The organism is Streptomyces sp. NPDC002870, from assembly GCF_042888505.1.
Taxonomy (GTDB): Bacteria; Actinomycetota; Actinomycetes; order Streptomycetales; family Streptomycetaceae; genus Streptomyces.
In genome coordinates, this window is record NZ_JBIAPW010000002.1 from 171,306 (window position 1) to 284,395 (window position 113,090).

General features: G+C 71.1%; 101 protein-coding genes and 3 pseudogenes (1 of these 104 only partly in view). 63 read left to right on the plus strand and 41 right to left on the minus strand.

Annotation, left to right across the window (positions count from 1 at the left end; genetic code table 11):
- Nucleotides 1–57: 57 nt before the first annotated feature.
- Nucleotides 58–648, minus strand: coding sequence for an N-acetylmuramoyl-L-alanine amidase (locus ACFYWY_RS03230; protein ID WP_389178835.1), 591 nt, complete (start codon nucleotides 646–648; stop codon nucleotides 58–60).
- Between the two features lie 264 nt (nucleotides 649–912).
- Here ACFYWY_RS03230 and ACFYWY_RS03235 point away from each other — a divergent pair, with 264 nt between their 5' ends.
- The 5 genes from ACFYWY_RS03235 (at nucleotide 913) to ACFYWY_RS03255 (ending at nucleotide 5,097) form a co-directional block, all read left to right on the plus strand.
- Nucleotides 913–2,346, plus strand: a complete 1,434-nt coding sequence (locus tag ACFYWY_RS03235) for a family 2B encapsulin nanocompartment shell protein (protein WP_389178838.1) — start codon at nucleotides 913–915, stop codon at nucleotides 2,344–2,346.
- A 118-nt stretch (nucleotides 2,347–2,464) separates the two neighbouring features.
- Complete coding sequence (locus ACFYWY_RS03240; RefSeq protein ID WP_389178841.1) at nucleotides 2,465–3,502, plus strand: family 2 encapsulin nanocompartment cargo protein polyprenyl transferase; 1,038 nt, start codon at nucleotides 2,465–2,467, stop codon at nucleotides 3,500–3,502.
- 158 nt (nucleotides 3,503–3,660) lie between these two features.
- Nucleotides 3,661–4,242: a dihydrofolate reductase family protein gene (locus ACFYWY_RS03245; RefSeq protein WP_389178844.1), complete on the plus strand. Its 582-nt coding sequence runs from the start codon at nucleotides 3,661–3,663 to the stop codon at nucleotides 4,240–4,242.
- A gap of 44 nt (nucleotides 4,243–4,286) precedes the next feature.
- Complete coding sequence (locus ACFYWY_RS03250; RefSeq protein WP_389178847.1) at nucleotides 4,287–4,607, plus strand: hypothetical protein; 321 nt, start codon at nucleotides 4,287–4,289, stop codon at nucleotides 4,605–4,607.
- Between the two features lie 49 nt (nucleotides 4,608–4,656).
- Nucleotides 4,657–5,097, plus strand: a complete 441-nt coding sequence (locus ACFYWY_RS03255; protein ID WP_389178850.1) for a DUF6304 family protein — start codon at nucleotides 4,657–4,659, stop codon at nucleotides 5,095–5,097.
- A gap of 26 nt (nucleotides 5,098–5,123) precedes the next feature.
- Here ACFYWY_RS03255 and ACFYWY_RS03260 read toward each other — a convergent pair whose 3' ends face one another.
- A complete protein-coding gene (locus tag ACFYWY_RS03260) occupies nucleotides 5,124–5,951 on the minus strand; it encodes a group II truncated hemoglobin (protein WP_389178853.1) in 828 nt (275 codons plus the stop codon).
- 126 nt (nucleotides 5,952–6,077) lie between these two features.
- On the opposite strand from ACFYWY_RS03260, the gene ACFYWY_RS03265 reads away from it, so the two are divergent.
- From ACFYWY_RS03265 to ACFYWY_RS03275, 3 genes are read left to right on the plus strand one after another with little or no spacing between them, the layout of a single operon-like run.
- Nucleotides 6,078–7,280, plus strand: coding sequence for a low temperature requirement protein A (locus ACFYWY_RS03265; RefSeq protein WP_389178856.1), 1,203 nt, complete (start codon nucleotides 6,078–6,080; stop codon nucleotides 7,278–7,280).
- Nucleotides 7,277–7,579 (plus strand): hypothetical protein, encoded by a 303-nt coding sequence (locus ACFYWY_RS03270; protein WP_389178859.1) that lies wholly within the window; start codon nucleotides 7,277–7,279, stop codon nucleotides 7,577–7,579. Before ACFYWY_RS03265 ends, ACFYWY_RS03270 begins: the two co-directional genes overlap by 4 nt.
- Nucleotides 7,580–7,582: 3 nt before the next feature.
- Complete coding sequence (locus tag ACFYWY_RS03275; protein WP_389178862.1) at nucleotides 7,583–7,765, plus strand: hypothetical protein; 183 nt, start codon at nucleotides 7,583–7,585, stop codon at nucleotides 7,763–7,765.
- A 125-nt stretch (nucleotides 7,766–7,890) separates the two neighbouring features.
- On the opposite strand, the gene sodN is transcribed toward ACFYWY_RS03275, so the two are convergent.
- Nucleotides 7,891–8,286 (minus strand): superoxide dismutase, Ni, encoded by a 396-nt coding sequence (gene sodN / locus ACFYWY_RS03280; protein WP_215095254.1) that lies wholly within the window; start codon nucleotides 8,284–8,286, stop codon nucleotides 7,891–7,893.
- Nucleotides 8,287–8,436: 150 nt separating this feature from the next.
- Here sodN and sodX point away from each other — a divergent pair, with 150 nt between their 5' ends.
- The gene (gene sodX / locus ACFYWY_RS03285) at nucleotides 8,437–8,856 is read left to right on the plus strand and encodes a nickel-type superoxide dismutase maturation protease (RefSeq protein ID WP_389178866.1); all 420 of its coding nucleotides are present in this window, start codon (nucleotides 8,437–8,439) and stop codon (nucleotides 8,854–8,856) included.
- On the opposite strand, the gene ACFYWY_RS03290 is transcribed toward sodX, so the two are convergent.
- Nucleotides 8,760–9,389, minus strand: coding sequence for a CGNR zinc finger domain-containing protein (locus ACFYWY_RS03290; protein ID WP_389178869.1), 630 nt, complete (start codon nucleotides 9,387–9,389; stop codon nucleotides 8,760–8,762). The genes sodX and ACFYWY_RS03290 overlap by 97 nt on opposite strands.
- Before the next feature lie 194 nt (nucleotides 9,390–9,583).
- On the opposite strand from ACFYWY_RS03290, the gene ACFYWY_RS03295 reads away from it, so the two are divergent.
- A complete protein-coding gene (locus tag ACFYWY_RS03295; protein ID WP_389178872.1) occupies nucleotides 9,584–10,273 on the plus strand; it encodes a class I SAM-dependent methyltransferase in 690 nt (229 codons plus the stop codon).
- A 75-nt stretch (nucleotides 10,274–10,348) separates the two neighbouring features.
- Here the strand turns inward: ACFYWY_RS03295 and ACFYWY_RS03300 are convergent, their stop codons facing one another.
- From ACFYWY_RS03300 to ACFYWY_RS03310, 3 genes are read right to left on the minus strand one after another with little or no spacing between them, the layout of a single operon-like run.
- Nucleotides 10,349–11,110, minus strand: coding sequence for an amino acid ABC transporter ATP-binding protein (locus ACFYWY_RS03300; protein ID WP_389178875.1), 762 nt, complete (start codon nucleotides 11,108–11,110; stop codon nucleotides 10,349–10,351).
- Entirely contained in the window at nucleotides 11,107–12,063 is a 957-nt protein-coding gene (locus tag ACFYWY_RS03305) for an amino acid ABC transporter permease (protein WP_389178878.1), read from the minus strand. Before ACFYWY_RS03305 ends, ACFYWY_RS03300 begins: the two co-directional genes overlap by 4 nt.
- 42 nt (nucleotides 12,064–12,105) lie before the next feature.
- The gene (locus ACFYWY_RS03310; protein WP_389178881.1) at nucleotides 12,106–13,068 is read right to left on the minus strand and encodes an ABC transporter substrate-binding protein; all 963 of its coding nucleotides are present in this window, start codon (nucleotides 13,066–13,068) and stop codon (nucleotides 12,106–12,108) included.
- Nucleotides 13,069–13,588: 520 nt separating this feature from the next.
- Here ACFYWY_RS03310 and ACFYWY_RS03315 point away from each other — a divergent pair.
- From ACFYWY_RS03315 to ACFYWY_RS03335, 5 genes are all read left to right on the plus strand, one after another.
- Complete coding sequence (locus ACFYWY_RS03315) at nucleotides 13,589–14,806, plus strand: NADP-dependent malic enzyme (protein WP_389178884.1); 1,218 nt, start codon at nucleotides 13,589–13,591, stop codon at nucleotides 14,804–14,806.
- A 326-nt stretch (nucleotides 14,807–15,132) separates the two neighbouring features.
- The gene (locus tag ACFYWY_RS03320) at nucleotides 15,133–16,098 is read left to right on the plus strand and encodes a zinc-binding dehydrogenase (RefSeq protein ID WP_389178887.1); all 966 of its coding nucleotides are present in this window, start codon (nucleotides 15,133–15,135) and stop codon (nucleotides 16,096–16,098) included.
- A 33-nt stretch (nucleotides 16,099–16,131) separates the two neighbouring features.
- Nucleotides 16,132–17,637: a glycoside hydrolase family 5 protein gene (locus tag ACFYWY_RS03325; protein WP_389178890.1), complete on the plus strand. Its 1,506-nt coding sequence runs from the start codon at nucleotides 16,132–16,134 to the stop codon at nucleotides 17,635–17,637.
- A gap of 33 nt (nucleotides 17,638–17,670) precedes the next feature.
- Nucleotides 17,671–17,880, plus strand: coding sequence for a helix-turn-helix domain-containing protein (locus tag ACFYWY_RS03330; protein ID WP_018571396.1), 210 nt, complete (start codon nucleotides 17,671–17,673; stop codon nucleotides 17,878–17,880).
- Nucleotides 17,880–18,446, plus strand: a complete 567-nt coding sequence (locus ACFYWY_RS03335) for a Clp protease N-terminal domain-containing protein (RefSeq protein ID WP_389178893.1) — start codon at nucleotides 17,880–17,882, stop codon at nucleotides 18,444–18,446. Before ACFYWY_RS03330 ends, ACFYWY_RS03335 begins: the two co-directional genes overlap by 1 nt.
- Before the next feature lie 213 nt (nucleotides 18,447–18,659).
- On the opposite strand, the gene ACFYWY_RS03340 is transcribed toward ACFYWY_RS03335, so the two are convergent.
- Complete coding sequence (locus ACFYWY_RS03340; RefSeq protein ID WP_389178896.1) at nucleotides 18,660–19,610, minus strand: helix-turn-helix transcriptional regulator; 951 nt, start codon at nucleotides 19,608–19,610, stop codon at nucleotides 18,660–18,662.
- Nucleotide 19,611: 1 nt separating this feature from the next.
- Nucleotides 19,612–20,469 (minus strand): DUF4097 domain-containing protein, encoded by an 858-nt coding sequence (locus tag ACFYWY_RS03345; RefSeq protein ID WP_389178899.1) that lies wholly within the window; start codon nucleotides 20,467–20,469, stop codon nucleotides 19,612–19,614.
- 151 nt (nucleotides 20,470–20,620) lie between these two features.
- Between ACFYWY_RS03345 and ACFYWY_RS03350 the strand changes: the two genes are divergently transcribed.
- Nucleotides 20,621–21,487 (plus strand): hypothetical protein, encoded by an 867-nt coding sequence (locus tag ACFYWY_RS03350; protein WP_389178902.1) that lies wholly within the window; start codon nucleotides 20,621–20,623, stop codon nucleotides 21,485–21,487.
- 21 nt (nucleotides 21,488–21,508) lie between these two features.
- On the opposite strand, the gene ACFYWY_RS03355 is transcribed toward ACFYWY_RS03350, so the two are convergent.
- Nucleotides 21,509–21,691, minus strand: a complete 183-nt coding sequence (locus tag ACFYWY_RS03355) for a DUF6104 family protein (protein ID WP_382207613.1) — start codon at nucleotides 21,689–21,691, stop codon at nucleotides 21,509–21,511.
- Nucleotides 21,692–21,846: 155 nt separating this feature from the next.
- Between ACFYWY_RS03355 and ACFYWY_RS03360 the strand changes: the two genes are divergently transcribed.
- From ACFYWY_RS03360 to ACFYWY_RS03375, 4 genes are all read left to right on the plus strand, one after another.
- Nucleotides 21,847–22,203 carry a CU044_2847 family protein gene (locus ACFYWY_RS03360; protein ID WP_389178905.1) on the plus strand — a complete coding sequence of 119 codons (357 nt, stop codon included), beginning with the start codon at nucleotides 21,847–21,849 and terminating at the stop codon, nucleotides 22,201–22,203.
- Nucleotides 22,200–24,263, plus strand: coding sequence for a trypsin-like peptidase domain-containing protein (locus ACFYWY_RS03365; RefSeq protein WP_389178908.1), 2,064 nt, complete (start codon nucleotides 22,200–22,202; stop codon nucleotides 24,261–24,263). The genes ACFYWY_RS03360 and ACFYWY_RS03365 overlap by 4 nt, the downstream gene beginning before the upstream one ends.
- Before the next feature lie 189 nt (nucleotides 24,264–24,452).
- Nucleotides 24,453–25,466: an AAA family ATPase gene (locus ACFYWY_RS03370; RefSeq protein ID WP_389178911.1), complete on the plus strand. Its 1,014-nt coding sequence runs from the start codon at nucleotides 24,453–24,455 to the stop codon at nucleotides 25,464–25,466.
- Nucleotides 25,463–28,723, plus strand: coding sequence for an SAV_2336 N-terminal domain-related protein (locus ACFYWY_RS03375; RefSeq protein WP_389178914.1), 3,261 nt, complete (start codon nucleotides 25,463–25,465; stop codon nucleotides 28,721–28,723). The genes ACFYWY_RS03370 and ACFYWY_RS03375 overlap by 4 nt, the downstream gene beginning before the upstream one ends.
- A gap of 95 nt (nucleotides 28,724–28,818) precedes the next feature.
- On the opposite strand, the gene ACFYWY_RS03380 is transcribed toward ACFYWY_RS03375, so the two are convergent.
- The 8 genes from ACFYWY_RS03380 to ACFYWY_RS03415 all read right to left on the minus strand — a co-directional run bounded on the left by ACFYWY_RS03380 (nucleotide 28,819) and on the right by ACFYWY_RS03415 (nucleotide 39,135).
- Nucleotides 28,819–32,709: a multifunctional oxoglutarate decarboxylase/oxoglutarate dehydrogenase thiamine pyrophosphate-binding subunit/dihydrolipoyllysine-residue succinyltransferase subunit gene (locus ACFYWY_RS03380; protein ID WP_389178917.1), complete on the minus strand. Its 3,891-nt coding sequence runs from the start codon at nucleotides 32,707–32,709 to the stop codon at nucleotides 28,819–28,821.
- Between the two features lie 300 nt (nucleotides 32,710–33,009).
- Entirely contained in the window at nucleotides 33,010–34,137 is a 1,128-nt protein-coding gene (locus ACFYWY_RS03385; protein WP_389178920.1) for an ATP-binding protein, read from the minus strand.
- Complete coding sequence (locus tag ACFYWY_RS03390; RefSeq protein ID WP_307661179.1) at nucleotides 34,134–34,871, minus strand: response regulator transcription factor; 738 nt, start codon at nucleotides 34,869–34,871, stop codon at nucleotides 34,134–34,136. The genes ACFYWY_RS03385 and ACFYWY_RS03390 overlap by 4 nt, the downstream gene beginning before the upstream one ends.
- Before the next feature lie 91 nt (nucleotides 34,872–34,962).
- A complete protein-coding gene (locus ACFYWY_RS03395) occupies nucleotides 34,963–35,646 on the minus strand; it encodes a spermidine synthase (protein WP_389179578.1) in 684 nt (227 codons plus the stop codon).
- A gap of 114 nt (nucleotides 35,647–35,760) precedes the next feature.
- Nucleotides 35,761–36,345: a hypothetical protein gene (locus ACFYWY_RS03400; RefSeq protein ID WP_389179581.1), complete on the minus strand. Its 585-nt coding sequence runs from the start codon at nucleotides 36,343–36,345 to the stop codon at nucleotides 35,761–35,763.
- Between the two features lie 38 nt (nucleotides 36,346–36,383).
- Nucleotides 36,384–37,757 (minus strand): hypothetical protein, encoded by a 1,374-nt coding sequence (locus ACFYWY_RS03405; RefSeq protein ID WP_389178924.1) that lies wholly within the window; start codon nucleotides 37,755–37,757, stop codon nucleotides 36,384–36,386.
- Complete coding sequence (locus ACFYWY_RS03410) at nucleotides 37,754–38,524, minus strand: ABC transporter ATP-binding protein (protein WP_389178927.1); 771 nt, start codon at nucleotides 38,522–38,524, stop codon at nucleotides 37,754–37,756. Before ACFYWY_RS03410 ends, ACFYWY_RS03405 begins: the two co-directional genes overlap by 4 nt.
- The gene (locus tag ACFYWY_RS03415) at nucleotides 38,521–39,135 is read right to left on the minus strand and encodes a hypothetical protein (RefSeq protein ID WP_389178930.1); all 615 of its coding nucleotides are present in this window, start codon (nucleotides 39,133–39,135) and stop codon (nucleotides 38,521–38,523) included. The genes ACFYWY_RS03410 and ACFYWY_RS03415 overlap by 4 nt, the downstream gene beginning before the upstream one ends.
- A 28-nt stretch (nucleotides 39,136–39,163) precedes the next feature.
- Here ACFYWY_RS03415 and ACFYWY_RS03420 point away from each other — a divergent pair, with 28 nt between their 5' ends.
- Nucleotides 39,164–39,475, plus strand: coding sequence for a hypothetical protein (locus ACFYWY_RS03420; protein WP_389178933.1), 312 nt, complete (start codon nucleotides 39,164–39,166; stop codon nucleotides 39,473–39,475).
- Between the two features lie 19 nt (nucleotides 39,476–39,494).
- Here the strand turns inward: ACFYWY_RS03420 and ACFYWY_RS03425 are convergent, their stop codons facing one another.
- Nucleotides 39,495–40,079, minus strand: a complete 585-nt coding sequence (locus ACFYWY_RS03425) for an RNA polymerase sigma factor (protein WP_389178936.1) — start codon at nucleotides 40,077–40,079, stop codon at nucleotides 39,495–39,497.
- Between the two features lie 220 nt (nucleotides 40,080–40,299).
- Here ACFYWY_RS03425 and ACFYWY_RS03430 point away from each other — a divergent pair, with 220 nt between their 5' ends.
- Both ACFYWY_RS03430 and lon read left to right on the plus strand, forming a co-directional pair.
- The gene (locus ACFYWY_RS03430; RefSeq protein WP_389178939.1) at nucleotides 40,300–41,160 is read left to right on the plus strand and encodes a rhomboid-like protein; all 861 of its coding nucleotides are present in this window, start codon (nucleotides 40,300–40,302) and stop codon (nucleotides 41,158–41,160) included.
- A gap of 128 nt (nucleotides 41,161–41,288) precedes the next feature.
- A complete protein-coding gene (lon, locus tag ACFYWY_RS03435; protein WP_389178942.1) occupies nucleotides 41,289–43,712 on the plus strand; it encodes an endopeptidase La in 2,424 nt (807 codons plus the stop codon).
- A gap of 51 nt (nucleotides 43,713–43,763) precedes the next feature.
- Here lon and ACFYWY_RS03440 read toward each other — a convergent pair whose 3' ends face one another.
- Together ACFYWY_RS03440 and ACFYWY_RS03445 are read right to left on the minus strand one after the other, a co-directional pair.
- Nucleotides 43,764–44,735, minus strand: coding sequence for a trypsin-like serine peptidase (locus ACFYWY_RS03440; protein WP_389178945.1), 972 nt, complete (start codon nucleotides 44,733–44,735; stop codon nucleotides 43,764–43,766).
- Nucleotides 44,736–44,740: 5 nt separating this feature from the next.
- Nucleotides 44,741–45,751 (minus strand): helix-turn-helix domain-containing protein, encoded by a 1,011-nt coding sequence (locus ACFYWY_RS03445; RefSeq protein ID WP_389178948.1) that lies wholly within the window; start codon nucleotides 45,749–45,751, stop codon nucleotides 44,741–44,743.
- A 150-nt stretch (nucleotides 45,752–45,901) separates the two neighbouring features.
- Here ACFYWY_RS03445 and ACFYWY_RS03450 point away from each other — a divergent pair, with 150 nt between their 5' ends.
- Both ACFYWY_RS03450 and ACFYWY_RS03455 read left to right on the plus strand, forming a co-directional pair.
- Entirely contained in the window at nucleotides 45,902–48,757 is a 2,856-nt protein-coding gene (locus tag ACFYWY_RS03450) for a M4 family metallopeptidase (RefSeq protein ID WP_389178951.1), read from the plus strand.
- A 98-nt stretch (nucleotides 48,758–48,855) separates the two neighbouring features.
- The gene (locus tag ACFYWY_RS03455) at nucleotides 48,856–49,692 is read left to right on the plus strand and encodes a pentapeptide repeat-containing protein (RefSeq protein ID WP_389178954.1); all 837 of its coding nucleotides are present in this window, start codon (nucleotides 48,856–48,858) and stop codon (nucleotides 49,690–49,692) included.
- 77 nt (nucleotides 49,693–49,769) lie between these two features.
- Here ACFYWY_RS03455 and ACFYWY_RS03460 read toward each other — a convergent pair whose 3' ends face one another.
- On the minus strand, nucleotides 49,770–50,606 hold the full coding sequence (locus ACFYWY_RS03460) for a lysozyme (protein WP_389178957.1): 837 nt from the start codon (nucleotides 50,604–50,606) through the stop codon (nucleotides 49,770–49,772).
- A 231-nt stretch (nucleotides 50,607–50,837) separates the two neighbouring features.
- On the opposite strand from ACFYWY_RS03460, the gene ACFYWY_RS03465 reads away from it, so the two are divergent.
- Nucleotides 50,838–51,326 (plus strand): MarR family winged helix-turn-helix transcriptional regulator, encoded by a 489-nt coding sequence (locus ACFYWY_RS03465; RefSeq protein ID WP_389178960.1) that lies wholly within the window; start codon nucleotides 50,838–50,840, stop codon nucleotides 51,324–51,326.
- A 155-nt stretch (nucleotides 51,327–51,481) separates the two neighbouring features.
- Here the strand turns inward: ACFYWY_RS03465 and ACFYWY_RS03470 are convergent, their stop codons facing one another.
- Nucleotides 51,482–52,270 (minus strand): hypothetical protein, encoded by a 789-nt coding sequence (locus ACFYWY_RS03470; protein ID WP_389178963.1) that lies wholly within the window; start codon nucleotides 52,268–52,270, stop codon nucleotides 51,482–51,484.
- Between the two features lie 352 nt (nucleotides 52,271–52,622).
- Here ACFYWY_RS03470 and ACFYWY_RS03475 point away from each other — a divergent pair, with 352 nt between their 5' ends.
- The 5 genes from ACFYWY_RS03475 to ACFYWY_RS03495 are packed head-to-tail and all read left to right on the plus strand — an operon-like array spanning nucleotide 52,623 to nucleotide 58,179.
- On the plus strand, nucleotides 52,623–55,403 hold the full coding sequence (locus ACFYWY_RS03475; protein ID WP_389178966.1) for a nitrate- and nitrite sensing domain-containing protein: 2,781 nt from the start codon (nucleotides 52,623–52,625) through the stop codon (nucleotides 55,401–55,403).
- The gene (locus tag ACFYWY_RS03480) at nucleotides 55,400–55,882 is read left to right on the plus strand and encodes a roadblock/LC7 domain-containing protein (protein ID WP_389178968.1); all 483 of its coding nucleotides are present in this window, start codon (nucleotides 55,400–55,402) and stop codon (nucleotides 55,880–55,882) included. The genes ACFYWY_RS03475 and ACFYWY_RS03480 overlap by 4 nt, the downstream gene beginning before the upstream one ends.
- Complete coding sequence (locus tag ACFYWY_RS03485) at nucleotides 55,879–56,292, plus strand: DUF742 domain-containing protein (protein WP_389178971.1); 414 nt, start codon at nucleotides 55,879–55,881, stop codon at nucleotides 56,290–56,292. Before ACFYWY_RS03480 ends, ACFYWY_RS03485 begins: the two co-directional genes overlap by 4 nt.
- A complete protein-coding gene (locus ACFYWY_RS03490; protein WP_389178974.1) occupies nucleotides 56,273–56,908 on the plus strand; it encodes an ATP/GTP-binding protein in 636 nt (211 codons plus the stop codon). Before ACFYWY_RS03485 ends, ACFYWY_RS03490 begins: the two co-directional genes overlap by 20 nt.
- Nucleotides 56,909–56,931: 23 nt before the next feature.
- Nucleotides 56,932–58,179, plus strand: a complete 1,248-nt coding sequence (locus ACFYWY_RS03495) for a styrene monooxygenase/indole monooxygenase family protein (protein ID WP_389178977.1) — start codon at nucleotides 56,932–56,934, stop codon at nucleotides 58,177–58,179.
- On the opposite strand, the gene ACFYWY_RS03500 is transcribed toward ACFYWY_RS03495, so the two are convergent.
- The 3 genes from ACFYWY_RS03500 to ACFYWY_RS03510 all read right to left on the minus strand — a co-directional run bounded on the left by ACFYWY_RS03500 (nucleotide 58,140) and on the right by ACFYWY_RS03510 (nucleotide 62,270).
- On the minus strand, nucleotides 58,140–59,288 hold the full coding sequence (locus ACFYWY_RS03500) for an NlpC/P60 family protein (RefSeq protein ID WP_389178980.1): 1,149 nt from the start codon (nucleotides 59,286–59,288) through the stop codon (nucleotides 58,140–58,142). The genes ACFYWY_RS03495 and ACFYWY_RS03500 overlap by 40 nt on opposite strands.
- A 139-nt stretch (nucleotides 59,289–59,427) precedes the next feature.
- The gene (locus ACFYWY_RS03505) at nucleotides 59,428–61,956 is read right to left on the minus strand and encodes a PQQ-binding-like beta-propeller repeat protein (RefSeq protein WP_389178983.1); all 2,529 of its coding nucleotides are present in this window, start codon (nucleotides 61,954–61,956) and stop codon (nucleotides 59,428–59,430) included.
- Nucleotides 61,957–61,994: 38 nt separating this feature from the next.
- Entirely contained in the window at nucleotides 61,995–62,270 is a 276-nt protein-coding gene (locus tag ACFYWY_RS03510; protein WP_389178986.1) for a hypothetical protein, read from the minus strand.
- 203 nt (nucleotides 62,271–62,473) lie between these two features.
- Here ACFYWY_RS03510 and ACFYWY_RS03515 point away from each other — a divergent pair, with 203 nt between their 5' ends.
- From ACFYWY_RS03515 to ACFYWY_RS03545, 7 genes are all read left to right on the plus strand, one after another.
- The gene (locus ACFYWY_RS03515) at nucleotides 62,474–64,510 is read left to right on the plus strand and encodes a hypothetical protein (RefSeq protein WP_389178989.1); all 2,037 of its coding nucleotides are present in this window, start codon (nucleotides 62,474–62,476) and stop codon (nucleotides 64,508–64,510) included.
- A gap of 172 nt (nucleotides 64,511–64,682) precedes the next feature.
- Nucleotides 64,683–65,939 carry an ABC transporter substrate-binding protein gene (locus tag ACFYWY_RS03520; RefSeq protein WP_389178992.1) on the plus strand — a complete coding sequence of 419 codons (1,257 nt, stop codon included), beginning with the start codon at nucleotides 64,683–64,685 and terminating at the stop codon, nucleotides 65,937–65,939.
- Nucleotides 65,940–66,067: 128 nt separating this feature from the next.
- Nucleotides 66,068–66,886, plus strand: coding sequence for a carbohydrate ABC transporter permease (locus tag ACFYWY_RS03525; protein ID WP_389178995.1), 819 nt, complete (start codon nucleotides 66,068–66,070; stop codon nucleotides 66,884–66,886).
- Nucleotides 66,886–67,689 (plus strand): carbohydrate ABC transporter permease, encoded by an 804-nt coding sequence (locus ACFYWY_RS03530; RefSeq protein ID WP_389178998.1) that lies wholly within the window; start codon nucleotides 66,886–66,888, stop codon nucleotides 67,687–67,689. The genes ACFYWY_RS03525 and ACFYWY_RS03530 overlap by 1 nt, the downstream gene beginning before the upstream one ends.
- Nucleotides 67,686–68,405 carry an amidohydrolase family protein gene (locus ACFYWY_RS03535; protein WP_389179001.1) on the plus strand — a complete coding sequence of 240 codons (720 nt, stop codon included), beginning with the start codon at nucleotides 67,686–67,688 and terminating at the stop codon, nucleotides 68,403–68,405. Before ACFYWY_RS03530 ends, ACFYWY_RS03535 begins: the two co-directional genes overlap by 4 nt.
- Nucleotides 68,402–69,244: an amidohydrolase family protein gene (locus ACFYWY_RS03540; RefSeq protein WP_389179004.1), complete on the plus strand. Its 843-nt coding sequence runs from the start codon at nucleotides 68,402–68,404 to the stop codon at nucleotides 69,242–69,244. The genes ACFYWY_RS03535 and ACFYWY_RS03540 overlap by 4 nt, the downstream gene beginning before the upstream one ends.
- Nucleotides 69,241–70,407 (plus strand): DegT/DnrJ/EryC1/StrS family aminotransferase, encoded by a 1,167-nt coding sequence (locus ACFYWY_RS03545; RefSeq protein ID WP_389179007.1) that lies wholly within the window; start codon nucleotides 69,241–69,243, stop codon nucleotides 70,405–70,407. The genes ACFYWY_RS03540 and ACFYWY_RS03545 overlap by 4 nt, the downstream gene beginning before the upstream one ends.
- Here ACFYWY_RS03545 and ACFYWY_RS03550 read toward each other — a convergent pair.
- A complete protein-coding gene (locus ACFYWY_RS03550; RefSeq protein WP_389179010.1) occupies nucleotides 70,397–71,395 on the minus strand; it encodes an LLM class flavin-dependent oxidoreductase in 999 nt (332 codons plus the stop codon). The genes ACFYWY_RS03545 and ACFYWY_RS03550 overlap by 11 nt on opposite strands.
- Nucleotides 71,396–71,476: 81 nt before the next feature.
- On the opposite strand from ACFYWY_RS03550, the gene ACFYWY_RS03555 reads away from it, so the two are divergent.
- Nucleotides 71,477–72,484 carry a dihydrodipicolinate synthase family protein gene (locus tag ACFYWY_RS03555; protein ID WP_389179013.1) on the plus strand — a complete coding sequence of 336 codons (1,008 nt, stop codon included), beginning with the start codon at nucleotides 71,477–71,479 and terminating at the stop codon, nucleotides 72,482–72,484.
- On the opposite strand, the pseudogene ACFYWY_RS03560 reads toward ACFYWY_RS03555, so the two are convergent.
- From ACFYWY_RS03560 to ACFYWY_RS03575, 4 genes and pseudogenes are all read right to left on the minus strand, one after another.
- Nucleotides 72,448–72,597: pseudogene (locus tag ACFYWY_RS03560) on the minus strand (2-oxo acid dehydrogenase subunit E2); the annotation flags it as partial. The gene ACFYWY_RS03555 and the pseudogene ACFYWY_RS03560 overlap by 37 nt on opposite strands.
- A gap of 240 nt (nucleotides 72,598–72,837) precedes the next feature.
- The gene (locus ACFYWY_RS03565) at nucleotides 72,838–73,599 is read right to left on the minus strand and encodes an amidohydrolase family protein (protein WP_389179015.1); all 762 of its coding nucleotides are present in this window, start codon (nucleotides 73,597–73,599) and stop codon (nucleotides 72,838–72,840) included.
- A complete protein-coding gene (locus tag ACFYWY_RS03570) occupies nucleotides 73,599–74,342 on the minus strand; it encodes an amidohydrolase family protein (RefSeq protein ID WP_389179018.1) in 744 nt (247 codons plus the stop codon). Before ACFYWY_RS03570 ends, ACFYWY_RS03565 begins: the two co-directional genes overlap by 1 nt.
- 5 nt (nucleotides 74,343–74,347) lie before the next feature.
- Nucleotides 74,348–75,499: a DegT/DnrJ/EryC1/StrS family aminotransferase gene (locus tag ACFYWY_RS03575; RefSeq protein ID WP_389179020.1), complete on the minus strand. Its 1,152-nt coding sequence runs from the start codon at nucleotides 75,497–75,499 to the stop codon at nucleotides 74,348–74,350.
- A gap of 124 nt (nucleotides 75,500–75,623) precedes the next feature.
- Between ACFYWY_RS03575 and ACFYWY_RS03580 the strand changes: the two genes are divergently transcribed.
- The 14 genes from ACFYWY_RS03580 (at nucleotide 75,624) to ACFYWY_RS03645 (ending at nucleotide 94,373) form a co-directional block, all read left to right on the plus strand.
- Nucleotides 75,624–76,862, plus strand: a complete 1,239-nt coding sequence (locus ACFYWY_RS03580) for a hypothetical protein (protein ID WP_389179023.1) — start codon at nucleotides 75,624–75,626, stop codon at nucleotides 76,860–76,862.
- A gap of 42 nt (nucleotides 76,863–76,904) precedes the next feature.
- Nucleotides 76,905–77,981 (plus strand): mandelate racemase/muconate lactonizing enzyme family protein, encoded by a 1,077-nt coding sequence (locus tag ACFYWY_RS03585; RefSeq protein WP_389179026.1) that lies wholly within the window; start codon nucleotides 76,905–76,907, stop codon nucleotides 77,979–77,981.
- Between the two features lie 408 nt (nucleotides 77,982–78,389).
- Entirely contained in the window at nucleotides 78,390–78,884 is a 495-nt protein-coding gene (locus ACFYWY_RS03590) for a hypothetical protein (RefSeq protein WP_389179029.1), read from the plus strand.
- The gene (pstC, locus tag ACFYWY_RS03595) at nucleotides 78,881–79,912 is read left to right on the plus strand and encodes a phosphate ABC transporter permease subunit PstC (protein ID WP_389179032.1); all 1,032 of its coding nucleotides are present in this window, start codon (nucleotides 78,881–78,883) and stop codon (nucleotides 79,910–79,912) included. Before ACFYWY_RS03590 ends, pstC begins: the two co-directional genes overlap by 4 nt.
- 1 nt (nucleotide 79,913) lies before the next feature.
- Entirely contained in the window at nucleotides 79,914–81,158 is a 1,245-nt protein-coding gene (pstA, locus tag ACFYWY_RS03600) for a phosphate ABC transporter permease PstA (protein ID WP_389179035.1), read from the plus strand.
- Nucleotides 81,159–81,272: 114 nt separating this feature from the next.
- Nucleotides 81,273–83,000 carry a phosphate ABC transporter substrate-binding protein PstS gene (pstS, locus tag ACFYWY_RS03605; RefSeq protein ID WP_389179038.1) on the plus strand — a complete coding sequence of 576 codons (1,728 nt, stop codon included), beginning with the start codon at nucleotides 81,273–81,275 and terminating at the stop codon, nucleotides 82,998–83,000.
- Nucleotides 82,997–85,528, plus strand: a complete 2,532-nt coding sequence (locus tag ACFYWY_RS03610; RefSeq protein WP_389179041.1) for a hypothetical protein — start codon at nucleotides 82,997–82,999, stop codon at nucleotides 85,526–85,528. The genes pstS and ACFYWY_RS03610 overlap by 4 nt, the downstream gene beginning before the upstream one ends.
- Nucleotides 85,529–85,625: 97 nt before the next feature.
- A complete protein-coding gene (locus tag ACFYWY_RS03615; protein ID WP_389179043.1) occupies nucleotides 85,626–86,624 on the plus strand; it encodes a hypothetical protein in 999 nt (332 codons plus the stop codon).
- Between the two features lie 93 nt (nucleotides 86,625–86,717).
- A complete protein-coding gene (locus ACFYWY_RS03620; protein WP_389179046.1) occupies nucleotides 86,718–88,292 on the plus strand; it encodes an Ig-like domain repeat protein in 1,575 nt (524 codons plus the stop codon).
- A 133-nt stretch (nucleotides 88,293–88,425) separates the two neighbouring features.
- Nucleotides 88,426–90,267 (plus strand): WxL protein peptidoglycan domain-containing protein, encoded by a 1,842-nt coding sequence (locus ACFYWY_RS03625; RefSeq protein ID WP_389179049.1) that lies wholly within the window; start codon nucleotides 88,426–88,428, stop codon nucleotides 90,265–90,267.
- A gap of 51 nt (nucleotides 90,268–90,318) precedes the next feature.
- Entirely contained in the window at nucleotides 90,319–91,197 is an 879-nt protein-coding gene (locus ACFYWY_RS03630) for a hypothetical protein (protein ID WP_389179051.1), read from the plus strand.
- 14 nt (nucleotides 91,198–91,211) lie between these two features.
- Complete coding sequence (locus ACFYWY_RS03635; protein WP_389179054.1) at nucleotides 91,212–92,510, plus strand: Ig-like domain-containing protein; 1,299 nt, start codon at nucleotides 91,212–91,214, stop codon at nucleotides 92,508–92,510.
- Nucleotides 92,507–93,454, plus strand: coding sequence for a sortase domain-bontaining protein (locus ACFYWY_RS03640; protein WP_389179057.1), 948 nt, complete (start codon nucleotides 92,507–92,509; stop codon nucleotides 93,452–93,454). The genes ACFYWY_RS03635 and ACFYWY_RS03640 overlap by 4 nt, the downstream gene beginning before the upstream one ends.
- A 106-nt stretch (nucleotides 93,455–93,560) precedes the next feature.
- Nucleotides 93,561–94,373 (plus strand): phosphate ABC transporter ATP-binding protein, encoded by an 813-nt coding sequence (locus ACFYWY_RS03645; protein ID WP_389179584.1) that lies wholly within the window; start codon nucleotides 93,561–93,563, stop codon nucleotides 94,371–94,373.
- A gap of 59 nt (nucleotides 94,374–94,432) precedes the next feature.
- On the opposite strand, the gene ACFYWY_RS03650 is transcribed toward ACFYWY_RS03645, so the two are convergent.
- Nucleotides 94,433–95,161 (minus strand): TetR/AcrR family transcriptional regulator, encoded by a 729-nt coding sequence (locus tag ACFYWY_RS03650; RefSeq protein WP_389179060.1) that lies wholly within the window; start codon nucleotides 95,159–95,161, stop codon nucleotides 94,433–94,435.
- Nucleotides 95,158–96,126, minus strand: a complete 969-nt coding sequence (locus ACFYWY_RS03655) for a diiron oxygenase (RefSeq protein WP_389179063.1) — start codon at nucleotides 96,124–96,126, stop codon at nucleotides 95,158–95,160. Before ACFYWY_RS03655 ends, ACFYWY_RS03650 begins: the two co-directional genes overlap by 4 nt.
- Nucleotides 96,127–96,292: 166 nt before the next feature.
- On the opposite strand from ACFYWY_RS03655, the gene ACFYWY_RS03660 reads away from it, so the two are divergent.
- Both ACFYWY_RS03660 and ACFYWY_RS03665 read left to right on the plus strand, forming a co-directional pair.
- Nucleotides 96,293–97,414, plus strand: a complete 1,122-nt coding sequence (locus ACFYWY_RS03660; protein ID WP_389179066.1) for a ferritin-like domain-containing protein — start codon at nucleotides 96,293–96,295, stop codon at nucleotides 97,412–97,414.
- A gap of 231 nt (nucleotides 97,415–97,645) precedes the next feature.
- Nucleotides 97,646–98,196 (plus strand): annotated as a pseudogene (locus ACFYWY_RS03665) (Uma2 family endonuclease).
- On the opposite strand, the gene ACFYWY_RS03670 reads toward ACFYWY_RS03665, so the two are convergent.
- The 6 genes and pseudogenes from ACFYWY_RS03670 to ACFYWY_RS03695 all read right to left on the minus strand — a co-directional run bounded on the left by ACFYWY_RS03670 (nucleotide 98,197) and on the right by ACFYWY_RS03695 (nucleotide 105,126).
- Nucleotides 98,197–98,655 (minus strand): DUF3291 domain-containing protein, encoded by a 459-nt coding sequence (locus ACFYWY_RS03670; RefSeq protein ID WP_389179068.1) that lies wholly within the window; start codon nucleotides 98,653–98,655, stop codon nucleotides 98,197–98,199.
- Between the two features lie 22 nt (nucleotides 98,656–98,677).
- Nucleotides 98,678–99,709 (minus strand): annotated as a pseudogene (locus ACFYWY_RS03675) (amidase family protein); the annotation flags it as partial.
- Between the two features lie 10 nt (nucleotides 99,710–99,719).
- Nucleotides 99,720–101,180 (minus strand): penicillin-binding transpeptidase domain-containing protein, encoded by a 1,461-nt coding sequence (locus ACFYWY_RS03680; RefSeq protein ID WP_389179071.1) that lies wholly within the window; start codon nucleotides 101,178–101,180, stop codon nucleotides 99,720–99,722.
- Entirely contained in the window at nucleotides 101,177–102,559 is a 1,383-nt protein-coding gene (locus ACFYWY_RS03685) for an FtsW/RodA/SpoVE family cell cycle protein (RefSeq protein ID WP_389179074.1), read from the minus strand. Before ACFYWY_RS03685 ends, ACFYWY_RS03680 begins: the two co-directional genes overlap by 4 nt.
- 96 nt (nucleotides 102,560–102,655) lie before the next feature.
- Nucleotides 102,656–102,958: a zinc-ribbon domain-containing protein gene (locus tag ACFYWY_RS03690; RefSeq protein ID WP_389179077.1), complete on the minus strand. Its 303-nt coding sequence runs from the start codon at nucleotides 102,956–102,958 to the stop codon at nucleotides 102,656–102,658.
- Nucleotides 102,955–105,126, minus strand: coding sequence for a PBS lyase (locus tag ACFYWY_RS03695; protein ID WP_389179079.1), 2,172 nt, complete (start codon nucleotides 105,124–105,126; stop codon nucleotides 102,955–102,957). Before ACFYWY_RS03695 ends, ACFYWY_RS03690 begins: the two co-directional genes overlap by 4 nt.
- A gap of 115 nt (nucleotides 105,127–105,241) precedes the next feature.
- On the opposite strand from ACFYWY_RS03695, the gene ACFYWY_RS03700 reads away from it, so the two are divergent.
- The 5 genes from ACFYWY_RS03700 (at nucleotide 105,242) to ACFYWY_RS03720 (ending at nucleotide 109,657) form a co-directional block, all read left to right on the plus strand.
- Nucleotides 105,242–106,042, plus strand: coding sequence for a nuclease-related domain-containing protein (locus ACFYWY_RS03700; RefSeq protein WP_389179082.1), 801 nt, complete (start codon nucleotides 105,242–105,244; stop codon nucleotides 106,040–106,042).
- A 147-nt stretch (nucleotides 106,043–106,189) separates the two neighbouring features.
- Complete coding sequence (locus ACFYWY_RS03705; protein WP_389179085.1) at nucleotides 106,190–107,419, plus strand: Clp protease N-terminal domain-containing protein; 1,230 nt, start codon at nucleotides 106,190–106,192, stop codon at nucleotides 107,417–107,419.
- Nucleotides 107,420–107,504: 85 nt separating this feature from the next.
- A complete protein-coding gene (locus ACFYWY_RS03710) occupies nucleotides 107,505–108,785 on the plus strand; it encodes a histidine kinase (RefSeq protein WP_389179088.1) in 1,281 nt (426 codons plus the stop codon).
- Nucleotides 108,748–108,999 (plus strand): hypothetical protein, encoded by a 252-nt coding sequence (locus ACFYWY_RS03715; RefSeq protein ID WP_389179091.1) that lies wholly within the window; start codon nucleotides 108,748–108,750, stop codon nucleotides 108,997–108,999. The genes ACFYWY_RS03710 and ACFYWY_RS03715 overlap by 38 nt, the downstream gene beginning before the upstream one ends.
- A gap of 4 nt (nucleotides 109,000–109,003) precedes the next feature.
- On the plus strand, nucleotides 109,004–109,657 hold the full coding sequence (locus tag ACFYWY_RS03720; RefSeq protein ID WP_389179094.1) for a response regulator: 654 nt from the start codon (nucleotides 109,004–109,006) through the stop codon (nucleotides 109,655–109,657).
- Between the two features lie 7 nt (nucleotides 109,658–109,664).
- Here the strand turns inward: ACFYWY_RS03720 and ACFYWY_RS03725 are convergent, their stop codons facing one another.
- Nucleotides 109,665–110,417 carry a helix-turn-helix domain-containing protein gene (locus ACFYWY_RS03725; protein ID WP_389179097.1) on the minus strand — a complete coding sequence of 251 codons (753 nt, stop codon included), beginning with the start codon at nucleotides 110,415–110,417 and terminating at the stop codon, nucleotides 109,665–109,667.
- A 232-nt stretch (nucleotides 110,418–110,649) separates the two neighbouring features.
- On the opposite strand from ACFYWY_RS03725, the gene ACFYWY_RS03730 reads away from it, so the two are divergent.
- Genes ACFYWY_RS03730 through ACFYWY_RS03740 form a run of 3 tightly spaced genes read left to right on the plus strand, consistent with a single transcriptional unit; the run spans nucleotide 110,650 to nucleotide 113,087 of the window.
- Nucleotides 110,650–111,321 (plus strand): DUF4097 family beta strand repeat-containing protein, encoded by a 672-nt coding sequence (locus tag ACFYWY_RS03730; RefSeq protein WP_389179100.1) that lies wholly within the window; start codon nucleotides 110,650–110,652, stop codon nucleotides 111,319–111,321.
- A gap of 15 nt (nucleotides 111,322–111,336) precedes the next feature.
- Nucleotides 111,337–112,299, plus strand: coding sequence for an ATP-binding cassette domain-containing protein (locus ACFYWY_RS03735; RefSeq protein WP_389179103.1), 963 nt, complete (start codon nucleotides 111,337–111,339; stop codon nucleotides 112,297–112,299).
- Nucleotides 112,296–113,087: an ABC transporter permease gene (locus tag ACFYWY_RS03740; RefSeq protein WP_389179106.1), complete on the plus strand. Its 792-nt coding sequence runs from the start codon at nucleotides 112,296–112,298 to the stop codon at nucleotides 113,085–113,087. Before ACFYWY_RS03735 ends, ACFYWY_RS03740 begins: the two co-directional genes overlap by 4 nt.
- On the opposite strand, the gene ACFYWY_RS03745 is transcribed toward ACFYWY_RS03740, so the two are convergent.
- On the minus strand, nucleotides 113,068–113,090 hold the 3' end of the coding sequence (locus ACFYWY_RS03745) for a hypothetical protein (RefSeq protein WP_389179109.1). The gene runs 148 nt beyond the window's last position; only the last 23 of its 171 coding nucleotides appear in the window; the start codon falls outside the window, past its right edge — the gene reads right to left on this strand; the stop codon is at nucleotides 113,068–113,070. The two genes, ACFYWY_RS03740 and ACFYWY_RS03745, sit on opposite strands and share 20 nt — an antisense overlap.

The following is a 113,090-nucleotide window of genomic DNA, read 5'->3' on the forward strand; positions in this document are numbered from 1 at the left end:
CACCCATTGTCACGTCAGGCCGTCTTTCCCGTCGGGCGGTCCTGTCACGTCGGGCGGTCACTTCAGACGTTCGTGGATGCGTCCGCGCATGGCGTTCATCGTGAAGCCCCGGGGATCGACCTTTCCCGGCTGCCACTCGAGGTGGCCGATGACCGAGCGCTCGTTCCAGGCGTGGCGGCGGCAGATCGCCGCGGCCGCTTTCTCGATCGCCTCCAGCTGGACGGCCGGCCACGGATCCTCGCCGTCGCCGAGGTTCTCGCACTCGAAGCCGTAGAAGTGGCGGTTTCCGTCGGTGTTCGCCTCGTTGTCCGGGGGGAGTGCCTTTTCCGCGATGACGGCGCGCAGCACGTCGTCGTCGCCGAGCCCGGCGTGGTTGGCGCGGCCGTAACCGACGAGATGGACCTTGCCGTCCTTGGCGATGACGCCGTGGCACAGCGGCCCCGGCAGGCCCGCGTAGCCGTCCCGGCAGATGCGCACGGTATTCGCGGTGCCCTGGGTGACGGTGTGGTGGATCATCACGCCGTGGACCGGGCCCCAAGGGCCCATGTGGTTGCGGTTGTGCGTACGCCAGTCGCCGACTTGGACGACCGTCAGGCCTTCGTCGCGCAGTGCGTCGAGGAAGCTGTTCGCGGACATGGGTGAGGACATGACCGTCTCCTTGTGAATACGGGGGAAGTGAGCGCAATGCGCCGTACCGCGCTTTTACCCCGAACTCCCTTGGCTGGACCATCTGTTCGTACGGCGTGCGAGCCGATCCGGTCAGCCGCCGGAGTCATAGACCACCGTCCGCGCGCGGCGCCACCTGCCCCGCCGACGCTGAACTAGTCCCATCCGTTTGTGTAATGGCGTGTGCACTCAGTGTGATGGAAGGCTTTCGGGTGCAGGTCAGGACCGTGATCGAGAGGGAGTCACATGTCGGTTGGTTCGGTTGACCCGGTTGGTTCCGTCGGCGACGAGGTCCGTGAGCAGCAGGCGTCGAAGCAGCAGAGTCTCGGCACGGCCGCCGCGCGGAACCTTGCGACAACCACCAAGTCCGCCCCGCAGATGCAGGAGATCACCTCGCGGTGGCTGCTGCGCACGCTGCCCTGGGTCCAGGTGCAGGGCGGCACCTACCGCGTGAACCGCCGCCTCAGCTACTCGGTGGGCGACGGTCGCGTGACATTCGTGCAGACCGGCGACCGGGTGACGGTCATCCCCGCCGAGCTCGGCGAGTTGCCCGCCCTGCGGGAGTACGGCGACGAGGCGGCGCTCACCGAGCTGGCGAACCGTTGCGATCAGCGGGAGTTCAGGGCCGGCGAGGTGCTTGCAGCCGCCGGCAGCGCGGCGGACCGCGTCTATCTGCTGGCGCACGGCAGGGTCGAGCAGATCGGCACCGGTCCGTACGGCGACGAGACGGAGCTCGGCGTCCTCGCCGACGGGGCGTACTTCGGCGATCAGTCGCTGCTGGACCGCGAGGCCTCCTGGGGATACACCGCGCGTGCCGCGACCGCATGCACGGTGCTCGTGCTGACCAGGGACGATGTGCTGAACCTCGCGGAGCGCGTCGACTCGCTCCGCGTACATCTGGCCGGTCTTTCGTCCCTGCCGCAGCAGCGGACCAACAAGTACGGCGAGGCGGCGATCGACCTGTCCGCGGGCCATGTCGGCGAAGCCGTCGTCCCGCACACCTACGTCGACTACGACGCGGCGCCGCGCGAGTACGAACTGAGCGTGGCCCAGACCGTGCTGAAGGTCCACAGCCGTGTCGCCGACCTCTACAACCAGCCGATGAACCAGACCGAGCAGCAGCTGCGGCTCACGGTCGAGGCGCTGCGGGAGCGCCAGGAGGACGAGCTGATCAACAACCGCGAGTTCGGACTGCTGAACAACTGCGACTACGGACAGCGGTTGCAGCCGCACGACGGCGCGCCCAGCCCCGACGACATGGACGAACTGCTCTCCCGGCGGCGCGGGTCGAAGCTGTTCCTGGCCCATCCGCGAGCCATCGCCGCCTTCGGGCGCGAGTGCAACAGCCGCGGTCTGGTGCCCGACAGCGTGGAGGTGGCCGGCCACCATGTGCCCGCCTGGCGCGGTGTGCCGATCTTCCCGTGCAACAAGATCCCGGTCACCGAGGCCAGGACCACCTCGATCATCTGCATGCGTACGGGCGAGGCCGACCAGGGCGTCATCGGACTGCAGCAGAGCGGCATCCCGGACGAGATCGAGCCCAGCCTGTCCGTGCGCTTCATGGGCATCGACGAGCAGGCGATCATCTCGTACCTGGTCACGGCCTACTACTCGGCGGCGGTGCTGGTGCCGGACGCGCTCGGCGTCCTGGAGAACGTCGAAGTGAGCCGCTGGCGGTGATCCGGCCCGGCCGGGGGCGCGGCATCGCGCCGCGCTCCCGGCCGCACCGCTCCAGCCCGTGCCCGGCCGGCGCCCCGTCGGCCCCCGGCGTGCCCAACACCTGGAAAGGGCTTCCCAGATGACCATGTCGGAGACCGTCGAGGCCCGCGAGGCCGTCGCCCTCATGGAACGCAGCCGCAGCGCCGTCAATCCCCAACTGCGTACGGCCATCGAGTCGTTGCCCGGCTCCATACGCCGCGTCGCGATGTACCACTTCGGCTGGGAGCAGGCCGACGGCACCCCGGCGGCCGGCTCGGCGGGCAAGGCCATCAGACCCGCGCTCGTACTGGCCGCGGCCCGGGCGCTCGGCGGTGACCCGCGGCAGGCGGTGCGGGCGGCGGCCGCGGTGGAGCTGGCGCACAACTTCACGCTCCTCCACGACGACGTCATCGACGAGGACCCCACCCGCAGGCACCGCACCACCGCCTGGACGGTCTTCGGTACCCCGGACGCCATCATCGCGGGCGACGCCCTGCTCGCCCTCGCGCTGCGGCTGCTCGCCGAGGACCGGCACCCCGCGTCGGCGGCCGCGTCGGAGCGGCTCGCGGCGTGTGTGATCGAGCTCTGTGCGGGACAGCAGGCGGACTGCGCCTTCGAGGAGCGCGCGCCGCACGAGGTCTCCCTCGACGAGTGCCTCGCCATGGCGACTGCCAAGACCGGTGCGCTGCTGGGCTGCGCCTGCGCGCTCGGCGCGCTGTACGCGGGCGGGGGCGAGGAGGAGGCCGCGGCCATGGACGCCTTCGGGCGGGAGGCGGGGCTCGCCTTCCAGCTCATCGACGATCTGATCGGGATCTGGGGTGATCCGGCGCGTACGGGCAAACCGGCCGGCGCCGATCTGGCGTCCCACAAGAAGTCCCTGCCGGTGGTCGCCGCCCTGACCTCCGGCACCGCGGCGGCCGCTGAGCTGGCCGAGCTCTACCGCGGCCCGATGACCCCCGCAGCCGTGCGTCTCGCCGCGGAGGCCGTCGACCGGGCGGGCGGCCGCGACTGGGCACAGCTCCAGGCCGCTGACCGGATGGCCAGGGCCGTCCATGAGCTCGCCCGCGCGGTTCCGGACCTGACGGCGGCGGGCGATCTGCTGGCCCTGGCGGAATTCGTCACCCGCCGCAGCCGCTGAGACGGCAATGCGGCCCATGTGCCTTGAGCCGCAAGCGGGTTGAGACGCTCGCCGGAGAAAGGGCCTTGCGCAACCACTACGTCTGAAGCACTATAGGCGGAGTGGTTGCGCCTCGGTGTCGGCGGCCACGCTCGTATCCCCTGACGAAGAGGACCGGTTTGCGAAAGCTCAGCTACTTCATCGCCGCGTCGATCGACGGCTTCATCGGAGCCCCGGACGGCAACGCGGACTTCTTCACCCATTTCGCGGTGGGGGACTTCCTCGACTACCTCAGGACCGAGTGTTCGGACACCCTGCCGACCCCGGCCCGGCAGGCCTTGGGTGTCGACGACGCGCCGAACACCGAGTTCGACACGATCATCCAGGGCCGGGCCAGCTACGACCTCGCGCTGGACATCAAGGTCACCAGCCCGTACGCCCATCTGCGGGAGTACGTGGCGTCCCGCAGTATCAAGGAGTCGCCCGACCCGAACGTGGAGATCGTCTCCGGCGACGTCGCGGCCAAGATCCGGGAGCTCAAGCAGGAGGACGGGCTCGGGATCTATCTCTGCGGGGGCGCGAACCTCGCCGGCCAGCTGCTGGACGAGGTCGACGAGCTCGTCATCAAGACCTATCCGGTGATCCTCGGCTCGGGAATGCCCATGTTCGCCGCGGGGTTCCGCATAGCGGACTTCACGCTCGACTCCGTCCGCGCCTTCGACAATGGCGTCCTCGTCAGGAAGTACCACAGGAAGCACTGACCGCAGGACTGTCCGGCTCGCCCATACCGCCATATCCTGGGGGTATGGGCAGCCAAGGACGCGAGACCGTCCGCAGCCCGCAGGTCGAGCACCGTTGCCCGGCGTGCGGAGAGCCTGTCGGCACGGTCATCAAACGACGCAAGACGCTCGGCGCATACGTTCCGGTCTGGGAGCCGGGCCCCTGCCGCAATCCCGACTGCGCACGGAGCGATGCGAGCCAGAGCGCAAAGTCCCCTGAGAAATCCCCCGAGAAGTCCGGCGAGAAGTCCGGCGGTGAGCCCGGCGGTGAGCCCGCCGAGAAGTCGGCCGGTGAGTCCGGCGATGAGCCCGGCGGGGAGTCCGGCGGGGCGGTCGGAGCGCCCTGAGGGATCCCGGCTGTTCAGCGGAACAAGTCGTACCGCTACAGTCCGCGCCATGTCATCGGAGTCGACGGAAGTCTGGGCGGGCTGGTACCGCGACCGCGCGGGCGCGGAAGCGGTAACGATCGCGGCGAGCGGGCGGCAACTGCGCACGCGCATAAGGGATGTTGAGTACGAAGGGGCGACATTCGCCGCCCTCAGGGCAGTGGGCGCGTCCGGGGTGCTGTCGTCCTGCGTACTGGAGTGGGACATGCCGCTGCCCGTCCACTCGGACGGCACGGTCCAACAGGCCACGCTCAGCTGTCTGTTGACGCTCGGCGAGCCGCAGCAGGACGGGTCGCTGGACCGGGCGGACCTCAATCTGACCCTGCACTACGGCGGGGCGGCGTACGAATCCGGTGTCGCCGGGGGCGACTTCGGCGACGCTCTCGGCAGCATCCAGAAGCAGCTGCCGCCCGGCGCGGAGTTCTCACTGCGTACGCCGGTGGGCGCCTGACGAGCCGTGCCGGGCGCCCCCTTCGGTCAGCGCAGGCCGTCCCAGCCCCAGCGCGGGGTCGGACCCGGGTCCCCGAGGTCCGTGCCCGCCGGGTCGGCCGAGACCTCGCGGGCGATCTTCGTACCCCAGTCGAAGTACTCGATCACCCGGCGGCGCAGCAGTTCGTCGTCCGGGAGCTCCTTCGCCACCGCGGCGGTCATCAGCTCCATCCAGCGCAGCCGCTGTTCTTCGGTGATCGACAGCCCGAGGTGCGCGCGGAGCAGAGCCTGGTGGCCGCCCAGTTCGGCGGTGAAACGGGCCGGGCCTTCGAAGACCTCGGCCAGCCAGACGGCGACATGCTCGATGTGGGTGGGCGTGAAGTCGGCGAAGACGGGGGCGAGCAGCGGATCGGCGAGGACGGCCTCGTAGAAGGTGTGACTCAGCCGCCGCAGCGCCTCGTTGCTGCCGACGGCCTCGTACAGAGTCTCGGGACGCTCACTCGGTCTCGTCATGGCACCCACACTATGCGCAACACGGACTGGGGGCCCTGAGCCGGGCGTCAGCGGGCAGCAAGCAGTGAACGAGCCTGCTCCCGCGCGGCGATGAGGGCCGTCGGGGAAGACGTTCAGGACGTACGCGGCCAGGGCGCCATCGTGGAGCAGCAGGAGCGTACGGCCGAGCGCTTCGTAGTCCGCCGCCGGGTCGGCCTCCCGCGCCAGACCGGTCAGGAGCGGGGGCATCCACGCCTTCTGACCGGTGATGATCGCGTACGCCGGGTGGTGCGAGTCGCTGATCTCGGCGTGCGCGTCGACCATGCTGCAGCCTCTGGTGCTGTTCTCCCCGGCCCACTCGCGGGCGGCGTCGAATACCGCCACGACGCGCTCCGCCGCCGTCGGTCCCGAGCAGGGCTTCGTGAGGCGGGAACGCGGCCGCCACATCGTCGGTATTCTTCCGCACGGAGTTGGATCACCCGGATGGTGAGCCGCGGAGAGGGAGACCCTGTGGCGACAGGCAAAGACCGTTCACGGATGATCGCCACCGAGGGCGGTCACCGGGTGACGCCCGCCGAGCTGTTCTTCGACCTGGTCTTCGTGTACGCGATCACCCAGGTCACCGCGTTGATGGCGGCCGACCCGACGCCACTGCGGCTGGTCGGCGCCATGGTGGTGCTCGCCCTGCTGTGGTGGTGCTGGTGCTGCTTCGCCTGGCTGGGCAATGTGGTGCGGGCCGACACCGGAGCGATGTTCATCGTGCTGGTCGCGGTGATGGCGGTGGTACTGGTCGTCTCGCTGACCGTACCGGAGGTCTACGACGACGCTCCTGGCGGCCTGTCCGCGCCGCTGGTGTTCGTGCTCTGCTACGGCGCGGTCCGGATCCTGCATCTCGTCTCGTACTGGGTCGCCAGCCCGGGCGACGAGGCGCTCCATGTCACGCTCCGCCGCACCGCGCTGCTGTCGGTGGCACCGCCGTTCGTGCTGCTCCTGGTCGGCAGTGCTCTCACCGGCGTCGCACAGGTACTGGTGTGGCTCGGCGCGGTGGTGATCGACTACGGCGGGATCTACATCACCGGAGCCTCTGGCTGGCGGGTGGCCTCGCCCGGGCACTTCGCCGAACGGCACGGCCTGATCGTGATCATCGCGCTGGGCGAGTCGATCGTCGCGATCGGCGTGGGCGTCTCCGGCCTGCCCATATCCACCCCCATCCTGGCCGGGGCCGCCACGGGCCTGCTGGTTGTCGCCGGGCTGTGGCGTCTGTACTTCCGCCAGGTCACCGAGACCGCCGAACACCGGCTGAGCACCCTGCAAGGCGATGACCGCACCCGGCTGGCGCGCGACGTCTACACGTTCCTGCACCTGCCGCTCGTCGCGGGGATCGTGCTCACCGCGCTCGGCATGAAGAAGGTGCTCCACCAGGTCGCCGACAGCGAGCACTACGACCTCTCCGAGCCCTTGCACGGCGTGGAGGCATGGGCGCTCACCGGCGGCGTGGGCGTTTTCCTGCTCGCGGCGGCGGCGATTCTGCTGCGCACCGGTGGGCGCAGGTCCCTCATCCTCAACCTCGGCGGGCTGGGCTGCCTGGCCGCGGGCGCGGTGGTCGTGCTGCTTCCCGCCCTGCTCGCGCTGGCGCTGCTGGCCGTGGCGGTGACGGGAATGGTGGTCCTGTACAGCCGTAAGTCCGGGGCCGCGGAGGCAGGTGCGGCATGAACGGGCGAGGCTTCCTGGCGGTGACGCCGCAGTACAGCCCGACCCGTGAACTCCTGTCGGCAGCGGCCAGACAGCGAGGGATGGATGTGGAGGTGCTACCTGCGCACGCCGGAGCAGGTGCTCTGGGAGAGCGGCAGGGCGGGCACTACTACGGCGGCCCTGCCTTTGCCTTTGCGGCGGGGGCAGTCGACGATCTCGCGGTCGCGCTGCTGGAGCCGACCGACGCATGGCTGTCGGCGCTGCCCGCTGCGTACACCCGGCGGAACATCGCTACCTCGACTCTGGGTGCGGCACGCTAGCTGTTGGCTGCACCCGAGAACGGGGCCACCGAGGAGTGGGCCGTCGTCGAGGCGAACATGGCGTGGTTCAGCACCTGCTACGCCGCCGACCCGGACAGGGCCCTGGATGTCGTTCTGCGTTCTGCCGGTCCGCGGGCGCAAGTGGCCGAGCGGGACCGCCCGTTCCGGCGCGACCGCCGCCTGTGAGAGCCCGCGGGACGAGGAGGCGCTGCCAGGGGCAGGGCCCGCAGACGCCGACAGCACCCGGCTCCGCGCGGATCCCGGGTGCTGTCGTACGTAAGCGAACATGCGCAAAGACGTGACCGGGAAGGTCAGGCCTTCTTCGTCTCCCAGAAGATCTTGTCGATCTGGGCGATGTAGTCCAGCGCCTTCTGGCCCGTCGCCGGGTCCGTCGACGCCTTCGCGGCCGACAGCGCCTTAAGGGCGTCGTTGACCAGCTGGTGCAGCTCGGGGTACTTCTCGAAGTGCGGCGGCTTGAAGTAGTCGCTCCACAGCACCGAGACGTGGTGCTTGGCGAGCTCCGCGCGCTGCTCCTTGATGACCGTGGCGCGGGCCCGGAAGTGCGGGTCCTCGTTGGCCTGGAACTTCTCCTGGACGGCCTTGACCGACTCGGCCTCGATACGGGCCTGGGCCGGGTCGTAGACACCGCAGGGCAGGTCGCAGTGGGCGCTGACCTTCACCTTGGGGGCAAACAGGCGGGAGAGCATTGAGCTGTCCTTCCTCGTGATCGTCTTCTCAGGTGGGACATTACTCCGTGAGGGACGTGTTTTCGCGAGTGCCCCCTAGGGCTTAGGACAAAAGTCCGGGGTCAGTATGGGGCTGTTGGCCGAACGTACCGTGGGACTCGGAGGTGGCGGATGACTGAGCAGGGGCCGGAGCCGAAAGCGCCGTTCGGAGTCGCCGAAGTGACTGGTCCTTCCATGTACCCGACGCTCAAGCACGGCGATCAACTGCTGGTCCATTACGGCGCGGAGGTGAAGGCCGGCGACGTCGCCGTGCTGCGCCATCCGCTCCAGCAGGATCTGCTCATCGTCAAGCGGCTCGTCGAACGGCGCGAGGACGGCTGGTGGGTGCTGGGGGACAACCCGGGGGCCGAGGGGGACAGCCGGCTGTTCGGCACCGTGCCCCATGACTTGCTGCTGGGGCGGGTACGCGGCAGATACCGGCCGCTCGCGGAGGGTCAGCGCTCCGTGCGCGGGGTCGCCTCCTGGGCGTTCTCGGCGCTGCGGCCCGTGCTCTGCGACCGTTCCGTCTCCAGGCGTTTTCGGGCGCGGTAGGCGGCCACATTGGCGCGGGTCGCGCAGCGGTCCGAGCAGTAGCGGCGGGAGCGGTTGGTCGAGGTGTCGAGGTAGGCGTTGCGGCACGGCGCCGCCTGGCACAGGCCGAGCCGGTCCACTCCGTACTCCGTGAGATGGAACGCGAGGCCCATCGCGGCGATCGCGGCGTACCCCGCCGTCGCGTTCGAGGGGTGGTCGGCCAGGTGCATGTGCCACTTCGGGCGGCCGTCCTCGTCCCGGTGGTCGTGGCCCGAGATCTGCGGGTTGACCGGGAACTCCAGCAGCAGTGAGTTGAGCAGGTCGACCGCCTGGGTCTCGTCGCCCGCGTCGGCGGCGGTGAAGACCGCGCGCAGCCGACCCCGTACCGACCGGAAGCGGGTGACGTCGGCCTCGGTGGCACGGCGCGCTGCCTGTGCGGACGGGCCGAAGAGTTCCCGGACGGCCTCGACCGAGGTGAGCGAGTCCTTGCTGCGGGCCGGCTCCTCGGTGTTGACCAGGCGCACGGCGTAGTCCGAGTAATGGGCCAGTTCCACTTGTAGTCCTTACCGCGGCGTTCTAATGTCGACGTAACAACTGCTACAGCTTCGAGGGTATTACGGACGGGAGGGTTCCGGTGTCGGAGACGGTGACAGGGACGGATACCAGTACGGGTACGGATACGGATACGGGAGCAGGAGCCGACTGGCGGGCCTGGCAGGAGAGCTGGGACCGGCAGCAGGAGTGGTACATGCCCGATCGCGAGGAGCGGTTCCGGGTGATGCTGGACATGGTCGAGGCCCTGGTGGGCCCCGAGCCGCGGGTGCTTGATCTCGCGTGCGGTACGGGAAGTATCACGGACCGGCTGTTCCGGCGGTTCCCGAAGTCCACCAGCACGGGGGTCGATCTGGATCCCGCCCTGTTGACCATCGCCCGGGGCCACTTCGAGGGCGACGAGCGAGTCACTTTCGTCACGGCCGATCTCAAGGACCCCGACTGGGTGACCAAGCTGCCGTACGACTCGTACGACGCCGTGCTCACCGCCACCGCGCTGCACTGGCTGCGCAGCGGACCGCTGACCGCGCTGTACGGCCAGGTCGCCGGGGTCGTGCGGGACGGCGGCGTCTTCATGAACGCCGACCACATGATCGACCGCACCACCCCGCGCATCAACGCCGCCGAGCGCGCTCACCGGCACACCCAGATGGACCGGGCCAAGGCTGCCGGCGCGCTCGACTGGGCGGACTGGTGGGCGCTGGCCGCAAAGGATCCCGTACTCGCGGAGCCGACGGCGAAGCGCTACGAGATCTACGGCGAGCACGCGGACGGGGACACGCCGTCCGTGCACTGGCACGCGGAGACGCTGCGCACGGCCGGGTTCGGGGAGGCTCGGGCCGTGTGGGCCTCGCCCTCCGACAACCTGCTGCTCGCCCTCAAGTAACCGCGCGGGGACGCGAAAGGGCGGTACGGACACCCGGTCCGTACCGCCCTTTTCGTGCCGCCCTTTTCGTACCGCCTAAAGCACCTTCGAGAGGAACGACTTCGTGCGGTCGTGCTGCGGGTTGGTCAGTACGTCGCGCGGGTGGCCCGACTCGACCACCACGCCGTCGTCCATGAAGACCAGCGCGTCGCCGACCTCCCGTGCGAAGCCCATCTCGTGTGTGACGACGATCATCGTCATACCGTCCTCTGCGAGGCCGCGCATGACGTCGAGGACGTCACCCACCAGCTCGGGGTCGAGGGCGGAGGTGGGCTCGTCGAAGAGCATCAGCTTCGGCTCCATCGCCAGCGCGCGGGCGATGGCGACGCGCTGCTGCTGGCCGCCGGAGAGCTGGGCGGGGTAGTTCCTGGCCTTGTCGGACAGGCCCACCCGGTCCAGCAGCTGCTCCGCACGGGCACGGGCCACCGCCTTCGCCTCGCCGCGCACCTGGATCGGCGCTTCCATGACGTTCTCGATGGCCGTCATGTGCGGGAAGAGGTTGAAGCGCTGGAAGACCATGCCGATGTCGCGGCGCTTGAGGGCGACTTCGCTGTCCTTGAGCTCGTAGAGCTTGTCGCCCTTCTGGCGGTAGCCGACGAGCTCGCCGTCGACGGCCAGCCGGCCTGCGCTGATCTTCTCCAGGTGGTTGATGCACCGCAGGAAGGTCGACTTACCGGACCCCGAGGGGCCGATCAGACAGAACACCTCTCGCGGGGCGACCTCCAGATCGATGCCCTTGAGGATGTGCGCGGGGCCGTAGGACTTGTGGACGCCCTCCGCCTTCACCATGGCGCTCATGCGACGCCTCCCTTCGGACGGCCGAACGCCAGATTGGCCTTGATCTTCTGCCACGGCGTCGGCGGCAGCTGCCGGAGCGACCCACGGGCGTAGTACCGCTCGACGTAGAACTGGCCGACGCTGAAGACGCTGGTCAGAGCCAGGTACCAGACCGAGGCCACCAGCAGCATCTCCATGACCGCGAACGACGTGGAGCCGATGTTCGTCGCTGCGCGCAGCAATTCGGTGTACTGCACCGCGGAGACCAGTGACGAGGTCTTGAGCAGGTTGATGAACTCGTTCCCGGTCGGCGGCACGATCACCCGCATCGCCTGCGGGAGCACGATCCGCCGCATGGTCTTGCCGGCGGGCATGCCCAGCGCGTGTGACGCCTCGGACTGGCCCTCGTCGACCGACTGGATGCCGGCCCGGACGATCTCGGCCATATAGGCGCCCTCGTTCAGGCCCAGGCCCAGCAGGGCGACCACGAACGGGGTCATGACGTCGACCGTCTCGTCCTTGTAGAACCCGAGGTTCAGGACGGGGAAGATCAGCGCGAGGTTGAACCACAGCAGCAGCTGCACGAACACCGGGGTGCCGCGGAAGAACCAGATGTACAGCCAGGCAACCGCGCCCGTCACCGGGTTCTTCGACAGCCGCATGACCGCGAAGACAACGCCCAGAACCAGGCCCATCAGCATCGACAGCACGCTGATGAGCACCGTGTTGCCCATGCCCGCCAGGATCCGGTCGTCGAAGATGAAGGACCCGACCGTGTCCCAGTTGATGTCGCCCTGCGAGAACGAGTACACCAGCAGGCCCAGCAGAGCCACGACGACGACGCCGCTGATCCAGCGGCCCCAGTGCCGTACCGGGATGGCCCTGATCTGCTCAGGGGGAGTGAAGGCCCCCTTACTGACCGTCGAGTCCGCTGGTGGCTCGTCGGCGGGCGTTTTGTCGAACTTGTCAGTCACAGTGACTGCCCTTCAGTGAACGCTTGAGGCGAGAACGCCGGATTACTTGCCGGCGTTGATGGTCGCCTCGGTCACGGCACTGTTCTTGACGTCCCACTTCTCCAGGACCTTCGCGTACTCGCCGTTCTTGATGATCGCGTTCAAGGCGTCCTTGAGCGCGTCGCGGAGCTGCGCGTTGTCCTTGTCGACGGCGATGCCGAACGGACCGGCTTCGGTCTGGTCGCCCACGACCTCGAAGTCGTTGCCGCCGCCCGCGGTCTTCGCGATGTGCGCGGCGACCGGGTAGTCGTTGAGGTCGGCGACGGCGCCACCGGACTTCACACGGGTCTGGGCCTCGGCGTCGGTGTCGAACGCCTCGATGGAGAGCGTGCCCTTGCCGTCCGTCTTGCACTTGGCGGCCTGGGTCTTGAAGGTGTCCTCGTAGGTCGTGCCGCGCTGGACGGCCACCTTCTTGCCGCACAGGTCGTCGAGCGACTTGATGTTCTCCGGGTTGCCCTTCTTGACCAGGAGCGAGACGCCGGAGGTGAAGTAGTCGACGAAGTCGACGCCCTCGCCGACCTTCTTGCCCTTGTCGTCCAGGCCCTCCTGGCGGGCCTTGGTGTCGCTCATGGCGGACATGACGACGTCCTGGCGGCCGCTGTTGAGCGACGAGATCAGGCCGTCGAAGGTGCCGCTGGTGAACTGGAACTTGACGCCGAGCTCCTTGCCGAGGGCCGCGGCGATGTCGGGGTCGATACCGACGATCTTGCCGCCCTCCTCGAACTCCATCGGCGCGTACGCGGCGTCCGTGCCGACCTTGATCACGCCGGCGTCCTGGTACTTCTTCGGCAGCTTGTCGAAGAGCGGGGCGCCGGTCGAGGTGCCGTTGGTCTCCTTGGTGCTCGAGCCCGAGTTCGTCTGGTCACCACAGCCGCTGAGCAGCAGTGCGCCGGCGACCGCGATCGCGCTGACCGCGGCGATCCGGGACCTGGTTGCGGTCGTACGACAGGTGTTGCTTGCGGTCATGGTCGGGATCCTCCGGCGGGTGAGGGGGCGCGGTTCATCGGTCGTGCACTCATCTTCGAGTGTCGCGACCTTGAGTGTTTTCGGCATCTTGCCATTCGGACTAGCCCAATCAGGGGGCAGCGCATGTCAAAATCGGGTAACGGGACACCCCCGGACCCCTCGGGCCGGTACATCAGGGCCGGACCTTTCACGGGAATGCCTTCTTCCGACCGGAAGATCTGCGGCCCGTCAGGCACTGCGCACGAATTTCCGGGTGCAAAGTTGACGTGTCCTGACATCCGGCCATGAGTCATGTCAGCAGGTGGATATCGACTCGTCGCCGGGGCCATCGGTCCGGTAAGAAGGACGTTTACACCCCTCATCCGGGGCTCAGGGCGCGTGTGCGGCGCGCCCGCGCGTACGTACCTCCCCCTGCCAGGCGGGCCAACCGCTGAGGCAGGGCACGGACGCGGTGCCCGCCCACCCCTCCTCAACCAGGAGTGGCCACCCTCAACTGATGAAGACTTAAGGGGTCAACCAAATGGCAGCGGAGATCGTCAATCCTCGCAGCGACAGCGAAGACGGGTCGGAGGGAGCTCCCGAGGAGCCCTTCGATCCGGCCTTTGCGCTGCATCGCGGCGGCAAGATGGCCATCCAGGCCACGGTGCCGGTGCGTGACAAGGACGACCTTTCCCTCGCGTACACACCCGGTGTCGCCAAGGTGTGCAGCGCGATCGCCGAGCGGCCGGAGCTCGTCCACGACTACACCTGGAAGTCCCAGGTCGTCGCTGTCGTGACGGACGGGACCGCGGTGCTCGGTCTTGGCGACATCGGACCGGAGGCGTCGCTTCCGGTGATGGAGGGGAAGGCCATCCTCTTCAAGCAGTTCGGCGGCGTGGACGCGGTTCCGATCGCGCTCGCCACCACGGACACGGACGAGATCATCGAGACCGTGGTGCGGCTCGCGCCGTCCTTCGGCGGGGTGAACCTCGAGGACATCTCGGCCCCCCGCTGCTTCGAGATCGAGCGCAGGCTCCAGGAGCGGGTCGACATCCCGGTCTTCCACGACGACCAGCACGGCACGGCGGTGGTGACCCTCGCCGCCCTGCGCAACGCCGCGAAGCTGACCGGGCGCGGTCTCGGTGATCTGCGCGCCGTCATCTCGGGCGCGGGCGCGGCGGGCGTGGCCATCGCGAAGTTCCTGCTCGCGGCGGGCATCGGCGATGTGGCCGTGGCCGACCGCAAGGGCATCGTCAGCCTGGACCGCGAGGACCTCACCCCGGTCAAGCGGGAGCTCGCGGAGATCACCAACCGGGCGGGGCTGAGCGGCTCGCTGGAGACGGCACTGGCCGGCGCGGACGTCTTCATCGGCGTCTCCGGCGGTACGGTCCCGGAGTCCGCGGTCGCGGCGATGGCGACCGGCGCCTTCGTCTTCGCCATGGCCAACCCGAACCCGGAGGTGCACCCCGACGTCGCGCACCGGTACGCGGCGGTGGTGGCGACGGGTCGCAGCGACTACCCCAACCAGATCAACAACGTGCTGGCCTTCCCGGGGATCTTCGCGGGCGCACTCCAGGTCCGGGCCTCCCGGATCACCGAGGGCATGAAGATCGCCGCGGCGAACGCGCTGGCTGACGTGGTGGGCGACGCGCTGGCGGCGGACTATGTGATCCCGTCGCCGTTCGACGAGCGGGTGGCCCCGGCGGTCACGGCGGCGGTGGCCGCGGCCGCACGCGCCGAGGGTGTCGCCAGGCGCTGACGCTGCTGGTGTACGTACGTGCACGGGCCGTTCCGTACTCCCGAGGGGGTGCGGAACGGCCCGTCGCGTTTGCTGAGGCACCGCTGCCGGGCGGCCCTGCGGGGCGTCCGCATTCGTTCCGGGGTTTCCTCCGATCAGGTGGAACCGGGGCGGGCGCGAGGCCGGCGCGGTATGCGGGCCCACTACTCGGCCTGCTCGGCGTGGTGTCGGCGGCCCCCGGCCCGGGAGGCGCACCCGGTGGCGCACGGCCGGCGCGGGGCCGGCGGGACGCGTGTCACACCGGTGCGCGGTTCCGCCGCGCACCGGCCCGCCCTACCCTCAAGGTCATGTTCGCCGCCTACGCCGCACGCATCGACCGTGAAGCCCCGCTCAACGGCCTGGAACTGGGCGAACGCCCGGCTCCCGAGGCCCGCCCCGGCTGGACCACCGTCACCGTCAAAGCCGCCTCCCTCAACCACCACGACCTCTGGTCGCTGCGCGGCGTCGGCCTCGCAGAGGACAAGCTGCCGATGATCCTCGGCTGCGACGCCGCGGGCATCGACGCGGACGGCAACGAGGTGGTGCTCCACTCCGTCATCGGCCAGACCGGGCACGGCGTCGGCCCGGACGAGCCGCGCTCCATCCTCACCGAGCGCTACCAGGGCACCTTCGCAGAGCAGGTCGCCGTCCCGACCTGGAATCTGCTGCCCAAGCCGAAGGAGCTCAGCTTCGAGGAAGCCGCCTGCCTGCCGACCGCCTGGCTCACCGCGTACCGCATGCTCTTCACCAACGCAGGGGTACGGCCCGGTGATTCGATCCTCGTCCAGGGCGCGGGCGGCGGCGTCGCGACCGCATCGATCGTCCTCGGCAAGGCGGCCGGACTGCGGGTGTACGCCACCAGCCGCGACGAGGCCAAGCGCAAGCGGGCCGTCGAACTCGGCGCGGAGGAGGCGTACGAACCGGGCGCGCGGCTGCCCCGGCGGGTGGACGCCGTCATCGAGACCGTCGGCGCCGCGACCTGGTCGCATTCGATCAAGTCGCTTCGGCCCGGGGGCACGCTGGTGATCTCCGGCGCGACCAGCGGCGACCGCCCCTCGCACGCCGAACTCACCCGGATCTTCTTCCTGGAGCTGAAGGTCGTCGGCTCGACCATGGGCTCCAAGGACGAGCTGGAGGACCTCCTCTCCTTCTGCGCGGTCACCGGCGTGCGGCCGGTGATCGACGAGGTGCTGCCGCTGGACCGGGCGAGGGAAGGCTTCGAGCGGATGGCCGGGGGCGACCTCTTCGGGAAGATCGTGCTGACGCCCTCTTGATGGTCCGTCAGGTGTGCTGATGGGATCCGCCCCATGCGTACGCACCGAACGATCCGGGCACTTGCGGCGGTCTGCTGCACTCTTCTGCTGTCCACGGGGACCGTCGGGGTCGCGGGGGCGGCGGGGTCCACGGGAGTCGCGGGGGTCGCGGGGGTCGCGGAGGCGGTGGGAGTCGCGGGGGCTCCGGTCGCCGCGGACCCGGGCGGTCCCGTCGGCATACCGCGCCTGACCGACGACCGCGGCCGGACCCTCACCCTGCGCGGCTGGAACGTCGAGGACAAGACGAACCGCGGCGAGGGGGCGCTTTCCGCGATCACAGAGAAGCACTTCCGCGATATGCGCGCCCAGGGCTTCAACTTCGCCCGCCTGCTGGTCTTCTGGGACGACCTCGAACCCCGGCAGGGCCACTACAGCGCGGCATATCTGCGCAAGATCGAGCGGATCCTGGACTGGGCGCGGAAATACGACGTCCAGGTGCTCATCGACGCCCACCAGGACGTCTTCGGCCCCGCCTTCGGGCACCGCGGTATCCCGGAGTGGGCGACGAGGACCGACGGACTGCCCTTCACCCCGCACCCGGACGACTGGTTCTCCGAGTACTTCGAACCGGCTGTGCAACGTGCCTTCACCCACCTCTACGAGGACGAGGACCTGCGGCGGGCGCAGGCGCGGATGTGGCGGGTCATCGCCGACCGCTTCGAGCACCATCCGGCCGTCCTCGGCTACGACCTGATCAACGAGCCGATGGGCGAGCTGCGCGCGGGCGAGGATCTGCCCACCGCCGCCCGCCGGATCGAACGCGACCAGCTCACGCCGATGTACAACCGCCTTGCCGACGCGGTCCGTTCGGCAGACGACGGCAGCTGGGTCTTCGTCGAGCCGACCCCGATCGTGGGCGAGGGCGTCCCCACGGGCCTCGGCAGGATCGAGGACCCGAAGGTCGTCTACGCGCCGCACTTCTACAACGCGGCGATGGAGGCGGGCGCGGACTACGACCCGTCGGCGGGCTGGATCGAGTCGTACGAGGCGGCCGTCACCGCGTACCCGAAAGAGCAGCGGATCCCGGTGGTGGTGGGGGAGTGGGGTCCCCTCAACAACTCCCTTCCGAACATGCCCCGCTTCTACCGCGAGGCGCTGGCCTCCCTGAACCGCTACAGCTCGGGCTGGGCGGGCTATGTGTGGTGTTACGGCGGCGGCTACTGCGCGGTCGACGACCGGGGTGTGTTCCGTACGAACAAGGAGCAGACCGCGGCGCCGTACGCGGCGGCCGTCGCGGGGCGGGTCGCGTCCGATTCGTACGACCCGGGGACCGGGACGTACCGCCTGGTGTACCGGGCGTCCGCGCGGCCGGGCGTGACAGAGGTCTCCCTGCCTCCCCGCCCGACCGGTTGGCGTATCGCCGTGGACGGCCCGGCCTGGACGAGCACCCGGACGGTGCCGGCGGGCAGACCCGGGACGGTGCGGGTCCTTGCCCGGCCGGGGGCGCGGATCGCCGTAACCGCCACTCCTCGTATGCCACGATCTGTCAACGACGGTTGACGGCGGGCCCGCTGTCAATGTAGGTTGACATTCATGACCGAAGCAACCGATCTCGCCGAGCGGGCGGGCGACCGTGACCCACGGGTGGGGCTGCGAGCGGTCGCCGCGCTGCGGCGACTCCTCGAGCAGCTCGAAGCCGTACAGGTGCGAAGTGCCCGCAATCAGGGCTGGTCGTGGCAGGAGATCGCGGCCGAGCTGGGTGTCAGCCGGCAGGCCGTACACAAGAAGTACGGGAGGCAGTGATGTTCGAGCGATTCACCAAGGACGCCCGTGATGTCGTGACGGGCTCGGTAGGCCACTCGGAGCGGGCGGGCGCGGAGTCGGTCACCGATGAGCACCTGCTACTGGCGCTCCTCGACCAGGAGGGGACGCGGACGGCGTTCGCGTTCACGGCGCTGGGGATCATGGACCGGCGCGGGTCGGTGGAGGACGCGCTGGCGGACGCGCGGCGGCGGGCCGGTCTGTCGAAGGCGGACACGGATGCTCTGGCGGGGCTCGGGATCGATGTGGCCGAGATCGTCTCCAGGGTCGAAGAGACGCATGGGGCAGGGGCGTTGCAGGCGGGCGTGGCGTCGAATAAGCGGTGGTCGCGCCGGCGCCCCTTCGGTGCGGCGGCAAAGGGCACGCTGGTGCAGTCGCTCCGCATCGCGGCGGGCCGCGGGGACCGCGAGATCGGCGGCGAGCATCTACTGCTGGCGCTGACGGTGCGGCGGGGGGTGGTGGCGGAAGTGCTGGCCGAGCACGGGGCGACGTATGAGGCGGTGGAGCGGGTGATGTACGGGGGCGGGTCGGCGCAGGGTGCGGGGTGATGGTGTGATCCGGGGTCCGGGGTGCGGGCGCGGTGCGGGTGCTTGTCCCCCACCCCGCCCCTCCCCGAAAACTGGGGCGGTGCCCCAGGCCCCCAGGGGGACATGGGGGCTGACGCACCCACACCCCGGGAAGCGGCAGCTCCGCACCGCTGGTCCGGCCCCAGGTGGGCCCCGCCCCGCGGTCCCGGGCTGCCCCGAGAGCCGACGCGGGCCTTACGCCTCCGGCTTCCGCAGCAGTGCTCCGATGTGGGCCGCCGCCGTGGACAAGTGGCTTCTCGCCTCCGCCAGTTGTCGGGCCGTAACGCCCTGGTCCCGCGCCGCGTCCCTGATGTCGTCGCGGAAGCGGTCCAGCAAGCGGTCCAGGTCGCGTGCCGGGTCGCCCGAGTCCGTCGTGTCCTTCGACCAGCCCGGCTCCGGCTCCGGCCCCCGCTCCGGCTGTGGCTCCGGCGCCGCGGTCATGCCGCGCGCCAAGCCGCCCAACTGTGCGCTCAGTTCCGACAGGCCCTCCCGTACGCCCTTCGGCCAGTCACCCCGCGCGAAGTGGTCCTGCACCTGGTCCTGGACCTGCTTGGCGATGCGCTGCATCTCCCGGCGCGCCGTCTCCTGCGCCTCTTTCGCCTGGCGGCGTGCCTGCTGCGCGTCCTCGCGGGCACGGCGCGACTCGTCCTTCGCGCGGCGTGCCTGCTCCTTCCACTCCTGCTTGGCCTTGCGCAGTTCCTCCTTGGCCGCCCGCCACGACTCGCTGTCGCCCCAGTCCTTCTCCGTGCCGGACGCCGTCCGCGTCTGAGTCGCCGCCGCCCGCATCTCGCTGCGCAGCTTCCCCGCCGCGCCGCGCACGTCGTCGCGGATCTCCGCGGCCAGCTCGGAGACCGACTCTCGGATCTCCAGTTCGAGGTCGGCCAACTCGCCGCTGCGCCCGGCCAGTTCCTCGCGGCCCGCGTCGGTGATCGAGTAGACCTTGCGGCCCCCCTCGGTGGCGTGCGTGACCAGACCCTCGGCCTCCAGCTTGGCCAGCCGCGGGTACACCGTTCCCGCCGAAGGCGCGTACAGCCCCTGGAAGCGCTCCTCGAGCAGCCGGATCACCTCATAGCCGTGGCGCGGAGCCTCGTCCAGGAGCTTCAGCAGATACAGCCGCAGACGGCCATGGGCGAAGACGGGCGGCATGTCAGAGCACCTTTCCGGTGGGGGCTGCGTCGTACGGTTCGTCCTCCGCGGGCGGCCGGCGGAGCAGCGCTATCGAACCGGACACGGTCGTCGCCTTGAGCGTGCCGGTGCCCGTGCCCAGCGTGCCGGTGATCTTCTTCGCGCCCCACTGCCCGCTGATCCGCAGGTCGTCGAAGGCGTTGGAGACCGAACCGCTCGCGGTGTTCGCCTCGACCTGCGCGTCCGCGGGGTGCGGCAGCCGGATCGCCACCTCGCCGGAGACCGTGGTCAGCCGGATGTCGGTGGGCCTGCCTGCCGGGTCGAGGTCGATGACCATGTCGCCGCTGACGGATTCGGCCCGTACGGACGAGCCCGCCCCCTCGATCACCGTCAGATCGCCGGAGACGGAGTTGTAGCGCAGATCGCCGGTGACGGCCTGTGCCTCCAGATTCCCGGAGACGGTGTCTGCGCGGACCGCGCCGGAGAGTCCGACGAGCGTGGTGTCGCCGCTGACGCCGCGTACGGCCGTCGTCCCCCGGATCCCGGATACGACTGCTCCCGCGCCGACGACGCCGACCTCGACGGCCGAGCCGGCCGGGACGGCGAGGGAGACCACGGCGCTGCGGTGCCAGCCCTTGCGGTCGAGCCACTTGAGGAAGCCCTTCCAGGGCAGGTCCTCGTACGCGACGGTGAGTGTGCCGCCCTGCTGGGTGACGACCAGCGGCGGGCCCTCTATCTCGGAGATCTCGAGGCGGGCGGAACCTTCGTCGGTGCCCACGACGTTGACCGTTCCATTGACGATGCGCACATTGAGTGCCGTCACAGGGTCGTCGAAGGTGAGTTTCTTGGGCTCAGAGACTTCCCACGATGACTCTGCCATGGTGCTGACCTCCCGGGGCGGCTGCGACGCAACATATCGCGTCTTCTGCTGAACACGATATATCGCGGTCGGGGGATGTCAAGCACGATGCCGGGTCGGCAAGGCGAACATTGGTCTACGTATCCGGACAAACTGGCCTAGCGTATGGGCCATGAATCCGACACCCGTGGGAGCGCTGCTGCTGTGCCGGGCCGAACCGGCTGCCGTACAGCCCCCGGCCCATCTGCTGCGCGAGCACCAGCTCCTCGCCCCGGCCGGGCAGCAGTGGAGCGTGCTCGTCCCGGAGGGAAAGCCCTGGCTGAACGGCGGGGAGCCGGTCGACCGTGTGCTGGCCGGCTGGGCCGCCGCGCTCGCCGTGGGCACGAACTGGCCGGTGCTCGCCCTGTGGTGGGACGGCGACCGGGCCGGATTCACCCTTGCCTCCGGCTTCCGCAGGCCCGTCGGCTACATCTGGCTCGCGGACGGCACGCCGGTCGGCGAGGACGAGGCGATGCGGACGTTCGCGGCCCGGCTCGGGCTCGATCCCGTACTCGATCTGCAGGCGCTGGAGCCGCTCACACGGCCGGATCCGGACGCGGACGCGCGGGCCCGGCTGCTCGGTCTGATCGCGGTCCTGACGCGGACCGGGCTCGCCCTGCCCGTGGGCCTGGCCCCGGGTGAACCGGCCGACCGGTTGCGGTCGGTCGCCCGCGCGCTGGGCGCGGAGACGGTGGAGTGGTCCGGCTGGCGCGATGCCGTACGCGCGGAACTCCAGGCGGTCGAGGAAGGCCGGCTGGGCCTCTGGCTTCGCAGCCCGAGGGCCCGTCTGCTCGGGGCTGCCCAGCTGGCGGCGGGAGTGCCGCTGCTGGTCTGGGGCTTCGCCCGCCGCTCCGGCGGCCTCGGTTGGGCGGCGGCGGGCGTGGTGCTGGTCGCGAACGGGGCGCTCAGCCTGGTGTACGACCGGGTGCGGCGGGAGTCGGGCGGGCCCGACGAAGCGGGCCGACGGGGCGGGCCGAGCGCGCCCGGTCAGCCGGGCTGACGGCCGTTCGCCCGTACACCCCTACTCGTCCTCGTCCTCGTCGTCCAGCCGCGCCAGCCACGTGGCCAGGCGCTCCACCGGGACCTCGAAGTCCGGGTTGAGGTCGACGAAGCTGCGCAGCTGCTCGGCGAGCCACTCGAAAGTGACCTCCTCCTCGCCGCGTCGCTTCTCCAGCTCCTCGATGCCGCGATCGGTGAAGTACAAGACATGCTCCTGGTACGGACGGGCTCTACCTCTCCAGATTACGGCGACTTCCGACTCTCCCCTGCAACCGTGCAGGCCAGTAACGTCGTCGCCATTCGCACAGCGCCCAAGTGCGTGAGCGCGGGGGCGAGTTGGCAGTGAAGACGGGGGGAACCGTGAACGGGCGCGTCCAGCAGATCGAACTGCCCGGGGGAGCCGTCGTGCTCGCCCGGCTGTCCACCGTGGGCGGCGGATACGGCGAGGACGACGAGGACGTCGGCTTCGTCGAGAACGCCACCGCCAAGGTCCAGCAGCTCCAGCGGCTGATCACCGAGGTCGGCGCCTCGGTGCTGGAGGCCGCGGCCGCGGCCAAGCCGGACGAGGCGAGCGTCAGCTTCGGCGTCGAGCTCACCGCCAAGTCCGGCGTCGCCCTCGCCGTGCTCGCCGCCGGGGAGGCGAAGGCATCGGTCCAGGTCACACTCACCTGGAAGCTGAAGGATCAACAGAACGACATGAGCGATGACACGGCATGAGCGATTCCGACTCCGTCATAGACGCCCTCACTCGCGCCGCCACCGTGCACTTCTCACCCGTACAGGTCGAGCAGATGGAGCAGGTCGAGCAGGTCGAGCAGGTCGGGCAGGACCAGCAGGACCAGCAGGCCGAGCCCGCAGCCATGTGGGGCAGCGGCTTCTTCGTCGCGCCCGGCTGGGTCCTGACCTGCGCACACGTACTCGCCCCCCATCTCAAGGGGGACCGGGACCGGATCTTCCACCTCCGCGGCAGCGAGGTGAACGACGGCGAGCCGCTTCAGGCCCGGCTCGACTCCTGGCTGCTCGACGGCGAACCGCGCGCCGAGCAGCGCGTGCCCGTCGAGCAGGATCTCGCCCTGGTCAGGCTCGTCGACCCGCACGTCGAGCACGAGTGCGTCTGGCTCACCGACCGCACCGACTACCCCGGCGGCCGCGGCATCGTCCAGGGCTACCGGCCCGAGCAGCAGGAGGGCGGAGCCGAGAAGCGCGCCGTGCGCTGGAAGGCCGCCGCCACGATCAACGGCTTCGACGACGACTACGGGATGCGATTCAGGCCAGAAGCCGAGTTCCCCAGGGGCGGCTCGGGCTCCCCCGTACTCGACGCCCACACCGGCGCCGTCGTCGGCATCCTCAAGTCCCGCCGGGTGGGCCGGGACGGCGGGATGGCGATCGCGGCCACCGCCCTGCGCCGGTTCGGATCCACGTACCAGCTCCTGATGGCCGCGCACGACCGCTGGCACGGCCAGTCCCCGAAGATCACCGGGCACAACTGGATCGAGCGCCAGCACCAGCTCCCGGGCGCCGGCGTGCACACCAGCGGCGACCAGTGGTGGAGCCCCCACGACCGGCGCGAGGCGCTGTCCCTGCTCGCGGGTGTGCACCCGCCGTCCGCCATCCGGCCCGTCGTGGAACTCGCCAAGAAGGCCCGCGGCGGTGTCGCCTCCCCGCCCGGCCAGCTCCTGCCGCGCATCTGGCGCGACGGACACGGCCTGCTGTACGAGGCGGGGCAGCCCGTCGCCGCCATCGCCGCGCTGCACTACCTCCAGCTGGTGGTGGAGTACGAGCGCAGTCGCGGCGGCGACCCCGTGGCGCTCGCGGACTGGGTGGCCCGCCGACTCCAGGAAGTGCCCCGCATCGTGCACACCGTGGTCACCCAGGCGACGCTGCCGCCCGGACTTCTGCACCCGCGCACGCCCGACGGCCAGGACCGGATCGTCGTCCGCTATCCGCGCCAGGGCGACGGGTCCGCCGTCGTCATCGTCGAGCTGGAGCCGGTCTGCGACGCCCGGCCCACCCGCTTCTACTGGCGGATCCGGGTCGACGACGGCCAGGACGTGAACGAGCCGCTGCACGAGGAGCAGACCGGCGACGGCGTCCCGCCCGAGCAGCTCATCCAGCTGCTGCGCGGCCCGTTGGACGAAGTCTTCGCGTCCGTCGACTCGCCCGGCGTCCCGGCACCGCTCGAAGTCGCCCTGCCCGTCGACCATTTCGACACCGCCGTACACCGATGGCAGCTCACCGAGATGGCCCGGCTGCACCATCCGGCGTATGTCGGCGTACGGCGCATGGTGGTGCTGCGCGACCTCGCGAGACGAGGAAAACCGGACGCCGTCTGGCAGCGCCGCTGGGACGGGATGACGGCCGCCGATGCGCTCACCGCCTACCGCACCCCGCCGCAACGGCAGGTCCCCAGGCCCCGCCACTTCGAGGACATGCCGCCGTCCGCCGTGCCCGTCCTGTGCAGGCCCGCAGGCAGCGGGGTCGGCCGGAGAGCCATCGGCATGGCACTTCAAGCGGGGCACGGCATCGCCCTGTGGCACACCGACGGCCATCCCGACCACGGCTGTACGGAGTTCTGCGAGGACCTGCACCGGGGCGCGGCCCAGCTGCTCGGGCAGAGTGCGGGCGCGAGTGAGCTTCCCGACCGGTTGCGCCGTATCAGGGACGACATCAGCGGATCGAGGAACAGCCGCCACTGGGCGGAGGGGGTGGCCATGCTCTACGACGACCCGAGCCGCCCTCTGCCCGCCGACGACACCGGACTGGTGGACTCCCCATGAGGAGCCGCACCCGGGCCATGCGGGTTCGCCTCGCAGTGTCCTCGCCGGGCACCGCGGCTGACCTGCCTTTCCTGCCGGGGGTCCGGGGGGCGTCCGCCGGAGAACGCACTATGGGACGGCAGGCCGGTGGGTACAGGACAAAGTGGTCCGCCACGGGTCCGCCCACCGACCGCCTACGAGGAGCGAGCGATGGACGACTGGCTGATCTACCGAGGCGTCGGGGCGCCGGATCCGGACAGGATCCGCCGACTGCCGCCGCCGCCCCCTTGGCGCGCCTTCTCCGGAGAGCCGCTGCCCGATCCCGCGCCGCCGATCGACAGTTCGTCGACGCGGCGGCTCGGCGCGCGCGTGGCGGCCCCGCCCGCCCAGGACGCCGAGACCCTCGAACTCATCAACGCCGCGCTCTATCTGCGGCGTCCGCTCCTCGTCACCGGTGAACCGGGCTCGGGCAAGTCCACGCTCGCGCACTCCGTCGCGTACGAACTCGGGCTCGGCCGGGTCCTGCAGTGGCCCATCGTCAGCCGCACCGAGCTCAAGGACGGGCTGTACACCTACGACGCCATCGGCAGGCTCCAGGACGCCCAGCTCGCCGAGCGGGGAGCCGGGCGTGGGTCCGACGACATCGGCCGCTACATCAGGCTTGGACCCCTCGGCACGGCGCTGCTGCCCGCCGAGCTGCCCCGCGTCCTGCTCATCGACGAGCTCGACAAGAGCGACATCGATCTGCCGAACGACCTGCTGAATGTGGTGGAGGAGGGGGAGTTCGCCCTTCCCGAGCTGGAGCGGATGGCCGACCGGCCCGGCCAGGACGAGGTGCGGGTGCTCACCGACGACGGCCGCCGGGTGCCCGTCAGGGACGGCCGGGTGCGCTGCAAGGCGTTCCCCTTCGTGGTGATGACCAGCAACGGAGAGCGCGACTTCCCCGCCCCGCTGCTGCGCCGCTGCATCCATCTGCACCTCGACCCGCCGCGCGACGAGCGGCTCGCCGCGATGGTGCAGGCCCACTTCGGAGCCGGATCCGACGAGCGGAACCTCGATCTGATCGCCCAGTTCACCCGCGAGGACGGCGACGGTGAACTGCGGCCCACCGACCAGTTGCTCAACGCCATCTACCTCACACAGGAGGCGGTCCGCGCGGACGCCGGGCGGCGCGAGGAGATCGCCGAGCTGCTGATACGTCCGCTCGACACCCGGCAGCGGTGACCGCGGTGAGCCCGGCCGTCCCGCCCCCTGCACTGACCGCGCTGGTCGCGCGGCTGCGCGAGGCGGAACTGAAGCCCACCGCCGAGGAGCTGGCGGACGCCCTGTGGCTCTCCCGGCATGTGCCCGCAGCCGCCTCCAGGCGGGCGGGTCCCGTGCCCGCGGGGACGGCCGGGCCGCAGCCCGCGGACCGCCGGGCCGTGGAGGTCACGGAGCAGCCCGCGCCCTCGCCGTTGAGGGCGGGAGCGCCGCCGCGCCCCCGCGTCGACCTGTACGGGCCCGCGCAGGTCGAGGGCGCGCCCGGCGGCTTACCGGCCGGAGGCATGCGCCGGGTGCCCGTCCCGGCCGCCGCCGCGCTGCCGGACGTGCTCGCCCTGCAGCGCTCTCTGCGGCCCCTTCAGCGGTACCGCCCGCCCATGCGCCTGGTACGCCGTGAGATCGACGAGGTCGCGACGGCCGACCGGGCAGCCGACACAGGTCTTGTGGTGCCGGTGCTGCGCACCGCCCGGAGGCGTGAGGCGCGGCTCGCCCTGGTCATGGACGTCTCCTCGTCGAATGTCGTGTGGGACAAGGCACTTGACGAGCTGCGGCAGGTCTGTGAACGCGCCGGAGCGTTCCGCGAGGTCGCCGTGCACCACCTTGAGCAGGACGCGTCCACGCCCGCCCAGCTCGGCGACCCCACCGGGCGGCAGCTGACCGTGGTGCTCAGCGACTGCGCGGGACCCATGTGGCGCAGCGGCCGTATGCAGCGCCTGCTGTACACCTGGGCGTCGACCGCGCCGGTCGCCGTCGTGCAGCCGCTGCCGCAGCGGATGTGGCGGCGTACGCATCTGCCCGCGCGGCCGGGACTGCTGCGGCGGCGCGAAGGCCCGGCGGGGCGGCTGGAGTTCACCCCGCACCACAGCAGCCTTGAGCGGGGCATCCCGGTTCCGGTGCTCGCGCTGCGCCGCTCCTCGTTCGAGGCCTGGACCCGACTGGTGGCGGGGGCGACCGGGCAGTCGCTGAACGCCGCAGCCGCTCTGGTCAGGGCCCGCCACGAGCCCGCCTCTGGCCCGTCCCGTACCGCACAGGACATCGACGCGACGGCGCGGGTACGGGCCTTCCGCCGGACCGCGTCGCCCGCCGCCGCGCAGCTCGCGGTCTATCTGTCGGCGGTCCCGCTGGTGCTCCCGGTGATGCAGCTCGTGCAGCGCGCCATGCTGGTGCGCAGCGGCCCCGACGTACTGGCTGAGGTGCTGCTCAGCGGCCTGCTGCGGCGGGATGGCGAAGGACCGGGCGACCGGGAGGGCGGACCTTCGTACGTCTTCCTGGACGGGGTTCGCGAGGAGCTGCTGGGGCAACTGGGCGCCAGCAGCGCCGCGTTGGTGCTCAAGCACTGCTCCGAGTACGTCGAGACGCGCTACGGGCGTACGGTACGGAACTTCCCGGCCATGGCCGCCGCCTTCCTCGCCGGGTCGGTCGACCCGCACCCGGCGGCATCCGGCAGCCCCGGCAACCGCAGCCAGACGGCCTTCGCGCAGATCTCCGCCCAGGTGCTGCGCCGGCTCGGCGGTCCCGAACCCGCCCTGCCCCCCGGCGGCCTGCCGCCCCAGGGTCCGGCGGGTCTGCTGGCGCAGGCCCGCGCCTGCCTGGCGCACTTCGGCGAGTACGGCACCGTACGCGACCTGGACGCGGCGATCAGGCTGCTCGGCTCGGCCACCCAGGCGGAGCGCCGCACCGCCGAACGGGCCGTGCTGTACGGCGAGTTGGCCGAGGCGCTGCTGCGGCGCTGGCTGGTGCGGCCGCTGCCCGAGGACCTGCGCGAGGCGCTGGACGCCGCGCAGAACGCGCTCACCGGAAAGCCGCAGGCGCATCTCACCCTGGCGCACGTCCTCGAGGCGATGGCGGACGAGGTGGAGGAGGGCAGGCTGAGCCCCGGGCTGATGCCGGAGTGGGTACGGGTCCAGGCGGCCGCGGGCCCCGACGACGCGGGCCTGGTGGCGTCGATCCTGCTCTCGACCGCGGACACCAGCCTCGCCGAACTGACCGAGAGCCCGCTGCGACCCGACGTCCCGGTCGGGCTCGGCAAGGCAGCGGCCGCAGCCAGGATCCGGGTGCTGCGGCGGCTGGCCGTGACCGGCGCGCCGTACGCGCTGCGCGGCCCGGTCCGCCCCGAGGACTGGTTCACCGAGACGCTGCAGATCGCCCTCGGCGTCGTACAACTGCTGCTGGCCGACGAGCGCCGGGAGTCCGCGCTGCTCATCAAGGGCGGGCTGCTCCTCGAACTGGCCCGCCACTACCGGGGCGAGGGACCCGTCGCGCGGGGCGCCGGCGAGGAGGACCTGATCGCCTCCCGCGCCTTCGCCGACCGGGCCGACAAGGATCTGCACGCCGGCATCGACGGGCTCGACTGGGACGCCGTCCCGCAGACGGAGCTCTGCCGCGCCTGGCTGGACTACGCCGACGCCATCGAGTTCGCCCACCAGTACCCCGACGACGACGCCAGACTGCGCATCCTCCAGGCCCTCGACCAGGCGCGTCTCTACGTCGGCAAGGACGAGGAGGCACAGGCCGACATCCTGCTGCGGATGGCCCGCGTCCTGGAGCAGCGCTACGTGTCCACCGGCGGCTGGGCACACCGCGACTCGGCGATCGCGGCCTGGACCGAGGCCGTGCCGCTGCTGCCCTGGCACGACCCCGGCCGCGCCGTCGTCCTCACCTCGCTCGGCAGGCAGCTGACCGAACGCGGCGTGGACAAGGAGTCGCCCGCCGATGTGCACGCGGCGGTACGCGCCCTGCGCGGGGCGATCGAGGAGACACCGTCCGCCGACCCCGAACTCCCGCGCCGCCGGGCCCTGCTGGGCCATGCCTACATCGAGCGCTTCCGGGCCGAGCAGACCGTCGCCGACCTCCACGAGGCGGACTGGGCACTGGGCGCCGCCGCCCGCGCCGCCGCCGACCCCGAACTGGCCGCGTACGCCTGGTGGTACCGCGCCGTGGCCGCCGCGCTGCTGGCCCGGCGCACCGCGTCCCGCCAAAAGCTCCAGGACGCCGTGGCTCACTACCGCCACGCGGCTGCCCGGCCCGCAACCGGCGACCTGCTGGAGCGGGCGGCCGCCGCCCAGTGGATGCGAGCCACCCGTCTGGAGCGCACGGCGGGCTCTGAGCGCGCCCTGGAGGAACACCGGGCCGTGCTCTCCCTGCTGGCCGCCGCGGGTGCGTCCGACTCGGAGGCGGCAAGCCTCATCCGCCACGAGATCGCCAGACTCGAAGGGGCGTGAACAACCGAAGAGCCCGGACAGCCCGAAGGGCCCTGCCCCGCGCGGTGTGCGCGGGGCAGGGCCCTTCGTCGGTTCGTACGGTCAGGCAGTTCCGGTCAGGCCTCGAAGACCTCGTTGAGCAGCTGCTGCTGCTCCGCCTGGTGCCGCTTGGCCGAGCCGACAGCCGGCGACGAGCCGTGCGGCCGCGAGATGCGGCGCAGGCGCTCGCCGTGCGGGATGTCCGCGCCGACCGCCAGGTCCAGGTGGTCGATCAGGTTCAGCGCGATGAACGGCCACGCACCCTGGTTCGCCGGCTCCTCCTGCGTCCAGAGGTACTTCTCGGCGTTCGGGAACTTGGCGATCTCCGCCTGGAGCTCGGCGCCCGGCAGCGGGTACAGACGCTCGAGACGGATGATCGCGGTGTCCGTGTTGCCGCGCTTGACCCGCTCGGCGTCGAGGTCGTAGTAGACCTTGCCGGTGCAGAAGACGACCTTGCGGATCGCCTTCGGGTCCGCATTGCCCGTATCGACCGCAGTGTCGCCGATCACCGGGCGGAAGCCGCCGTTGGTGAACTCCTCCGCCTTCGACGCCGCCGCCTTCAGACGCAGCATCGACTTCGGGGTGAAGACGATCAGCGGCTTGTGGTGCGGGTTGTGGACCTGCCAGCGCAGCAGGTGGAAGTAGTTCGACGGCAGGGTCGGCATGGCGACCGTCATGTTGTTCTGCGCGCACATCTGCAGGAAGCGCTCAGGACGCGCGGAGCTGTGGTCCGGGCCCTGGCCCTCGTAGCCGTGCGGCAGCAGCAGGGTCACACCGGAGGTCTGCCCCCACTTCTGCTCCGCCGAGGAGATGAACTCGTCCACGACGGTCTGCGCGCCGTTGACGAAGTCACCGAACTGCGCCTCCCACATGACCAGCGCGTCCGGGCGGGCCAGCGAGTAGCCGTACTCGAAGCCCATCGCCGCGTACTCGCTGAGCAGCGAGTCGTAGACGTTGTAGCGGGCCTGGTCCTCGGAGAGGTACAGCAGGGGCGTGTAGTCCTCGCCGGTCTCCTGGTCCACCAGCACCGCGTGGCGCTGGCCGAACGTGCCGCGGCGGGTGTCCTGGCCGGACAGCCGGACCGTGGTGCCCTCCATCAGCAGCGAGCCGATGGCGAGGGTCTCGCCCATGCCCCAGTCGATCGTGCCGTCCTCGACCGAGGCCGCACGGCGCTGCATCTGCGGCATCAGACGCGGGTGGACGGTGATCCGGTCGGGGATGTTGACCTGGGACTCGGCGATCCGCTTCACGATCTCCTGGGAGACCGCCGTGGTGACGGCCACCGGGAACTCGGCCTGCGCGTCCGGGACAAGCGCCGGAGCCGGGAGGCTGGTGGCCTCGCGGACCTCCGCGAAGACCTTCTCCAGCTGGCCCTGGAAGTCCTGGAGCGCCTGCTCCGCCTCTTCCAGCGTGATGTCGCCGCGACCGATGAGCGACTCGGTGTAGAGCTTGCGCACCGAGCGCTTCTTGTCGATCAGGTTGTACATCTGCGGGTTGGTGAACTGCGGGTTGTCGCCCTCGTTGTGACCGCGGCGGCGGTAGCAGATGAGGTCGATGACGACGTCCTTGTTGAACGTCTGGCGGAACTCGAAGGCGAGCCGCGCGACGCGGACCACGGCCTCCGGGTCGTCGCCGTTCACATGGAAGATCGGCGCCTCGATCATGCGGGCCACGTCGGTCGCGTACATGGACGAACGCGAGGACTCCGGGGCGGCGGTGAAGCCGACCTGGTTGTTGATGACGATGTGGACCGTGCCGCCGGTGCGGTAGCCGCGCAGCTGCGACATGTTCAGCGTCTCGGCGACGACACCCTGGCCGGCGAAGGCCGCGTCACCGTGCAGGGCGACCGGCAGGACCGTGAAGTCCGTGCCGCCCTTGTTGATGACGTCCTGCTTGGCGCGCGCGACACCCTCCAGGACCGGGTCGACCGCCTCCAGGTGCGAGGGGTTGGCGACCAGCGAGACCTTGATCTGCTCGCCGTCCAGACCCGTGAAGGTGCCGTTGGCGCCCAGGTGGTACTTCACGTCGCCGGAGCCGTGCATCGACTTCGGGTCGAGGTTGCCCTCGAACTCCCGGAAGATCTGCGCGTACGACTTGCCGACGATGTTCGCGAGGACGTTGAGGCGGCCGCGGTGGGCCATGCCGATGACGACCTCGTCCAGGCGCGACTCGGCAGCCGAGTCGATGACCGCGTCGAGCAGCGGGATGACGGACTCGCCGCCCTCCAGCGAGAACCGCTTCTGACCGACGTACTTGGTCTGCAGGAAGGTCTCGAAGGCCTCCGCCGCGTTGAGGCGGCGCAGGATCCGCAGCTGCTCCTCGCGCTCGGGCTTGGTGTGCCCGCGCTCGACGCGGTCCTGGATCCACTTGCGCTGCTTGGGGTCCTGGATGTGCATGAACTCGATGCCGGTCGTGCGGCAGTACGAGTCGCGCAGGACGCCCAGCACATCGCGCAGCTTCATCAGGGACTTGCCGGAGAAGCCGCCGACGGCGAACTCGCGCTCCAGGTCCCACAGCGTGAGGCCGTGCTCGGTGATGTCCAGGTCGGGGTGCTTGCGCTGGCGGTACTCCAGCGGGTCGGTGTCGGCCATGACATGGCCGCGGACCCGGTAGGAGTGGATCAGCTCGAAGACCCGCGCCGCCTTGGTGACGTCGTCGTCGTGCGAGGCGTCGATGTCCTTGAGCCAGCGGACCGGCTCGTACGGGATGCGCAGCGCCTCGAAGATGTCGTCGTAGAAGCCGTTCTCGCCGAGGAGAAGGTTGGCGACGATCCGCAGGAACTCGCCGGAAGCGGCGCCCTGGATGACCCGGTGGTCGTACGTCGAGGTCAGCGTCATGACCTTGGCGATGCCCAGCTGGTTCAGAGTGTCCTGTGACGTGCCCTGGAACTCCGCGGGGTAGTCCATCGAGCCGACGCCCATGATGACCGACTGCCCGGGCATCAGACGCGGCACGGAGTGGACGGTGCCGAGGCCGCCGGGGTTGGTCAGCGAGACGGTGACGCCGGTGAAGTCGTCCATCGTCAGCTTGTTGTTGCGGGCGCGCCGGACGATGTCCTCGTAGGCCTGCCAGAACTCGAAGAAGTTCATGGCCTCGGCCTGCTTGATGCCCGCGACGACCAGTTGGCGGTCGCCGCTCGGCTTCACCAGGTCGATGGCCAGACCGAAGTTGATGTGGTCCGGCTTGAGGAGGGCGGGCTTGCCGTCCTTGTCCGTGTACGACCAGTTCATCGACGGCATGGCCTTGATGGCCTGCACCATCGCGTACCCGATGAGGTGCGTGAAGGAGACCTTCCCGCCGCGGGCGCGCTTGAGGTGGTTGTTGATCACGATGCGGTTGTCGAAGAGCAGCTTCACCGGGACGGCGCGCACGGACGTGGCCGTGGGCACCTCCAGCGAGGCGTTCATGTTCTTCGCGACCGCGGCCGCGGGGCCGCGCAGCGGTACGAGCTGGGGGCGCTCGGACACGGCCGGCTCAGCCGCCTTGCCGGCGGCAGCCGCCGGCTTCGGGGCGGCGGTGCCCGCGGCACCGGCGCTCGCGGCGGGCTTCGCCGGTGCGGCGGGCGCTGCGGCGGCGGCCGGGGCGGGCTGCTGCGTGGCGGCCGGCGCGGCCGGGGTGGCCGTACCGGCGGAGCCGTCAGGCGTGCCCGCAGAGGCTGCGGGAGCGCTCGGGGCGGCGGCGGCCGGGGCCGCAGCGGTGGCACCCGCAGCCCCCGCGGCTGCGGCGTCGGACAGCGCGGCGGGGGCTTCGCTCACCGGCTTCGCCCCTGCGGCGGCGGCTGCGCCGCCCGGCTTGTAGTCGGCGAAGAAGTCCCACCAGGCACGGTCGACCGCATTGGGGTCCTGGAGGTACTGCTGGTAGATCTCGTCGACGAGCCACTCATTGGGACCGAACGCGGCGGCAGGGTTCTTACCCTGCCCGCCTTGGTCTGACGAGATGCTCGAGTTACTGGGGGACTGAGACGACACGGCGGCAACCGCCCTCTTCCGCTTCACAAGGTGATGGACAGCGGAAATAAAGGCTACGCCTCCCTGGCCGAGAGGTGCAGGCCGGGCTGGCCATCGTCGTGCAAGTCACATCTGAAGGCGGGTTTCGGGGCTGTGAATGGCGGGAAACAAACGTGGTTCCGCTTCGCCACGGGCAAGCTTGGGTACGCCACACGGCGGCCGCAGCCCGGTCGGCTCGCACCTTCGACGGCGTACGGCCTTCTTCAGCCCACGCCCTCACTACGGACACGCAGAACGCGCGCTTCCGGTTCGAACCCTACGTCAACCGCGCGCCGAAGGGATCCCCGGAAGGGTGACCTGGATCCGGCAGCCGCGGGATGATTCGGCCACCCCGATGCGCCCGCCGTGCAGATCGACTGCCCAGCGCGCGATCGCCAGCCCCAGGCCCGTGCCGCCGTCGCTGCCCTTGCCGTGCGGGGACAGGACGTTGCCCCGGTTGAAGCGCTCGAAGACCCGGTGCCGCTCCGGCTCCGGGATGCCCGGGCCTTCGTCGAGCACTTCCAGGTCGAGGGACTCCGGCTGCGGGCCGCGGCGGGCGCGTACCGTCACGCGTCCGTGCGGGGGCGAATGCTTGACCGCGTTGTCGATCAGGTTGGCGACCACCTGATGCAGCCGCTCCGCGTCCGCGTGCGCGGTCAGCTCCGGCGGCGACACATCCAGGTGCAGATGCACGTCCGTACGGGTGTGGTTGCCGGACCCGGAGGTCATGCCGCGCTGGGCCGCGGCCAGATTGGCCTCCTTCAGCACCCCGGAGAGGTACGGCCACACCTCGAAACGGCGGGCCTTGAGCGGTACGACGCCGTTGTCGAGCCTGGACAGGTCGAGCAGCGTCTCGACCAGGCGCCCCAGGCGCTCGGTCTGCTTGAGCGCCGTACGCATCGTCTCCGGGTCGGCGGCCGAGACCCCGTCGACGACGTTCTCCAGCACGGCGCGCAACGCGGCGATCGGGGTTCTCAGCTCGTGCGAGACATTGGCGACCAGCTCCTTGCGGTGCTGGTCCACGGCCTCCAGATCGTCGGCCATGCGGTTGATGGTGGAGGCGAGGTCGCCGAGCTCGTCACGGCGGTCGGCGCCGCGCACCCGGCGGGTGTAGTCGCCGTGCGATATGCCCTTGGCCACCGTGTTCATCTCGTCCAGCGGGGCGGTCAGGCCGTGCGCGACGAACTGGGTGATCAGCAAGGTGGCTATCACCGAGAAGACGGTGATGAAGCGGACCTCGGTCCGGGTGCGCAGGGCCACCAGCAGCAGGCCCGTGGTGATGAAGACCGAGACGACGACGAGCGTCCCGAGCTTCGTCTTGATCGAGATCGCGATGGAGGCGGACCGCGACCTGCGCCGGCTCCGCCGGTCGCCGCGGCCGGGCGGCCGGTCCCAGGACCGCCGTCTCATGGAGCCGGCGTCTCCAGCGCGTAGCCGACGCCATGGACGGTACGGATGCGCTCGGCGCCGATCTTCCGGCGCAGGGCCTTGATGTGGCTGTCGACGGTGCGGGTGCCGGACGCGTCGGCCCAGTCCCACACCTCCGCGAGCAGCTGCTCACGGGAGAGGACGGCACGCGGGGTGTTCGCCAGGCAGACCAGCAGGTCGAACTCGGTCGGCGTGAGATGTACGTCCTCGCCGCGCACCCGGACCCGGCGCTGGGCGTGGTCGATCTCCAGCTCGCCGAGGCGCAGGATCCCGCTTCGGGGGGTGACCGCGGCGAGGGCCGCCCGCTCCACGCGGCGCAGCAGCACATGCACCCGGGCCGCGAGCTCGCGCATCGAGAACGGCTTGGTCATGTAGTCGTCGGCGCCCACGCCGAGACCGACGAGCATGTCCGTCTCGTCGTCGCGCGCAGTGAGCATCAGCACCGGAACCGGGCGCTGCGCCTGGACGCGGCGGCAGACCTCGAGGCCGTCGAAGCCCGGCAGCATCACATCGAGCACCATCAGATCCGGTTGCCAGGCCTCGGCGGCGTCGACGGCGGCCGGGCCGTCCAGAGCCGTCTGGACCAGGAAGCCTTCCGCCCGCAGGCGTGCGGCGATGGCATCGACGATCGTCGAGTCGTCCTCGACGACCAGCACCCGGCGCTGGGCGCCGGGTGTGGCCGCGACGCCGTTGTGCGTGGTGTGTGTCTGCTCCATCGCCCCGCCCCTGTACGCGTTCTCGCGAGCTGCATGCCGGTGTAGATCCCGTGTGTAGGTCAGCAGCGTAAAGGCAGTGAAGGCATCCCGGCTACGCAGGGCGAACAGCAAGGTGGACCACGTCGGGCACTCCTCGGGCAACCCGGATCTCTTCGGTAGTTACCCCGGTGAATCCGGCATTCCGCAACGCATCCTCGAACGCCGGAGAGGGCTGCGCGGACCACACGGCGAGGACTCCGCCGGGCTCCAACCGGCCCTGGCAGGCGGCGAGTCCGGCCGCCGAGTAGAGGTTTTCGTTGTCGTCGGTGACGGTCCAGTCGGGTCCGTTGTCGATGTCCAGGCAGAGAGCGTCGTAGCGGTCCGTGGTCGTGCGCAGGTAGTCGACGAGGTCCGTGTGAAGGATCACGCTGCGCGGGTCGGCGAGCGCGTCGCCGGAGATCTGTCCGAGGGGGCCGGTGCGGTGCCAGTCGATGATCGCCTGCTCGCGCTCGACGACGGCGATATGCCGCCAGCGGGGGTTGGCGGCGGCACGGGCGAGGGAGAAGCCGACGCCGAGTCCGCCGATGAGGAGGGCGGGGTCGCTCTTTCCGGCGGCGGCGAGGGCTTCGTACGCGGCGTCGATGAGCAGCCGCTCGGAGCGGCCGTCGGACGTGTCCATCAGGAAGCACCCATTGGCGATGATCTCGTGATGCGCACCGCGCTGCCGGAGGACGACCTCCCCGTGGGGCCCCTCTCGCCGGTCGAGGGTGACGGGTCCGTCGGTTTGGAGCGGCATGGCGGTGACCTCCGGGTGACGGGTGCGGGGCGGACGCGTGTCGGTGGTCATGGTGGCGGGGTGGGGCGAGCGGGACAAATGGTTTCCGGGCCGGTGGGTTCGGTTCCCGGCGGGCTACGGCCCCTCGCGGCGGGACCCGCGCCATGCGTACAGTGTCGATCCTGCGACATAGGCCGCTCCCGCCGTCGCCCACGCCGCGGGCTGCCGGCCCGGTTGCATGGGCCAGGCCCACACCGCTGCCCATCCGCCGTGGACGCCGGGCGTACCGAGGTAGATCGCGCTGAGGTACGCGAACGTCGGCAGCCAGCTCAGCCGCGCGCCGATCAGCGCCGCCGAGGCCGTGGCGATGCCCACTGCCCCGAGGGTGTTGCGCACCATCGCCGGCGCACCGAACTCGGTCGTGTGCCCGAGCACCGCGAGCGCGAGGGAGGCCGCCGCGAGCACGGTGAGTGCCAGCACATGGGCCAGCCGCCGGGGCCACCAGGGGCGCACGGCAGTCCGGTCCAGCTCGTCGGCGTACTGGTGGAAGCTGGTGCTGATCACGGCGGAGGCGAGCAGTGGTGCGAGCGCCACCACAGGCACGCGCCGCTTCGGGTCGAGATAGGCGTCCAGGCCGTATGCGGCCCAGACGGCGAGACCGGCTGTTGCGGCGAGTACGGCGAGGGCGACGGGGATGCCGCGGGACCGGGCGTACAGCATGCGGCCGGCCGGGGCGGCGGTCTCGCCGTCCGAGCCCGTCACAGTGCGGGCACCTTGCTCGGGTCGCAGCTGTCGGCGGTCGCGAAGTAGCCTGTGAGCCAGTCGCGACGGCCCTCGTCACCCATGGACGTCAGATGCGCGAGAGCGTTCTTGTCGGCCTTGATACGGGCGAGTTCCTTCTCGTCGCCCCTCTTCCGGGCCTGCTCCTCGAAGCGCTCGTCCAAATCGTCCCGTCCGGGGTTGGGGCTCAGCCAGTCCGTCACGGTGTTGTCGACCCGGTGCGCGCGTTCGTCGTTTCCGCGGGCCTCGCACTGGACTGAAATGCCTGTCAGCGCGGCGGCGGCCTCCCACGCGTACTGCTGCGGATTGATCAGTTCACCGCGTACGACGTACCAGCCGAGCGGAGTCAGCATGGGCAGCTGGGCCTCGTCGGGCTTCGGCTCCCCGGGCAGGTCCTCGAACCGGACCGGCAGGTTCTCGACGCCTTCGAGCCGGCCCGTGACGTCGGAGAGAGCCGCGGAGACTTTCGGCAGCAGCCCTCTGTACAGCGCGTTCACACAGATGTTGGGCCTGAGGGACGTGTCGCACACCTGCCGCTCGAAGAGCGGGTCGTCGCGCCACATGGCGTCGCCCGTCTGCGCGACAAGCATTGCGGCGGCGGTCGCGGCGGCGAGCGGCAGCAACGCGGTGTACCGGCGCCGGGCGGCGTACGCGAGGACCGCGGCCACGGCCAGACCGCCCGTCCACGCCGTCATCGCGAGCGGCTGCCACCACACCGGAAGCGACAGGCTCATGGACTCCGCGGCCGGGCTGAGATGCCGGACTCCGGATGTCTGGTACGTCGGGACGGCGAGGGCGACATACGCGCAGACGGCCAGTACGGGCGGGGCCGGCCGCCATGCCACGAGCCGTCCGACGACGTGGCCCACGAGCGTGCACGCCACCAGGAACGCCGCGTCCGCCGGCAGCGCGGAGAGGACCGGGCGGCCTGCCGACGCATACGGCCAGGTGGCCAGGAGCGCCCCCAGAGCTGTGGACACGTACCCTGCGGACACCCACGCCGCCACCGGCAGCGACGCCACCAGGAACTGCGCGAGCGGGCCACGGGCGGCCGTCGACCGCAGCTCCGCGGTATGCCGCCGGCGCTCCCTGCCGCCCTGCCAGCAGCCTGCGGCGGCGGCCAGCGGCCCTCCGAGCAGCGCGCTCAAGATATGCAGCTCGGACAGGGTCTCTGACCAACTACCCTGCCACTGAGCGGCCTTGGAGCCCATGGCCACCAGGAGCGTGAACAGGACGGCGACCCCGGCCCACGGTGCGAAACCGTGCAGCAGCTCGGTGCGCAGCGGGTGTCGGGCGCGTGCGGGGAAGGGGCTACGGGTGGGGGAGGAACGTTTCAGGGTGGTCGTGTTCACCGGCCCGCTCCCGCGAGCGCGCGGTGGGCGCGCAGAGCTGCGGTGTAGCCGCGTTCGATCGCGTTGCCGGCGCTCTCGTCCAGGGAGTCCCTGCCCAGCGCCGTCAGTTCCGCGGTGGTGCCCCGGTAGGCCACCCGGCCGGACTCGATCAGGGTCACCTCCGCGCAAGCGGCCGCCACGTCTTCGACCAGGTGGGTGGAGACGATCACTGTGGAAGCAGTGCCCAGTTCCAGGAGCAGTGCTCTGAATTCGACCCGCTGCTCCGGGTCGAGACCGGCCGTCGGCTCGTCGAGCAGCAGCAGATCCGGCTCGTTCACGATGGCCTGCGCGATGCCGACCCGGCGCACCATCCCGCCCGACAGCGTCTTCACCTTCGCGTCGATGCGGTCCGCTAGACCCACCCGCTCGACCGCCCGCTCCACCGCACCGGGGACCGACTCCGCCGTCATTTCCTTCAGCCACGCCACGTACGAGACGAACTCCCGGACCGTGAATCCCGGGTAGTAGCCGAACTCCTGCGGCAGATAGCCCAGCCGCCGCCGTACCTCCGCCCGCTCCCGGTGCCGCGACACATCGCGGCCGAGCAGCTCCACCCGGCCTTCCGCCGGTGCGGCCACCGTGGCCAGGACGCGGATCAGCGAGGTCTTGCCGGCGCCGTTCGGGCCCAGCAGACCGTGTACGCCGGTGCCGAAGCCGAGGGCGACCGCGTCGAGCGCGACCGTCCTGCGGTGGCGGACCGTCAGCCCGGTGACCTCTACGGTGCTCACATCTTCTCCAGATGGTCGAAGGACGAACGGCGTACGGCGAGCAGCCCCGCGCACAGCACGGCAGCCGCCGCCCAGCCGCCCTGCATGGCGGGCCCCGAGACGTACCGCTCGAGCTGGCCCGCCAGGTCGCGCGGCAGCGTGGCCAGTACGGGTGCCACGACGACGCCCAGCCAGCCGCAGGCCAGGCCCGCGGCGGCGGCCGCGCAGCCCACGTACGAGCCGAGCGCCAGTGCCGCCAGCGTCAGGGCGAGACCCGGAAGCAGCCAGGCCGCCGCACCCGGCACATCCGCCGCAGCGGGCAGCAGCGCGCCGGCCGTCGTCAGCAGCGGGACGCTGACCGCCAGCACGGCCGCGGTCCGGGTCAGCAACAGCCGCAGTCCGCCGGACGGGGTCGACGCGGCGACCTCGTGCAGCGGATCCGCGTGGCGCCCGTACGAGAGACCCACCCCGGCGAGCGGCAGCACCGGCGCAATCGCGAGCAGCAGCGGGCGGGCGCCGCCGAAGTGCGCGCCGTACGCGAGGATGAGCGCACCGGCGATCACCAGGAGCAGCGCCATCAGCCAGGCGCCTCGCAACGCGGGCCCGGCGGCCCACACCATGCGAGCCGGCAACCCCGCCCACCCCCGAGGAGCCCAGCCCGTGCCCGCAGGCTCTCGCGCCCCGGCCACCCGCATCCCACCCCGGCGCATCCTGGCTCCCCGCGCCACGGCCCGGCGCGTCCCGGCCACCCGCGCGCGCCCGCCCCACGGCACTCCGGTGCGTGACGCCGCCGGTGCCGTTGCGCTCGACAGCACCGCCGCCCGGACAACCGCCAGTACCGGGCCCGCCGTGCCCGCCCGCACAGCCGCCGAGACCCGGGTCGCGCACGGTCCGCACGATTCGACGTGCTTCTCCAGAGACCAGGCGTCCGGCTCGGCGGCCGAGCCGGACGCGTACTGCGCCGCCAGCTGATTGCTCACATGCCACGTGTTCACGCCGTGCCTCCCAACGCATCGGTGTCGGGCGCCAGTTGAGCCAGCGCGGCACGCAGCTCGCGGCGGGCACGCACCGCCCGGGTCTTGACCGTGCCCTCCGGTATGCCGAGCAGCCGCGCGGTCTCACGTGTCGTCAGCCCGTCGATGACGGTGGCGCGCAGTACCTCCCGCAGCTCCGGCGAGATCCGTTCGAGTGCGGCGCCCACGTCCCCGTACTCCAGACCGGCCAGCACCCTCTCCTCGGCGGAGGGTGTGGCCGCGGCGGGCTCGTGGACGACCCGGTCCGCGCGGGTTTCGCGGGCCCGCGCCCGCTGCGCGTCGACCAGCCGCCGCGCGGCGATCACCCACAGCCAGCCGCCGGCCTCTCCGCTGCGGTGCGAGGCGGCGGACCGCCACGCCGTGACGAAGGTGTCCTGGAGCACTTCTCGTACCGTCTCCGGGTCCGCGCAGCGGCGCGTCAGACGGGCGTGCAGCCAGCCGGCGTGCCGGTCGTAGAGCGCGGCCAGCGCTTCCGTGTCCCCGCGCGCGACGGCCCGCAGCAGCGCTGCGTCGTCGTCCTGGTCTCCCCCCGTGGGGCGCATCAGTCTCACGCCCTCTCTATCGCTCGCGGGTGCGCTGCCGGTTCACGGCCGATTCACAGCCGATTCACAGCTGGGCCACTGCCCGCTCGCCAGGACCTGGCGTGTTGGCGACGCACGGAAACCTGTGAAGGTTGCCCCATGTGGCGCACGTCATAGACGGGTGTGATGGTGATCGCGTTGGGTGGGGTCTGTTCGGGGGCTTGACGAAAGGGGCCACGCGGTGCATCGGCCGACGACGCGCGACCCGGCCACGGGCCAGGAACTCACGGGCCAGGAACTGCTGAACGCCGTCCCGGCCCAGCGGAGACCATCCGCGCGGATCGTGACGGCTCGCGTCACGGCTCCCGTCTTGCCGGCTCCCGTCGCACCAGCTGTCGTGCCAGGCGTCGCACCGGCGGTGACGCCCACCGCGGCGCCCGCCCCGCCCGTGGGTCTCCCGGGCTGGCGGCGCGTGCTCCAGGTGCTGCCCACGCCCACCGGGACACCGTTCACCTTCTGCTACGTCCTCGTCCTGATCGCCACCTCACTCTTCGTGCAGCACGGCGACCCGGACACGGTCTCCACGCTGCTCCGCGGCTCCAGCACCGATGTTGCCCATTTGATGGACAGGCCGCTGCTCGTTCTCGGCGCCAGCGCGCTGTGGGTCGCGGGCGACCCGCTCGGCCCGTACGCCATCGCCTTCTTCTTCACGCTCACCGCGCTCGAGCGCCGCATCGGAGCCTGGCGCACCGCCGGCGTCTTCCTGGCGGGGCATGTCGGGGCGACGCTGGCCACCGAAATCCCGGTCGGGGTCTCGGTGGTGGCCGGACATCTGCCCGCCACCTCGCTGCACCGCCTCGACTACGGCATCAGCTTCGGCCTGATGGCGAGCATCGGCGCCCTTGCCGGGCTGTTCGGCCCGTTGCTGCGCGCGACGCTGCTCGGCTTCGTCTCCTTGATGCTCCTCCAGGACCTGCTCGCCTTCGCGGACCCGCTCACCAACTGGGGCCATCCGCTTGCCCTGCTGGCCGGCATCGCCTGCTGGCCCGCGGTGCGCCGCTGGGCGCGGTGGCGGAACGGTTTCCCGCTCCGCGATCGCTGAGCCCTCCTCGTACACCCCCTGACCAGGCGTGAAAGCCGATCGCTGACAGCGAACACTCCCCTGGGAACATCTCCGCGGCATTGTGCATTGAGTCCATACAGCTCAACTTGACTGCCTAAGGGGAGATCATGGCTTCGATGTCCACACCGCTCACCCTGCCCGTGCTGCCGCTCGACGACGAGGTCGTGCTGCCCGGAATGGTGGTGCCGCTCGACCTGTCCGACACCGACGTACGAGCCGCGGTGGAGGCCGCCCAGGCTGCCGCGCGTTCCAGCGGTGCCAGCAAGCCGACGGTGCTGCTTGTTCCGCGCGTCGACGGGAACTACGCCGCGACCGGCGTGCTCGGGACCGTCGAGCAGGTCGGCCGGCTCTCCGACGGCGACCCCGGCGCGCTCATCCGCGGCCGCGGGCGGGTGAGGATCGGTGCGGGGACCACGGGCCCCGGCGCCGCGCTCTGGGTCGAGGGCTCGCGCGTCGAGGAGACCGTGCCCGACTTGCTGCCCGGCTCGGTCACCGAGCTGGTCAAGGAGTACAAGGCGCTCGCCACCGACTGGCTGAAGAAGCGCGGCGCATGGCAGGTCGTGGACCGCGTCCAGCAGATCGACGACATCTCGCAGCTGGCCGACAACTCCGGCTACTCGCCGTTCCTTTCCACCGCTCAGAAGATCGAACTGCTGGAGACCGCCGACCCGGTGGCTCGCCTCAAGCTCGCCACAGAGCAGCTGCGTGAGCACCTCGCCGAGCAGGACGTCGCCGAGTCCATCGCCAAGGACGTCCAGGAGGGTGTCGACAAGCAGCAGCGCGAGTTCCTGCTGCGCCGTCAGCTCGAAGCCGTACGCAAGGAACTGCGCGAGCTGAACGGAGGGGCCACCGACGCTGCCGACGAGTCCGACGACTACCGGGTCCGCGTCGAGGCCGCCGACCTCCCCGAGAAGGTGCGCGAGGCCGCGCTCAAGGAGGTCGAGAAGCTGGAGCGGTCGAGCGACCAGAGCCCCGAGGGCTCCTGGATCCGCACCTGGCTCGACACCGTGCTCGAACTGCCCTGGAACGAACGAACTGATGACAGCGCGGCCGGGCACGACATCCAGGGCGCCAAGGCGATCCTGGACGCCGAGCACGCCGGCCTGCAGGACGTGAAGGAACGGATCACCGAATACCTGGCGGTGCGCAAGCGGCGCGCCGACCGCGGGCTCGGCGTCGTCGGCGGACGACGCGGGGGCGCGGTCCTGGCGCTCGTCGGCCCGCCCGGCGTCGGCAAGACCTCCCTCGGCGAGTCCGTCGCGCACGCGATGGGACGGAAGTTCGTCCGGGTCGCGCTCGGCGGCGTACGGGACGAGGCGGAGATCCGCGGACACCGGCGTACGTACGTGGGTGCTCTGCCCGGCCGGATCGTGCGGGCGATCAAGGAGGCCGGTTCGATGAACCCGGTCGTCCTGCTCGACGAGATCGACAAGGTCGGCTCCGACTTCCGGGGCGACCCGGCGGCCGCGCTGCTCGAAGTACTGGACCCGGCGCAGAACCACACCTTCCGCGACCACTACCTGGAGGTCGAACTCGACCTGTCCGACGTGGTGTTCCTCGCCACGGCGAACGTCATGGAGGCCATCCCCGAGGCCCTGCTCGACCGGATGGAGCTGGTCAGGCTCGACGGTTACACCGAGGACGAGAAGGTCGTCATCGCCCGGGACCACCTGCTGCCGCGCCAGCTGGAGCGGGCGGGTCTCGAGCCCGGCGAGGTCGTCCTGGAGGACTCGGCGCTGCGCAGGCTCGCGGGCGAGTACACCCGGGAGGCGGGCGTCCGTAACCTGGAGCGGTCGGTGGCCCGGCTGCTGCGCAAGGTGGCGGCCCAGCACGAACTGGGCGAGCAGGAGCTGCCGTTCACGATCGGCGCCGAGCAGCTGCGCGGCCTGATCGGACGGCCGCACCACGTGCCCGAGTCCGCGCAGGACCCGGCCGAGCGCCGGACGGCCGTGCCCGGCGTAGCCACCGGCCTCGCGGTCACCGGCGCGGGCGGTGACGTGCTGTACGTCGAGGCGTCGCTGGCCGACCCGGAGACGGGCGCGGCGGGGCTGACCCTCACCGGTCAGCTCGGCGACGTGATGAAGGAGTCCGCCCAGATCGCGCTCTCCTTCCTCCGCTCGCACGGGGCCGAACTGGAACTTCCGGTCGCCGACCTGAAGGACCGGGGCGCGCACATCCACTTCCCGGCGGGCGCGGTGCCGAAGGACGGGCCGAGCGCGGGCATCACGATGACGACGGCGCTCGCGTCGCTGCTGAGCGGCCGTCAGGTCCGTACGGACGTCGCCATGACCGGCGAGATCTCGCTGACCGGCCGCGTCCTGCCCATCGGCGGTCTGAAGCAGAAGCTGCTGGCCGCGCACCGGGCGGGCATCACGACGGTCGTGATCCCCAAGCGCAACGAGGCGGACCTGGACGACGTCCCGGCCGAGATCCTCGAAAGGCTGGAGGTGCACCCGGTGACGGATGTCCGCCAGGTGCTGGAGATCGCGCTCTCTGCGGCGGAGGTTCCGGTGGCCGCCGCGGCGGCCTGACCGGGGTGCGCTGTGGGCCCGGCGGTGTTCTCGCACCGCCGGGCCTTCGCGCTATCCGGCCGCCGCCTTGTCGTACAGCGCGCGGGCGCGGTCGTCGAAGAGAGCGGCCGTCGACTCGCTGTCCGTGTCGCCGCCGCTCAGTACGCCTATGAGCCTGCCCTGATGCCCGCCGTCCCGGTAGTCGGCGAGCCAGGGCCCGCCGCTGGTGCCCTCCCAGAAGCCCGCGCACTCCATGAGCAGCGTCTTGGGCAGATCGGGGTCGGGGCGGCTGTCGGTGGTGCAGGCGACGGGGCGGTTGGTGGGGTTGTGGTCCCGGGTCGGATACCCGACGACGGTGACCCGGCGGTCGGGCGGCGAGGCCCAGTCGGGGGCGGCGGAGCCGACGGCCTGCTGCACCTGACGGCCCTTCGCGTCCGGCTCCAGAACGAGGAACGCGTAGTCCGCGGCATCCGCGTCGTCGTCGCCGTCCGTCCAGTGCTCGTCGACGTGGATGGCTGCGACCTTCCAGCGCCCGTACGGATAACTCCCCTTGCCCCTGCCCGAGAACCCTGGCGCGAACTCCAGCTCGCCCGGCCCGTACGCCTCCGCGCTGCCCGCGTCCTGGATGCAGTGCGCCGCGGTGGCGATGACGTTGCCCTTGGGGCTGGCCACGACGCTAGCGGTGCAGAAGTGCTCGCCGTCCGGATCGATCAGCACCCCGACGGACGAGGCTCCGTCAAAGGCGGTCGCGGATGCCCGCGGCGCGGGGGCTACGGCCCGCGCCCCGGCCGACCGGTCCGCCGCGGTGGCCTCGGGCGGCGCGGCGGAGGAGGGCCCGGCGCACCCGGTCGCGGCGGTCAGCACGGCCATGGCGCTCAGCACGGCCATAGCGGTCGGCAGGGCGATGGCGTTCGGCGGGGCGATGGCGGTCGGCGCGGCCATGGCGTTCGGCGCGGCCATGGCGGGCCACCTCAGCCCCCTGATCGTGCCGCTGGTTCTGCTCGTACGGCTGTGCCACTTCATCCGGACATCCTGCCCGCTCACGGCTCTCAGTCCAGCCAGCCCCGCAACGTCGCCTGCGCCCCCGCCTGGAAGCGCGTCTCCGCCCCCAGCGTCTCCAGCAGACGGCTGATCCTCCGGCGTGCGGTGTGCACGTGGACGCCCATGCGGCGGGCGATCGCCTCGTCCTTGAGGCCCGCCGCCAGCAGGCCGAGTAACTCCTTCTGGGCCTCAGGCAGTGCCGCGCACGCCCCGGCCGAGCCGCCCAGTGGCGTGGCCCGGTCCCAGACCGTCTCGAACAGCGGCACCAGCGCGTTACTCAGCAGCGAGTCGCCGATCACCAGCGCCGATGCCTTCGGGTCCGCCGCGTCGGTCGGGGGGAGCAGAGTGATCCGGCGGTCCACCGCGATCAGTTTGGTGGGGACGGCCGTCGCCACCCGCGCCCGCAGGCCCTGTTCGACCAGGCCGGTCACCGAGCGCATCCGGCCCGGGTGGGCGAGCCCGTCCCGGTCCAGGACGGTCCGAACCTCCACGCCCCGGTCGAGGAGCGCCTCGATGCCGAGTCCCGGCTGCGCGGCGCTGCCGTCCCGCGGCCCCTTCACATACGGCGGGCGGTCCAGGATCGCCACCTCCCGTTCCGCCGACGCCAGCAGATACTCCGCCCGTTCGCCGATCGCCCGCGGGCCGGTCACTACCTCGATGCCGCCCTCGGGCGCGCTGGGTGACCCGGACATCAGCCGGCCCGCCAGCTGGTCCGCGGTCATCCGCAATCGCTCCAACTCCGCCGAACGTAAGTGCAGTTCGGCCTGTCGGCGGTGGATGAGCGTACGGATCGCGGCAGCCGGAGCGGCCGGATGCGGCAGCCCGTCGCCGTCCCCGCCCGCGGGCAGCGCCAGCCCGTCCTCCACCAGATGACCGAGCGCCCGGTCCAGCCGGTCCCGCGGCAGCCCCAGCAGTCGTGCCAACTCCTCGGCCCCTGCGGCCCGTTCCTTGAGCAGTGCCTCGTACGCGCGCTCCTCGGCCTCCCCCAGGCCGAGGGTGTGCAATGCCCCCTCGCTCATGCATCGGATTCTCACTCTGCCTTCACGAGGCACACAAGTGGGCATGTCCAGTTGTCAACGCGCAGGCCACATTGATCGGTTGACGTCCCACCGGTTGCATGGCCATGACCACCTTTACGGCTTGACCAGCACGTGGGAGGGGTACGAACTGTGCGCAAGGCCAGGACAAGCACACAGAGACCGGGCATATCCAGGGGGATCGGTCTCGCCGCACTGCTCGGCACAGCCGGGCTGCTGCTCACCGCGGTACCGGCACAGGCGATCACTCCGCCGGCCGCCGCACCACCCGCCGATGTCATACCGGGGGCCGAGACGGCCACCCCGTCGTTAGTCGACGGCATCCGGGATGCGGCGGACGCCAAGGCCAACCCGGCGGACGCGGCTCGCGGCCATCTCGACGCCAAGGACCGCCGCTACAGGATCGCCGACGCGCAGCGCGACCTCGCGCCGCTGCAGACCGTCAAAAACGGCGCAAAAGAGGTCGTGAGGCTTCAGCAGAAGCACCACGGGATCCCGGTGTTCGGCGGCCAGTACGTCGTACGCATGGAGTCCGAGGACGGCAAGCGCTTCGTCACCGGCACCTCCGGCAAGTACTTCACCGGCCTGAAGACCGGCACGAAGGCGACCGTCAGCAAGGAGACGGCGGTGCGGCGGGCAGTCGCGGCGACCGCGGCGCGCCTCGGCGGAAAGACGCTGAGCAAGGCCGACGCCGTACGCGGCAAGGGGGCCGAGTCCGCGAAGGCCGCCGCACTCACCGGCGCCGCCGGCGGCCTCGTGGTGATCCCGCGCGGCGAAGGCGTGCTCGCCTACCACGTGACCGTGCGCGGCACGAACCCCACCACCGGCGAACCGGTGCTGCAGCAGGTCTACGTCGACGCCAACGCCGGCTACCCGGTGCTGCAGTTCAGCGGCATCAAGACGCTGACCGCGAAGAAGGCCGCCGCGTCCGCCGCCGTCGCGTCCGGCACGGCGCAGAAGGCCGCACAGCGGTCCGCCCGCGCGGCCGACGCCGACCCCGCCGCCGGCCTCAAGGGCACCGGCGTCAAGCTGGACGGCACCAAGGTCGACCTCGACGTCCAGCTCGACGCCACCCGCGACCAGTACGTGCTGATCGACCAGTCGCGGATGGGGGACACCAGCAAGAACACCCTCACCACCTGGGACGCGCGGGACCGCGACGTGAGCGAGGTGGCCGGCGTCTGGCCGAGCGGGCTGAAGGAATTCGGCCACCCGGCCAGGGAATTCGGCAAGGACGCCACCGAGTCCGGCGCGGTCGACGCCCACTGGGCGGCCGGCCAGGTCTACGACTACTTCAAGAAGAACCACGCCCGCGACAGCCTCGACGGCCGCGGTATGACCGTCAACTCCCTGGTCGGGGTCACCTTCTTCGGCAGTCCGTACGTCAACGCCTTCTGGGACGGCCAGAAAATGGTCTACGGCAGCGGCGACGAGGACTACAAGCCGCTCTCCGCAGACCTCGACGTAGTGGGTCACGAGATGACCCACGGCGTCGTCGAGAACACCGCCAACCTCGTCTACGCCGGCCAGTCCGGCGCACTCAACGAGGCACTCGCCGACTACTTCGGCAACGCGATCGACATCGGCGTCTCCGGCGCCGCCATGGACGATCCGGACTCCGGTCTGATCGGCGAGGACCTCTGCCGTACGACGAAGCCGCGCGAGTGCGCCTTCCGCAACCTCAACGACGGCGCCACCACCTCGAAGAACTTCCTCGGCGTCGCCTTCGGCACCGACAACGGCGGCGTGCACCTCAACTCGACCATCTTCTCCGGCGCACTGTGGGACCTGCGCCAGGACGTGGGCGGGGAGCTCGCCGACCGCATCGTGTACAAGGCGCTGGCCGAGTACATGACGCCGCTCGACGGCTTCACCGACGGCCGCAACGCGGTGCTCGCGGCGGCCAAGGACCTCGGCGTCACCGCGAAGCAGCTCACCGCGGTGAAGCGCTCCTTCAACGCCCACGGCATCGTCCCCGGCTGGGAGGACGCGCTCGGCGTCGACTCCGACCAGCTGCTGGGCAAGGTCAACACGTCGGGCACCGGGGTTCAGGCGGGCGGCGGCTGGTGGGCCGTCTCGCAGTCCAACGACGACGGCTCGGAGCCGTACTCCGTGTACGCGGGCCGTGCGGACGGCAAGGGCGCCCCGAAGCTGATCAGCCCCAACGACGGCCGCTACCACGTCTACCCGGCGACCGACGGCAAGACGGTCGTCTGGGCGGCGTACGGCACGACCAGCCTCGACATCCTCTCCCGGCCGCTGGCGGGCGGTCCGGTCAAGAAGCTCTACACCTCGTCCACGGACGTCGGCGGGCTGCGCGTGGAGAACGGCGTCGTCGTCTTCGAGAGCTTCGGCATCTTCGGCGACCGGCATGTGGGCCACCTGCGGCCCGGCGACCGTGAGCCCACCTTCGTGGACGGCGGCGGCTTCGACGTACTCACCGCCCTCCCGGCGATCAAGAACGGGAAACTCGTCTACGCCAAGCTGTATCCGACGCCCGAGGAGTACAAGCTCGGCGTCGAGGTCTACGACCTCAAGACCGGCAAGGCCACCCTCGCCCAGCAGCTCGGTGAGCCGCAGATCCTCGGTCAGAGCGGGATCAACTCCACGCACGCCTTCTGGCTGGTGGACGAGAATCTGAACGACCAGGGCCAGATGGGCGTCCGCCGCTCGGGCCTGGACGGCACCGGCACGGTGGACATCAGCCCGGAGGCCAAGCCGACCGCGCTGATGCCCTTCGACCTGACGGCCTCAGAGGACGCGGTCACCGTGACCAGCGCGCTGCCCGACACGGCGTTCCGCAACGAGTCGCTGCCGAAGCTGTGGCAGCTGACGACGGACGGCTCGCGCAAGGAACGGGTCTCCTGCAACCGGGGCGAGCAGATCTCCCCGGCCGCGGTCTCGGGCCGGCAGGTGGTCTGGATCGACGGCACGACGGGCTGGACCGACCTGGTCACCCGCGAACGCCCGGCCGGACTGTGCGGCTGACGCCGACGCGGTGATCTCTGAGTGAGAGACGGACCCCCGGCGCCCGTGCGCCGGGGGTCCGGGGGTCGCAGGGCTGTCCCCCAGGAGGACACAGCACAATGGCCGGTGTGGACGACCAACGCGACGACCGGGCCCTGCGGGCGGACTGCGAGAGCTGTTTCGGACTGTGCTGCGTGGCACTGACCCTCTCCGCATCCGCGGACTTCGCGATCGACAAGAAGGCCGGAACGCCCTGCTCCAACCTGCGGACGGACTTCCGCTGCGGCATCCACACGCGGCTGCGGCAGAGCGGCTTTCCCGGCTGCACGGTCTACGACTGCTTCGGCGCGGGACAGCAGGTCTCCCAGGTCACTTTCGGCGGCACGGACTGGCGGCGTGCCCCGGAGACCGCATCGCAGATGTTCGCCGTGTTCCCCGTCGTACGACAGCTTCATGAGCTGCTCCGGTATCTGACAGAGGCGCTCACCCTGCGCCCCGCCCGCGCGCTGCACGTCGAGCTCCGGCGGCTGCTGGAGGAGACAGAGCGCCTCACCGGGCTCGGCCCCGACGCCCTCGAAAAGCTGGACGTGGCCACGCACCGGCAGGACGTCAACGTGCTGCTGCTCCGTACGAGCGATCTCGTCCGGCGCGATGCGGGCAGCAAGACGAAGGACCGGAAGAAGAACCGCAGGGGCGCCGACCTCGTCGGCGCGCGGCTGGGGGGCGCGGACCTCAAGGGCGCCGATCTGCGCGGCGCGTATCTCATCGCCGCCGATCTCACCGGCGCCGATCTGCGTCTCGCCGACCTCATCGGGGCCGACCTCAGGGACGCGGACCTCGCGGGCGCGGATCTGACCGGCAGCATCTTCCTCACCCAGCCGCAGCTGAACGCGGCCAAGGGCGATCGGTCCACCAGGCTGCCGCCCGGGCTGACCCGCCCCGCGCACTGGTCGTGACCGTCGTGACCGTCGTGACCTTTGTGGCCGTCGTGGCCGTCGTGACCAGCGGGCGCGGGACGGGCTACGTGCGCCGCTCAGCCGTTGGCGAGCGCCACGACGCGGTCCAGCGCGCCGTTGAACTTGTTGTGGTCGCCGACGATCGGTCCTGACGAGGTGTACTGCCACATCGTCTGGTAGGCCCAGCCGGCCGGCAGGGTGCCCGGCGTGGTGTTGTACCGGGCGATCCACAGCGGGTTGGCCGCGCCGAAGCCGCTGTAGTTGCCGGTGCACTGCGTCCACCAGCTGGTCGCGGTGTAGATCACCGCGTTCCGCCCGGTGCGCGCCTTGTAGCGGTTCAGGAAGTCGCGGATCCAGGTGACCATCCCGGACTGGGTCTTGCCGAAGCAGGCGGCGCCGTACGGATTCCACTCGATGTCCAGCGCGCCCGGCAGGGTCTTGCCGTCCCTGGACCAGCCGCCGCCGTTGTTCACGAAGTAGTCGGCCTGCGCCGTGCCGGTCGTGGTGTCGGGGGTGGCGAAATGGTAGGCGCCCCGGATCATCCCGATGTTGTACGAGCCGTTGTACTGCTGCGTGAAGTACGGGTTCTTGTAGTACGTGCCCTCGGTGGCCTTGACGTAGGCCCACTTCACGCCGCTGCTCCACAGGCCGGACCAGTTGACGTTGCCCTGGTGGCTGGAGACGTCGACGCCTTCCGTCTGGGCGGCGCGGTTGCCCGGAGGTAAGCCTCCCTGTCCGTCGTGGGCGATGACGCCCATGCCCAGATACGCCGAGCCGCGCGGGGGAGCGGCGTCGGCGTCGGCGGCGTCGGCGGCGGCCGGGAGGGTGAGGAGGAGGGAGAGAACTGCGAGGAGAGTGCCGACCACTGTCGCGAGGCGTGAGCGGTCGGTCGATCCGGATCTGAGCACGGGCATAGCGTGCCTCCGAAGACCTCGGTGGGGGGGAACTGACGATGTGTCGACATGTCGTGGCGGGATTTCATGGTGTGGACATGCCAGCAGTGACGCTACGCACGCAGAACCACGGGTGGAAGGGGGGCACGGTGCTGCCGTTGGTCTATGCCTGCGAAATACTGGCCGAGCTGCGGCAATGGCTGCCGCCGGAAGAAACTTTCAGGATCCGGAAAGCGCGCGAGGGGTGCTGACGTGCACGAGAGCGGTACGGGGAGTGAAGCGGACCCCAAGTGCGGGAGTGGTGTGGACCACGAATTCCTCGCTCTGGAGCGGGAGTTGGCCGTCTTTCTGCGCCGGGCCCGGGCGTCCTCCGGCGAGATGGCCCGCGAGGTCCACCCCGATCTCGAGCCCGCCGCGTACGGACTTCTCGTACGTCTCGAGGATGCCGGGCAGCAGCGCGCCACCGAGCTCGCCGGCTACTTCGGCGTCGGCAAAGCGACCATGAGCCGCCAGCTGCGCGCCCTGGAGGAACTCGGCCTGGTGGCCCGCGAACCCGACCCGGCCGACGGCCGCGCTTCACTCGTCCGGCTCACCGACGAAGGGCGCTCGCGCTTCCGCAGGGTGCGGGACGCGCGGCGCGACCGCTATGTGAGCAAGCTGGCGGGCTGGGACCGCGGCGAGGTCGCGGAGCTGGCCCGGCTGCTGCACCAGCTGAACAAGCGGGCCGAGAGCGAGGAGTGACCGGGTCCGTCCCACGGCCGGTTCGTCGCCGCGCCCGGGGACTTCGTCCGGGGCCCGGCGAGCTCGAAAGTCAGAGCTCCGCGTAGATTCCGGGGCCCGGCGAGCTCGAGAGTCAGAGCTCCGCGTAGATTCCGGGGCCCGACGGGCTCGAAAGGTCAGAGCTCCGCGTAGACCACCGCCGCGTCGTCGTGCAGCTTCCAGCGGATCACGCTCCCGCGCTCCTGGGCCGAGATCTCCAGCGCCCTGACCCGGTCGATCAGCCCCTGCGGCCCCTCCTTGCGCAGCAGCGCCAGGCACTCGGCCCAGCTGCCCTCCGCGAACATCTCCACCCAGCGGGCCGCCCCGTCGGTCAGCGCGACCACGGCCCGCACCTCGCCGCGGGGCGTGCTGCCCGTCACCGCGCGAACCGCCACCCCCGGATCGGCCGCCGCGGTGAAGAACCCGCCCTCCGCATTGCGCAGCGCGTCCGCCGAGGCATGCGTACGCAAGGACTCCCGGGGCAGCCGGTCGATACGGTCGTCCAGCACCGCCCGCACCTTCCCGTCCGGCGACTCCAGCAGCAGCGTCGAGTCGGAGAGCACCAGATGCTCCACCGGCTCCGCCCGGCCGCCCCAGCGCGCCATGACCACCGTGGCCTGCGGTGTACGCACGTGAGAAAGGTCACAGGTGTCACGGTGGGCATCCGCGGTGCGCCGGATTGCCTCCGAAAGGACTGCTGCCAGCGTCATATCCCGTCGCGAACCGGACAGTTCGATCAGCGCGCCACCCAGCCTGGCGGTGAACCACGGCACACCGTGCACACATCCGTCGTCGCCCGCGGGTGGCGTCACACCGTCCAGCACCACGAGCGTTCCCCCCTGGCCGGAGCCCGGCAGGGCCACGGAAGCCCAGTCTTCGTTGGGGCGTTCGGACGTGCCGGGGGTGGTCGCGAGTTCGATACGCATAATCCCCAGTCTGCATGACACCTTCACGAAGCCCGCATGACCATGCAATTGGCCCTTACCAGCAGGTCAGGGCGTGTTCCCGGGGTGTGGGAAGCGGGCCGTCCCGGCTGCGGGCGCGCATCCTGCCAAAGCCCGGCCGGAAGATCCAGCCGGTGCCCCGCGCGCCGCCGTACCGGCCGCGGCGGCGACTTGTTCGCCAACTCCCGAGTGAGGTTCACTCGTTTCCGTACCAGGGGTAGGCCCTCGCGTGTGACCGGCAGTCATCTCTGGTCCGGTTCATGGGCGGACGAGTCAAGCAAGATTGCGAGCACCGGTGCAGATGAAGTGGCCTCGGGGCAACGGCGGCAGGCCCATGGAAACTCCGGACGGCTCCCCGGCCACCCGCGCCGTACCGGCCACCCGAGCTGTACGGGTACGCAGCCGTCTGGTGGCAGGAGTCGCGGCCGTCAGCCTCGTCGTAATCGCGGCGGGCGCTCCCGGCGTCCTCGCCACCTCCGCCGAACTGACCGAGTCCCAGGACCTGGTCACCCTCGCCGCGCTGAACCGCCAGGCCGTCACCCTGGCCCACTCCCTCGCCGACGAGCGCGACGAGGTCACCGCGTACATCGCGGCGGGCCGTGACGACCAGAAGGGTGACAAGGAGGACCGGCGGGAGATCTCGGCCAGCCGCAGCACCCGCGTCGACCGGCAGATCGACGAGATCCGCGGCGTCGTCCCCGACGACCACGCCGAACTGCGTCGCGACCTGTCCGCAGTGCCCTCCGTCCGCCGCACCGCCCTCACGGGCAAGGGCACGGCGATGGAGGCCTACCGGGCGTACTCCGCGGTCATCGCGAACCTCCACGCCCTGGCCGACGAGCTAGCCGACAAGACCCCGCCGCGCGCCTGGGAGTCCTCCGGGACGGAGTCCGCAGGAGGCACCCGCGCGCCCGCCGCGCTCGGCCTCGCCGTCGAGCAGGCGTCCGCCACCCGCGGGCTGCTGCTGGCCGCGCTCTCCGTGCCGCGCGAGGAGAGCAGCCCGACCTTCGACCCGGTCACCGGGCTGCCCGTCCAGGACGAGGGCGGGGACGACGGCGAGAGCGACCGTACGCGCAACGCGCTGAGCGCCGCCGCCCAGCAGTCCCGGGTGCGTGAACTCGCCGCGCTCGCCGACTTCGACCAGGCCGCGGGCAAGGACGCCCGCAACTCGCTGGCCGCCACCGTCACCGGATCCGAGGTCAAGGCCGCCGAGCGCTATCTCGCCCGGCTGACCGACCAGCCCGAGCTCTCGTCGGCCGACCGCAAATCCGACCGCGAGAAGCTCGAAACCTCGCTCACCGCCCGGATCGAGCAGATGCGGGGCGTCGAGTCGTCCCTGGCAGTCGGCCGGACCGAGCGCTTCGAGCAACTGCGCGACGACGACATCACCGCGCTGGAGATCCGGATCGCGCTGCTCGGCGGCCTGCTGATCGTCGCCATCGGCGTGTCCGCCGCCGTCGCCCGTACGCTCACCCGGCCGCTCGCCGTCCTGCGGATCGGTGCGGCCCGGCTCGCGGCCGCCCCCGAGGTCGAGGAGCCGGTCCGCTTCACCGGCCGCAACGACGAGTTCGCGCAGGTCGTACGGTCCCTGAACACTCTGCACGACAAGCTGCGGGACCTCGGTGTACGGGCCGAGCGGCTGGACAGCGACCGCGGCGACCTGGCCGACGCCCGTGACGCGCTCGCCGCCGACCTGGCCGTCGGCCGTGCCGAACTCCAGGCGCACACCCACCAGCTGACGGCCGAGCTCGAACGGCTACGCAACACCGTCCAGCACACTTTCGTCAACCTCTCACTGCGCACCCTCGGCCTCGTCGAGCGGCAGCTCGGCGTGATCGAGAAGCTGGAGGAGCGCGAGCAGGACCCCGAGCGGCTCGCCACCCTCTTCAAGCTCGACCACATGGCCACCGTCATGCGCCGCCACAGCGAGAACCTGCTGGTTCTCGCCGGCGCCGAGCACGGCCAGAGCCACGCGGCCCCCGTCCCGCTCGTCGACGTACTGCGCGCTGCCGTCAGCGAGATCGAGCGGTACGAACGGGTCATCATCCAGTCCCTGCCGCCGCACGCGCAGGTCGCCGGATTCGCCGCGGACGACCTCAGCCATCTCATCGCCGAGCTCCTGGAGAACGCCACCGCCTTCTCACCGCCGGACGCCCAGGTCGAGCTGTCGGGCTGGCTGCTGGAGAGCGGCGAGGTGATGCTCTCCGTGCAGGACACCGGCATAGGGATGACCGCCGGGCGGATGGCCGAGCTGAATGCGCGACTCGAGGACCCGGACGCTTACGAGACCCGGGCCGGCCGGGACGGCGAGGGCCTCGGGCTGCGGGTGGCCGCGCTGCTGGCCGCACGCCACGGCGTACGGGTGCAGCTGCGTGAGCAGAAGCAGGGCGGGATCGCCGCGGTCGTCGTTCTCACGCAGGCGCTGCTGCCGACCGGCCCGCCGGCTGCCCAGACGCACACGGTGCCGATGGCGGGCGCCGCCGGGGCGCCGACGCAGCATCTACCCGGGTCGGTGGCTGAGGCCAACTCCAATGCGCTGCCGGGCAGTTCCCGCCGGGTTCTGGACCCCCCCGTGGACCCCCCCGTGGTGGACCCCCTCGTGGTGGCCGCCGAACACGCGATCCGCGCGGCGGAACCGGACGCGCACGAGCGGACGGCCGACGGGGACCTGGAGGGCGCCGGCGCCGACCAGACGACGTTCGAGATGCGCCTGCCGGAGCCGGTCGCCGAAGAGCCGGTTGCCCAGGAGCCGCCGGTTGCCCAGGAGCCGCCGGCCGAGGTGGAGGCCGAGCCCGCCTCGGAACTCAAGCCCGCCGCGGAGCCCGAGGCGGTCGCGGAGCCCGAGCCGGTCGATGTACCGCGGCCCGCCTGGGAGCGAGTCACCGACAAGGGCCTGCCCAAGCGCACCCCCAAGGTCGTCAAGCCCGCCACCGCGCCCGGCGGGCGCACCGGCAGCGTCGACGCCGACGCCCTGCGCCGCCGTCTCGGCGGCTTCCACCAGGGCGCCAAGGACGGCCGCCGCGACGCCGAGGCCGAGATCGCGGACCGGACAGAAACGGAAGCAGGCACCGAAGCAGCAGAAGCGGGGGACACAGTCGAGGAGGCACGCAGTTGACTGCGACCGGGACATTCGGCCTGAGCAGTGAAGCCCGCAATCTGCACTGGTTGCTGAGCAATCTCGTGGAGGAGGTGCCAGGGGTCCGCTCGGTCGCCGTCGTCTCGTCCGACGGACTGCTGCTGCTCTCGTCCGACCCCGCCCAGAACGCCGCTCCGGCAGCCACCCGCCGCCCGGAAGGCCCCAGGGGCTCCAGCGCCGACCTCGCCACCATCGTCTCCGGCATCGGCAGCCTCACCATCGGCGCCGCCAAGCTGATGGACGGCGGCGGCGTCAAGCAGACGATGGTCGCGATGGAGGAGGGCAGCGTCTTCGTCATGTCGATCAGCGACGGCTCGCTGCTCGGCGTGCACGCCACTCCCGACTGCGACATGACCGTCGTCGCGTACCACATGGCGCTCTTCGTCGGCCGCGCCGGACATGTCCTTACCCCAGAACTCCGCAGCGAACTGCGCAAATCGATGGAGAGCGCTCAGTGACGCCCGCCGCTGAACCCGCCCGAAGGCTTCCCGTCCGCGGAGAGGGCCGACGCCCCGCCCGGGTCCGTCCCTACTCACTCACCGGCGGCCGCACCCGCTTCGGCCATGTGCTGCTCGTCGAGACGTTCGTCGCCGCGCTCGAAGCCCCCGAGGAGCGCAAGGAACTGCCCAACGGCGACCTCTCCTCGCGTGTCATGCCCGAGCTGCGGGCGATCGTCGAGCTGTGCCGCCGTATGCGTACCGTTGCCGAGATTTCGGCCCTGCTGAAGATGCCGCTGGGTGTCGTCCGGGTGCTGCTCAGCGACCTGGCCGACCAGGGAAAGATCCGCGTGTACGGGACCGGGCACGGCGCCGGCCAGCCCGACCGCGCGCTGCTCGAAAGGGTGCTGAGTGGACTCCGCCGCCTCTGACACGCTGCTCGCCCGTCCCCACCCGCAGCCCGAAGAGGATCTGCAGGCCTGGCAGTTGGACCGCACCCGGGCTCCCACCGCGACGAAGATAGTGGTCGCGGGCGGATTCGGCGTCGGCAAGACGACCTTCGTCAGGTCGGTCTCCGAGATCACGCCGCTGCAGACCGAGGCGCTGATGACCCAGGCGAGCGAGGAGACCGACGACCTCGCTGCGACGCCCGACAAGCTCACCACGACCGTGGCCATGGACTTCGGCCGGATCACGCTCGACGACGATCTGGTGCTGTACGTCTTCGGCACGCCGGGCCAGCAGCGCTTCTGGTTCATGTGGGACGACCTCGTGCGCGGCGCGATAGGCGCGGTCGTACTGGCCGACACCCGCAGGCTGCCGGACTGCTTCCCGGCGCTCGACTACTTCGAGAGCAGTGGCCTGCCGTACATCGTCGCCGTCAACCACTTCGAGGGGACGGAGCTGTTCGAGGCCGAAGATGTGCGGGAAGCGCTGACGGTGCCGCCCCGCATACCCGTGGTGATCATGGACGCGCGGAGCCGGATCACGGTGATCGAGTCCCTGCTCACCCTGGTCGCCCACGCCCTCGAAGCCACCCCCGAATAGCTACGCAACGGAGAACACCCGCCATGCGGAAGATACTCATAGTCGGCGCCGGTCAGTCCGGTCTCCAGCTCGCCCTCGGACTCCAGTCGCAGGGCTACGAGGTCACCCTCATGTCCAACCGCACCGCCGACGAGATCCGGTCCGGCCGGGTCATGTCCACGCAGTGCATGTTCCACACCGCCCTGCAGCACGAGCGCGATCTGGGCATCAACTTCTGGGAGCCCCAGGCCCCGCGCATCGAGGGCCTCGGCGTCTCCGTCGCGGCCCCGGACTCCACCCGCGCCATCGACTGGGTCGGCAAGCTCGACGGCTACGCGCAGTCCGTCGACCAGCGCGTGAAGATGGCCGGCTGGATGGAGACCTTCGCCCAGCGCGGCGGCCAGCTCGTCATCCATGGCGCGGCGGTCTCCGACCTGGACTACTTCTCCCGTACGTACGACCTGGTGATGGTCTCGGCGGGCAAGGGCGAGCTGGTCTCGATGTTCGGCCGGGACGCCGCCCGCTCCCCGTACGACACTCCGCAGCGCGCGCTCGCCGTCGCGTACGTCCACGGCCTGGGCCCGCGCCCCGAGCACCCCGACTATGACGCGGTCCGCTGCAATCTGATCCCCGGCGTCGGCGAGCTCTTCGTGATGCCGACGCTCACCAACAGCGGCCGCGCGGACATCCTCTTCTGGGAGGGCATCCCGGGCGGACCGCTCGATGCCTTCCAGGGGGTCAAGGACCCCGCCGAGCACCTCTCCCTGACCCTGGAGCTCATGGAGAAGTTCACGCCTTGGGAGTACGCGCGCGCCACCAAGGTCGAGCTGACCGATTCGAACGGCACACTCGCGGGCCGGTACGCCCCCACCGTCCGCAATCCGATCGGCCGCCTTCCCGGCGGCGGTCTGGTCCTCGGCGTCGCGGACGTCGTGGTCGCCAACGACCCGATCACCGGTCAGGGCTCCAACTCGGCGTCCAAGTGCGCCGCCTCGTACCTCGCCTCGATCACCGAGCACGGCGACCGGCCCTTCGACGAGACGTGGATGCAGTCCACGTTCGACCGTTACTGGGACACCGCGCAGCACGTCACCAAGTGGACGAACGCGATGCTCGGCGTCCCGCCGGAGCACGTGCTCAACCTGATCGGCGCGGCCGGCGGGCTCCAGCCGGTCGCCGACCGGTTCGCGAACGGCTTCAACGATCCGGCCGACTTCGAGAACTTCTTCTTCGAGCCGGAGAAGGCGAACGCCTACTTGGCCGAGGTGTCCGGAGCCTCCGCCGCGAAGTAGCCGTCGTCCGTCCCCGCCGTGGCGCCCTTGGGGAGCCGCGGCGGGGTGTACGAACTCAGCGGACTGCCGTCCGGGTCCGGGCGGACGGCGCCGATCAGCGGATTCGCCGCGATGGGGGAGACCTTGACCTTGGTGCCCGGGCGCGGGGCCTGGACGACCATGCCGCCGCCGAGGTAGATGGCCACATGGGTGGCCTTGGGGTAGTAGATCACCAGATCGCCGGGGCGCAGGGAGCGCAGCGAGACCTTCGTGAGCCCGGCCCACTGCTCCTGGCTGGTGCGCGGGATCTCGCGGCCCGCCTGCGCCCAGGCCTGCGAGGTCAGCCCCGAGCAGTCGTACGAATGGGGGCCCTCCCCGCCCCAGACGTACGGCTTGCCGATCTGCGCGACCGCGTACTCCAGCGCCCGCTCGCCCTTTCGCGTCGGCGTGCGCTTGCCGCCGAGCACACCCGAGGCGAGGAGTTTCTTCTGGGCCTCGGCCGCATTGGACCGCTCCAGCGCCGCGACCTCGGCGATCTCGTCGGCGGAGAGCGAGGCGAGCATCTCCTCGATGTCCTTCAGCCGCGCGGTCGCGGTGTCGCGTGCCTCCTTCTGCTTCACCGCCAGCGTGAGCTCCTCGCGCAGCGCCTTGCGGGACGCGGCAGCCAGCCCGGCGGCCCGCTTCGCGCCCGCCTCCAGCCCGGCCATCGTCGCCAGCCGGTCGGCGGCGGCGCGCTCGATCAGATGGTCCTGGTCGAGGGCCTGTTCCGGATTCCGGGCGAGCAGCAGCCACAGATATGCGGAGAAGTCGGACCCGCCCCGGTACTGCTCGCGGGCCAGCCGTCCCGCGTCGTCGCGGGCAGCGACGACCGCGGTGCGCGCCCTCGCCAGCTCGCGGGCGAGCCTCGCCGTTCTGGCGCGCTGCCTCTTGAGCTCCTCCTCCGTCGCGTTGTACGTCTCGCCGGCCTCCTCCGCCTGGCGGTACAGCGTCTGAAGCTGGGTCAGCATCCCGGAGACGGTCGTGGGCGGAGGGGGTGCCGGTGCGCCGGCGGCGGGTGCGGCCGGTACCGAGACGGCGGTCGCCGCCGCCAGCGCCGCCGTACAGACAGAGCGGAGCAATCTGCCTGCCACGTCATCACCTCCGGCCGCCGGGCGGGCTGTCCACCACACGACCGATCATCCGAGGGCGCGCAGGGGGGTGCCCCGCGAGTGGTCGGTTCGGCGCAATGCGGTCACTCGTCGAGGCGGACTGCGGGTCGCCTCCGGCGTGTCAGTCCACCGGCAGCGCGTAGAAGGTCCGCTCGCGCTGGACGACGAGATTGCGGCCGCCGCCACCCGGCAGAGGCACATAGCGCGGGCCGCCCGGGACGTCCTTCACGCCCGCTTCCTGGAATTTCCACAGCCGCCTGCCGTCACGCGCGGCGAACGCCGTGAGCTGCGCGCCGTCGCCCGCGAGCACCGTGCCGCCGCTCGCGCTGAGGGCGGTGCCGGGGACGCCGTTCCAGACGGGCGCCTCGGTGGAGCGCCGCCACTGCTGGCGGCCGGTGGCGGTGTCGATCGCGCACACCTGCTGGTAGCGGTTGGCGACGTACAGCACCGGGCCGCGCAGGGTCCCCTTGCCGAAGGGGAAGACTCCGGTCTGGCCGGCCGCCGGGGCGGCGGCGGCCAGCCGCCACAGCCGTGCGCCGGTGCGGCTGGTGAACGCGTGCAACTCGCCCGCCGCCGCGGCGAACAGCCCGCCCGTCGTATCGCCGACGACTGCGGCGGCGGGCACCACGCCGGGGAGCGCCAGCGACTGGCGCAGCTTGCCCGTCTTCCGGTCGAACGCGAGCAGTACGGACGCGCCCTTGGACGCGGTGCGCTGCGCTGGGGTGAGGGATGCCGCGTCCTGCCGCACCACGATGTCGGCGGGGCGGACGGCGATCAGGTCGTACCGGGGGATGTGCGGGGGGAGGCCGGCTGTGACCGGGGTGCGCCACAGCCACCTGCGCGCGATCAGGTCGTACGCGAAGAAGTACGTGGCGAGCGCGGCGCCCTTCTTGACCTGGCCGGTCATCCAGAGCGTGCTGCCCTCCGAGCCGGTGACGCTTCCGAGGGTCAGGGTCTCGCCCGGACCGGCGAGGGTGGTCTTGGCGACCCGGTGCCTGATCTGCCCGTCCAGCGCGGAGATCCACAGGAAGTGGGTGGGGCCGTTGACGAGACAGAGGGCGTCGTCGACGGGCACGGCGCGGGAGAGCGATGCGGCCTCCCCCAGCTGCCAGAGCCGGCGTCCGGTGCGCAGGTCCACGCCGACGGCCTGGTCGCCGCCGGTCAGCACGAGCACGCGGTCGCGCCAGACGGTGGCACTGGGCGGCGCGTCGCCCTCCTCGCCGGGCTGCTCGTACCGCCACGCGGGCTCCGGCGGCGTTCCGGCGACGCGGGTGCGCCGGGGAGCGGGGGCGGCCTTGGGCGCGGCCTCTGATTTCCCGTCAGTGAGCGCGTACACCCCACCCGCGCCGAGGGCGATGCCGGCGACCCCGGCGGCGATGCCTACGAGCAGGGCCCGCCGGCCGGGCTCGGCGGGTGCGGGGGCCGGAGCGGGGAAAGGCGTCGGCGCGTGCACGGGTACGGGCAGGGCCGGCGGCATGGGCGGGGCGCTCCGCGCGGCGGGCAGCGCGAGGGCGGCGGTCACCCGGTCACCGGGCGTCGCGGCCGGCACGAGGAGGCTGCCACCGAACGGGTGCGGGCCCGGTACGTGGCGCGATGCACCGACGCCCAGGGGCTGGACGTCCGCGCTGACGGGTTGGGCGACAGCGCTCACGGACGGGGCGTCCGCTCTCACGGGTTCGGCGACGGCGCTCACAGGGCGGGCACCCGCGCTCGCGGGCTGGACGCCCGCGCTCGCCGACTGGGCGTCCGCGCCTGCCGCGTCCTGCGGGGCGACCACGCCGAGGGTCAGCCTCTCCACCGCTTCCGCCTGAGACTCCACCGCCTTCACCAGGCCCGGTGGCAGCCAGCCGTCCCTCGCCAGTGCCGCCGCGCCCTCCAGGGCCAGGGCCGCTGCCGTTGTGCTCGCCGACGGGCGGTCCTGAGGGAGCTTGGACAGGCAGCTCGCCACCAGCGGGCGCAGCTCGGCCGGAACCCCGCTCAGCTCCGGCTCGCCGTGCGCGATGCGGTCCGCGTCGCCCAGCGGGGTGGTGCCCGTCGCGGCGTACGCGAGAAGCAGGCCCAGGACGAAGATGTCGGACGCCGGGCCCGGCTCCGCGCCCGTGGCCTGCTCCGGGGTCAGATAGCCGAGCTGTACGGACAGCTGCCCGCCGGGCCCCGCCTGGGCCACCGCCGCCGCGCCCAGCGCCCCGAAGGCCGTGAGCCGCGGGCCGTCCGCCGCCAGCAGTACCGTGTCGGGGGCCAGGCCGTGCAACACCGCACCCGTGGCGTGCACCCGGGAGAGGGTCTCCGCCAGCGCCGCGCCCAGTATCCGTACCGCCCGCTCCGGCAGCGGGCCCGCCAGCGCGATCGCCTCACGCAGCGTCAGCGCCGGGACGTACGCGCCCGCCGTCCACAGTTCCTCGTCCGTGCCGGATCCGAGCGGCTCGGGCACCCACCCGCCGGCCAGCCGTTCCGCGGTCCGCGCCTCGGCCTGGAAGCGGCGCCGGAACGCCGGCACCGCGGCCAGCTCCGGCCGGGCGGCCGAGACCACCACGGTCGTGCCGTCGGGCCCCTGCGCCAGATAGCGGACGCTGCTCGCCGACTCCCACAAGCGCGCCAGCGCGGCGTAGGGGCCGAACTGGCGCGGATCGTCCTGCTGCAGCGGCTCCATCGGCGAGCATCCCCCCTGGCGACACGGTCATCGCGATCTTATGGCGCGCCGTTCGGCTTCGACCAGGGCCACTTCAGCGCGCGTCGCTCCGCGCCCTCGGGGGCGAACTCGTACTTCCAGCCGCGCCGCAGGCCGAGCCGCCTGGTGTGGCCCGCGGGGACGCGCCGGTACGCGTACACCGTCGGCGGCGTGCCGTCGTCGTTCGGCACAGGGACCTCGTACCACTTCGGAGGATGCCCGGTCGGCCCGACCAGAACCGGCAGCACGCGCCCGTCCAGCGGCCCGCCCACGAAGGGGGTGTTCTCACTTCTCACACCATCAGTCTCACGCAGGCCCGCCTCGCCGCCGGCACCGGGCGCGCCCGCCGTCCGGTCGATGGAGCTGAATGGCCATGACGTGGGCCCGTTGGAGTGCTGTCCCGAAGCCGCTCGGTCGGCGCCGTTGACGCCCCACGGGGGGTGGCGTATCACTTTCGGCTAGTGCCGTAACTCCCGTTCCTTTCGGAGGTGTTACCCCTGTGACGACGCGACGAGCGTTTCTCGCCGGCTCGACCGCAGCACTGTCCGCCTCTGTACTGTCGTTAGCAGTTCCGAGCACCGCGTCCGCCGAGGAGGCGCTGATGCGCGACCCCGTATCGCTGGGTGTACCGCTCGCCGACGTCCTGCTTCTGGGCGGCACGGTCGCTCCGGGGCCGGGTGGCAAACCGGCCCTGTGGAACGTGTCGACGGGCAAGCCCGCCTACCTCAACGCCATCGACCCGGCCACCGGTGAACAGCTGGTCAGCGCGCCCCTCACGGGAGCCGACGGCTCCTGGGCCGTCGCCGCCGCGCCCGACGGGGTGTACGCGGGGACCTACGGCAACGCTCATCTCTACCGCTGGCGGCAGGGCGCCGGCGACGTCGCAGAGGACCTCGGCCTGCCGATCGCCGCGCAGACCTTCATCTGGTCGCTGACCTCCGACGCCGACGGCAAGATCTGGGGCGGCACTTTCCCCGGCGGAAGGGTCTTCCGCTACGACCCGGCGACCAAGGAGTACACCAACTTCGGACAGGTGGTCGCGGGTCAGACGTACGTACGGAGCATCGCCTGCGCCGACGGCAAGGTCTACTCCGGCTCGTACGCCGCCGCTCACATCGCCGAGCTGGAGCCGGCGACCGGCTCGGTCACCGAACTCCCCAAGCCGCCCGGCCTCGGCACCATAGAGGGCAAGGCCGTGTACGACCTGGACGCTCTGGGCGGACGGCTGTACGCGCGGATCGGCTCCGACCTGCCGGGTCCGCTCTTCGTCTACGACCTCGCCGCGCGCGCCTGGACCGATGAGATCCCCGACGCGCACGGCCTGAAGATCGCCCCGCCCGACTCCGGCGGCGGCATCTACCTCATCCAGCGGGGTGAACTGCGCCGCTACGACCCGGCCACCAAACAGCTCACCGGCACCGGCCTCACCCTCACCGGCAAGGTGCAGAACACCCGGTCCATCGGCTGGGCCGAGCTGGGCGTCCCGGACTACCCCGGGCGCAGCGTCGTCGGCACGCTCTGGCGCGGCGAGATGTTCCGCTACAACCCGGCCACCGGGGCGCACGCGATCCTGGAGACCAAGGTCCGCAAGGAGCCCATAGAGATCCTGGCGGTGGCCGCGGGCGGACGCAGAACCGTCTACGCCGGCGGGTTCCTCAACGGCGGTCTGGGCACGGTTCGTACGGACACCGGGGCCTCCGCGTTCCACCGCTTCGCGCAGATCGAGTCGATCCTCCAGTCCTCGGACGGCACGGTCTGGCTCGGCGTCTACCCCGAGTCCAGGCTCTACCGCTACCGGCCCGACAAGCCCTGGAACAGCCCCGAGTACTCACCCGGCGGACCGCCGGGGACCACCCCCAACCCCGAGCTGGTCTTCAACCTGGGATCACAGCTGCAGGCCCGCAGCAAATGCCTCGCAGAGGCGGAGGACGGGAAGATCGCCGTGGGCACAGTCCCGTCCGGCGACAGGCTCGGCGGCGGGCTCGCCATCTACGATCCGTCGTCGCGCGAGTGGCAGTTCACCCGCAATGTCTCCCAGGACCAGAGCCTCTTCGCGCTCGCGGCGTACGACGGCGTGGTCTACGGCGGCGGGTCCGTGACCGGCGGGCTCAGCACCACGCCGCCCACGAGGAAGGCGGGCGCGGTCTTCGCCTGGGACGTGGACCTGGGCGAGAAGCTCTGGGAGTTCGAGCCGGTCAGCACGGAGGGGACGGTCAGCGCGCTGGCCATCGGCCCCGACCGGAGGCTGTGGGGGCTCGCCGGGCACACGCTCTTCGCCGTCGACCGGCAGAGCCAGCGCGTCGTTCACCGCTATGAGCTGGGCACCAGGAGCACCGGCGGCTCGATAGTCGTATCGCGCTCGAAGCTGTACGTGAGTGTGGACGGCGGGCTGATCTACCGCATCGATCCGTTCGCCCCGCACCGCGACCCGGTGCTGATCGTCGCGTACCCGCACCGGCGGCTGACAGGACATCAGGACGGGCGGCTGTACTTCAACCGTGTCGCCGAGCTGTTCGTCGTCGATCCCCGGCACTGAACTCCCGCCCCGGCCGCCCCACCTGATCTCCCGGCCCGAACCCCGTCCTGACCTCGCCACATTGACCCCCCGTCATCAAGGCATTGACATGCCAAAACCGCCCGGCTAGTTTCGGCCCAGGCCGAAACTAGCCGGGCTCTGGCTCCCCTTCTCAGGCCTTCCGGAGGCCCCCATGAAGACAGGCTTCAAGCGCGCCGCCGCACCACTCGCGCTGTTCACGCTCGCCGCCCTGATCACCGGGTGCGGCGGCGACAGCAGCTCGGGGTCGAAGAAGGTCACCGTCTGGATGTATCCGGTGATCGCCGACCCCAAGGCCAACTCCGCCTACTGGACCCAGATCGAGAAGGACTTCGAAAAGGCCGAGCCCGGCGTGCAGCTCACCGTCGAGCAGCAGCCGTGGGAGAACCGCGACGAGAAGCTCGCCACCGCGTTCAGCAGCGGCAAGGGCCCGGACGTCGTGCTGCTCGGCCCCGACCAGATCCCGCAGTATCTGAGGAATGGAGCCATCAGGCCGGTCGACGGGGCGCTCAAGGGCACCGAGGACAAGTTCCTCCCCGCCGCCCTCGAAGCCATGAAGCAGGACGGCAAGGTCTACGCGGCGCCGATCTACCACACCGTCACCACCACGCTCTACAACAAGAAGCTGCTGGACCAGGCGGGCATCACCAAGCCCCCGGCCACCTGGGACGAGATCAAGGCTGCCGCGCCCAAACTGAAGCAGGCGGGCGCCGCGGCCCTCGACTACTCCGCCGGCAACGAAGCGACCCAGAACCTCAACTTCTACCCCCTGCTCTGGCAGGCGGGCGGCAAGGTCTTCGCCGACGGCGGCAAGAAGGTCGCCTTCAACGGGCCCGAGGGCGTCGCGGCCCTCACCTTCGTCACCGACCTGTACAAATCCGGCGCCATCCCCAAGTCCGCCCTGACCAACGCCAACGTCGTCGCCGACCAGGCGCTCGGCAAGCAGCAGGCGGCGATGGGCTTCTCCAACACCCCGGCGGACGCCGCGACCGCGGCCCAGGCCTGGGGCGCGGAGAACGTCGTCGTCGGCCCCCCGCTCACCGGGGCCAAGCAGGTCACCTTCGGCATCCCCGGCGGGCTCGGCATCAACGCCAAGTCCAAGAACGTCTCCGGGGCTGAGAAGTTCCTCGCCTTCATGACGAAGCCGGAACAGCTCCAGAGCATGGGCAAGGCGAGCGGCTTCCTCTCCCCGCGCACGGACGTCACCGTGCCGAGCGACGCCCCGCACGCCAAGGAGTTCCAGGAGGCGCTCGCCAACGCCTACCCCGGTGAGCCCAACCCCACCGCACGCCAGCTGATGTCACTGATCGCGCCCGAGATCCAGGCCGCGCTGACCGGCAAGAAGAGCCCCAAGGAAGCACTCGACGCGGCGGCCGAGCAGGCCGACGACCTCCTGGCGCGGCAGCGTTGAGTCAGACGTCTCTGACCAAACCCTCCCCGGGCGAGGCCCCTCCCCAAAAGGCCTCGCCCGGCAGGAGTTCCTTCAGCAGGGCCGTACGAAGGCGCGAGGCCCGCGTCGGGCTCCTCTTCGTGGCTCCGATGCTGCTGCTGTTCATCGTCTTCCGCTTCGGACCGACCCTCGGCGCCGCGTTCCTCTCGCTCACCGACTACCGGCTGAACGGCGAATGGCGGTTCATCGGGGCCGAGAACTACAGCCGTCTCCTCGACGACGACCTGTTCTGGTCCAGCCTCGGCGTCACCGCCCTGTACACCGCGTTCTTCGTGCCGTTGACCGTTGTGCTCTCCCTGGGCACGGCCCTGCTGCTGCACCGCACCGTCTGGGCGCGGGGGTTCTTCCGCGGGGTGTTCTTCCTGCCGTACGTCACCAGCATCGTGCTGGCCGCCGTCATCTGGAAGTGGATCTACGAGGTGCAGGACGGCCTGCTCAACTCCGCCCTCGGAGCCATCTCCCTGGGTCCCGTCGACTTCCTCGGCAACGAGCACCTCGTCCTGCCCTCCATCGCCGTCACCTCCGCGTGGAAGGGCTTCGGCTACTCGATGCTGATCCTGCTGGCCGGACTCCAGTCGATCCCGCAGCACGTCATCGAGGCGGCCACCATCGACGGGGCGAACGGCTGGCAGCGGTTTCGCTGGGTGACCCTTCCGCTGCTGCGGCCGGTGCTGTTCTTCGTCCTCGTCATCGAGGCCATCGGGTCCTTCCAGGTCTTCGACCAGATGTATGTGATGACGGCCGGCGGACCCGTGCGCTCCAGCTACTCGCTCGTCTACTTCCTCTACGACTCCGGCTTCAAGTTCTTCGACTTCGGCTACGCGAGCGCGATCGGCCTGGTGCTCTTCCTGGTCGTACTGATCTTCTCGCTCATCCAGCGACGGCTCATCGGAAGGGAGGCGGACTGATGGCACGGCTGCGACTGCCCGTCCTGCTGGTCCTGGTGGCGCTCGTGACCGTCATCCCCTTCGTGGTGATGGTGCTCGTCGCCTTCGCGCCGCCCGGCGGACAGACGCTGCCGGGCGCGTTCGACCTGACCCGGGCCACCTGGCAGAACTTCTCCGACGTCCTCGCCGGCGCGGACATCATGCGCTGGGCGTTCAACTCACTGATCTACTCGGTGGTCTCCGTCGCGCTCATCCTGCTGTTCTCGTCCATGGCCGGATACGCGTTCGCGAAGAAGCGGTTCCCGGGCCGCGAGGTGCTCTTCTGGTCGTTCCTGGCGACCCTGATGGTGCCGTTCCAGGCCACCCTCATCCCGTACTACATCCTCGTCTCGGAGCTGGGCGGCGTCGACACGTACTGGGGAATGATCGTGCCTACGCTCGCCAACTCCCAGGCCGTCTTCCTCATGCGGCAGTTCATCCACCAGCTGCCCGACGAACTCTTCGAGGCCGCGAAGATCGACGGCGCCTCGGAGTGGCGCATCTACACCACCGTCGTCATCCCGCTGATCCGGCCGGTCCTGGCAACCCTGGGCGTCTTCGTCTTCCTCTGGCACTGGAACGACTTCCTGTGGCCGCTCGTCATCGGCCAGTCCTCCGAGATGCGCACGCTCACCGTCGGCCTCGCCACCCTCGAAGGCGAGAACGTCGCGGTCAACCAGATCATGGCCGGGGCGACCATCACCGTGATCCCCTGTCTGCTCGTCTTCGGACTGCTGCAGCGGTATCTGACCGACTCGATCGCCACCACCGGACTCAAGACATGACCGTCGTCGACGTCAACCGGCTGCTCGGCCCGCTGCCGTACGACGAGGTGGCGAGCCGGGACCCGGCCGGGCTCGTCGGCGAGCTCGACCGGCTGCGCATCGACAGCGCCTGCGTGGTCCACACGCATGCCGTGTACGGCGACCCGCGCGACGGCAACGAGTCGCTCACGGCCGTCGAGGAGGCCGATGGCGTACGGCTGCGGCCGGTGCCGGTGCTGATTCCCGGGCCGCTCGGCACCCCACAGTGGCAGGGCGGCGCCGGGCTGGTGCGCCTGTGCCCCGGCGAACACCGCTGGTCCCTCACCGGCGGGCACGCCCTCGCACTCGCCGCCGCGCTCGCGAAGACGCGCACCACGGTCCTGCTCGGCTGGGAGACCGTGACCGCCGCCGAGGTCGGTCAACTGGCGAGCGCCCTGCCCACCCTGCGGATCATCCTCACCGGCACCGGCTACCGCAGCCTGCGCGAGCTCGCCGAACTCATGGACGCGCACGTGGAGTTGTACGTGGACACCTCGACGCTCGCCGGACATCTGCAGGTCGAGTGGTTCGCCGGACGGTACGGAGCCCGCCGCGTCCTGTTCGGCACGGGGGCGCCCGTCACCGACGACGCCGGACCCCGCTACCAGTTGGACAACCTGGCGCTGCCGGACGCCGACACGGCCCTGATCGCGGGCGGCAACGCCCTGCGGCTGCTCGGCGAGGGCGAAGACCCTTGACTGTCACCGACGACCGGACCGTCACCGACGACCGGACCGTCACCGACGACCGGACCGCCACCGACGACGGGACCGCCACCGACGACCGGACCGTCATCGACGCCCACGGCCATCTCGGGCGCTGGTCCGACTTCGCCATCCCGGACGGCTCCGCCCGCAGCCTCGTCGGCGTCATGGACGGGTGCGGCGTCGCCATCGCCTGTGTCTCCCATCTGCTCGCCGTGGGCCCCGACGCCCGCGCCGGAAACGCCCTGCTGCTCACCGAGCTCGCCCAGCATCCCGGACGCCTCCTCGGTTACGCCGTCTTCAACCCGCATGATCCCGAGGCCCCGGCCCGGCTGCGCGACCTGATGGACGCGCCCGGCGTCATCGGGGTCAAACTCCACCCCGAAGTCCATGAACTCCCGCTCGACCACCCCGCCTATGCCCCGGCCTTCGACATCGCCGCAGAGCGCGGCCGCATCGTACTCGCGCACAGCCAGCACGTATCCGCCTTCTCCGACCCGGTGCGCTTCGCCGCCGTGGCTCCCCGCTACCCGGAACTGCCGATTCTGATGGGCCACTCGGGCCTGTGGACCAGCGGCTTCGCCCCCGCAGCCGAAGCCGCGGCCCGCTGTCCCAATCTCGTTCTGGAGACCTGCGGCTCCCGGATGACGGCCCGCCATCTTCTGCGGCTGGTGGCCGAGACCGGGGCCGAGCGCATCGCCTTCGGCTCCGACGCCGTCTTCCTCGATCTGCGGCTCGGACTCGGGCGCGTACTGCTCGCCGACCTCGGCGAGGCCGACCGGTCGCAGATTCTGCACGGCACCATGGACCGCCTGCTGAAGGGCCTGACATGACGCCCGTACGCACGAAAGGGTGGCCGCAGTGGCCGCCGCCGGCCGACGAGGAGCAGCGCGAGCGGCTGCTGCGGGTGCTGGAGAGCGGACAGTGGGGAGCGACCGCGGGCAGCGAGACGGAGTCCTTCGCGGCGGCCTTCGCCCGCAGTGTCGGCGCCGCGCACGGCGTCTGCACCGTGAACGGGACGGTGGCGCTCTTCCTTGCGCTGCGCGCTCTCGGTGTGCGGCCGGGGGACGAAGTGATCGTGCCCGCCTATACGTTCGTGGCCGGCGCGACCGCGGTCGTACTCGCCGGGGCAACCCCGGTCTTCGCCGATGTGACGGCCACGCTGCACCTCGACCCGGAAGCCGCGGACCGGCTGGCCGGGCCGCGCACCAAGGCCGTCATGCCGGTGCATCTGGCGGGCGCGCCCGCCGACATGGAAGCGCTCGGCGAGGTCGCGGAGCGCCACGGCCTCGCCGTCGTGGAGGACGCCGCCCAGGCGCACGGTGCGCGTCGGCATGAGCGTCCGGCGGGCGCCCTCGGGGACGCCGCCTGCTTCAGCTTCCAGTCCGGCAAGGCGATGACGGCGGGCGAGGGCGGCATCGTGGTGACCGACGAGCGGGAGGTGTACGAGCGGCTCTGGTCGCTGCACAACGTCGGGCGCCGGATCGAGGGCGGCTGGTACGAGCACCCGGAGCTCGGCTGGAATCTGCGGATGACGGAGTTCCAGGCCGCGCTGCTCCATCCCCAGCTGGGGCTGCTGGACGGCCAGTTGGAGCATCGCGGGGCACGGGCGGCCGCACTCGGCCGCGCGCTGGACGAGGTGGAGGGCCTTGACCCGGTTCCCGCCCCGGCCGGTACCACCCGGCACACCTGGCACCTCGCCCCGCTGCGCTACGACCCGCGGGCATTCGGCGGACACCCCAAAGGAGCGTTCCTGGCCGCCATGACCGCCGAGGGCGTTCCGCTGGAGGCCGGATACCGCTCGCTGACCCACGAGGCCTCGCTCGCCGCGTACACCGCGCGGATGAGTCCGTGTCCTGTCGCGGAGGCGGCCGAGGACACGGTCGTCTGGGTGCGCCAGCCGATGCTGATGGCCGACGACGCGGCCATGGCGGACATCGCCCGCGCCGCGCTCCTCGTCCAGCGGGCTTTCCGGCAGCGCCCCTTCAGCCGTTGAGACGCGGCAGCACCTCGGCCCCGAACGCCTCGATCGCGCTCAGCGCATCCTTCTGCGGCATGCCGGGCGGCTGGATCCGCAGCACCACGCCGTCGGCGCCCATCTCGCCGTACGCCCCCAGACGCTGGACGCACTGGTCCACCGAGCCGATCACGGAGCGCGCCTCGATGTCGTCCCACTGCTGCGCGTAGCGCGCGGCATCGGCGGAGGTGCGCTTCCAGTCGCCGTAGGCGTCGTACAGACCGCGCAGCGGGCCCTCAAGGGCGGAGCGGGCCTGCTGCGAAGAAGGCGCGGCGTAGCCCTCGCGGCAGACGATGACCTCTGCGCCCAGACTCGCCGCGCCGCGCGGGTAGGAGCGGTACTCCGCGATCTTTCCCGGGAGTTCGGAGTCGAGTTCGTTGAAGGAGGTCGTCCAGCCGTCGCACATCCGGGCCGTACGCTCCAGCGCCGCCGGCACCCGCCCGCCGTTCCAGATCCGCGGGCGCGGGGACTGCACCGGACGGGGCGACAGGAAGGCTTCGTCCACCGAGGTCCAGCGGCCGTGGTGGGTGACCTCGTCCTGCGTCCACAGCCGGGTGACAAGCTCCAGGCACTCCTCGAAACGCGACACGCGCTCGCCCGGCTGGGTGCCGTACAGCGTGAACTCCTCTGGCCGGTAGCCCAGCACGAATCCCGCCGTGAGCCGCCCTCCCGACAGCACGTCGATGTGCGCGAGGGTTTCGGCCAGCCACACCGGCTGGTAGACGGGCGCGATCAGCCCGGCCGTCGCGAGTCCGATCCGCTCGGTGTGCGCGGCGAGGTACGCCAGCGAGGTGAGCGCCTCGTGGTACCCGGGCCGGTGCAGATGCCGTTCGCCGAGCACCACCCAGTCGAATCCTGCCTGTTCGGCCAGGACCACCTGCTCCACCGCGTCGGCGAGCCGGGGCCGATCGGCCTTGTCCGCGTAGAGATTGACGTACAGGCCGAGACGCATGGGGCGCTTGGGCATTCTCGCTGGCCTTTCCTTTACGGTCCGGGCCGTAAAGGCTAGCGTGTCGACAACGACCGCAACAGACGGGAGAGATCGCTCATGTCTGCGACGGAGAACCTGGTGCGCAGGCTGCGCGGTGCCGTACTGCCCGCGGTGGCCACTCCCATGGATCCCCGGGGAGTCGTGGACCTGGACGCGCTGCGCGGATACGCGGAGCGGATCGCGGCCGAGCGGATCGGCGGCGTTGCCGTATGGGCCCATACGGGCCGCGGTCTTCATCTCTCTGAACCCGACCGTCAACAGGTGCTGAGCATCTGGCGGGACGCGGTCGAAGGGCCGGTCGTGGCAGGCGTGGGGGTGCCACGATCGGTCCGCGCGACGACCCTGCGGGAGGCCGTGTCCGCCACGATGGCCATGGCCGTGCATGCGGCGGAGGGCGGTGCCGACGCGGTCATGGTCTATCCGCTCGCGCAGCTCGACGGGGACGACGACGAGGCGGTACGGCTGCACGAGAGCGTGGCCACGGAGAGCGGGCTGCCCGTGCTCGGCTTCTTCCTGCACGGCGAGGCGGGCGGCTATCCGTATCCGCCGGCGCTGATCCGCCGGCTGCTGGCCCTGCCGTCGGCCGCGGGAATCAAACTCGCCACCCTGGACCGGGCGATGGCGTGCCAGGACGCGATCCGCGCGGCCGAGGAGAGCGGAAAGCTGGTGATCACCGGCGAGGACCGGATGTTCGGCCCGTCCCTGATGTGGGGCGCGGACACGGCACTGGTGGGCATCGCGGCGGCGCGGGTCGGCCTGACGAGCGCGGTACTGGACGCCTGGCGGGCGGGCGACCACGCGGGTTTCGTACGCGCGTCGGGCCGCCTGGACCGGTTCGCGGAGGCGACGTTCCTGGCGCCGATCGAGGGATATGTGCAGCGGATGCTGTGGGCGGCGGTGTGGGAGGGGCTGCTTCCGGAGTCGGCGGCGTGCGACCCGTACGGGCCGGGGGTGCCGGCGGGTGAGCGGCGGGTGTTGCTGGACTGCCTGGAGGAACTGTCGAAGGAGCCGGACCGGACGTCGGCCGGAAGCGTCGCCGGGCGTTCGACGCAGTCGGCGACGTAGCGCAGGAAGCCCCCTGCCACCGCGCCGTCGCACACCCGATGGTCGAAACTCAGCGAAAGCCGGGTGACTTCGCGCAGCGCGAGGGCCCCGTCCACGGCCCACGGTTTCCGGACACCGTCATCGGTGACCTCGCTGGCGGTGCGCGTCGGCCCGGGGGCCTGTGACACCTCGACCGTGGTCGCTCCGCTGACGTGACACGACGCTCCGGACGAGGGCTGCCTGAACACGAGGCTCCGCCCCGGACCCGCTCCTCAATCGCCGGAGGGGCTTGATGCGGGGCTCCGCCCCGCGCCCCGCTCCTCAATCGCCGGAGGGGCTCCATGGGGCGTACGGGGTCCGGGGCGGAGCCCCGGTTACGGGTAGGGGCGGGTAGGGGAAACAACCCCCTCCAGGGTGAACAGCCCCACCGCGTTCCGCCACAGCACCCCCTCCAGCTCCTCCGCCGTAAAGCCCGCATCCCGGACCACCCCCAACGCCACCGACGGGTCGATCAGCGTCGCGTCCGTCCCGAACAGCAGCCGCTCCACCGGAACCCCCGCCGCGCGCGCGTAGTCGATTCGGCCGGCGTCCGTGACCGTACGGCAGTGTTCGAGGTACAGCCGGTCGCACGCCGCCGCAGCATGCGCCGCCTCGCGCCACGCGTCGCCGCCCGCGTGGCCCATGATGATCCGCAGCCGCGGCCGGCTCTCCAGCAGCTCGGGCAGCAGCGCGACCTCTGGGCCCCAGGTGTGCAGCAGCAGCGGCACCCCCGCCTCGTCGATCAGGTCGAAGGCCTCTGCCATCTCCCGCGTGCCGATCAGCCGCCCCGGATAGTGGGTGTGGATCTTCGCGCCGACGAACCGGCCGGTGTCCAGACAGCGCCGCAGATCCTCGGCGCTCTCCTCGATGCGGTTCGGGTTCACCACGGCGTAGCCGAGCAGCCGCGGGTGCACGGCGAGCACCTCGCGCAGCGCGGCGTTGCCCGCCTCGGCGTCGTACACCACCGCCTCGGCGGCCGACACCAGCTGCAGATCGATGCCGTACTTGTCCATCAGGCTGATGTTGAACGCCGCGTCGCCCGTGTCCATGTGGAACGGCCACGGGCCCACATGCGCATGCACATCGATGATCGGCATCAGCCCAGCAGCTCCTCGACGTTCCCGCCCGCGATCGCCGCGCGTTCGGCCTCCCCGATGTCCGCGTAGCGCAGCCGCAGCGTCTGCGGGGAGATGTCCATGAAGGGGGTGCGCGAGCCGAAGACCAGATGGCGCGCGCCGGCCGTGTCGACGACCCGCTCGATCGCGTCGGGCGCGGAGAGCAGCCGGGTGGTGGCCCGGAAACCCGGTTCGCGCCGGGTGAGGAGCAGGAAGTCGGCCAGCACGTACGAGTGCACGTCGAGGAAGACGACATCCGCGCCGCGGCCGGCGAGCACCGGCCCGTAGTGGCGCGGGTCCCCGTCGTGCAGGAGGACGAGACCGCGGGCGACGGCCTGCCCGATCACATGCCGGTAGCCGGGGAAGTCCGGTTCCACGTCCTGCTGCTCCGTGAACAGCCGCAGGAAGCGCACCCCCTCCGCGTCCAGGGCGTCCAGGCGCTCGTCCGCGGCGAGCGCGTCCCGTAGATCCACCGTGCCGACCGGCAGCAGCTCGGGGCAGTCGGCGAGGTCCTTGACCGTACGGGTGTTGCCCGCGGCGTCGTCGAAGAGCGCTCCCCGCGTCGACATGGCCAGCGCCCTGGAGACGGGGGAGCGGGCGAGGCGGGCCCTGACCTCGGCGAGGCCGATGTCGGCATGGTGCCTGGGCCACGGGCCGTACAGCACGTCGACGTCCCAGCCGATGCGCTCCTCGGGCGCGGTCCGCAGCCAGTCGTAGGAGGTCACCGTGGTCACCGTGCGTGGGCCCGGTCGTGGACGGTGCGGATCGCGCGGGCGATGTGCTCCACGTCCGCCTCGGTGTATCCCTCGTTCCAGGGGAGGGCGAGCAGAGTCCGGCCGATCAGCTGCTCCGCCTGCGGACACAGCCCCGGCGGGTACCCGGGCAGGGCCGGATTGGCGTACAGCGGACGTTCGAGATAGCCCGGCATGGTGGACAGGCCCTCGGCCTGAAGGTCCTTCGCCCAGCGGGAGTTGTCGTCGACGAGCAGCGGGAAGAGCCACCACGCGTGGCCGGGCAGCGGCTCGGGCACGGTGACCCGGTCGAGCCCGGCGAGCGCGGCGACGAGCTGCCCGGCCCGCTCCCGGCGCACGCGCACGACGTCCGCCACCTTGGCGAGCTGGGCGCGGGCCACCGCCGCGGTGAGCTCGGGCATCCGGTAGTTGAGGCCCATCTCGCGGTGGATCCGGCCCTCCGCGCGGTCCCAGCCCTTGTCCATGAACAGCCGCATACGGCGAGCGAGTCCGGGGTCGTCGGTGAGCGCGAGGCCGCCGTCACCCGCGGTGATGTGCTTGTACTGCTGAAGGCTGAAGCACGCGATGTCCCCGACCGTGCCGAGCAGCCGGCCTGCGGCGTCCTCGCCGAGCCAGGCCTGCGCGCAGTCTTCGATGAGCACCAGTCCGTGCCGGTCGCAGATGGCGCGCAGCGCGTCGATGTCGGCGGCGGCGCCGAAGAGATGCACGGCGATGACGGCCTTGGTGCGCGGGGTGAGCGCCCCCTCGACGGCGCCGGGATCGAGGTTCCCGTCCTCGGGGCGTACGTCGGCGAACACCACCCGGCCGCCCTGCGCGACGACCGGCGCAACCGTGCCGAAGTCCGAGAGCGGGGTGGTGATCACCTCGTCGCCCGGGCCCACCCCGGACGCCGCGACCGCGAGATGCAGTGCGGCCGTACCCGAACTGCAGGCGACCGTTTCCCCGCGGACTGTTTCCCCGCGGGAGTACAACCGCGTCATCTCGGCTTCAAGGGAACGTGCTTCACTGCCGAAGGCGCTGCACAGCACCGCGGAGTCCAGGACGCGCAGCACCGCGGCCCGTTCCTCCTCGCCGAAGGTGCGGCCGCGCGGGCCGAGAACTGTGGGCAGCGGCATTTCCCGTTCGGGCATCGGGGCACTATCCTCTCCGCAAGCATGCGGTTATGGCCTGGGCCGAAATTAAAGCCGCGGTTGCCGGGCGTCAACCCCGTCCAGAAGTACCTCAGAACCACTCCAGAAGAACGGAGACCGGCCGATGGCTCTCACGGTCGGCGTCGTCGGTCCCGAGGACCTCGTGCACAAAGTGGTCGCGGTCGGCGGCGCGGCCGGGGCGGACCGGCTGGTGCCCCTCCCGTACCGGCACGAGGACGAGACCCTCGACGTGGTCGGCAGGGCGCAGGCCGACGTGGACGCGCTGCTCTTCACGGGCGTCGTGCCGCACACGCTCGCGACCGCCGCCGGAATCGTCGACCGGCCCGCGATGTATGTGCCGTACAGCGGCGCGACCCTGCTGCGCGCCCTGGTCGAACTGCTCCGCCTCGGCCACGACGTCTCCCGTATCTCCATCGACACCCTGCGCCGCGGCGAGGTGATGGAGACGCTCACCGAGGCCAAGCTGCCCACCGACCATGTGCATGTACTGCCCTACCGGCCCGGGCTGACCTCGCAGGACCTGGCGGAGTTCCATCTCGCCGCACGGGACAGGAAGCAGACCCGGGTCGCCCTCACCTGTCTGGGCTCGGCGTTCCATCTCCTCGACCACGAGATGCACGCCGTACGTCTCGCGCCGTCCCGGCACTCCATACGCTCCACACTCCAGGCCCTCGTGCTCGCCACCGCGGGACAGCACAGCGGCGACGCCCAGGTCGCCCTCGGCATCATCGATCTTCCGGCGGCCGACGGCGAACTGGCCGCGGATCTGCGAGTGCTGGGCGGCAGCCTCGCCGATCTGGCGGACGGGCAGCGGCTGGTCGTCACCACCCGGGGCGTTCTGGAGGAGGTGAGCGAGCAGTTCACCCGCCTCCCCTTCCTCGACGACCTCGCGGCCAGGCACGGCGCCGCTCATGTGGGCTTCGGCCTCGGCCGCACCGCGGCGGAGGCCGAAGCGCTTGCCAGGCGCGCGGTCAACCGGGCCCGCTCGGTGGGCCCGGTGGCCGGCGTCGTCTCGATGACCGACGACGTCGACATCGTGATCGACGCGGAACGCTCCGCGTCCACGCTGTCCGCGGCGCCGGCCGGACCGGAGAGCACGGTGGCGCTCGCCCGCCGCGTCGGACTGAACGCGAAGACGCTGGACCGGCTGCGTGAACTGGCCGCTCTGGAGCAGGACGAGGGGATCACCGCGCACCGTGTGGCGGAGTACCTCGCCGTCCAGCAGCGCACGGCCCGCCGCATCCTCAAGCGCCTGGAGCGGGCGGGGGTGGCCGTACCGACGGGCAGCCGGCAGCTGGGCCAGACCGGCCGCCCGCCGATCGTCTACCGCGTACGCCTCTAAGCCCGCCCTTACGGTCCGGGCCGTAACTCGAAGGAGCCGTGCTTGAAGATCGTCTCGGTCCACACCCGTGTCGTCAGGGCCCCGTACCGGCGTCCCTTCGTCATCAGCAGCGGAACCAGCCCCGAACTCATCAGCCTGGTTGTCGAAGTGCGCACCGCGGACGGCGAATCCGGCTTCGGCGAGGCCTCCCCGATGACGGCGTACACCGGCGAGACCCTCGCCGGCCTCGAGGCGGCCCTCACCGAGCACGCCGCCCCGGCACTGATCGGCCGCGATGCCCGCGACCTGGCGGGAGCGCACGCGGCCATGGACGCCGCCATCCGCGGCCAGCAGCTGGCCAAGGCGGCGCTGGACATCGCGCTGCACGACGTGGCGGCGCGGGCGGCGGGCTGGCCCGTGCACCTGCTGCTCGGCGGCTGTGTCCGCCCGCGCGTCCCCACCACCTGGGTCGTCGGTCTCGGGACGGTCGAGGAGATGGTCGAGGAGGCGGCCGTGTACGCCGCGCGCGGCTTCACCCACATCAAGGTGAAGGGCGGCGAAGACCCGGAACTGGATGTGCGGCTGGTCCGTTCCGTGCGCGATGCCGTGCCGGAGTACGTGGAGCTCAGCCTCGACGCGAACGAGGGCTACGACCCCGGCATCGCGGGTCGGACCGTCGGCCGGCTCGCCGACGCCGGGCTCGACCTGGTCGAACAGCCGCTGCCCCGCTGGGACTTGACCGGCATGGCCGCGCTGCGCAGCCGCGGCGGTCCGCGCGTCATGGCCGACGAGAGCCTGCACTCGCTGCACGACGCCCTGGAGATCGTCCGCCGAGGGGCGGCCGATGTCCTCAACATCAAGATCCTCAAGGTGGGCGGGCTGCACAGGGCCCGGCAGATCGCCGCGCTGGCCGAGTCGGCGGGCCTCGCCGTGAAGATCGGCACGATGCCGGAACTGGGCGTCGCGACCCTGGCCGCGGCACATCTGACTGCCGCCCTGCCACACGCCACGGTGCCGGCGGACCTGGTAGGCCCGCTGCTGGTCGATACGGAACCGCTGGCTCCGACGGCGTTCGCGGCGACGGGGGAGACGGGGTGGCTGGACGTACCGGTGGGACCGGGCCTGGGCCACGACCTGTAGGCCGGCGGCCGCGGGCTCCCTGCCGGGGCTCCGCCCCGGACCCCGCTCCTCAATCGCCGGAGGGGCTGCAAATGCAGCCCGTCCGGCGATTGAGGACAACGCCCGAAGGGCGTACGGGGTTCGGGGCGGAGCCCCGATTCGGGAAGGGCGAGGGACGAAGCGCCGACGGCGGCCGGAACGCGACGGTCAAGCCCTGGAGAAACCTCGCGGGAGCGCGCAGCGTCACCAGAGGCTTGATCATGATTACGTTGCGTTCGCCGGAGCTGCCCATTCATCTTCTCTCCGTTCGGCCTTCACTCTTCTGTGCTCACAGACCCCTCACAACCAGCGACTGTCAGGTGCGCTGGGGGAGGGGTTTCAGCCTGTGGCGTGAAGCGTTCGGGCGGAAGGCGGAAGGGGGTGGTTTCGATGGTTCGGCCGCGGTTTTTGTACGTGGTGCGCGTATCGCAGCAGAGACCGGACGGAGAGGAGAAGCCGGTCGGGTGGCGGTTGGTCGGTGCGAACAACCGGGAACTCGGCCGCAGTGCCGAGGTGTTCGGCAGCCTCGCGGAGTGTCAGGCCGCAGTGACCCGGCTCCGGGAGAAGGTGGCGGGGGCCCGCGTGCTCCTGACCATGCCGGATGCCGCGGGCAGCTGGACATGGCACCTGGAGATCGAGGGGCGGGCCGTCGCTGTTGCCGGGCGGCGCTATCTGCGCCAGCGGGAGTGCCAGTACAACCTCAGCCAGTTCCTGGTCGCGGTCCCCGTGGCCCAGCTGGCCGTGGGGATGACGAACCGGCCGAGGTCGCGCGGTCTGCCCCCGCGCGGTCTTGAGGGGGCGCGGGGGACGCGAGCGGACCAGGAAGACGAAGGACACGCATCGTCGCGCACCGTCGTCCGGGTGGCCGGGGTGGGAGCGCGATGACCGTTGCCGTGCCCGGGCCGGTACACCCGGCGGAGTCGGGGCCGGATCCCGTGGACGCGCCGCGTGCTGTGCGGGGCAGGGGTGAGCCGGGGGACCGCCTCTTCCGTGGGGCGGCGCGCGGGAGCGGGGCCGTCGTACTGGCCATCATGCTGCTGGTCGGTGTCTTCCTCACCTACCGTGCGTCTCAGGCGCTCGATGTGGCCAAGGGCTCGTTCCTCACCACGTCCGCGTGGGAGCCGGATGCCCACCGCTTCGGGATCGCCGCGGTGCTCACCGGCACCGTGCTCATCGGCCTGGTGGCGATCAGCATCGCGGTGCCGCTGGCGATCGGCACCGCGCTGTACATCTCGGAGTACGCGCCGCGGCGTCTGAAGCGGACGTTCATCAGTCTTGTGGACCTCATGGCCGCGGTGCCGAGTGTGGTCTACGGGCTGTGGGGCGCCTTCTTCCTGCAGGCGCATGTGGTGGGGCTCTCCCGCTGGCTCGCCACGTACTTCTCCTGGATACCTCTCTTCAAGGTCGACGGGAGCGATCCGCGCGACCCGCTGGAGACGACGACCGTCTACACGTCCTCCACCTTCATCGCGGGCATCGTCGTGGCGCTCATGGTCACGCCGATCGCCTGCTCGGTGATGCGGGAAACCTTCTCGCAGGCGCCACCGGGCGAACGCGAGGGCGCGTTCGCGCTCGGCGCCACCAGGTGGGGGATGATCCGTGCGGTCGTGCTGCCGTTCGGCTGGGGCGGCGTGATCGGCGGCACCATGCTCGGTCTGGGCCGCGCCCTGGGCGAGACGATCGCCATCTACATGATCATCTCGCCGGTCTTCGTCGTACAGCCACACATCCTGCAGAACGGCTCCAACTCGGTCTCGTCGCTGATCGCACTGCGCTACGGATCCGCGAGCGCCTTCGGCATGTCGGCCCTGATGGCCGCGGGACTGGCCCTGTTCCTGATGACCCTTGTCGTGAACTTCATCGCGTCCTCGATCGCGGCCCGCAGCCGCTCGGGCACCGGGACGGAGGCCTGAGATGACCGACCTCCTCAAAGAACGGCCGGCGCAGACCGTACGGCCGGCAACCGAAGGACAGGACGAGTCCCCGGAGGTCCGCCGGAACACCTCGTCGGTGCATGGCTCGGATCTGCTCGCCCTGGCGGGCGCCACCGTGGGGTCCCTCGCCCTGACGGCCCTACTCTTCACCTGGATCGCTCCGTTCGACTCGATCCTGGGCTTCCTCGTCGTCGCCTACGTGTTCTTCCTCGGCGTCTACGCCGTGCTGGTCTCCTTCGACGAGAACAGCGTGGCGGTACGGGACAAGGTCGCGGCGGTGCTGTGGCAGAGCCTCGCGCTGCTGCTGCTGGCGGCGCTGGTACTGGTCGTGGTGTACACGCTGTGGCGCGGCAAGTCGGCCCTGGTGCATCTGAACTTCTTCACCGAGGACATGTCGCGCACCGGCCCGCTGCAGCCGCTCACCGACGGCGGCATGGTGCACGCCATCATCGGCACGCTGGAGCAGATCGCCATCTCACTGGTGATCACTGTGCCGCTGGGGCTTGCCTGCGCGGTGTTCCTCAATGAAGTCCCGGGCCGGTACGCCCGGTTCGTACGGACCATCGTGGAGGCGATGACGGCGCTGCCGTCGATCGTGGCCGGCCTGTTCATCTACGCCACGGTGATCCTCATCCTCGGCGTCGACAAGTCCGGCTTCGCCGCCTCCCTGGCGCTCAGCGTGATGATGCTGCCCATCATCATCCGTGCCTCCGACGTCGTCATCCGGCTGGTGCCCAGCTCGCTGCGCGAGGCGTCGTATGCCCTCGGCGCGAGCCAGTGGCGCACGGTGTGGACCGTGGTCCTGCCCACCGCACGCTCCGGGCTCACCACCGCGGTGATCCTGGGCACCGCCCGCGGGATCGGCGAAACCTCGCCGGTGCTGCTCACCTCCGGCTTCACGGCCGACCTCAACACCAGCGCGCTCAGCGGTCCACAGGTCTCGCTGCCGCTGGCGACCTTCCAGCTGGTGGGATCGCCCCAGCCCAGCCTGATCGCCCGCGGGTTCGGCTCCGCGGCCCTGCTGATGGCTCTCGTGCTGCTGCTCTTCATTGTGGCCCGGGTGGTCGGCGGACGCGGTCCCGGCGAGCTGACCCGCAATCAGCAGCACCGGCGCGTGGTGGCCTCGCGCCGCGACACCGAGCGCATGAGCAAGCGCGCACGGCTCAGGCCACAAGGCCCCGAGCCGCACGCCCGACCCGGTGCCCCCGGCAGCCCCTCCGGCTGAGACCTGTCGAGCCGCACGGCTCCCACCCGCACGGTCTCACCCGCACCGCTCCCACCCGCACCCGCGGATTCCGCACTGCCCTGTACCGACGACACCGACCAGGAGTCACCAGCCATGCCCGGATCGCCTCCGGCAACGTCCGCACGCTTCCGCCTGAGAGTCGTGACCGCCTTCACCCTCTTGGCCGCCCTCCTGTTCGGCGCCGCGCTGCCGGGCGCCGAGCCCGCCCATGCCGCGACGTATGTCCCGATCTCGGGTGCCGGATCCACCTGGAGCCAGAACGCCCTCGACCAGTGGCGGGCCAACGTCAAGCAGTACGGCATGACGGTGAACTACAACGGCACCGGGTCCTCCGACGGCCGTAACCAGTTCCGCAACGGCACCGTGGACTACGGCGTCTCCGAGATCCCGTACGGCATCAAGGACTCGGGCGTCGTCGACTCGCCGCCCTCCCGCAAGTACGCCTATATGCCGATCGTGGCCGGCGGTACCTCGTTCATGTACAACCTCAAGATCGGCAACAAGCGGGTGACCAACCTCCGGCTGTCCGGAGAGGTCATCGCCAAGATCTTCACCGGGCAGATCAAGACCTGGAACGACCCGGCGATCAAGGCCGACAACCCGGCGCTCGCCTCGGCGCTGCCCGCCCGTAGGGTCGTCCCCGTGGTGCGCTCCGACGGTTCCGGCACCACCGCGCAGTTCACCACCTGGATGAGCAAGCAGCACTCCTCGCTGTGGGACGCCTACTGCCGCCGGGCCGGCCGCGACACTCCCTGCGGCGCGACGTCGAACTACCCGCTCGTCCCGGGCAGCGGCTTTGTCGGCCAGTCGGGCTCGAACGGTGTGTCCGGCTATGTCGCCCAGGGGGGCAACGTCGGCACGATCACCTATGTCGAGTACTCCTACGCGGTCTACACGACCGGGTTCCCGGTGGCCAAGGTGCTCAACTCGGCCGGGTACTACACCGAGCCGACCGCGAAGAACGTGGCGGTGGCCCTCACGAAGGCGCGGATCAACGAGAACAGCTCATCGCCGGGCTATCTGACGCAGATCCTCGACGACGTCTACAACGACCGGGACGCGCGCGCCTATCCGCTCTCCAGCTACAGCTACATGGTCATCCCGACGGCGCTGGAGTCGAACTTCAACGCCCAGAAGGGCAAGACCCTCGGTGCCTTCGCGTACTACTTCCTCTGCCAGGGGCAGCAGCACGTGGACAACCTCGGCTACTCGCCGCTGCCGATCAACCTCGTGCAGGCCGGCCTGAAGCAGGTCCGCAGGATTCCCGGGGTCGACGTCGAGAAGATCAATATCAAGGACTGCCGCAACCCCACGTTCTCCAGCGACGGCAGCAACACCCTGGCCAAGACCGCCCCTTACCCGCCTGCCTGTGACAAGAAGGGCGCGGCGCAGTGCTCGACCGGCACGGGCGGAGCCAAGACCCCGACCAACGTCAACGGCAACAACAACGGCTCAGGCTCCTCGGGCGGTTCATCCGGATCCGCACAGGGCGCCACCGGAGGCGGCAGCACCGGCTCCGGCGGGTCGGCCTCGGGCGCGGGCGGCAAGGCTACGGGCGGGGCGGCGGCCGGCACCGCCAGCGGCGGCGCGTCCGCCGGCCCCGGGGCCACGATCGACCCGGACACCGGACAGGTCATCGGGGACAACGGCGCGGCGGCCGGGGGCGGCAGCGGTGACGCGTTCGCCGTCCCCGTCACGACGGCCACGAGCATCGGGGGCGGCATGCGGACCGCGCTGATGGTGGTGGCGGGCGTGCTGCTGGTCGTGGTGACGGTCGGACCTCCGCTGCTGAACAGGCGCCTGAAGCGGAGTACGTCATGATCGCAGCGCTCCGCCGCTTCCTGCGGACGACGACGGTCGTCGCGCTCGTCCTGCTCACCGCGGTCATCGGTGCCGTCGCCGTGACCATGGCCTCCCAGCGGGCCGACGCCGCCGACCAGAGATCCGCGGTGACCGTCTCCGGACGGGGTCCGTACGCGGACTTGAAGGTGACCGTCAGCCAGACCCGGAACCTGGTCAACCAGGTCGTGAAGGTCTCCTGGAAGGGCGGCGCTCCCACGGTCTCGGACACCACGTACGCGGCCAACTACCTGCAGATCATGCAGTGCTGGGGGGACAGCCCCGACAAGTGCCAGTTCGGCGGCTCGTCCGCGCAGGACACGGCCGGCACCGCCGGCGCGTACACCAACACCCGGCAGCTGAGTTACGGCGGACTGAAGGACCCGGACCAGAAGCTCCCGCCGCCGACCAGCACCGGTATCTCGTACGTCCCGTTCAAGTCGGCGACCGGCGATGTGATCACGAAGGGGAACTGGAACGAGTTCTACGACGTGAACACCACGAACGAGACCCCCTACGCCCGCAGCGGCCCCGACGGCGAGGGCGAGGTGTACTTCGAGGCCCAGACGGCCCTGGAGGCGCCCGGTCTGGGCTGCGGCGAGGTGTCGGCCGGCGCCTCGAACGCGACGGCCGGCCGGCCCTGCTGGCTGGTCATCGTGCCGCGCGGCGAGAGCGAGGTGGACGGCAGCTCGTACCGCTCCCAGCCGAGCGGGCTCCTGCAGTCCTCGCCGCTCACCGCGAGCAACTGGAAGCACCGGCTCGTCGTGCCGCTCGGCTTCGAGCCGATGGGCAGTTTCTGCCCGATCGGCGCCGACGAGCGCAGCACCCTCGGCCACGAGATCGCCGCCGAGGCCATCGCCCGCTGGCAGCCCGCCCTGTGCCAGTCAGCGAGCAGGACGATCTACGGCTTCGCCCAGGTGACCGACGACACCGCCCGGGCCAAGCTGGTCTCCGGCAAGCCCGGACTGGTCTTCCTCGGCCGCCCGGCCACCGCCGACCAGGTGCCGTCCGGCCGGCGTCCCGTGTACGCGCCCATGGCGCTGTCCGGGCTGACCATCGGCTTCTTCGTCGAGAGCCAGGCCGGTTTCAACGCACCGGGCGCGGTCAAGGCGCGCAACGGAACACGGCTGACCGGACTCAATCTCACCCCGAGGCTGGTCGCCAAGCTGCTCACCGAGTCGTACCAGGACGGCAATTCGCGCCTCGCGCCGAGCACCGCCGAGAATCCGTTCAACCTGGCCCGCGACCCGGAGTTCATCAAGTACAACCCGGACTACAAGGACCTCGAATTCCGCAGCAGCTTCGGCGACGTGCTTGTACCCCAGCCGCTCTCCGACGCGGCGTGGGAGCTGTGGAGCTGGGTGGACAAGGACCCCGCCGCCCGGGAGTTCCTGAGCGGCACCGCCGACAACCAGGGGCGGTACGGCAGTCGCGACTTCTCCGGGATGAAGGTCAACCCGCACTACCGCAACGTCGAACTGCCGAGGAACGAGTTCCCGAAGAGCGACCCGTTCTGCCAGGAGTTCCCGAACAACCCGGGCCAGCCGCCGCTGTGCATCCAGGACAAGCACCCGTACGCCTCCGACATGCACACCGCCGCCCGCGCCGCCGCCCGCGGCGACACACTGGCCCGCGCGAGCTGGGACAACACCAGTACGCCGCCCGGCTACAAGAAGACCCCGCCGCAGACCGCCGGTCAGCGCGCTGTCCTCGCCCTGACCGACACGGCGACGGCCGCCCGCTACGGGCTGGTGACCGCGAAGCTCCAGAACGCCGCGGGCCGGTTCGTGGGCCCCGACACCGCCGGTCTGCTCGCGGGCCAGGCGGCGATGAAGCCCAGCGGCGTCGCCGGGGTCGTGAGCCCCAACCCGGCCACGAAGGCTGCGAACGCCTACCCGCTCACCCTGCTCACCTACGCCGCGACCGTGCCCGAACAGCTGACCAAGAAGGAGGGCCAGGACTACGCGACCTTCCTGAAGTACGCGGTGGGCAACGGGCAGCGGCCGGGTGTGTCGGCCGGAACCCTCCCGGAGGGGTACGCCCCGCTGCCGCAGAGCGTGCGTGCCGTGGCGCGTGCCGCTGCCGACGCCATCGCGTCGCGGGCCGGCACCTCGCCGTCGCCCTCCGGCCCCGGAGGTGACACCGGCGGCGTGGGCACGGGCTCGTCCGGCGGCGGCACCGCAGGCGGTGGCGGGGGTGACGCGAGCGGCGGTGGCAGCGGCCTGGCGGCCGGCCAGCCGAGTCCGGCCGGGACCAAGGCGTCCCCGAACGCGACCACGAAGCCGTCCGGTTCGCCGTCCGCTGCGGCAGCCGCCGCCTCCGACGAACCGATCATCCGCACCCCGGCCTGGGCACTCGGCGCTGTGCGCTACGCCCTCCTGACCGCCCTCATCGTCGGGCTCGCCGCCGCGGTCAGCGGACCCCTTCTGCCGAGGGTGCTGCCGCGGCTGTCCGCAGGTTTGTCGGCCTGGCGCGCCGGGGCCGACAAGTCCGGCAGCGAAGGGAGGTGATGCCCGAACTCGAAACATCGACAGGTCCGCGCCAACGAACTGTCTGAACACCGTGCCGGGCACCACCCGGCGAAAGCCTATCCGAGAGGTAACGCAAGTGAACAAGAGAAAGATAGCCCTCGCGGCTGTCGGCATCACCGGTCTCCTCACCGGCACCGTCTGCGCCAGCCAGGCCGTCGCCGACCCCTCCGGGCCGCCGCCCTACCGCCAGCTGTCCGGCGTAGGCTCCGACACCACGCAGGACGTGATGAACGGCCTGGCCAACGCCATCACCATCGGCGGCCAGAAGGTCATCGGCTCGTACGACGCCACCGGCTCGGCCCAGATCACCACCAAGGACCCCTCCACCACCCCGGGCTGCACCGTCAACCGCCCGAACGGGTCGAGCGCCGGACGCACCGCCCTGCTGAACTCCCTGCAGGCGGCCAACGGCTGTCTGGACTTCTCGCGTTCCTCCAGCCTGAACCTGGGCGCCGCGAACCCCGGACTGACCTATGTCCCGTTCGCGGTGGACGCGGTGAGCTACTCGATCACGCCCACCAGCACGGTGCCGCGCAAGCTCTCCCTGGCCGACCTCAAGGCCATCTACCACTGCGACCCCAACTATGTGGGCACCGCTCCCAACTTCAGCCTCACGGCGTACCTGCCGCAGGCGGGCTCGGGTACCCGTAGCTTCTGGGAGTCCACGATGGGGATCACCGACGCCGACGTGGTCGCCGGCGTCTACCCCTGCATCAAGGACACCAAGGCCGGCGCCCCCGTCCAGGAGCACGACGGCCGTGTCCTCGACGACAAGTCGATCGTCCCGTTCTCCATCGCGCAGTACAACTCGCAGGCCACGCAGACCATCGCCGACCTCCGCGGCCGCGCGATCCTCGGCACCATCGACAACCTCGCGCCGAACACCCTCAACAGCAACTTCGGTGTGAAGCGCGACGTCTACAACGTCATCCCGACCAGCAAGATCGGGACGGCGCCCTGGAGCACCGTCTTCGTCGGCTCGAACGCCCTGATCTGCCAGCAGCCGACAGTGATCAACACCTACGGCTTCGGGACCAACGCGAACTGCGGCGACACCAGCAAGCAGACCCCCTGACGCAGCCGCAGCACCTACGTGGTTACTCAACCCCCCATGCCTGATTCATCGCTTTCGCCACTTTCGAATCCTTCAAAGAAGGAGAGCACGACTGTGTGGAAGAACACCCTCTCGCGAACCCTGGCGGGCGGTCTCGCGAGCCTGGTCGCCGTGCTTGCAGGCGGCCTGATCCTAGCTCCGTCGGCGCACGCCGCCGACATCGGCACCGCAGTGGTCACCCCGGCGACCGGCTCCGACGTCTCCAGCATGACGCTGACCACGTCCGGCCCCTGCCCAGCCAACGCCACCAACGTCATTGTCTCGGTGACCGGTTCGGGCTTCCCGGCCGGCGGCCAGAACGTGGTCGGCAACTCGCCGATCAGCACCTACGGATCGACGGCGGACGGCGGGCTCATCATCCCGCTCTCCCAGACGATGCGTGACTACGCCAACACGGCGGGCTTCACCAACCTGACCGGCAAGTACAGCTTCCAGGTCACCTGCCGGACGGCCTTCAACGCCACCAGCCTCGGCGACTTCCCCGCGTCGGTCTGGTTCACCTCCAACACGGCCTACCAGAACACCGACCCGGCCGTGAAGACCGACACCACCACCTCCCTCGCGGTGTCCCCGGCCAGCCCGGTCACCGCGGGTACTCCCGTGACGCTGACCGCGACCGTCGGCCCGGCCGGCGCCGCGGGCACCGTGCAGTTCAGCGACAACGGCGCTGCGCTGGGCAACCCGGTGAACGTCTCCGGCGGCCAGGCCGCGCTCACAACGAGCAGCCTGGGCGCGGGCAGCCACTCGCTGACGGCCGCCTTCACGCCGAGCAGCACCGCCTACAACGCGTCCGCGTCCGCCGCGGTCGCGTACACGGTCAACACCGCTCCGGCGACCGCGACCACGACCGCGCTGGCCGTCTCGCCGGCCGGCACCGCGGCCCAGTACAGCCCGGTCAGCATGTCGGCCACGGTGGCGCCCGCCTCGGCGGCCGGTTCCGTGAAGTTCCAGGACACCGTGGGCGGCACCACCACCACGCTGGCCACGGTGCCGGTCGCCGCCGGTCAGGCCGCCTACACCACCAGCAGCCTGGGCGCGGGTGACCACACCTTCTCGGCGGTCTTCGTCCCGGCGAACCCGGCCGCGTACCTCGGCTCCGACTCCGGTGCCGTTCCGTATGTGATCGGCGCCTTCGCCGGTGTCACCGCCTCGCAGGACATCACCACCACTGTCGAAGCCGGTGCGCTCGTCATCAGCGTCGACAACCCGCATGTCACCCTGCCTTCCCCGGTGCTCAACGCCAACGGTGACCTGCTGTCCACGACGGGCGCGATCAACCCGGTCACGCTCACCGACACCCGCGCCGGTAACCCGGGCTGGTCTGTCAGCGGCCAGCTGACCGACTTCTCCGACGGCGGTACGCACCTGATCAACGGTCAGAACCTCGGCTGGACGCCGAAGCTGATCGACAAGGGCGCGTCCCAGACCGTCACACCCGGTGCGGCCGTCGCCGCCGCGGGCGGTGTCGCCCCCGCGGACGCGGGCACGGCCGGACTCAAGTCCTCCCGTTCCCTCGCCAACGGAACCGGCCTGGGCACCGCCCACGTCGGGGCGGACCTGGCTCTCAACGCGCCGACCTCGACCGTGGCCGGCACCTACACCGCCACGCTCACCCTGACGGCCATCTGACCCACCCGGATGGTCACGGGGCGGCGGCACTGCCCCCAGGTAAGCCGCCCCGGGCCGGGGCGGGCAGCGATGCGCGCCCCGGTCACCCACCCACCCCGCTCCACCCGTCCCGCGCCCGAACGGACGACCCGACATGATCACGACCTCAGCCCGTCGCATCGCCGCCGTCCTGGCCGCATGCCTCCTCGCCGTCCTCCCGGCCGCAGCCGGAACCGCGTCGGCCGCCACCCCGGTTCCGGCCACCCGGCCCGGCGACGGCGGACAGGGGCGTACGACCTTCGGTGTCCAGCCGTCGGCCGCGAAGAAGCCCGACGCGCGGCCCCACTTCTCGTACGGGGCGACCCCCGGCGCCGTCGTCAAGGACCACCTCGCCGTCCACAACTACGGCAAGAAGCCGCTCACCCTGCGCGTGTACGCCGGCGACGCCTTCACCACCGGCGACGGCGGCTTCGACCTGTTCGCGGCGAACCACAAGTCCACCGACGTGGGCTCCTGGGTGAAGCTCGGCAAGAACGTGCTGAGTGTGCCCGGCCGGTCCCACGTCATCGTGCCCTTCACCCTGACCGTCCCGCAGAAGGTGACCCCCGGGGACCACACCGGCGGCATCGTCGCCTCGCTGTCGGCGGTACGCACGGACAAGAAGGGCAGCAAGGTCGCGGTCGACCAGCGGGTCGGGGCGCGGATCTATCTGCGGGTGGCCGGGGAGCTCAAGCCCCGGCTGACCGTCGAGGGCCTGAACACGAGCTACCACGGCACGGCCAACCCCTTCGGCACCGGCTCCGCGACCGTCACGTTCACCGTGCGCAACACCGGCAATGTCCGGCTGGCAGCCCGTCAAGCGGTGCGCGTGCGCGATCTGTTCGGAGGTAGTGCGAAGGTGGCGGCGCCTCGTGGCATCCCCGAGCTGCTGCCCGGCGCCGCCGTGAAGATCACGGCTTCGGCCACGGGCGTCGTCCCGTCCATGCGCGACACCACCACGGTCACCGTCGACCCCAGGCCCGTGCGCGGCGACGTCAAGCACCGCGTGCTGCCGCGGGTCACTCGGGTCGAGAACTTCTGGGCCGTGCCATGGGCGATGCTGGTCCTGCTGCTGGTCGCCGCCGGAGCCTTGACACTCCTGCTCGTACGCAGGCGTCGGCGGCGCGGCGCGGGCACGAGCGCACCGGAGCTGCGCCCCGCCGCGGCCGGGTCGAAGCAGGCCGTCGGTCTCGCGGCGATCCTGCTCACCGCCGGAGCGGTCGTCGCGGGGACACCTGCCGACGCCGAGGCGGCGGAGTCCGGAGGACTCGCGGTCAGCCCTGCGCGGGGGAGCGACGCCCAGCCCATCACGCTCAGTTCCGCCGCGCCCTGCCCCGCGAAGACCGCCAACGTCATCGCCCGCGTCACCGGAGCGGGATTCCCTCGCGAAGGCCAGATCGTCGTCGGCAACGCCCCGCTCGCCACCTATCCGAAGGTGCCCGGCGGCGGCCTGTCGATCCCACTGACGTACACGATGCGGGACTACGCCAGCACGGCAGGCTTCACCACCCTGCGCGGCACCTACACCTTCACGGTCAGCTGCCTCAAAGGCGCATTCGACCTGACGAGTCTGCGGGACTTCACGGGGTCCCTGCGGTTCACCGCGAAGGACGCGTACCGGGACGGTACGCGGGTCGCGGTCAAAGCCCCGGGCGCGAAGGCGCTGGGGCAATCGGAGCAGCCCGTACCGCCGACCGTGTCGGGGGGCGGTACGGGCGCTGGAACCGGGAGCGCGGCGGGTGGGGCGGCGGCATCCTCCGCGCCCGCGAACGGCTCCGGTGCGCCAGCGGGCGTGCCCGCCACCGCGGCCGACGACGCCGCTCAGAACTCCAACACCACGCTCGTGGCCTGGTCGGTGGGCGGGTTCGCCGTCGGCCTCCTGGCACTCCTCGCGGGTGTCGCCCACTGGGTGCGAGGCCGCCGGGCCCGCGCCGCCGAGCCCGCTTCGAGCGACTGAACCCAACCACCACCAGAACGTCTTGATCCATCAGCCACAGGAGAGAACACCGTGTCCTTCACACTCAAGTCCCGCACCCTCATATCCCGGCCGACCGCCGTCCTCCTCGGATCGCTCATCGCGGCGTCCGGCGCGGCCGGGCTGCTCGCCGCGACCGCCGCGCACGCCGCGGTCGTCGGTTCGGTGGAGGTGTCCCCGGCCACCGGTACGGACACCACGGGGATTTCGCTGACCACGTCGAAGGGGTGCCCGGAGGCGGCCAGCCATCTCATCGTCGCGGTGAAGGGCTCGGGCTTCCCGTCCGAGGGCCAGAACGTGGTGAGCAACTCGCCGATCAGTACCTACACGACCACGCCGGGCGGCGGCATCGTGGTGCCGCTGACGCAGACGATGCGGGACTACGCCAGTACGGCGGGGTTCACCACGCTGCAGGGCCGTTACGACTTCACGCTGACCTGCCGCACCGCCTTCAACGGCACCAGCCTCGGCGACTTCACCGCGCCGATCTGGTTCACTTCCAACACCGCGTACCGCAACACCGACCCCGCCGGGCCGACGGCCACGCCCTCCTCCTCTGCGCCCACCAACACCGGCTCCCCGTCGCCCACTCAGAGCGCGTCCCCGACCGACACGGCGAGTCCGACGGACACCGCCTCGCCGACGGACACGGCCTCGCCCACCGACACGGCCTCGCCCACCGACACGGCCCTGCCGACGGACACGGCGACGCCGGGCGGCGGCTCGCAGGGCATCTCCACCGACGTCAACGGCGGTGCCTCGGGCGGCGGCAAGGGATCCCTGGCGGCCACCGGCACCGACGTGGCCCTGGTCGGCACGGCCTCGGCCCTCCTCGTCGCCGCGGGCATCATCGTCGTCCGCCGGACCCGCGCGCGCGAAGAGTTCCCCGTCACCGACACCCCGAACGTCTGAGGCGGAGACAGGCCATGAAGTTCTCAACTGCACGCCGGCCTTTGTCGGTCGCGCTCGCATCGCTCCTCGCCGTCGGCGCGCTCGCGCTCGGCACCACCGGAGCCAGGGCGGATGTCCTCGGCTCGATGGAGGTGACCCCGGCCACCGGTACGGACACCAGCGGGGTCACGCTGACCACCGCGGGGCCGTGCCCGGCGGAGGCGACCAACCTCATCGTCTCCGTGGCCGGTTCGGGCTTCCCCGCCGAGGGCCAGATCGTGGTGAGCAACTCACCGATCGAGACGTACGGCTCCTCGGGCGCCGGCGGCATCGTGGTGCCGCTGACGCAGACGATGCGGGACTACGCCAGTACGGCGGGGTTCACCACGCTGCAGGGGCGCTACGACTTCACGCTGACCTGCCGGGCCGCGTTCGGCTCGACGACGTACGGCGATTTCACCGCCCCCATCTGGTTCACCTCGAGCACCGCCTACCAGAGCATCGCGCCCGCCGCCGCGACCACGACCGCCCTCGCAGCGGCTCCGGCGAGCCCGGTCGTCCAGGGCACTGCCGTGAAGGTCACCGCTACCGTCGCCCCGGCCGAGGCGGCCGGTTCGGTACGTTTCCTGGACGGGGCGACCCAGCTCGGCACCCCCGTCGCCGTGTCCGCAGGGACGGCCACCCTGACCACCAGCGGCCTGGCCGTCGGCACCCACGCGCTGAAGGCGGAGTTCATCCCCTCCGACCCGGCCGCGTACGCCACTTCGGCCTCCGCGGCTCTGTCGTACACGGTTAAGATCAAGCCCCCGGTGGTCGTCACACCGGCGAAGGTGACCGGCACCCTCAAGGTCGGCTATACGGCCACCTGCACCGTGGCCTTCAGCGGCGCGACCTCCGTCTCGTACCTCTGGCTCCGTGACGGCGCGGTGATCGGGGGCGCGACCGCAAAGACCCGCCCCCTCGTCGCCGCCGACTACAACCACAAGACCGCCTGCCGGGCGATCGCGGCCAACAGCACCGGCAGTACCACCTCGACCAGCCCGGTCGTGACCGTGGCTGCGGGCCCGGCGCTGAAGAACGTGACGAGGCCCTCGATCACCGGCACCGCCAAGGTTGGCTACCGGCAGACCGCGAGGCCGGGGACGTGGACCCCCGCAGCCACCACGTACAGCTACACCTGGAAGCGCGACGGGTGGACGATCACCGGTGCGAACCGCGTGACGTACTACCCGACCAGGGCCGACCGCGGCCACCTGCTCACCGTCACCATCACGGCCAAGCGCCCCGGATACGCCTGGGGTTACGCCACCTCAGTGTCACGGAGGATCGGATGACGGCACCGGTTGCCCTGGCCGACGCCGTGGCCGCGGACGGCGCTCCCGTCCGCGGCACATCACCCGGCGGCCCCGCGCCGTCCGGCCGTCCGGCTGCCGGGCCCGGACTGCGCGTCGTCAGCGCGGCATTGAGCATCCTCGCCGCGCTGCTGCTCGGATTCGTCGTCGACGTCGGTCTCGTGGGCGACCTCCGGCATGCCCGCGACCGGCAGGTCGACTACGCCGGTTTCCGGTCCGACCTGGCCAATGGTGTCGCCCCCGTCGGCCGGTCCGCGGGTGGCGGCATGGCGCCGGAACCCGGCGCGCCAGTGGCGCTGCTGGAGATCCCCGTACTCCAGCTGCGCGAAGTCGCCCGCGAGGGCACCACGGCACAGGACCTGGCCCGGGGGGCGGGCCACCGCCGGGACACCACGCTGCCGGGCCAGGCCGGAGTCAGCGTCATCATGGGCCGCCAGGCGACCTATGGCGGGCCGTTCGGGCGGCTGGGCGACCTGACCGCGGGGGACCGGTTCACCGTGACCACCGGGCAGGGGAAGCACACGTACAAGGTCATCGGCCCGCGACGGGAGGGCGACCCCCAGCCGCAGGCGCTCACCGGCGGCCGTGGCCGCCTCACCCTCATCACGGCGGACGGCACCCCGTTCATGGCCCGCGGCATTCTGCGGGTGGACGCCGACCTGGTCTCGGACGCCCAGCCCACGCCGCCGACTGCCGTCCCGCCGGGGGCCCTGCCCCAGGACGAGAGGCCGATGGCCATGCAGCAGACGGCCTGGCTGCCGCTCGTGCTGTGGGGCCAGGGGCTGGTGCTGGCGGCCGCGGCGATCGCATGGGCGCACGCCCGCTGGGGCCGGCCGCACACGTGGGTGGTGGGCGTGCCGCTGCTGGGCGCCCTCGGCCTGGCGGTCGCCGACCAGGCGGCGCTGTTGCTCCCCAACCTGCTGTAACCCAGTCTCCGCCGAACAAGGATGTGCCGTGACCGACCAGACCACCCAGACCGAGACCACCCTCCCGCTCCCGGCGCACGCCGGTGGCTCCGGGAGCACCGGAGCCATCGGGGCGACCGGAGCCGCCGGAGCGACCGGGGCCACAGGGGCGACCCTTGAGGCCCGCCGGATCTCGGCCTGGTTCAGCGACCACAAAGTCCTCGACCGCGTGTCGCTGACCATGCCGACGAGCCTGGTGACGGCCCTCATCGGCCCCTCCGGATGCGGCAAGTCGACCTTCCTGCGCATCCTCAACCGCATGCACGAACTCGTCCCGTCCGCCTCCCTCGCGGGCGAGGTGCTGATCGACGGCCAGGACGTCTACGCGCCCGGCCAACGGCTGACCGAGGCGCGGCGCCAGGTCGGCATGGTGTTCCAGAAGCCGAACCCGTTCCCGGCGATGTCCATTTACGACAACGTCACCGCGGGCCTGAAACTCACCGGCATCCGGCTGGGCGGCAGCGCCAGGGACGACCTCGTGGAGGAGTGCCTGACCAAGGCAGGCCTCTGGAAGGAGGTCCGCACCCGCCTCCGCCAGCCCGGCGGAGCACTCTCCGGCGGCCAGCAGCAACGTCTGTGCATCGCCCGCTCCCTGGCCATCCGCCCCAAGGTCCTCCTGATGGACGAACCGTGCTCGGCGCTCGACCCGACGTCCACCCGCCGCATCGAGGAAACGATCCGCGAACTGGTCCACGAGGTCACGATCGTGATCGTCACCCACAATATGCAGCAGGCGGCACGGGTCTCCGACCAATGCGCCTTCTTCCTCGCGGAACAGGGCACGCCGGGCGCCATCGTCGAACACGGCCCCACTCCGGCGATGTTCTCCGCGCCGTCGGACCCGCGGACGGCGGACTACGTGGAGGGCCGCTTCGGATAAGCCCCGTAGCGACTCGGGGGACGGCTCGCTCCGCGGACGGCTTTGACGCCCGGCGTCCGCTACAGCAAGCCCCCCGCGTCCCCCACCACCGGCCCCACCCGCCGCGCCAGCACCCCCACCGCCCCCGACGGCGTCTCCAGCGCCACCAGTTCCCTGACCGCCTTCGCCGTCTCCTCGTCGCTCGCCGCCGTCGCCGCGAGCAGCGCGATCAGATGGTCGACCAGCCAGTCCCTCAGCTCGTCCGCCGGCGGCTGTTTCTCCTCGTCCAGCCAGATCAGCGAGGCCGCCTCGACCGCCGCGATCCAGGTGCGCACCATCATCCGCAGCCGCGGTCCCGGCCGCGCCACTCCGATGTGGACGAGGATCTGTTCGGCCGCGGCCCGCCGCACCTCGTCGACTATCGCCGTCGTACGGGAGGTCTCTGCGACGCTGCCGCCGCGCAGCAGCGCGCTGAATCCGGCGTCGTGCTCGTCGACGAAGACGAGATAGCGGTCGAGGACCCGGGAGACCCGCTCGGTGGGCGGCCCCGCGGGCGGCTCGGTGAAGCAGAGTTCCAGCTGGTCGGCGGCGGAGCGGAGAGCCGTCTCGTACAACTGCTGCTTGCCCCCGGAGAAGTAGCGGTAGACGAGGGGCCGGGAGACGCCCGCCGCCTCTGCCACGTCGTCGAGAGAGACCTCGTCCGGCGGCCGGTGCGCGAAGAGCGTGAGCGCGGCGGCGAGGAGCTGCCTGCGGCGCTCCTCGACGCTGAGCCGTCGGTACGCACGGGTCGCTGGAGCGGGACTCGTCATGCTCGCAGCGTAACCGCCCCGTTCTTGGATTTCGCGAGGAGGCCGGAGCTCTTCCAGAGCCTGCGGCCCGGGCCGCGCAGGACGCCGATGTCGTCGAGGAAGTCCGTCAGCCGCTTCGCGCCCGACTGCATCACCTCGCGGCGGTGGCCGCTCGCCTTCACCTGGGCGACCGCCTCGCGCCGGTCGAGGCCGACATCCGTGTACACCTGCGGATTCACGAAGCAGACCGAGAAGACGCGTGCGGCCTCCCCGCAGCTGAGGCGCGTGAGCTCCTGCTCCCAGCGCGGCGCAGTCACCATCTGCCGGCGCAACTCCTCGCGGGCGTACCGCACATGGCGCGCCTCCTCCACCACATGGATGCGGGTGACGCCGCGCACCAGGGTCTGGACGCGCTCGTCCGGGAAGGTGAGGCGCTGCATCCAGTCGAGGATCTCCTCGCCGAGCAGCGTCGCCGCGAACGAACCCGGTGTGGTCGAGACGGTCTTCAGGATGCGCGCCAGATTGTGGTAGAGCCGCGGTACCGGGTACGCCGGCGCCCCGCTCTTCTGGATCATCCGGGCGAACATCATCGAGTGCCGGCACTCGTCCGCGATCTCGGTGAGCGCGTACCGCACATGGCTGCTGGTGACGGGCTTGTCGTAGATGTGCCTGACCAGCAGCTGCATCAGGATGATCTCGAACCAGATGCCCAGCGAGGCGAGCGACGCCGACTCGCGCCTGGCCAGGTCCAGGCGCTGCTCCTCGGACATCTTGTGCCACAGCGGGGTGTCGTAGAGGGAGAGCAGCTCCGGCGGCCAGAACCACTTGCCCTCCTCGACCGGGGAGTCCCAGTCGAGCTCCTTGTCGGGGTCGAAGGAGTGCTTGGCGGAGGACTCGAGGAGGCGCTGGGCGACCTGCTCCCGGTCCCGGAGCGGGCCCAGCGCGTCACGGAGCAGCTGCACGTCGCGTTCGGTCACTGTCGTCATGGCTGAGGGCACCTCGCGGGTGGGGTGAGCAACGTCAACCCTTATGAGAATGCCTGTCAGCAAGACCGTCAATCCCTTGCGTACGACTTGTTGACGGGACGTCTACCAACGTGTGAGCCTGCCAACTGTCCGTAGTGGTGCGGGATATGAGGCGAAGGAGCCGTCAGTGTCGACACACGACCGCTACACGCACGCGCCGGAAAGTCTCCACTGGCAGGTCCCGGCCTCCGGCGCGGCCCGCTTCAGCTGGGAGTACGAAGACGGCCGCGACCGGCTGCTCGCCCTGTACCAGAAGGGCAAGGACAAGCAGTGGGACGGCGTCAAGCGCATCGACTGGGACCTTCAGGTCGATCCGTACGACCCGCTGGGCACCCCCGACGAGGCGCTCACGCTCTACGGCTCGCGCCACTGGCCGAAGCTGACCGAGAAGGACAAGGGGGAGCTGCGCAGGCACTACACCTCCTGGCAGTTCAGCCAGTTCCTGCACGGCGAGCAGGGCGCGATGGTGTGCGCGGCGCGGATCGTGGAGTCGGTGCCCGACCTGGACGCGAAGTTCTACTCCGCCACCCAGACGATGGACGAGGCCCGGCACGCGGAGATCTACAGCCGCTTCCTGCACGAGAAGATCGGGATGCTCTACCCGATCAACGACAACCTCCAGGGGCTGCTCGGCGACACCCTGCGCGACTCCCGCTGGGACATGCCGTACCTGGGCATGCAGGTCCTCATCGAAGGGCTCGCGCTCGCCGCGTTCGGCCTGCTCCGGGACACGACGGACAAGCCGCTGCCGAAGCAGATCCTCGCCTACATCATGCAGGACGAGGCCCGGCACGTCGCCTTCGGGCGGATGGCGCTGCGTGACTACTACAAGGAGCTCAGCGACGCGGAGCTGCGCGAGCGCGAGGATTTCGTCATCGAGGGCTGCTACTTGATGCGCGACCGGCTCAGCGGGGTCGAGGTGCTGGAGAACTTCGGCATCCCCAAGGCCGAGGCGGCAGAGCTCTCCGAGCAGTCCGAATTCCTGCAGATGTTCCGGAAGCTGCTGTTCAGCCGGATCGTGCCGTGCGTCAAGGACATCGGGCTGTGGGGCGAGCGCCTGCAGAAGGCGTATCTGGACATGGGCGTCTTCGAGATGGGCGACGCCAATCTCGACCTCCTGATGTCCCAGGACGAGGAGATCGCTGAGCAGCTCGACCGCGAACGCTTCGCGACGGAGGAGCAGGCGCGGGTCGCGGAGGTGGACGAGGCGATCGCGGCGGGTGCGGAGGGTGCCCAGGCGGCCGGCTGACGCGTGAACCTCAAGGGCCGGCCGCGGGCGGAGGTCCTTCGAGTGCGCCTCCAGCAGCGTGTCGAACGACTTGCTGCCGGGCCCCGGCGGCTGCGGACGCCGGGCCCGGACCACGTGCGCGGCAGCGGGCGGTCAACGCCAGGAGTGTCGCTCACTCGTACGAGGGGCAAGTGCGCATCCATGCTGGGTACGCTGGCTGTGCCAGGCAGACGCCGTCGCATGGGAGCAATCATGAGCGCCGCACGCGAGTACGGGCTGGACGAGCAGTACGAGTGGGCCCGTCCGCCAGCCGACGGCTGGACGGCGGACGACCTCGACAAGCTTCCGAATCTCACACGCGCACCATCCACTTTCTGGTGCACGCGTTGACGAGCCAGGCGCCGGAGCATTTGGAGGCCCTCGGGGAAATGACGGTCAGACTGGACAGGCGCAGTCGACCGGAGCCCGATGTTGTCGTGGTGCCGGTCGAGGCGGACGCCGGCCCGAGACAGACGTGGTTCGAGCCCGAGGACGTGATCCTCGCGGTGGAGGTCGTCTCCGCAGATTCCGTGGAACGTGACCGCGAGGTCAAGCCCCGCAAGTACGCCAGGGCAGGCATCCGGCACTTCTGGCGTGTGGAGGAGGACGACGGGCTCCCTGTCGTGTACGTATACGAGCTCGACCCCGCCACCCGCACGTACGCGCACACCGGCATCCACCACAAGCAGCTCAAGGTGGACCTTCCGTTCCCCCTCGACATCGACCTCACCGCCGTCAACCGCCGCGGGCAGCAGCCGGGCTGATCACTCCGCCGAAGGCGGCGGGAAGCTCGTCCGCAGCGTGAACGCCCGTGCCGTCGGGCCGTGTTCGCGTACGTGACGCAGGCGTTCCTCCGCCTCCTGGACCGTCGGGCGGTGGCCCCGCTCCACCCACCACAGCGTGGCCATGACCTCCTGGACACGTTCGAACCACTCGTAGCGCCGCCCCAGCAGCTCCCGGTGCTGTCCCTGGTACATGAACGCGGTCAGGGCGTCGGCGTCCCGCCACACCGACATGTTCAGGATCAGCCACTCGTCCCCGAAGACCGGCACATCCGTGGCATTGCCGGTCTCGCTCTGCAGCCGCCAGACGAAGCCTTCCGCCGCGTCCGCGACGGCGTTCACCGGGTCCAGACCGTCGACGAAGTCCTTCAGCTCCGGGGAATCCAGCGGGAATTTGAGCCGGGCTATGTTCACCTGGGCGAGCTGGTAGGTCATGGTCATGAGCGCACCATAATCGTGTGCCCTCCGCCGCCACTGCCATTTCGAGGAGCGAGACGTCCGCGCCGCGCGCCGCGACCAGTTGCAGGCCGGCCGGACAGCCGTCGCTCGTGAAGCCGGCCGGGATGCTTGCCGCCGGGTGGCCGCTGAGGTTGAAAGCCCAGGTCAGGGCGGTGGAGTAGAGCTCGCCGGGGCCGTCGTGGCCGTGCGGCCGGTTCGGGGTGGCCGGGGTGAGGAGCAGCTCCGTGTCCGCGAAGAGCGCACCGAGACGGCGGTCGTTCTCCGTGCGCAGCGCCGCCCCCGCCGTAGGCTCCCCGCGCCGTACCGCCTGCCATGCGTCCCTCGGGTCGAGCAGCGCGAACGGCCGCTCGTCGAGGCACAGGACTCCGGCCCGGACCAGCCGCTCCACCGCAGCCCGGGCGACCGACTCCACCTCCGGATCAGTCCGGGCGAAACCCAGGTCGGGCGACCAGCGCGCCCGTACCGGGAACGGCGGCCGCACCTCCGCGTACCCGTCGAGGACGCAACGCAGATACGCCCGCGCGTCCGCCGCCGTGCGCGTCAGCACCCCCGCCGACGCCAGGCCGGTCCGGTCGGGCGACGGAAGCAGGCCGTTCGTCGTCTTCAGGCCGAACACCCCGCACCAGGCCGCCGGGATGCGCACCGACCCCGCCCCGTCGCTGCCGGTGGCCAGGCCCACCATCCCCGCCGCGACCGCCACCGCCGAACCGGCCGACGAGCCGCCCGGCGTACGGTCCGGGCGCCAGGGGTTGACCGTGCGGCCGTGCGCGCCGAGACCCCAGGTCTGCCAGTACGTGCCGGGGCCCGGCACCGCCGTCGAGCCGACCGGCACAGCGCCGGCCGCGATCAGCCGGCGGGCCGCGTACGAACGGATGCCCGAGGGACCCTTCACCGCGAACGGCAGCCCGGCAAGGGGAAGTTCGGCGAGGGGAAGTTCGCGCGACACCTCGCGTGCCCGAGCCGCCTCGCCGAACACCTCGATGAACGCGCACAGCTCAGGGTCGAGCCGAGCGATCCGCTCCAGAGCCTCTTCCACCGTCACGCCGTCAGTCTCGCAGCGCCGCCTCCATCACCGCCCGCGCGATCGGCGCCGCGCTGCCGCCGCCGCTGATCTCGCCGCGGTCGGCCGACACGTCCTCCTCGACGACCACGGCGACCGCGACCGCCGGCCGGCTCGCGCCGGCCGCCTGCGCCCAGGAGATGAACCAGGCATAGGGGCGACCGGAATTGCCGAGGCCGTGCTGCGCCGTGCCGGTCTTGCCGCCCACCGTCGCTCCCTCGATCGCGGCGTTCTCGCCGGTACCCTCCTCGACGGCCCGGACCATCATCCGCTGGAGCTGCTGCGCGGTCGAGGGATTCATCGCCTGCTGGTACGACTGCGGGTAGTTCCGCGCGACCGTCCGGCCGTCCGACCTGGTCACCCGGTTCACCAGATAGGGGCGTTTGAGATCCCCGCCGTTGGCGACGGCGGCCGAGACCATCGCCATCTGCAGCGGCGTCGCCGTGGTGTCGAACTGCCCGATCGAGGAGAGGGCCAGTTGATCGACGGTCATATGGCGGTCGAAATTGGACACGGCGACGCGCGAGGGGATCCGCAGCCCGCGGTCGTTGAAGCCGAACTTGCCCGCCGTGTCCACCATTCCGGCCAGGCCCACCTTCACCCCCAGATGCGCCATCACGGTGTTGCAGGACCACTGGATGGCGTACGCGAGCGAGGCGTCGCCGCAATCGTCCGCCGCGTTGGGGAGCGTCGTTCTGGTGCCGGGCAGGACATAGGGATCGGGCGCGCCGGACGGCGCGTCGACGTCCGTGACCACACCCGAGTCCAGCGCGGCCGCCGCTGTCACGATCTTGAAGGCGGAGCCGGGCGGATACGTCTGCCGGATGGCCCGGTTGAGCATCGGCCGGCCGCCCGAAGCATTGAGCCTCGCCCACTCGGTCCTGACCGGCGGTCCGGTACCGGAGAGCACCCCCGGGTCGTACGAAGGGCTGCTGACCAGCGCCAGGATCTTCCCGGTCGACGGTTCGAGCGCGGCGACCGCGCCCCGCTTGCCGCTGAGCCCGTCGAACGCGGCGCGCTGCATCGAGGGCTCGATGGTGGTGACGACATCGCCGCCGGGCTGCTGGATGCGGCTGATGTCGTTCCAGAAGGGCAGCGGAGCGAGCATGGGGTCGGTCCCGGCCAGGATGCCGTTCTGGGCGTTCTCGATGAGGGTGGTGCCGTACGTCTGCGAGGCGTAGCCGGTGACGGGCGCGTACAGCGGGCCCTGGGTGTAGGTGCGTTCGTACCGCAGTTGCTGGCCGCTGTCCCTGGAGCCGGTGACGGGCTTGCCGCCGACCAGGATGTCGCCGCGCGGCTCGTCGTAACGGGCAATGGCCAGGCGCCTGTTGGCGGGGTTCTTGTCGAGCGACGTGGAGTCGATGATCTGCACGCGGGCGGCGTTGACCAGCAGCGCGGCCAGGAGCAGCAGACACAGGCCGGCGGCGCGGCGGATGTAGCGGATCACCGTTCGTCCTCCAGGACCGGGGCGATGACGCCGGTCTCCACCACGTCGGGATGCGGCGCGCGGGCCGAGTCGCTGACCCGGATGAGCAGCGCCACGATGATCCAGTTGGTGACGACGGACGAACCGCCCTGGGCCAGGAAGGGCATCGCCATGCCGGTCAGCGGGATCAGGCCCATCACGCCGCCCGCGATGACGAACACCTGGAGGGCGATGATCGAGGCGAGCCCGATGGCCAGCAGTCGTCCGAAGGGGTCGCGCAGAGCGAGCCCGGCGCGGTAGCCGCGCGCAACCATCAGCGCGTACAGCATGAAGATCGCGGTGAGGCCCACCAGGCCCAGCTCCTCGCCCGCGGTGGCGAGGATGAAGTCCGACTTGGCGGCGAAGCCGATCAGGATGGAGTGCCCGAGGCCGAGGCCCGCGCCGAGCATCCCGCCGGCAGCGAAGGCGAAGAGTGACTGGGCGAGCTGGCTGGGGCCCTGGCCCGCCCTGATGGTGGCGAACGGGTCGAGCCAGTCCTCGACCCGGCTGTGGACGTGTGGTTCGAGGGTGCCGACGGCGAACGCCCCGGCCGCCGCGAGCAGCAGGCCGACGGCGATCCAGCCCGTCCTGCCGGTCGCCACGTACAGCATGATCACGAAGAGTCCGAAGAAGAGCAGCGAGGTGCCGAGGTCGCGTTCGAGGACCAGTACGACGACGCTGAGCAGCCAGATCGCGACGATCGGGCCGAGCACCCGGCCGGTGGGCAGCTGGAGCCGCCAGATCTGGCGGCCCGTGTAGGCCAGGGCGTTGCGGTTGGCCGCGAGATACGCGGCGAAGAAGACGGCGAGCAGGATCTTGGCGAACTCGCCCGGCTGGAAGGAGAGTCCGCCGATCCGGATCCAGATCTTGGCGCCGTTCACGGCGGGGAAGAGGATCGGCACGATCATCAGGACGAGGGCGGCGACGACCGAGAGATACGCGTAACGCTGCAGGACCCGGTGGTCGCGCAGGAAGACGACGGCGACGATGAACAGCGCGACACCGAGCGTGGACCAGATCAGCTGGGCGGGTGCGGCCTCGTCGAGCGGGGTCTCCAGGTCGAGACGGTAGATGAGCACCAGGCCGAGGCCGTTGAGAAGGACCGCGATGGGCAGCAGCAGCGGGTCGGCGTAGGGGGCGCAGAAGCGTACGGCGAGATGCGCGAGGAGGGCCAGCACGCCGAGGCCCGCTCCGTAGCGCAGGGCGTCCGGCGGAACCGCGCTGTTCCTCGTCAGGCCGACGTCGATGTAGCCGTAGACGCACATGAGGACGGCACAGACAAGGAGCGAGAGCTCGACGCCCCGCCGCTTGGGGAGGCGTAGTCCGGGCGGAGGAGCGTCCCCCGCCGTCGTTGCGGTCATGCCACGCAACGTAGCAAGACGCAGGCCTTTTTCCCTTTATGTCATAGTGCGTCGAAGGTGAGCCGACAGACCGTCAGCCCGGGCTTCGGCGTTGTGTCAGTACTGGTACGGCTGCTGTCCGGGCTGCTGCTGCGGCTGCCCGTGCGCCTGACCGCCGGGCCCGCCCGCGCCCTGGAGCTGCAGCTGCTCCGCCTGCTCCTTGGTCACCTGCTGCTCCATGCCGCAGAACGTGCACTGTGTCGCGTACTTCGTCGAGAACGGGAACAGCGGCACGAAGAACAGCGTGAACTTCGTGACGCGCTTCCTGAGCGTGTGTGCGGAGGGATTGCCGCAGCTCCCGCAGACCAGCGTGAGTATGGCCAGCTGGTAGAGGTAGCCCTTGGTGCCGAAGATGATCATGCCGTTCTCTCCCTCGTCAGTGCCCGCCGGCACAGGGCCAGCAGCTTCTCGTCCGTAAAGATGTCATGGCTGCCGTATCCGCCGTCTATCGCGTTGTGACGTCGCAGGGCCGCCAGCTCGTCGCGCAGGATCCGCTCCGCGCCCTCGGCCGTCAGCTCCGCGAGGCACTCGGCGATCGGGACCCGGGTGTTCGGCAGTCCCTCCCAGGCCGCCAGCAGCACCGGCCATGCCCGCCCATGTTCGCCCGTCACCCGCCAGAGCGCGATCGCCGCGTCCAACCGGGTCCACGGCTCCGGCGCCCCCAGCAGGTCACCAAGCGCCCCGGAAGCCTCCTCGCCCGCCGGCCCCAGCGCGCCGAGCGCCGTCGCCGCCGACCGCCGCGCCCCGGAGTCCGCGGCGGACAGCGCCGCACGCAGCACCGGCAGTACCGGCTCGGCGTCACCCTCGATCGCCCACAGCGCCCCCGCCGTCCGCGCCGCGAGGGACGCCGAGACGCCTGAGCCCACGCCCACGCAGCGCAGCAGCGCCCGCAGCTCCGGAACGGCCTCTTGTGCGCCGGGCCCGAAGGCGGTGAGCGCCCGCAGCGCCGACTCGGCCACCCACTCCCTGCGGTGGTCGGGGGCGCCCCGCAGCACCCGCAGCACCTCGGGCACCGCATCGGCGGCCCGCAGCGCCGTCAGCCCGTACAGCAGCGGTCCGGCCCGGTCGTAGAGCCGCTCGTCCAGTTCGACCTCGCCGAGCCGGTGGCGCAGCGCGGGCGCGAGCGATGTCGCGGCCGCGCCCAGATGGTCCAGCGCATAGCCCAGATCGTGCGGTGCCTCGGGCAGCTCGAGCGTCCGCGCGAGCACCGGCACCGCACGCCGGTCGCCCGCCCGGGCCAGCGCGGCGACCGCGCTGCCGAGCGTGGGCGGCCCGCTCTCCCACTCCCGCACCCAGGCCCCGGGGTCCGCTGCCACCCGGTCCGCCAGCGCGTCCGCGGCGGGGGCGGCGAGGCCGAACAGCTCCCCGAGCGCGTCGGCGGCCGCGTCCGCCAGCCCCTTCTCCGGGTCGGCGAGCTGCTCGCCGATCAGGCCGACCAGCTCGTCGTACGCACCGCGCCAGGTCCGCAGCAGCCCGCTGCTCATCCGTACGGCGTCGATCCGCTGCCCCCAGTCGGGGCTGCACAACTGGTCGGCGAGCAGGGCGATGCGGTCGTCGACGCGGTTGCCGAGGCCGGAGTGGAGCGTACGCAGCAGATCTGCCGTCCAGGGGGCGCCGCGGCCGGCCCGGTCCGCCTCGTGCATCTCGCGCAGCCGCCCGAGGAGGGTGGGCGTCGACGGCCGCTCGGCCACGGGCTCGGCGGCGGGGGTGACCGACTCCGTGCTGGGGCCGGCCGGTTCGGTGACGGGTGCCGCGGGCTCGGCGGCGGTTGCGGCGGGCTCGGTGCAGGGGCCGACCGGCTCCGCTCGCAGTTCGCGCAGCAGGCCCGTCACCCCCGGCACGACATCGGCGGGCAGCGTGTCCGGCGCACAGCGGGCGAGCTGCGCGAGCGCGGCCAGCCGCAGCCCCGGGTGGCTCGGCGCCCGGGTCAGCACGGTGAGCCACTCCACCACCTCGGGCGCCAGCTGCCGGTGGCGCAGCGCGATCCGGCCCGCGGCCTCGACGCAGGCGAACCGCACCTCCGCGTCCGGCTCGACGGCGAGCCGCTCCCGCAGCAGTCCGAGCACCAGCTCGGGATCGTCGTGCAGCGTGGCGAGCGCGAGCGGAGCCGCGAGCCGCACGCCGCGGTCCTGCGCGTCGACCAGCGCGAGGAAGACGTCCGCGCTCGCGGTCACGGCGGACGAGGCCATCGCGTAGTTCGCGGCGTACTCGAACTCCTCGTCCTCCGGGTCGAGTTCGTCGTCGCCGTCCAGATCGATGCCGCCGATGCTGGTCAGCAGCTCGACGATGCCGCCCCGGTCCTGGACCGCGGGATTCGCCACGAGCTCGATGAGGAAGGGGATGCAGGCGAGCGTAGAGTCGTACACATCGCCCTGGTGGTGCACTGCTCCGTACATCCCGTCGAGCGCCGTCTCGCGTTCCGCGGGATCCGCGGACGCGAGTCCGAACAGCATGTGAGGCACGTCGTCCGCCGGCCCATAGGCGTGCGCCAGTGATGCCCAGTCGACCTCGTCGATCCCCCCGAACACACTTGCCCCCTCCCAAGAACCTTGCGCTTGGGGAGAGTGTGCACCACGGCTCCGGCATCGCGGGGTTATTGCCCCGAAGGCCCCGCGGCTGTTCCCATGGTCGGGAGGTGGTGGCATGAGCGGACTGCGCGTCACGCCGGCTCGCAGACAGGGCCGGGACCGGCTGTACGTCAGCCTCCCGGACGGTCGCAACGTCGCCTGGTACGACAGGGACAGCGGCCGCGTCAGCCTGGTCTCCGAACGCCACCGCGCCGAAGCGCTGGCCGCCCTCGCCCCGTATCTGACCGGCGAGGTCTCCGTCGGACCGCCGCCCGTGCCCACCTCCGCCGATCTCGCCAGGCTGTCCCTGCACCCGGACGACGACCTCGCCCCCAACCGCCCCGGCGAGGCCCTCCACGCCGAACTGGACCGCCTCCCCGACGGACGCCGCCTGCGCCGGGACCCGCGACGCGCGGAACTCGCCGCCCAGCAGCTGCTCGGCGACACTCTCGACCGGCTGGAGGACGCGGGCTGGCGGATCATTCACTCCGTGCCGCTGCCCGGCGCCGACCGCATCGACCATCTGGCCGTCGGCCCGGGCGGGGTGCTGGCCGTGCACACCCTGGCGGCCCGCCGGCTGCGGGTGCGGGTCGCCGACCCGATGGTGCGGGCCGGCCGCGGCGTGCCCGGCCCGCTGCTGCGGCTGACCCGCCGCCGGGCCGAGCGGGCGACCCTCGCGCTGACGGCGGCGGTGCGCCCGGTCCTCGCCGTGGTGGGGGCGGCGCGGCTGGATGTGCTGCCCGCGCCACCGGACGTACGGATTCTGCGGGAGGACGAGGTGCTCGCGCTGGCCAGGCTCGGCGGCGTACTGAAGCCCGCGGACATCGAGTTGCTGTACGCGGCGGCGCGCGACCGCCGCACCTGGCTGCGCGTGTGATCCTCCCCGGCCAGTCGTGATCCTCGGGGGTTCCGTAGCCGGCGTGCCGATCGGACCGGGAGTGTGGGCGGTCGGCCGACGCGGTGTCGCGGGGGGCGCGTCTAGCGTCGTTCTGACCAAGCCACCGCGCTTCGAGGAGAAGGTTCGATGGATCAGCGAGGGACGACCGGAGCACACGCCGACGCCACGGCCGTGATCGGAGCGACCACAGAGTTCGAGCCGGACGTCATGGACCTGCTCGTGGAGACACTGCGCCGTGCGGTCAGGCGCGAGTTGCCGGCCGTGGGGACGGACACCCTGCTGGCCGCGCTCGTGCTGGGGGACACGGACGCCGGTGCGGCGATCGCGCCGGGGATGCGGAAGGCCGGTGCGCTCAGCGGCTTGATCTCCGGCCGCGCGGGCCGCGGTTGGGTGAGTGACGACGAGGTGCACAGTGCGCCGGTCGCGGCCGGCGCGGAAGCCGATGAGGTGGAGGTCGATGCGGCCTGGCGTGAAGCACGGTGGCGCTTCGGCCTCGGTTCGCGCGGATCGGCTTCGGAGAGCGGCCCGATGCTGCCCGGGATGACCGGGGCGATGCGCGCGTGCCTGCTGCTCGCGCTCAGGTCGGCCCGCGCCGAGGGGACGACAGCGGTGCGCTGCCGGCATGCGGCCCGTGCCCTGCTGGACCTGCCGGACAGCAGGGCACGGGAAGCCCTGCTGCTGCAGGGGCTGGATCCGGCCGCCGCGGCGACCGCGCTCGACAGACTGGACGCGAGCGCCCAGGCGGAGACCGCGGGACCGGAATCCCGCGGCGTCACCCTTCTTCGCCGGGCCGGAACGCTGGGCAAGAGCGGTAACCGCCTGACACGCGCGCTGACTTCGTGGACCTCCGGGGCCGCCGTGAACGGCTCACCGGTTCTGTTCGCGGTGTCCGTCGAGGCCGTGCGGCAAGCAGTACGGTGCGGGCGCGCGGCGGCGGAGCCGGTGGATCTCCTGCTGGGGATACTGGCCCTGGACCGGGCACTGTCCGTTGCCGGGCACTCGCTTCCCGGGAGCCTGTCGGGCGCCAACTCTGCTCCGGCTCTGCTGCGCCGGCACGGCGTACGGCAGGTTTCCCTGGTCTCTTCGGCTTCGGCGATCCCGTCTGCCGCTGTTCCCGACGGCGACCGTGTGCGGCTGTCCGCTGCCGCCGACCGGACCGTGGCGGTCGCGCGGCTGTCCGCCGCCGAGCACGGCTCGCCCACGGTCGGTACGGTCCACCTGCTGTCCGCGCTGCTCGACGAGTCGGCGACGGATGCGGACGCCGGGGCTGGTGGCGTGGTCGCACGGCTGCTGGCTGCCGGCCAGGTGGACGTGGCCGCGTTGCGGGCGGAGCTGAGCCTCCGGCTGGGCGCATGACACCCGAGTTCCGCCGTGCGGAGACCGCCCGCCGCAGCAGCTACCGTTCCTCCCGGAGATCCACGGTGGCGGGGCAGGGGTGGTCATGAGTCAGGTGCCCGAAGACACACAGCCGCCGCCCCCGTCCGTATGGCTGGGACGCACGCTGACCGGTGTGCCTCGGTGGGTGCGCCGCGAGGCGGTCGAGAGCTGGGCCGCGATGCGTGCCGCTGAGCGCCGTACGGTCGTCGTCGAGGCGCTGGTCTGTGCCCTGGCGGCAGCCTTCTGCCTGCTGCCGCTGCTGCTGCTGGCGCCCCCGGAACGGCCGGCGTCGGCGGTGCTGGAGGGGGTCTGGGCGGCGCTGATCGTCCCCGCTCGGCGCGTCCGGCCGGTCGCCGCGGTCCTCTGCGCCTCTTTGCTGCTCGTGGGTGACAACGTGTGGACGCTGGCGGTGGTGCCGCTGGTCGTGCTGTCCGCCACCCGTCGTATCGCACCGCAGCGGCGTGCGTGGCAGGCCGTCGGGGTGGCCTGCGCCACCGTCGGTGCCCTGACCGTCGCCCGTGCCCTGGTCCGGTCCGATGCCTTGCCGTTGGAACTGGCCGGCAACGCGGTCTCCGCGGTGCTGCTTCTGCTGCTCCCCACCCTGGCCGGGACCCTGCTGGGGCGGCGGCGGCCCCTGGTCAGCCTGCTGCGGGAACGCAACGCCTATCTGGAACAGACCCGCACGCTGACCGCCGCAGCGGCCCGAACGGAGGAACGGACCCGGATCGCGGGAGAGATGCACGATCTCCTGGGCCACCGGCTGAGCCTGATCTCGGTGCACGCCGGGGCGCTTGAACTCGCCGCCGCGCGACAGGCACCCGCCCTCGTCGGACAGGCCGAGCTGCTGCGCACGACCGCCGGTACGGCCATGGGGGAACTGCGCGAAATCCTCGGTGTCCTGCGGCACGTGGACATCACGGACCTGACGGACAGGACCGGGGACGAGAGCGGAACGCGTGAGGACATCACCGCTCTGGTGACGGAGTCCCGGCAGACAGGCAGCACCGTCGAGCTGGACTGGTCCGTTCCCGACACGGCCGAGGTGGGCCTCCGTACGCGTCAGGCGATCCACCGGGTGGTCCGCGAAGGGCTGACGAACGTGCTGAAACACGCATCCGGCGCGCCCGCCAAGGTGGAGGTCAAAGGCACGGACAAGGGGATCGTGGTGTCCGTCACCAACGATCCACCGCGCGCGGCGGACCACTCCCAGGGGGGGAAGCCGCAGCGGGCTGGCCGGCTGCCAGGAACGGATCTCGTTGCTCGGCGGCACGTTCGAAGCGGGCGTCTTGACGAACGGCGGTTTCCGCATGGCGGCCTGGCTGCCCACCCACGGGAAGCCCCTTGAGTCCGCCGCGCTTGAGGGGGCCTTCACTGAAACCCCTCCGGACACGGCCCGCCTTCCCTCCGGCGGCATCGGGCAGGAAGGGGCCCGTGCGCCGCTGTCGGACGAGATCCTGACCTGGCCGCGAGTCCTGGGATCGGGCTGCGTGGCGCTGCTCGTGGTCCTGCCGACGGTGGGCTGCCTCGTCGTACTGCTGACGACGGCAGTCCTAAGATGAGCTGATGATCCGAGTCCTGATCGCCGACGACGAGGCACTGATGCGTGCGGGAATCCGGCTGATCCTGGAGAACGCCGAGGACATCGAAGTGGGCGCAGAGGCGGGCGACGGTCGGGAAGCCGCCGCGGCATGCCGCGCCCAGGACATCGACGTCGCCCTCCTCGACATCCAGATGCCGACCCGGGACGGAATCGCGGCCGCCGAGGACATCGCCCGTCTCTCGCCCCGCACTTGTGTCGTGATGCTGACGGCATTCGGCGAGGGAGCGAGCGTGACGCGCGCCCTGCGGGCCGGGGCGAGCGGTTTCCTCCTCAAGGACACCGGTCCCGCCGAGCTGATCCGCGCCGTGCAACTCGCCGCGAGGGGTGAACCGGTCCTGGCGCCCAGGATCACCCGGCAGCTGCTGGAACGGCACGTACGGTCAGGCCGGGAAACCGAGGCCGCTCTGCGCAGGACCGAAGAGCTGACCCCGGCCGAACGGGATGTCCTGCGGCTGCTCGGCACGGGCCTGTCCAACGCGGAGATCGCCGATCAGCTGTATCTGAGCGCCGGCACGGTCAAGGCGCACATCAGCCGGATCCTCACCCGCACCGGCTGCGCCAACCGAGTACAGGCCGCCGTCCTCGCACACGACGCCGGGCTGCTCACCGACCGTTGAGCCTTTATCAGCGATCTGAACTCGACTCGGCCGTGCCGCCTGAGCTCGCTTCGGGTTTCGTGTAGAGGACCTCGCGGACCTGCAGCGCGGCGCGGAGGATGCTCTCGCTGATGAAGTCGCAGAAGCGGGCGATGTTCTCAAGGCGGGCGGCGGCCGGGGTTTCGCGGCCGAGGATGCCGACGCCCTGCCGTGCGGTCTCTGCGATCTGGGCGGTGCCGCGGGCGCTGGCGATCGTCGACTGGTACCAGACGTCGTCGTCGACGAGGTAGCGCTCGCGGCGGCGTTCGTCGCGTTCCCGGCGGACGAGGCCCTGGCTTTCGAGGAACGCGATCGCCTTGGAGACGGACGCCGGGCTGACCTGGAGGTGCTGGACGAGTTCGGACGCGGTGAGGCTGCCCGCGTCGGCGGTGAAAAGGCAGGTCAGCACCCGGGCCATCATCTTGGGCAGGCCCTGTTGCATGAGGAGGGTGGTGAACGTCTCCTCGTACTCGCGCACGGCCTCGGCGTCGCGCCCGTGGCCCTGCGTCGGCGCTCCCTGCCCTCGGGGCGGGGTGTGCTTGCGCCGGTGGGCGCGGCGTTCGGTGGCGCGGTGGGCCAAGTCGGCGCGGTAGGCGGTGGGGCCGCCGTTGCGCATCACCTCACGCGTGATCGTCGAGGTGGGGCGGTCGAGACCTCTGGCGATCTCCGCGTAGGCGAGGCCGTCCGCCAGCCCCAGCGCGATCTTCTGGCGGTCCTGCTGGGTGAGCCTGCCTCCCGGCATCGCAATCTCCTTCGCGGTTCCTTGATGCCCCAGCATAGCGTTCACTCCATGTCATTGCAATGCACCCTCCTTCTGTCGTTGCATTACGCGCAGAGTCATTGCAATGAATTCCTAGGCTCGACCTGCACTGATGCCACCAATGCGCAACGAACTCATTGCCGGATCCTCGAATGCAACGTAGCGTTTCTGTTGTCGGAAACGAACAGTGAACGTAGACGTAGAGGAGAGCACGATGCAGAAGTTCGACACACCCGCCCCGATCACCGCCGTACTGGACATCCCCGCGGGGCGCATCCAGTTCATCGCCGCCGAGCGGGCCGACACCGCGGTCGAGGTCCTGCCCGCCGACGCCTCGAAGGGCCGCGATGTGAAGGCGGCGGAGCAGGCCACGGTCGTATACGTCGACGGTGTCCTGCGGATCGAGGCCCCGGCGGCGAAGAACCAGTACTTCGGCCCCTCCGGGTCCATCGAGGTGACCGTCCAGCTGCCCGCCGGCTCGAGCATCGAGGCGAAGGCGTCCTGCGCCGAGATCCGCGGCGTCGGACGGCTCGGCGACGTTGCCTGCGAGGGCGCACATGGCGCGGTCAAGATCGACGAGGCCGCGAGCGTGCGCCTGGCCGCCGACGCCGGTGACGTCTCGGTCGGCCGCCTTACCGGCCCCGCGGAGATCAGCACCCAAAAGGGCGACATCCACATCGCCGAGGCCACCTCCGGCATGGTCGTGCTGCGCACCCGGATGGGCGACGTGACGGTCGGCGCCGCCCACGGAGTCTCCGCCTCCCTGGACGCCGGCACCGGCTACGGCCGGATCCACAACGCGCTCAAGAACACCGACGGCGCCGCCGCCGGCCTGACCATCCACGCGACCACCGACCACGGCGACGTCACCGCCCGCAGCCTGTAAAAGGAGCACCTCCTCATGACCGACCTGGCCATCGCGGCGAACGGGCTGCGCAAGTCCTACGGCGACAAGACCGTGCTCGACGGCATCGACATCGCCGTCCCCGAAGGAACGATCTTCTCCCTGCTCGGCCCGAACGGCGCGGGCAAGACCACCGCCGTCAACATCCTCTCCACCCTGATCACCGCCGGCCCCGCCTCTGGCGAAATCCACATCGGCGGCCACGACCTGGCCGCCGACCCGCAGGCGGTGCGTGCCGCGATCGGTGTCACCGGGCAGTTCTCCGCTGTCGACGGCCTGATCACCGGCGAGGAGAACATGCTCCTCATGGCGGACTTGCACCACCTGCCCAAGCGGGAAGGGCGGCGGGTCGCCGCCGAGCTGCTGGAGCGCTTCGACCTCACCGAGGCCGCGAAGAAGCCCGCCTCCAGCTACTCCGGCGGCATGAAGCGGCGCCTCGACATCGCCATGACCCTGGTCGGAGGCCCGCGGATCATCTTCCTCGACGAGCCCACCACCGGCCTCGACCCGCGCAGCCGCCACACCATGTGGCAGATCATCCGCGAGCTGGTCTCCGACGGCGTCACCGTCTTCCTCACCACCCAGTACCTGGAGGAGGCCGACCAACTCGCCGACCGTATCGCCGTGCTCAACGACGGGAAGATCGCCGCCGAGGGGAGCGCCGCGGAGCTGAAGCGGCTCATCCCCGGCGGGCATGTGCGGCTGCGGTTCACCGACCCGGCCGCCTACCAGTCCGCCGCCCTCGCGCTGCGCGAGGTCACCAGGGACGACGAGGCACTGGCGCTGCTGATCCCCAGCGACGGCACTCAGCGCGAGCTCCGCTCCATCCTCGACTGGCTGGACTCCGCCGGCATCGAGGTCGACGAGCTGACCGTGCACACCCCCGACCTCGACGACGTGTTCTTCGCCCTGACCGCCGACGCCGGCGTCCCCACCCAGCCCAAGGAGACCGTCCGATGAGCTCCCTCTCCCTCGCCGTGCGCGACTCGAACACGATGCTGCGCCGCAACTTGTTGCACGCGCGGCGCTACCCGTCCCTCACCCTGAACCTCCTGCTCACGCCGATCATGCTGCTGCTGTTGTTCGTCTACATCTTCGGCGACGTGATGAGCGCAGGCATCGGCGGCGGCAGCGCCGACCGCTCCGAGTACATCGCCTACCTCGTGCCGGGCCTGCTGCTGATGACCATCGGCAGCACCACGATCGGCACCGCGGTGTCCGTCTCCAACGACATGACTGAGGGCATCATCGCCCGCTTCCGCACGATGGCGATCCACCGCGGCTCCGTGCTCATCGGACACGTCATCGGCAGCGTGCTGCAGTCGATCACGAGCGTGGTCCTCGTCGGCGCCGTCGCCGTGGCCATCGGCTTCAGGTCCACCGATGCCACGGCCCTGGAGTGGATCGCGGCATTCGGGCTGCTCACGCTGTTCGCCCTGGCGCTCACCTGGATCGCGGTCGGCATGGGCATGGTCAGCCCGAACGCCGAGGCCGCAAGCAACAACGCGCTGCCGCTGATCTTCCTGCCGCTCATCTCCAGCACCTTCGTCCCGGTCGACGCGATGCCGGGCTGGTTCCAGCCGATCGCCGAGTACCAGCCGTTCACGCCCGCCATCGAAACCCTGCGCGGCCTGCTGCTCGGCACCGAGATCGGCCACAACGGATGGCTCGCGATCGCCTGGTGCCTGGGACTGACCGGGCTCGGCTACCTGTGGTCGAAGGCGGTGTTCAACCGCGACCCGAAGTAGCCG

Bases quoted from the DNA above. Each gene is read 5' to 3' on its own strand.
- sodN (WP_215095254.1), bottom strand. From the start codon at position 8,286: ATGCTCTCCCGCCTGTTTGCCCCCAAGGTGAAGGTCAGCGCCCACTGC.
- ACFYWY_RS03365 (WP_389178908.1), top strand. From the start codon at position 22,200: ATGAGCGATTCCGACTCCGTCATAGACGCCCTCACTCGCGCCGCCACC.
- ACFYWY_RS03325 (WP_389178890.1), top strand. From the start codon at position 16,132: ATGCGTACGCACCGAACGATCCGGGCACTTGCGGCGGTCTGCTGCACT.
- ACFYWY_RS03250 (WP_389178847.1), top strand. From the start codon at position 4,287: ATGGGCAGCCAAGGACGCGAGACCGTCCGCAGCCCGCAGGTCGAGCAC.
- ACFYWY_RS03525 (WP_389178995.1), top strand. From the start codon at position 66,068: ATGCTGCTGCTGTTCATCGTCTTCCGCTTCGGACCGACCCTCGGCGCC.
- ACFYWY_RS03460 (WP_389178957.1), bottom strand. From the start codon at position 50,606: ATGCCCGTGCTCAGATCCGGATCGACCGACCGCTCACGCCTCGCGACA.
- ACFYWY_RS03730 (WP_389179100.1), top strand. From the start codon at position 110,650: ATGCAGAAGTTCGACACACCCGCCCCGATCACCGCCGTACTGGACATC.
- ACFYWY_RS03370 (WP_389178911.1), top strand. From the start codon at position 24,453: ATGGACGACTGGCTGATCTACCGAGGCGTCGGGGCGCCGGATCCGGAC.
- ACFYWY_RS03505 (WP_389178983.1), bottom strand. From the start codon at position 61,956: ATGGAGCCGCTGCAGCAGGACGATCCGCGCCAGTTCGGCCCCTACGCC.
- ACFYWY_RS03395 (WP_389179578.1), bottom strand. From the start codon at position 35,646: ATGCCGCTCCAAACCGACGGACCCGTCACCCTCGACCGGCGAGAGGGG.
- ACFYWY_RS03240 (WP_389178841.1), top strand. From the start codon at position 2,465: ATGACCATGTCGGAGACCGTCGAGGCCCGCGAGGCCGTCGCCCTCATG.
- ACFYWY_RS03400 (WP_389179581.1), bottom strand. From the start codon at position 36,345: ATGCTGTACGCCCGGTCCCGCGGCATCCCCGTCGCCCTCGCCGTACTC.
- ACFYWY_RS03735 (WP_389179103.1), top strand. From the start codon at position 111,337: ATGACCGACCTGGCCATCGCGGCGAACGGGCTGCGCAAGTCCTACGGC.
- ACFYWY_RS03650 (WP_389179060.1), bottom strand. From the start codon at position 95,161: ATGACGAGTCCCGCTCCAGCGACCCGTGCGTACCGACGGCTCAGCGTC.
- ACFYWY_RS03230 (WP_389178835.1), bottom strand. From the start codon at position 648: ATGTCCTCACCCATGTCCGCGAACAGCTTCCTCGACGCACTGCGCGAC.
- ACFYWY_RS03335 (WP_389178893.1), top strand. From the start codon at position 17,880: ATGTTCGAGCGATTCACCAAGGACGCCCGTGATGTCGTGACGGGCTCG.
- ACFYWY_RS03565 (WP_389179015.1), bottom strand. From the start codon at position 73,599: ATGCCGATCATCGATGTGCATGCGCATGTGGGCCCGTGGCCGTTCCAC.
- ACFYWY_RS03320 (WP_389178887.1), top strand. From the start codon at position 15,133: ATGTTCGCCGCCTACGCCGCACGCATCGACCGTGAAGCCCCGCTCAAC.
- ACFYWY_RS03385 (WP_389178920.1), bottom strand. From the start codon at position 34,137: ATGAGACGGCGGTCCTGGGACCGGCCGCCCGGCCGCGGCGACCGGCGG.
- ACFYWY_RS03545 (WP_389179007.1), top strand. From the start codon at position 69,241: ATGACGCCCGTACGCACGAAAGGGTGGCCGCAGTGGCCGCCGCCGGCC.
- ACFYWY_RS03670 (WP_389179068.1), bottom strand. From the start codon at position 98,655: ATGACCATGACCTACCAGCTCGCCCAGGTGAACATAGCCCGGCTCAAA.
- ACFYWY_RS03740 (WP_389179106.1), top strand. From the start codon at position 112,296: ATGAGCTCCCTCTCCCTCGCCGTGCGCGACTCGAACACGATGCTGCGC.
- ACFYWY_RS03535 (WP_389179001.1), top strand. From the start codon at position 67,686: ATGACCGTCGTCGACGTCAACCGGCTGCTCGGCCCGCTGCCGTACGAC.
- ACFYWY_RS03580 (WP_389179023.1), top strand. From the start codon at position 75,624: ATGGCTCTCACGGTCGGCGTCGTCGGTCCCGAGGACCTCGTGCACAAA.
- ACFYWY_RS03425 (WP_389178936.1), bottom strand. From the start codon at position 40,079: ATGCGCCCCACGGGGGGAGACCAGGACGACGACGCAGCGCTGCTGCGG.
- ACFYWY_RS03720 (WP_389179094.1), top strand. From the start codon at position 109,004: ATGATCCGAGTCCTGATCGCCGACGACGAGGCACTGATGCGTGCGGGA.
- pstC (WP_389179032.1), top strand. From the start codon at position 78,881: ATGACCGTTGCCGTGCCCGGGCCGGTACACCCGGCGGAGTCGGGGCCG.
- pstA (WP_389179035.1), top strand. From the start codon at position 79,914: ATGACCGACCTCCTCAAAGAACGGCCGGCGCAGACCGTACGGCCGGCA.
- lon (WP_389178942.1), top strand. From the start codon at position 41,289: ATGGCTTCGATGTCCACACCGCTCACCCTGCCCGTGCTGCCGCTCGAC.
- ACFYWY_RS03590 (WP_389179029.1), top strand. From the start codon at position 78,390: ATGGTTCGGCCGCGGTTTTTGTACGTGGTGCGCGTATCGCAGCAGAGA.
- ACFYWY_RS03610 (WP_389179041.1), top strand. From the start codon at position 82,997: ATGATCGCAGCGCTCCGCCGCTTCCTGCGGACGACGACGGTCGTCGCG.
- ACFYWY_RS03495 (WP_389178977.1), top strand. From the start codon at position 56,932: ATGCGGAAGATACTCATAGTCGGCGCCGGTCAGTCCGGTCTCCAGCTC.
- ACFYWY_RS03550 (WP_389179010.1), bottom strand. From the start codon at position 71,395: ATGCCCAAGCGCCCCATGCGTCTCGGCCTGTACGTCAATCTCTACGCG.
- ACFYWY_RS03575 (WP_389179020.1), bottom strand. From the start codon at position 75,499: ATGCCCGAACGGGAAATGCCGCTGCCCACAGTTCTCGGCCCGCGCGGC.
- ACFYWY_RS03530 (WP_389178998.1), top strand. From the start codon at position 66,886: ATGGCACGGCTGCGACTGCCCGTCCTGCTGGTCCTGGTGGCGCTCGTG.
- ACFYWY_RS03445 (WP_389178948.1), bottom strand. From the start codon at position 45,751: ATGAGCGAGGGGGCATTGCACACCCTCGGCCTGGGGGAGGCCGAGGAG.
- ACFYWY_RS03710 (WP_389179088.1), top strand. From the start codon at position 107,505: ATGAGTCAGGTGCCCGAAGACACACAGCCGCCGCCCCCGTCCGTATGG.
- ACFYWY_RS03270 (WP_389178859.1), top strand. From the start codon at position 7,277: ATGAACGGGCGAGGCTTCCTGGCGGTGACGCCGCAGTACAGCCCGACC.
- ACFYWY_RS03635 (WP_389179054.1), top strand. From the start codon at position 91,212: ATGAAGTTCTCAACTGCACGCCGGCCTTTGTCGGTCGCGCTCGCATCG.
- sodX (WP_389178866.1), top strand. From the start codon at position 8,437: ATGACTGAGCAGGGGCCGGAGCCGAAAGCGCCGTTCGGAGTCGCCGAA.
- ACFYWY_RS03520 (WP_389178992.1), top strand. From the start codon at position 64,683: ATGAAGACAGGCTTCAAGCGCGCCGCCGCACCACTCGCGCTGTTCACG.
- ACFYWY_RS03255 (WP_389178850.1), top strand. From the start codon at position 4,657: ATGTCATCGGAGTCGACGGAAGTCTGGGCGGGCTGGTACCGCGACCGC.
- ACFYWY_RS03340 (WP_389178896.1), bottom strand. From the start codon at position 19,610: ATGCCGCCCGTCTTCGCCCATGGCCGTCTGCGGCTGTATCTGCTGAAG.
- ACFYWY_RS03350 (WP_389178902.1), top strand. From the start codon at position 20,621: ATGAATCCGACACCCGTGGGAGCGCTGCTGCTGTGCCGGGCCGAACCG.
- pstS (WP_389179038.1), top strand. From the start codon at position 81,273: ATGCCCGGATCGCCTCCGGCAACGTCCGCACGCTTCCGCCTGAGAGTC.
- ACFYWY_RS03475 (WP_389178966.1), top strand. From the start codon at position 52,623: ATGGAAACTCCGGACGGCTCCCCGGCCACCCGCGCCGTACCGGCCACC.
- ACFYWY_RS03300 (WP_389178875.1), bottom strand. From the start codon at position 11,110: ATGAGCGCCATGGTGAAGGCGGAGGGCGTCCACAAGTCCTACGGCCCC.
- ACFYWY_RS03625 (WP_389179049.1), top strand. From the start codon at position 88,426: ATGATCACGACCTCAGCCCGTCGCATCGCCGCCGTCCTGGCCGCATGC.
- ACFYWY_RS03345 (WP_389178899.1), bottom strand. From the start codon at position 20,469: ATGGCAGAGTCATCGTGGGAAGTCTCTGAGCCCAAGAAACTCACCTTC.
- ACFYWY_RS03390 (WP_307661179.1), bottom strand. From the start codon at position 34,871: ATGGAGCAGACACACACCACGCACAACGGCGTCGCGGCCACACCCGGC.
- ACFYWY_RS03235 (WP_389178838.1), top strand. From the start codon at position 913: ATGTCGGTTGGTTCGGTTGACCCGGTTGGTTCCGTCGGCGACGAGGTC.
- ACFYWY_RS03715 (WP_389179091.1), top strand. From the start codon at position 108,748: ATGGCGGCCTGGCTGCCCACCCACGGGAAGCCCCTTGAGTCCGCCGCG.
- ACFYWY_RS03330 (WP_018571396.1), top strand. From the start codon at position 17,671: ATGACCGAAGCAACCGATCTCGCCGAGCGGGCGGGCGACCGTGACCCA.
- ACFYWY_RS03725 (WP_389179097.1), bottom strand. From the start codon at position 110,417: ATGCCGGGAGGCAGGCTCACCCAGCAGGACCGCCAGAAGATCGCGCTG.
- ACFYWY_RS03640 (WP_389179057.1), top strand. From the start codon at position 92,507: ATGACGGCACCGGTTGCCCTGGCCGACGCCGTGGCCGCGGACGGCGCT.
- ACFYWY_RS03555 (WP_389179013.1), top strand. From the start codon at position 71,477: ATGTCTGCGACGGAGAACCTGGTGCGCAGGCTGCGCGGTGCCGTACTG.
- ACFYWY_RS03690 (WP_389179077.1), bottom strand. From the start codon at position 102,958: ATGATCATCTTCGGCACCAAGGGCTACCTCTACCAGCTGGCCATACTC.
- ACFYWY_RS03700 (WP_389179082.1), top strand. From the start codon at position 105,242: ATGAGCGGACTGCGCGTCACGCCGGCTCGCAGACAGGGCCGGGACCGG.
- ACFYWY_RS03310 (WP_389178881.1), bottom strand. From the start codon at position 13,068: ATGACCGCAAGCAACACCTGTCGTACGACCGCAACCAGGTCCCGGATC.
- ACFYWY_RS03685 (WP_389179074.1), bottom strand. From the start codon at position 102,559: ATGACCGCAACGACGGCGGGGGACGCTCCTCCGCCCGGACTACGCCTC.
- ACFYWY_RS03315 (WP_389178884.1), top strand. From the start codon at position 13,589: ATGGCAGCGGAGATCGTCAATCCTCGCAGCGACAGCGAAGACGGGTCG.
- ACFYWY_RS03655 (WP_389179063.1), bottom strand. From the start codon at position 96,126: ATGACGACAGTGACCGAACGCGACGTGCAGCTGCTCCGTGACGCGCTG.
- ACFYWY_RS03705 (WP_389179085.1), top strand. From the start codon at position 106,190: ATGGATCAGCGAGGGACGACCGGAGCACACGCCGACGCCACGGCCGTG.
- ACFYWY_RS03295 (WP_389178872.1), top strand. From the start codon at position 9,584: ATGCCCGATCGCGAGGAGCGGTTCCGGGTGATGCTGGACATGGTCGAG.
- ACFYWY_RS03470 (WP_389178963.1), bottom strand. From the start codon at position 52,270: ATGCGTATCGAACTCGCGACCACCCCCGGCACGTCCGAACGCCCCAAC.
- ACFYWY_RS03455 (WP_389178954.1), top strand. From the start codon at position 48,856: ATGGCCGGTGTGGACGACCAACGCGACGACCGGGCCCTGCGGGCGGAC.